A 115083-nucleotide genomic window follows, 5' to 3' on the forward strand; every position below is an offset into this window, starting at 1 on the left:
GCCTGGGCAGCTTCCTCATAACGCTGCTGCTGATGCAGCAGCAGGCCGCTCTGGAACGCGGCCTCGCGGTGCGAAGGATCGATCGTCAGCGCGTGCTGATAGCTCAGCAGCGCCTCGGCGCCACGGTCGAGCGCCAGCAGCACGCCGCCCATATGCTTCCACAACTCGGCCTCGTCGGGCTTGAGCTGGATCGCCTTGTCGAAGACGGCGAGGGCGTCGTCGAGCCGGCCCATCTGCTTCAGAGTGAAGCCGAGGCTGGTGAGATAGTCGATCTTCGGCGTCTGTCGGATCGCGCGCGAGAACCACGCAACGGCATGGTCGTGCTGGCCGGTCTGCAGCGCGATGATGCCCATCAGCGCAAGGCTGTCGGCGTGGGCCGGGTCGGCCGCCAGCGCCTGCTCGCAGCACATCTGGGCATCGAGCAGACGCCCTCCGCCGAGGTGATGCAGTCCCGCCTCGTAGAGCGCGGCGGGCGACAGCACGGGCGTTCCGCCGGGGCCGGCCGTTGCGCTCTTGGCGCCTTCCTTCCGGTCGCTGCGGGTCATCGACTGATCCTGTCCGAGGATCGAAAATTCATAAGTGATTCCCGTAATATCGAGAAGGATCATGGTATGGCGGGCGAGCCCGGAGGGCGGAAATACTGGCATCACGCGGTGCGAGGGTCTAACAAGCGCCCCGAAGTCGAACCACGCATTGGACCGGCAGGCGGTGCGGTAGGGAGGGAGCGCCACATGCAACAGCCGAACGGGACGGACAGGCTGGATCTGGCGGCCATGGTGGCCGATCTCAACGGCCTGCTGCGGCTGAAGACGACCGTGATCGGCATCAAGATGTTCGCCCGCGTCGAGGACATGGAAGCGGTGGAGAAGATCCGCCGGCCCAACGCGGTGCACACCACCGACCAGATCGTCAGCATGGCCTCGCGGCTCGGCTGGACAGTCGGCATCACCGGAGATGATCTGGTCGGCGCGCAGTGCCGCGCGGTGATCGGGCTCGGCCCGCAGGACGACACCTGGCTCGAGGGCGCGAACTATGTCGGCGTCTGGCACGGCACGGCGGAGGACGCGCGCAAGCGACAGGAGGCGCTGGATGTCGTGCCGTTCGGCCGCTACCAGGCCATGGCCGTCAGCCCGCTGTCGAGCGGCCGGCTGGATCCGCCGGACATCTGCCTAGTCTATGCGACGCCGGGACAGATGATCATCCTGATCAACGGCCTGCAATATGTCGGCTACAAGAAGTTCGAATGGGGCGTCGTCGGCGAGACCGCCTGCGCCGACTCCTGGGGACGCGCGCTGAAAACCGGCGAGCCGAGCCTGTCGCTGCCATGCTTCGCCGAGCGCCGCTATGGCGGCGTGCCGGACGAAGAGATGCTGATGGCGCTGAAGCCATCCGATCTCGCCAAGGCGATCGCCGGCATGAAACAGCTTGCCAGGAACGGCCTGCGCTACCCGATCGCCCCCTACGGCATCCAGAACGACGTCCGCGCCGGAATGAATGTGTCTTATGGAAAAAAGTAGACCCGCAAACTCCGTCATTGCGAGCGCAGCGAAGCAATCCAGGGCTGAGGACGGGACTCTGGATTGCTTCGTCGCTGCGCTCCTCGCAATGACGGGGCACTAAAATCGCAGCTGATCGCTAGGGAACAAGAATGACGTCATCCAAGTTCGATATCATCGTCTATGGCGCGACCGGTTTCACCGGGCAGCTCGTCGCTGAATATTTGGCCACGCAATATCGCGGCGACAGCTCGCTGCGCTGGGCGATGGCTGGTCGCAGCCTCGACAAGCTCGCGTCCGTGCGCGATGCGATCGGCGCGCCCGCCGATACGCCGCTGATCGCGGCCGATGCCGCCGATCCTGCATCCCTAAAGGCCATGGTGGCGCAGACGAAGCTGGTGCTGACCACCGTCGGTCCCTATCAGCTCTATGGCAACGAGCTCGTCGCGGCCTGCGCCGAGACCGGCACCGACTACGTCGATTTGTGCGGCGAGCCGGTGTGGATGCGGCAGATGATCGACAAGCATCAGGCCACCGCCGAGAAGAGCGGCGCGCGCATCGTGTTCTCCTGCGGCTTCGATTCCGTGCCGTTCGAGCTCGGCGTCTATTTCGTGCAGCAGCAGGCCAAGAAGGTGCTCGGCGCCGCAGCGTCGCGTGTGAAGGGCCGCGTCCGCGGCATGAGCGGCACGCTCTCGGGCGGCACCGCGGCGAGCGCCAAGGCGACCTTCGATGCGGTCGCCAAGGATCTGAGCCTGGTCGCGATCCTCAAGGACTCGTTCGCCCTGACGCCCGGCTTCAAGGGTCCGAAGCAGCCGTCGGGCAACAAGCCCGTCTATGAGGAAGATCTGCAGTCCTGGACGGCGCCGTTCATGATGGCGCTGATCAACACCCGCAATGTCCACCGCTCCAACATGCTAATGGGTTTTCCCTACGGGCAGGACTTCGTCTATGACGAGATGGTGCTGACCGGCCCGGGCGAGAAGGGCGAGGCCAACGCCAAGAAGGTGATGGCGGCGAATGCCGAGAAAACCGGCCCCAACGCGCCGAAGCCGGGCGAGGGTCCCTCGAAGGAGGAGCGCGAGAACGGCTACTACAATCTTCTCTTCGTCGCGATAGCCCCCGACGGCCGCCAGGTCCGCGCATCCGTGAAGGGCAACCGCGATCCCGGCTACGGTTCGACCTCGAAGATGATCAGTGAATGCGCCGTCGGCCTGTTGCGCGACGGCGCCGGCGTGAAGGGCGGGTTCTGGACCCCGGGCGCGGCGCTCCGCGACAGCCTGATCCAGCGGCTGGTGGACCACGCCGGCCTGACGTTCACGGTGGAGGGCTAAGAGCGGTGGAATCCATCCGCCGCGGCCCAGAGAGCAACCATGACGTCGGCTAAATTCGACATCGTCGTTTATGGTGCAACCGGTTTCACCGGCCAACTCGTGGCCGAGTATCTCGCCGCGCGCGGTAGCGGCGAAGCCAAGCTGACCTGGGCCATGGCTGGGCGCAGCCGCGACAAGCTCGCCAAGGTGCGCGATGCGGTCGGAGCGCCGCCTGATCTGCCGCTGATCGTGGCCGATTCCAGCGACCCCGGCTCCATTCGCACGATGGTCGATCAGGCTAGACTGGTGTTGACTACGGTCGGACCCTATCAGCTCTACGGGGCCGATGTGCTCGCCGCCTGCGTCGCTGCGGGGACCGATTATGTCGATCTCTGTGGCGAGCCGCTGTGGATGCGTCAGATGATCGAGAAGCATCGAGATGAGGCGGAGCACAGCGGCGCAAGAATCCTGTTCTCGTGTGGCTTCGACTCGGTGCCGTTCGAGCTCGGCGTGCTGTTCGTGCAGCAGCAGGCAAAACAGGTGCTAGGTGCGCCACAGCCGCGCGTGAAGGGGCGCATTCGCGGCATGAGCGGCTCGCTGTCGGGCGGCACTTCGGCGAGCGCCAAGGCAACAGCGGCGGCATTGACTGCCGATTTGAGCCTTGTGGCGATCATGAAGGACCCGTTCGCGCTGACGCCGGGATTCACCGGCCCGAAGCAGCCACCGGCCAACCGACCGATCTATGAGGAGGATCTCCAGTCTTGGGCTGCGCCGTTTGCAATGGCGCTGGTCAACACACGCAACGTCCATCGTGCCAACGTGCTGATGGGTTTTCCGTACGGGCAGGACTTTGTCTACGACGAAATGGTGCTGACGGGCGATGGAGAGGAAGGCCAAGCCAACGCCAAGTTGGTCATGGCGGCAAATGCCGAGAAGACCGGCCCGAATGCGCCCAGGGTCGGGGAGGGGCCCTCGAAGGAGATGCGGGACAACGGATACTTCGACCTACTGTACGTCGCTGAGTCCCCCGACGGACGGCGCGTTTGCGCGTCGGTGAAAGGGAAGGGCGATCCCGGCTACGGTCTGACGGCGAGGATGATCAGCGAATGCGCCATCGGCCTGCAGCGCGATGGTGCCGTTGTGAAGGGCGGTTTCTGGACGCCCAGCGCCGCGCTCGGCGACAGCTTGATCAAGCGGCTGGTCGACCACGCCGGCCTGACGTTCACGGTGGAGGATTAGTAGGCTGCGATGTGCGGGCCGATCCCTGCGGATCGGTTCGCCTCGGCCTGATGGGCGCGCGTGGCGGCGATCATGCCCCACATCGTGCCGAGCATCAGGAAGAAGTGTCGCCAGTGGTCGGTGTCGATGATGAAGCTTTCGCCGACGGTGCCGAGGAACGCCGAGAACACCGCGATGTAGGTGCGCTGCCAGGGCACGCGCACGAACAGATAGCGGAAGCCGAGAATGACAGTGGTGAACACCAGCGCGGGATAGCAGATGCCGGACAGCCAGCCGCCCGACATGAAGGCGTTCAGATAGGAGTTGTGGGTGTCCTCGGGGAAGTAGTTGTGGAACTGCAGCGGCCCGATCCCGAACGGCAGGTCGAGCGCCATGTCGGCGCCGAGAATGTGGCGTCCGAAGCGTCCGAAGCGGCCCTCGTCATAGCTCTGGTCGAAGCTTGCCCGCTGCTTGAACATGTCGGCGATGGAATCGATCGAGAGCAGAACGCCGATCAGGACGATGCCGGCCACGGCGGCCGCCAACGTCATGAAGATGATGCGGGAGCGCTCGCCCCGCGTCTGGCTGGTGAGCACCATCATTGCCAGCATGAAGGCGGCGGTGAGGACGAGGCCGCCCCAGGCCGCGCGCGAGAAGGCGAGCAGGATGGCGAGTGCCATCACGCCGAGCGCAAAGCTGGCGCGCAATGTCGCGGCGAAGCGGGCGGTCACGACGTTCTGCAGCGCGAGCAGCGCCGGCAGGATCAAGAACGCGCCGAGCACGTTGGGGTCCTTGAACGTCCCGCGCGCGCGGCCATACAAGGTGAGGAGATCGTAGCCTCCGGGCACCAGATGGAAGTAGCCGGCGACACCCGCGAGGGCCGCGATCGCGCCGCCCATCACGAGGCCGCGCCGGAGCATGTCGAGCCGCGCTTCGGTGTCGTCCGACGTGAGCATGGCAATGAAGATCGCCGTGAACGCCATGTACCAGGAGGTGGCGATCCAGGTCGCGATCTTGGAATCGTCGAGCAGCGGTATCGCGCTGATCGTGTAGCCGAGATTGACCAGGACCAGCAACAGGAGGAGCGGCAGGAAGACGAGGCGCAGCCTCATGCCGGTCGCGAAGAACACCGCGGCGGAGGCGAGCGTGACAAGCTCATAGGGGCTCGGTTCGATGAACACGATGGCGCCGGAGACCCCGACCAGCCAGACCAGCGCGCGCTGCAGGGCGACGACGCCCGGAGGGGCCATCGGCCTGGATGCGAACTCTTCGGCTGCTGCCGTCACGGCCATCGCGAACTCACACTCATACGCAACGCACGGCGGGATCGGCCAGACACGCGCGCGAAGCGGACGTGGGCCCGCTCCGGATCCCCGCAATCAATAGGCGTTCTCGCTCTTGGTCATCAGCGCCAGCGGCGTCTTGAGCAGGATGTAGAGGTCGAACAGCACGGACCAGTTCTCGATGTAGTAGAGGTCGAACTCGACTCGCTTCTGGATCTTCTCCTGGTTGTCGATCTCGCCGCGCCAGCCGTTGATCTGGGCCCATCCAGTGATCCCCGGCTTGACGCGGTGGCGGGCGAAGTAGCCGTCGACGGCCTCGTCGAACATCCGGTTCTGCAATTTGCCCTGCACGGCGTGCGGCCGCGGACCGACCAGCGAGAGGTTGCCCTTGAACACCACGTTGAACAATTGCGGCAGCTCATCGAGGCTGGTCTTGCGGATGAAGCGGCCGACGCGGGTCACGCGTGGATCGTTCTTGGTGACGACCTTGGACGCCGTGGGATCAGCCTGATGGTGATAGAGCGACCGGAACTTGAAGACGTCGATGCGCTCGTTGTTGAAGCCGAACCGCTTCTGCCGGAACAGCACCGGTCCCGGGCTGTCGAGCTTGATCGCAAGCGCAACCAGCGCCATCACCGGCAGTGCGAGCAGCAGGATGAGGCCGCCGACCAGTCGATCGAACAGCATCTTCATCACCAGGTCCCAGTCGGTGATGGGAGCCTCGAACACGTCGAGCGTCGGGACCGCGCCCAGATAGGAGTAGGAACGCGGGCGGAAACGCAGCTTGTTGGTATGGGCCGAAAGGCGGATGTCGACCGGCAGCACCCACAGCTTCTTCAGCATGTCCAGGATGCGGGTCTCCGCCGAGATCGGCAGCGCGAACAGCACCAGGTCGACGCGGGTGCGGCGGGCAAACTCGACGATATCGTCGACCTTGCCGAGCTTCGGCGCACCGGCGCAGGCCTCGAGCGATCGCGAGTCGTTGCGGTCGTCGAACACGCCGAGGATCTCGATCTCGGAGTCGTCCTGCGCCTTCAGCGCACGCACCAGGTCCTCGCCGCTCTGGTCGGCTCCGACGATGATGGTCCGTCGATCGAGACGTCCTTGCCTAGCCCAGCTGCGGATCAGGTTGCGCAGCACGACGCGGCTCGCGATCAGCGCGCCGAGCCCCACGAAGAAGAACGCGGCGAGCCAGAGACGGGAGACTTCGCTGCCGATCTTGGCGAAGAAGGACAGTCCTATGAACAGCAGGAACACGAAGCAGTAGGACGAGACCATCCGGGTCATCTGCCGCACCTGGGCGCGGAAGACCTGGATCTGGTAGATGTCGGCGGCCTGGAAGCACACCACCGTGCTCACGGCGAGGCCGACGATGGCAACGAGATACTCCCAATGGAAGCCGCTGAGCGGCACCACGTAGCCGAAATAGACGGCGCTGCCGACGACGCTCAGCAGTACGAAATCGGTGATGCGGACGATGCCGGCGAGGACGATCGGAGAGTAGGCGCGGTGAACCTTCTGATTGGCGACCGCCAGGGCCGCCGGCGACAGGCGGCGACGCCGTTCAACGGCCGGCTTGCCTGCCGCGGCCGTCGATGCGGCCGTGGCCGCAGCAGCATCCAACATCGAGCGAGCGTTGATCGGTTCCACAGTCGTACAAGCCCGGATTATGTTTGTTAGTATTTGTGGTCATGTAAGCGCTGATAGCGCCGGGGGAAATTCCCCACCGGCGGGATTAAGGGCCAAATCGGAAGAAACGGTTAGCGATGGTAAATGACGTCAGGTCTTGGTAAACGCCTCGCGGTAGCTGTCGAGCACGCCCTCGACCATCGCCTTCTGCGAGAAATGCTGGAAGATCCGCTCGCGCAGCGCCTTGGCGCGCAGCTGCGCGGTAGCCGGATCGTCCAGTGCGGCTGCAATGGCGTCGGCCAGCGCGGTCGCGTTGCCTGGCATGAACATCGCGTCGTCGTGCGCCCCGAAGATCTCGGGGATGCCGCCGACCCTCGCCGCGATCATCGGAACCCCAGCGGCTCCCGCCTCGATCACGACATAGGGCATGGAATCGCCGCGCGACGGAACGACGAGCAGTCGTCCTTTGGAAAATCCGTCGCGGGCCTTCACATGGCCGATGAAACGCACCGCGGCCGCAAGACCGAGGCGTTCGACCTGGGCTTTGAGCTTCGACATCTCCTCGCCGTCGCCGCCCAAGGTCAGCGTCAGCGGCCGGCCACGGGAGCGCAACTGCGCGACAGCGTCGATCAGCAGATCCGTGCCCTTGATGTGCCTGAACTCGCCGACATAAGCCAGGTCGGTCTGGTCTTGAGCCGGCGTGACCGGGTCGAATTCGCCTGCAGTGACGCCGTTGAAGACGCAATTCACCAATCCGTTGGGATGGCCGATCATGCGCTCATAGGTATCGCGGGCGAAGGCGCTCTCGAACAGGAAGAGATCCGTCCGGTTCATCAGCGCACGTTCAAGCCGGCCATACAGCGCGCCTTTGAGCGTGTCGAGCGGGTAGTGCAGCGAGCCGCCGTGAGGCGTGTAGATGCGGATCGTTCCTGGCCGATGCGGCAGCAGGCGTACGAACGCGCCGGCTTTGGCGCCGTGGCCGTGCAGCACGTCGGGGGCGAGCGCGCGGGAGAGGCGATGGAATCGGCTGAGTGCCAGAATGTCGCTCGGCCAAGGCTCCCGATGAATGGGAACGCGGTGCACGCCGAGTGTCAGGCGAGGCGCGATCTGGGCCAGCGCGGCATCGGCGCGTTCGCCGCCGGTCAGGCTGTCCGCAATGATGCCCACGTCATGCCCGCGATCGACCTGGCCGTTGGCAAGGTCGAGGATGTGCCGAAAGATGCCGCCGACGGGAGCTCTGACCGCGTGAAGGATTTTGAGAGGTTTGTTCTGCGACGGTGCCATGTCGAACTCGCCCGCGCCATCGGCCTGCGCGTGGTTTAGCCAGGCGTCGCTGCGCGAGCTGATCTGACGACTGGCGGATAGAGGAAGCACGGGCGCCTCTCGTCGCTGAATATTGATAGCTCCAACCTCGATAGAGGCTTGATGGTTAACAAAGTCTCACTTGTCGTCACTGCCGGGCAGGTTCGCTCCAGCATTGTGACGATCTGGCGCAAGCCTACGTGTTGCAAGCAGCATTTGGCGAAGGATGACGATTGTTCGATAGGGCGAGGTTGCAGGCGCTCCGGTTAACCCGTCAGCAACCTTAATGGAGTGTAATTGTACCACGTATGGTAGCGGCGTGGCGTAGGTCTCGCGGGAGTGGATGATGCGGTTGGCGTTCTGGCGTGCCGGCGAGAAGACACAGGTTGACGGAGCCTCCGTCCGACCCGTGACAGGCTCGCCATCGTCGGCGGAGCCGGGCCCGGCCGGCGATCTCGATCTCCGGCTGGTCGGCCGCGCCTTGGCACGAAAGCGTGGCTTCATTCTTTTGCCGACGCTGCTCGCTCTCGTTCTGTCGATCACCGCGGTCAACATGATCACGCCGCGCTACAAGTCCGAAGCGCGGATCCTGATCGACGGACGCGAGAACGTGTTCGTGCGGCCGAACGGGGAGCGTACCGAAGAGCGGACGGCACTCGATGCCGAGGCGGTCACGAGCCAGGTGCAACTGGTCCTGTCGCGAGATCTGGCGCGCGACATTATCGCGAAGAACAGGTTGGGCGAGCTGCCGGAGTTTGATCCCGTCCTGCGCGGCGTGTCGCCGCTGAAGTCGGTCTTGGCGATGGTCGGGCTCGTGAAGGATCCGCTTGCCATGACGCCGGACGAACGCGTCATGGATGCCTATTACGAACGCCTGACCGTCTACGCCGTCGACAAATCGCGCGTCCTCGTCGTCGAGTTCCAGTCGCAGGATCCGGCGCTTGCGGCGAAGGTCGCGAATTCGATCGCGGACGGCTATCTCGTTGTTCAGCAGAACGCTCGGCAGGCGCAGGCGAAGTCCGCCAGCCAGTGGCTGGCCGGGGAGATCCAGGGCCTGCGCAAGAAGGTCGAGGAGGCGGAATCGCGGGTCGAGGAGTTCCGCGCCAAGTCGAATTCGTTCATGGGGACCAACAACACCTCGCTGTCCAACCAGCAGATGGGCGAGGTCAATACCCAGCTCAACAATGCGCGCGCCTTGAAATCGGATGCCGAGACCAAGGCGCGGCTGATCCGCGAGATGCTGCAGAGCGGCCAGCCGATCGAGGCGTCCGAGGTGCTCAATTCGGAGCTGATGCGGCGCTTGTCGGAGCAGCGCGTGAGCCTGCGCGCGCAACTCGCGGAACAGTCGTCGACGCTGCTCGACAATCACCCGCGCATCAAGGAACTGAAGGCGCAACTGGCTGATCTCGACCGCCAGATCCGCGACGAGGCCGGCAAGATCTCCCGCTCGCTCGACAGCGACGCGCGTATCGCCGACGGGCGGGTGCAGATGCTGAGCCAGAGCCTCGATCAGGCCAAGAAGCAGGCCACCTCCACCAATGGCCTCGATGTCCAGCTGCGGGCGCTGGAGCGGGATGCCAAATCGCAGCGCGACCTGCTGGAATCGTATCTCGCCAAGTACCGCGAGGCGAACACCCGTGAGTCGCTCGACACCCCGCCCGCGGATGGGCGGATCATCTCGCGGGCGGTGGTGTCCAATACACCGGCGTATCCGAAGAAGCTGCCGATCGTGCTGATCGCGACATTGGCGACCTTGATGCTGACCTCGGGCGTGGTCATCACCGGCGAGCTGCTGCGCCTCACGGCGCCGCGTGCGGTTGGCCCGGCCGCCCCGGCCATGAGCAGCATGGCCGACGTCATGGTGCTCGCGGCGCGGGTCGAGCCGATGATCGCCCCGCGTACGGTCTCCGCGTCGCCGGCCGTTGCACCACCTTCGACGTCGGCGCCGGTTGAGGCCGCGCGTTCGGCTTCGGTACCGCCGCCCCCCACGGCCATGCAGCCAGCCGAGGCGCCGTCGGCCGAGCCGGTCAAGCCGGCGCCGCCACCGCCGAACGAGTTCGAGCAACTCGCAGCCGATCTGCTCGGCGCGGGCGAGGGCGCCCGCAAGGTCACCGTGCTCGGCACGGCCGGCGGCGAGGCCGTCACGTCCACTGCGCTCGCGATCGCCCGCACAATGGCGGCGCAGGCGCGCGTGGTGCTGGTTGACCTCGCCGGCAGCCCGCAACTGCTTGCGGGCGTCTCGGTCGATCCGGCCGCGCCCGGGCTGATCGAGCTGATGCTGGGCGAGGCATCGTTCGCGTCCATCATCACCAAGGACCAGGCCTCGCGGCTGCACATCGTCAATGCTGGCCGTCCTGGCGCCGACCGCAGCCAACTGCAATCGCCGCGGCTCGCGCTCGCGATCGACGCACTGTTGCGCGTCTACGACCACGTCCTGCTCGACGCTGGCAATGCCTCCGACCTGCCGGCCGAGCTCCTGACCGCGGGCGCGCGCGCCGTCGTCGTGCCCGATCCCAAGATGGCTGCCGAGGCGCGCAGCCAGATGAGCGAGCAGCTGCGCGAGGTCGGTTTCGGCGCCGTCACCATGCTGAAGGCACCGGCCGGAGGCGCCAACCGCAACCAGCCGGGGCCGCGCGGCGTCGCCGCCTAATCTTCGGCCCTCTCGTCAGCCTTGGCGGCGCCGCCGCGCGATTGCAGCGCGCCACGCAGCTGTTGTGCCAGACGGAACAGGGCAGGGCTGTGCTTGACGGCATGCTTGGCCCGTCCAACCGCAGCCATCGTCGTCGCGGCGACGCGCCCCCGCGCGGTCAACGACATGAAGCTGTCGAAGATCGGCTCGTCATTCTTGCAGAACATCCGCTTGTAGTCGTCCGATCCGATGCCGAGATCGAGGGCACGAAAATCCTGTTGCGCGTAGTGATCGATGATCGAGCGCATCAGGATCAGTCCGGGACTCCAGCGCGCATTCTCCGACAACGTGTAGGTGTTGAACATCATCGAGAAGCGTCCCCCGTCGGCGACGCCGGCGAACAACGCGATGATCTCGTCGTCGCAGCGCAGTGCGTGGATATCGATGGCGCGATGCCCGCAGTCGAGCTTTGCCATACAGGCGCTTCGCACGAAGGCCTCGATGCAGGGCTCGGCGAACACGTTCGGCAGCCTCTGCTCGGCCATGCGGATCGGCTTGGTGCGGAAGAACCAGTCGAGCAGTTCGGCGATCTCGGCGTCGCTGCTCGCGACCATGTAGCGGTAGCCGGGCAGCGTCTGCAGCTTCTTTTCCTTGCTCTTCAGCCGCTTTCGGAACGAATTCGACAACAGCGCCGTCGGCGCAGCCCCCGGCGGCATCAACAGCACCGGACAGTCGTTCACCGACGGCTGGTGCGGCCATTGCGCCAGCGGATTGGCGAGATCGCGCCAGCGCTCCGGCTGCTGTGTCAAGGCGAGCAGGTCGACACCGCCGCGATCGCGCAGCCCTGCGAGCAGGACGTCGAGATCGCCGGCGCTGGCGCGCGCGGCGAATTCGCGATCCATCAGCGGCATGTTGAAGGTCGTATGCTTGCCGCCCATGAAGGTGGCGATGCGCACGCCGCAGGCGTGCCGCAACGTCAGCGGCAGCAGCAGCAGCGGGCGTTGCTCGGCATCACGCCCGATAACGATGAACGGCGTCGCATGCTCGCGCGCGCCGACGTCGCGCTGCCATGCGCCGAGCAGATCGAAGCGCTGGTAGGGTGTCGAGACATGTTCGGGGACTTCGAGCGCGCGCCAGACCGGCTCGGCGGCAGCCAGATCGGACACGATCTCCACCCGCGCGAGCCCCGACGGCAGCCGCCGCGCGGGCGCCTGCGCCGTCCGGCTCTCGATCACGGCGGCCATGGTCATCGCGCAGCTCGCGTTGTCGTGGAATTTTGTTGCTTGACGTCAGGAGACCCTCGCAAAGAAGTCTCAACAAAAGGTAATGGCAATGACGTCGTCCCAAATCGGGAATGGCACAAACAAAGACCTGTTCAAATCGGCAGCGGCCACGCGATCTTGACGGCGGACGATCGCTATCATCGGATGGCGGTGATCATGACGCGATCGCGCCACGGTCTGTCCGCATCAGGTGGGCGCGGACGGTCTGGTTTCAAGTGGGATTCGGGGAAGGGGCGCGGGAATTGTCGTCGGACAACAGGTGGCTGCGCAGCGCCCGGCTCGAGCTGGCCTATTTCAGCGGTGGCACGCTGCTCGCGTCGCGCGCCACGGGTGGCGCGGGCGCCGTGCTGCGGTTCGAGCGCGTGCGCCCGCGGCGCAAGGGCGCGTTCCAGCCGCTGAAATGCGCGGAGATCACCCCCGTTTTCCTCGACAAGGTGATCCGGGCGCTGAGGCGCTGGGGCTATGACATCGTCTCGCTCGACGAGGCCTGCGACCGCGCCGTGCGCCTTCCCCAAAGCAGCCGCTTCGCCTGCCTGAGCTTCGACGGCACCGCGAAGGACCTGATCACGCACGCCTATCCGGTGCTGGCGCGCCACGGCGTGCCGTTTACCGTTTACGTGCCCTCGGCCTTCCCCGATGGGCTCGGCGAAGCCTGGTGGCTGGCGCTGGAGGCCGTGATCGCGCGCGAGGCCCGCATCAGCCTTGTGATCGATCATCGTGAGCAGCGCTTCAACGTGGTCACGCCGGCCGAAAAATATGAGCTGTTCGCGTATCTTTCGGCGTGGCTGCGCAAGCTGCCACCGGCCGAGCTGTCGATCGCGATCCGCGACCTCTGCTCGCGCCATTCGGTCGATCTCGCCGTCCTGAGCCGCGAAGCCTCGATGGACTGGGCCGATATCGCCCGTCTCGCCGCCGACCCCAACGTCACGATCGGCAGTGCCACCGTGCACTATCCCGTGCTCGCCAATCTCCGGGATGCCGACGCCCAGCGCGAGATCACGATGGGCAAGGCGGTGCTGGAGACGGCGCTGCGCCGCCCGGTCCGGCACATGGCGTATCCGTTCGGCGACCGCTATTCGTTCCGCCGCAGCGACGTCGTGCTCGCCGAGCAGGCGGGCTTCGTCAGCGCGGCCTCGACGATGCCAGGCGTCGTGCAGAGCGAGGGCCGCACGCATCTGCACATGATGCCGCGGATCGCCTGGGACGGCCGCTCGCGCTCGCTGCGCGCCTTGAAGGTGCTGATGGCCGGCATCACCCTGCCGCGGGAAAAATCCGCGCCGCCGCCCAAGCTCGATCTCGGCTGATCAGCCCTGCTGCCGCTCCGGATCCGGGCGCAGCATCCAGCTCACGATCGGCATCGCCGGCAGCACCCAGCCCATGCCGACGACGACGTAATACACCGCCTGCAGCCAGCCGGAATTGGCGATCAGGGGGAATTGCGCCATCACCATGCCCATCATCGACCAGGCGAAAGCGAGCAGGAGCAGCGCGACGGCGCCGATCAGTTTGCGGGTGCGGATCGTCATGACGGGATTGTCAGCCTCGGCTGGGGGCGGCGCGGCTTGCGCGCGATTTCCCCGGGATTATAAGGGCCTGTCAGCCCCGGTTCAATCGAGCGTTCAACGTCCATGACCACGGTTCCCCGCACACGAGATCTCGCCGCGATCCGCATCTGGCTGCTCGCCGTCGCCGGCCTGATCGCGCTGATGGTGCTGGTCGGCGGCGCCACGCGGCTGACCGAATCCGGGCTCTCGATCGTGGAATGGAAGCCGGTCACCGGCACCCTGCCGCCGCTGTCCGCGCAGGCCTGGACCGACGCCTTCGAGGCCTACAAGACCATTCCGCAGTATCGGCAGATGAACGCCGGCATGACCCTGCACGAATTCAAGACGATCTTCTGGTGGGAGTGGAGCCACCGGCTGCTCGGCCGGGTCATCGGCATGGTCTACCTGCTGCCCTTCCTGTGGTTCCTGTGGTGCGGCGCCGTCTCCGGGCCGCTCGGCCGCAGGCTGTGGCTGATCTTCGGCCTCGGCGCGCTGCAGGGCGCGGTCGGCTGGTGGATGGTGGCCTCCGGCCTCACGGAGCGCACCGAGGTGGCGCCGGTCCGTCTCGCGACGCACCTCTCGCTGGCGCTGTTGATCTATGCGTCGATCGTCTGGACGCTGCGGCGGCTCGCGCCGCGCGAGGAGGCCGAGGTGCCGGCGCGGCTGCGGCTGACGGCCTGGGTGCTGGTCGGCGTCACCTTCGTGCAGCTCTATCTCGGCGCGCTGGTCGCCGGCCTGCGCGCCGGTCTCGTCTACAACACCTGGCCCGAGATCGACGGCGGCCTGATCCCGAAGGCGGCCAATCTGTGGATCCATTCGCCGTGGTGGATCAATCTGTTCGAGAACGATCTGACGGTGCAGTTCATGCATCGCATGACCGCCTACACGCTGCTCGCATTGGCAGCCTGGCACGCCTTCGACGTGATGCGTGCCGGCGTCGGCCGCGACGTGGTGCGCGGCGCGCACCGGCTGCTCGCCGCGATCCTGGTGCAGGCCGTGCTTGGGATCTTGACCCTGTTGGCGCTGGTTCCGATCTCGCTCGCGCTGCTGCATCAGGGCACGGCCATCATCGTGCTGACGTTCGCCGTGCTGCAAGCCGAACGCCTGTCGCCGCGACGTGTCGCTGTTGTCGCCGTGCCGCAGACGGCCGTGGCGGCCGGGCAGGCGGGGTAGGGCGTTCTCGCGCTCGCTGTTGCAGCGACCTCCGCCGTCATTCCGGGGCGCCCGCAGGGCGAGCCCGGAATCCATTGAGCCGCGAGACACGCTGAAAAATGGATTCCGGGCTCGTGCTGCGCACGCCCCGGAATGACGGTGGAGAGACATTCGCGCAAGCCAACAAGCGTGACTACGCACGCTGCGCAATGATGTGAAGACAAACATCCTCATCCTCGCGCGCAATCACGCCGAGTTCTGCCGGTCGTTTCACCCTCGAAACACGCGAGGGCGCAGGGAAGGCCGGGTGCCTGGCCGGCACCCATGGCCCGCGTGCAAAGAAAAAAGCACGCGGCGGTCACCACAGGTACGGCCGAAAACACCCGGCCTTCCCCGCGCGATGGTTTTAACGCTTATACGCGATCTCCCCGGGGACCGGGCTCTCTTGCCCCCGTCATCTCGCGCGATGCGTTGAGCACCGACACGAGACTTGGCGCCAGCGTCGGGGCGCCAGGACCACGCGATTTCGCCGTCCGTGACAATCCGCTCGTCCGCGCGAACCTTCGTCCACGCACGGCCCGCCACGTCCACCGCATTCCTGCCCTACGCAACTGGACGATCCGGAAGCGCCCCTCGGCTGGACAGGAACAAACGCAGAATATGCTGATTTGCCGAAGTTGGCAAGGGCGACGTTGCGAGAAGCCGCAAGACAATCTGCCGTCAGGAGTGCCGCCGCCGCTGATCTTGGCAATAGCCGAGGGCCGTCCGTCGCAGGCGACCGCGGCGGATGAGGCTATCTCCGCCGTTGCCGTTGGCACGGATATCGCGAGCTTCAATCGGGCGCATACGCGTCCGGGTCGGGACTGCTGCTGGGCGACTTGAACGCCGCGCGTAAAGCGGCGGGCATCTGGTAGTTGAAGTTGATCCCGGTCGGCGGCACCGGTGACTCGAACCATTTCTTGTAGAGCGCGTCGATGGCGGGGCTCTGATAGAGCTCGGCGGTGACGCGATCGGCGATGGCCTTGAACGGCGCATCGTCCTTGCGCAGCATGATGCCGAAAGGCTCGGGCTTGGAGAATGCGTCGTTGCTGATCATGTACGCCGCCGGGTCCTTCGACCGCGCGATGGCGACCGCGAGCTGGACGTCATCGAGCACATAGGCCTGAGCCCGGTCGGTCTCCAGCATCAGGAACGCTTCGGCCTGGTCCTTGGCCGGAACGATGTTGATGCCGAGCTTGCGTTCGACATTGACCTTGTTCAGTTGGGCGATGTTGGTCGATCCGGCGATCGCGACGGCCGTCTTTCCCCTGAGGTCGTCGATCGTCTGGAGCGAGAGCGATTTCTTGGCCGCATAGCGTGTGGCGCTGAGAAAGTGCGTATTGGCAAAGGCCACGAGCTTCTGACGTTCGGCGTTGTTGGTGGTGGAGGCGCACAGGAGGTCGATCGTGCCGTTCGTCATCAGCGGGATGCGATTGGAGGACGTCACCGGAACGGTTTCGATCGTGAGGTCAGGAAGCCCCAGCTCCTTTTTGACCGCATCCGCGATCCGGCCGCAGATGTCGAGCGCGTAGCCCACCGGCTTCTGGTTGCCGTCGAGATAGCTGAACGGCACCGACGATTCCTGGAAGCCGATCGATATCCTGTTCGTCTCTTTGATCTTCTGGAGCGTGCCCGTCAGTTCCTCGGCGCCGGCAGCGTTTGCAGCGAGCGCTGCCGTCAGCAGAAGTCCCCAAATGCGCATCAAAGCCTCTCCTCGCAGCAACCCTCTTCGCGCGTGCAGCGTTGCCCGCGCAGCGGTGACGCAGCCTCGCTGCGTCCGGCCTGGATGAAAAGGGATAAAACCGCCTTATTTCTCATTCCTGGAAGTGATGGATCGCCGCGCCGGGCGTCGTCGCCGGGTTCACCTGCCCGGTCTAACCTTCGAGTTGACGGCCGAAATCGCAGGTCTGGCGCGCCAGCTCCGCTACGGCGGCCGCGAAGGCCGAGGGTCTGTCGTTGCGATACATGGCCGCATAGGGCACGGCCGGCAGCGTCGGCTTGACGGGCAGGATGACCAGCTTCTTCTGCTCGAAGAGAGGACGAAAACAGCGTTGCGGAAGATAGCTGATGCCGAGGCCGGCCACGGCGAGCCCGACCAGCGCGGTCAGATTGTCGACCGAGATGGCGCGCTTGAACGAGACACCGTTGGCCGCGAGCCATTTGTTGACGAAGAGGCCGGAGCCCGAGCGACGGCCCTGCATCAGAATCGTATGATGACCAAGCTCGTCGAAATCGAGGCTCCGGCGCGATCTGACCAGGCCGGGGCGCGCCGTCCACACGTTCTGCACTTCGGCAAGCCGCACCGACGTCACCTCCGGGTCGGAGAAGACGTCCGGGATGACGACGAGATCGAGGCTGCCCTCGATCAGCCGATCGTAGAGGCTTCGGGAGGTTTCGACCTCAGGCTCGATCATCACCGCCGGATGGGCTTCGCGAATGGCCGAAACCAGACGCGGCAGCCATGTCAGCGCTGACAGCTCCGTCGCCCCAAGCCGCAGACGGCGGGCCGGTGACTGCCGGCCGTCCTTCAACTCCAGGATCTGGTCCTGCAACGCCAACATCTGTCGGCCAAGAGCAAGGATCTGCTCGCCACGTTCGGTCAGGCGAGCCCCGCGCTGGCTGCGATCGAACAGCGGAACGCGCGCGGAGGCCTCCAGCTCCTGGATGCGCTTCGAGATCGCCGATTGCGTCGTGTTCAGCTTGGCTGCGGCGCGTTCGAACGTGCCGAGCTCCGCGATCCAGTTCAAAGCTTCTAGCTGCTTCAGGGTGACCATATTCGCATTCAAAAAAGAGATGGATCGACATCTCCATTTATCGGTTTTCTGAATTCAAGGCGAGTCCTACACCGCCGAGGCGGGGCGCCATCGAGCGACGCTCTGGACTGTGCAAGACGGGGAGCGAGAATGGGTGAGGGACAAGCGCAGCCTGGTGCGCCGATCGATGCGGCGGTCGTCGCCGCGTTCAAGAGCGTTTCCACGGCCGTGATCAGTGACAACCTTCAGCGGCTGCCTGGTGCAGCCAGTCTACGGCCATTCTATACGGGCTCGCCGATGGCCGGGATCGCGCTGACCGTGAATACGGCACCGGGAGACAACCTCTTCATTCATCGCGCGCTCGATCTCATCACGCCCGGCGACGTCCTCGTCGTCAATGGCGGCGGCAACGAGACGCGGGCATTGGTCGGCGAGATCATCGCCGCCATTGCCAGGGAACGCGGCGCGGCCGGGATCGTCGTCGACGGTGCGATCAGGGACTCCGGCGTGCTGATGAAGTCCGACTTCCCCGTGTTCGCGCGTGCGGTCAATCACCGCGGCCCCTACAAGAACGGTCCGGGCGAGATCAACGTGCCGGTGTCGATTGGCGGCATGATCGTCACGCCAGGCGATATCGTGGTTGCCGACGCCGACGGAGTGGTCGCTTTCGCGCCGGCGATCGCGTCCGAGCTGCTCGAGTCCGCCCGCGCGCAGGAACAGCGTGAAGCCGAGATCCTGGCGAGCATCCGCGCAGGGCGCTATGCCGGTGCCTACGCAAAATAGCCGGCTATTGCGGTCATCCGTACGAGCCTTGGCGGTATGCGGGACCTCGTCCTCGTCGTCCCGGATGTCGCTTCGCCCATCCGGGCTACTTACATGCCAACGGCACCCCGCTCAGCAATACCCATACACGCCACACGCGTAGGGCAGGCGGAACATGTAGTTGGTATAGCCTTCGCCGCCGTAATAGGGGCCCTGGTAGTCGTAGGAGAAGGCGCGGCCGTAATAGCCGGGCAGCTCCTGGCGGCCGAACAGCAGCGGCGTCGAGGGCCACATCGGGGAGATCAGCGAGTCCTGGTCCCTGACGACGACGATTGCGGGCGGTGCCTTGACGGCGCGGCGGGCCTTATAGTGGACGAGCTTGTCGTGGACGGCCGGCAGGTCGGCCGCGAGCACGACGCCGTTCGCCGCGATGGCCGCCAGCAGCATCATGATCACCAACGTTCGCATCCTGCTCTCCTCGACTTCTGTTCGGGTGGCGTCGGCGCTTCGCGATACATCCACCGCTGCTTTCACGCGGGTCCGGAAGGCGATTCCACGGGCGGCAGGATGAGCCGGGTATGGTTAACGAAATCCTTCCGGCATCCGACAGTTGGCTGCAATCATCCGTAGAAGGACGGGCATTTTCAGCTTTTGTTAAGTTCTGCGGGTGCAAGCTTACTGCCGCCGGCGATTTTGAAGGTCGGCCGAATGCAGCCCGGCCGCTGCGTCCGGGCGCGAAAATCTCTGCTGCATTTCATCAGAGTCTCAGACCAGAAGGTTTCGAGCATGTCGGTGATCATGTTTTCGGCGTCGGCGCGCCAAAATCTCAAATCACGGACCGGCTCAGTCAACGCTGAACTCGCTGCCATCGACGAGGGCGCCGCTGGCCTGCAGGCGCTGTCGGCGAGCCGGCTGATCGCGGCCTCCGCGATGCCTCTGGCCGGCCAGATGCACGCGCGCCTGTTGCAGCTGATGAGATGATCACCTGGAGTTAACGAGGGCGCGGTCCGAGAAGCCGGCAACGGCCCGGCCGTGGGACGAAGGAGAGCGCGGAAGCCCAGGGGGCCGCCCGCGCTCTCTTTGTTTTCGGGGCCGCTTGCTGTCTCAGCCGCCAGTTACTCGTCATGCGCAAGCCCGGCCATGACGTGGTGAGAGATGCGCTCGTCACGCCGCACGCCGATGCGCGGCGCGATCCGTAGAGCGAAACGCGCCTTACGCGCCCAGCGCCTGCTCGAGGTCGGCGATCAGATCTTCCTTGTCCTCGATGCCGACGGAGATGCGGACGATGTCGGGGCCGGCGCCGGCCTTGATCTTGGCGGCGTCGTCGAGCTGGCTGTGGGTGGTCGAGGCCGGGTGGATCACCAGCGAGCGGGTGTCGCCGACATTGGCGAGGTGCGAGAACAGCTTCAGGTTCGACACCAGCTTGACGCCGGCGTCATAGCCACCCTTGAGCGAGAAGGTGAAGACTGCGCCGGCGCCTTTCGGGCAGTATTTGCGGGCGAGCGTGTGATATCTATTCTCGGGCAGGCCGGCATAGTTCACCGCGGCGACCGCCGGATGGCGGTTGAGAAATTCTGCGACCGCCTTGGCGTTGTCGCAGTGCTTCTGCATGCGCAGCGGCAGGGTCTCGATGCCCGTCAGGATCATGAAGGCGTTGAACGGCGACAGCGCCGGGCCGAGATCGCGCAGGCCCAGCACGCGGCAGGCGATCGCGAAGGCGAAATTGCCGAACGTCTCGTGCAGGCGAATGCCGTGATATTCGGGACGCGGCTGCGTCAGCATCGGATATTTGTCGCCGCTGCCGGCCCAGTCGAAGGTGCCAGCATCGACGATGACGCCGCCGATCGAGTTGCCGTGACCGCCCAGGAACTTGGTCAGCGAGTGCAGCACGATGTCGGCGCCGTGATCGATCGGGCGGATCAGATAGGGCGAGGCCAAGGTGTTGTCGACGATCAGCGGCACGCCCGCCTTGCGCGCCACCTGCGCGACCGCCTCGATGTCGGTGATGGTGCCGCCGGGATTGGCGATCGACTCGATGAATACAGCCTTGGTGCGCGGGCTCACCGCGGCCTCGAAGCTCGCGACGTCATCGGTGTCGGCCCACACCACGTTCCATCCAAAGCTCTTGAACGAATGCGTGAACTGGTTGATCGAGCCGCCATAGAGTTTTCGTGCGGCAATGAATTCGTCGCCGGGGGACAGTAACTGCTGCAGCGCCACGACCTGCGCGGCATGGCCCGAGGCAACGGCAAGCGCGGCGGTGCCGCCCTCGAGCGCGGCGACGCGCTCCTCCAGCACGGCGTTGGTCGGGTTGCCGATGCGTGTGTAGATGTTGCCGAATGCCTGCAGCCCGAACAGCGAGGCGGCGTGGTCGGCATCGTTGAACACGAAGGACGTGGTCTGGTAGATCGGCGTTGCCCGCGCGCCCGTGGTCGGGTCGGGCTGGGCGCCGGCGTGAATGGCAAGGGTGGCAAATCCCGGGGGACGTTCGGTCATGGTGTTTCCTCTTGGCTTGATCCGTTGCGCGCCGGCGCCGGCTGGCGCAGGGATCGATGATGGGAGACGGTGTCGATAGCGCGCATCGTGCGCCTCCGCGTCATCCCGGCGGAGGACATTTGCCAGCGGCCAGGATGGCGTCAAGGCTGCCGGCGCCGATCGCTCCGATTTGAAATGCGCTGCTGTGTCGCGCCGTCGTCGCGACACGTTCCTTTCGCAGATGCGTCAGGCGGGATCGCTTCTGTCCTTCGCGGCGCGGTCGGCTGCGGCCGTCGTGCCGCCGCCGACGCTGGTGCGGTTCAGCGACAGCCGCATCCCTTGCGTCGGGATCGGCGCGCGCTTGGCGCTGATGGTGCGCGAGTTGACGCCCATCCAGGAGATCTCCGACGACAGCCGGCCATATTCGATCTTGGGGCAGCGGTTCATCACGACCTTCAGCCCAGCGGCCTCGGCCTTTTCAGCCGCCGCATCGTCACGCGCGCCGAGCTGCATCCAGATCACCTTCGGCAAAGGTGAGAGCTTCAGCGCCTCGTCGACGACGGGCATGATGTGCTGCGAGCTCCGGAAGATGTCGACCATGTCGAGCGGGCGGCCAATGTCGGCGAGCGAGGCGACGAAGGGGCGGCCCATCAGGCTCTTGCCGACATGGCCGGGGTTCACCGGGATCATGTCGTAGCCGCGCTGCACCAGATATTTGAAGGCGAAGAAGCTCGGCCGGATCTCCGACGGCGAGGCGCCGACCATCGCGATCACCTTCACGCCGTTGAGAATGCCGCGGATGTAGTCGTCGGGATAGGTGTCGTGATTCATGAGCGGTGCAATCTGTTAGTTGCTGTCATTCCGGGGCGTGCGCAGCACGAGCCCGTACTCCCGATCGTGGTTATGGATTCCGGGCTCGCCCTCCGGGCGCCCCGGAATGACGAGCCAGTTTCAGTTTCTGTCATTGCGAGGAGCACTTGCGACGAAGCAATCCAGGGGCTCGGGCGGGACTCTGGATTGCTTCGCTGCGCTCGCAATGACGAAGGAGAGAGCAGGGCGAGCTTCACTCGTCCCGCCAATTCGGCGTCCGCTTCTCGATGAAGGCGCCGATGCCTTCTTCCGCGTCGCGGGCCAGCATGTTTTCGGTCATCACCTCTGCCGCATAGCGATAGGCGTCGGCAAGGCTCATCTCGGCCTGGCGGTAGAATGCCTCCTTGCCGAGCTTGATCGTATAGGCTGATTTGCGCGCCACTTGTTGTGCCAGCGCAATCGCGGTGTCGCGTTCCGTGCCGGCCGTGACCACGCGGTTGACGAGGCCCAATTCGCGGGCGCGGACAGCGGGAACCGGTTCGCCGGTCAGCAGCATCTCCATCGCCTGCTTGCGGGGTACGTTGCGCGACAGCGCCACCATCGGCGTCGAGCAGAACAGGCCGATGTCGACGCCGGGCGTGGCGAACGAGGCGCGCTCGGAGGCGACGGCGAGATCGCAGCTCGCGACCAGTTGACAGCCGGCGGCGGTGGCGATGCCCTGCACGGACGCGACAACCGGCTTGGGCAGATGCACGATCGCCTGCATCATCGCGCTGCAGGCGTTCATCAGTCGGGCGAAGAAGGCGCGGCCGCGGTCGGCCTCGCTGCGATGCGCGGTGAGTTCCTTGAGGTCATGGCCGGCGCAGAACGCAGGGCCATTCGCTGCGATCACCACGGCGCGCACGGCCTTGTCGGCGCCGATCTCGGCCAGGGCCCGATGCAGCTCTGCGATCAGCGGCTCCGACAGGCTGTTGCGCTGTGCCGGGCGGTTGAGCGTGAGCACGGCGACGGGGCCCGCCATCTCGCGCAACAGAATCGGCGTATCGGCGGCGTCGGCGAGGGCAGGGACGGACATTGCGATTTCCATATGGGCGCATCGATGCAGCTAATGTAACAGATGAGCAACGACGAGAGCAGGGGGAGAGATGACGGCGAAGATGACCATCGCGGAGCTGGAAACGTTCCTGCACGCGGAATTTCCCCAGGCGTTCCGCACCGGCGGTGACATTTCGATCGAGAGCGCCGACGGCAAGAGCTGCCGGATGCGCCAGCGCTTCAATGAGCGCATGTTGCGCCCCGGCGGCACCGTCTCCGGGCCGACATTGATGGCGCTGGCCGATTTCGCGATGTACGTGGTGCTCTTGTCGGCGATCGGTCCGGTCGGTCTTGCGGTGACCACGAATCTCAACATCAACTTCCTGCGCAAGGGCGCGGCCGGCGCCGATGTGCTGGCGGAGGCGCGGCTGCTCAAGCTCGGCAAGCGGCTCGCGGTCGGCGAAGTCACGCTGCTGTCAGGGGAATCGCCCGATCCGATCGCCCATGTCACGGCGACCTATTCCATTCCGAATGCGTAGGGTTTTCGAGGGTATTATTGCACCATATTTGCAAGCTGCTGTTTTTGTTGCATTAATTTGACGCCGATGGCGTTGACGAATGCAGGCCGCTTCTCTAGAAGCTGCGACCAGTTCGGTGCGTCACCCGCGCCGCATTCTCCCTGTCACGGATATCTCTCATGAAAACCTTTTCGGCAAAGCCGGCCGAGGTCCAGAAGAAGTGGGTCGTGATCGACGCCAAGGGTCTGGTCGTCGGCCGTCTCGCCACGCTGGTCGCCATGCGGCTGCGCGGCAAGCACCTCCCGATCTACACGCCGCACGTCGACTGCGGCGACAACGTCATCATCGTCAACGCCGCGCACGCCGTGCTGACCGGCCGCAAGCGCGAGCAGAAGGTGTACTACAAGCACACCGGCTATGTCGGCCACGTCAAGGAGCGCACCGCGCGCCAGATCCTCGAGGGCCGCTTCCCCGAGCGCGTGATCGAGAAGGCCATCGAGCGCATGATCCCGCGCGGGCCGCTCGGCCGCGTGCAGATGGGCAATCTGCGTGTCTATGGCGGACCCGATCATCCGCACGAAGCGCAGAACCCCGAGAAGATCGACATCGCCAAGTTGAACCGCAAGAACACGAGGGCCGCATAAGATGGCCGAAAGCATCCAGTCTCTCGATCAGCTGTCGCAGCTCAAGGGTGCCGTCACGGCTCCCGACGCTCCGAAGTATGAGAAGAAGGTCGACAAGTTCGGCCGCGCCTATGCCACCGGCAAGCGCAAGGACGCGGTCGCCCGCGTCTGGATCAAGCCGGGCTCCGGCAAGGTCACCGTCAACACCCGCGACATCGAGGTCTACTTCGCCCGTCCGGTGCTTCGCATGATGATCGAGCAGCCGATGGTCGTCGCTGCCCGCAAGGGCCAGTACGACGTGATCTGCACGGTCGCCGGCGGCGGCCTGTCCGGCCAGGCCGGTGCGGTCCGTCACGGCCTGTCCAAGGCGCTGACGAATTTCGAGCCGGAGCTGCGCGGCGTCCTCAAGAAGGGCGGCTTCCTGACCCGCGACTCGCGCGTCGTCGAGCGTAAGAAGTACGGCAAGGCCAAGGCCCGCCGCTCCTTCCAGTTCTCGAAGCGCTGATCGCCTGGCTCCGGCTCCGTCCGGATCCATCAGCTTCAAATACGAACGGGCGCCCTCGCGGGCGCCCGTTTTGCTTTTGACGCAGGCTTGCGCGGGTCAGGCGCTGGCGCGGCGCGCGGTCAGCCACTGGCTCGGCGCCAGCGGTTTCGACACCACGCGGACCTCGCCGATGCTGCCGATGAAGCCGTCCGACGGCGCGCGGTCCCACCAGCCGCAGCCGAGTGCCCAGGGCTGCGACGCCGCCGTCGAGGCGATGCCGTTGCCGCCGATGACGCTGCGCACGACCGGCGCGCCCTCGATGTAGAGCACGGTCGAATTGTCGGCGGGATCGTTGACGATCGCGAGATGATACCAGGTGTCGAGCATGATCTCGCCGGACCAGTCGGTCTGCGGCTGCCGGGTCGAACTCGACGGCACGATCTCCCACTGCACCTCGCGCAGGTTCGAGATGGCGAACAGGATCGGCGGTGATTCCGGATCGCCGCCGGCGTAGCCCGGCAGCCAGCCGCGGTTGCCGAAGCGGGTCAGGATGTTGCACCAGGCGTGGTCGGCGGCCTTCCAGTTCGGATCGATCTTGATGAAGGCTTCGACGGTGTAGCCGGATGCGAACGTTGCCGCGTTGATCGGCGCGTTGGCCGCGGTCGTGAACCAGCTGAAGCGGCCGGCGCCCTGCTTGGTCGTGTTGAGGAACTGCACGCTGCCCGGCGCCGACGACAGGCGATGCTTGTCGGCTGTGAAGACGACGTCGGCGACCTGGGCGGCACCCGCCAGCGTGGCGCGCTGCATCGGGTTGGCGGCGGTGAGGTCCGACAGCGCGGTGCCGGCGGCCACGGCCCTGCCGATCGCCGACGACGTGATCCGCCAATGCGCAACGGTCTCGGCCACGAGCGGATAGTCCTGCTCGTTCGCGGGCGGCACCACCACCGGTTCGGGCGCCTCGGTGTAGTTGACGTAGAGATCCTGCTTGAGGCGCGGCAGGATCGGCGTGCCGGCGAAGGCCGGCAGATGGCAGAAATTGGTGAAGCGTGAAAACCGCCGGTGGAAGTCGATGGGAATCGAGAACGCGTGATTGTCCTCGGACAGCCAGGCGCGGTCGAACTGCTTCAGGCTGTCCTTCGGCTTCTCGACCACCCAGGGCGAGAACGAGGCGACGTCGATCTTGTTGGCCGTGAAGTCGAACTCGTACAGCCGCATCAGGCCGTTGCCGCCCTGATAGGCCATCTGATAGTCGACCACCATCTGGTGGACGGGGTTGTGGAAGTCGTTGATCTTCGTCAGCAGCGCGCCACCGTGATAGTGGCCGTTCAGGGTCATGAAGATCTGGTCGTTGCTGCGGATCAGCTTCTCCCACAGGTACTGGCCGTAGGCGACCTCGAGCGGGCTGACACCGTCATTGGCGATGTTCAGCAACTGGTGATTGGCGAGGATCACCGGCAGCATCGGATGCCGCGCGATCATGCTGCGCGCCCAGGCGATCGCATCGTCCGAGGCGCGCCACGACAGCGACAGCACCATGAAACTGACGCCGCAGGCATGGAACACATGCGCCTCGTGCCAGCCGCTCGGATGCCGCTCCAGGAAGGTCCGCTGCTTCGCGGCGCGGCTCGTCGGAAACCATGTGAGATAAGGCTCGGACGCGCCGCGCTGCGCATCGGTGCCCGCGCCCTGGCTCGCCGCGTTCTCGAATTCCAGCGCCGAAAGCACGTCGTGATTGCCCGCGAGCACCGAATACGGCCGGCCGGCGTTCTCTAAGAGCTTCATCGCGGCATCGGCGACCGCCCATTGCTGCGGATGCTTGGACTGGTCGACGACGTCGCCGAGGTGGATCGTGAACGGGATGTGGTACTTCGCTGCGTTGTCGACGATGAACTGCGTCTGCGCGGGGTAGGGCGTGCTGCCATATTGGCGCTGATAGGACTGGCCTTCTTCTGACGTCGCATAGCGCGAGTAGAACTGCGTATCGGGAAGGACGGCGAGCGCGAAGCTGGTCGTGACGTGACGATGGTGATGGTGCATGCGCCAATGCGCGTGCGCCGCCTGGCCGGGCAGCAGGCTGGCGCCGAGGCCGAGCGCCGAGACGCCCATGGCATTGCGCAGCAGGGTGCGGCGATCGACGCCCTGCGCCGGCTGCGGATCACGCGCCGGATGATCGCCTGCGGCCGGCTTGTTGTTCGATGAATCGTCGTCGAAAGACATCCTTGTCCCCACCTCGAGCGGCGGATCGCGCCGCGGTCGGGACGTGTTAGGGAGAGATGATCTCAAATTTGAGAAGGTTTCTTATCGTTTCGATGAGTGTTCGCCGCAGGACGGGAAACCATTGATTCCGCACGATGGGGCGCACAACTATCAATGAATGACGCTGTGCCGTGTACAATCAGGGCGGGCGGTCGCGCGGATTGCCCCGGCATTTTTGAATCCTGTTTGCAGATTTCTTGCGCAGCAATTTGCTGACGAGTTGTGCCGAGCTTTTCGAGAAAACTTGGTATCCCAGGCAAACCTCTTTCCAACAAACCGCCCGCTAGGTTGATCGCGATAAGGCCGCGCTAACCCTGAATTCCCGCGCCGCCGCAGCAACCGAGGTGATCGATGGCGCTTGATAGCATGACGCTCGACATCGTAGCGACCATGGTCGCAGCGCTGCTTGGCGCTATGTTGCTCCACTTCGGCCGGCAGGAGAACACGCCGGCGCTGCGCTGGTGGGGCGCGGCCTACGTCCTCGGCGCGGTCGCGATCGCGCTGTGGACCTTGATCGGCGAGCTCTACGGCGAGGTGGTGTCGCTGTTCCTGAGCTCCATCGGCCTGATCGCCACTGCCATGGTGTGGAACGCCGCGCGCGTGTTCCACGGCAAGCCGGCGAGCGTGCCCGGGCTCGTGCTCGGCGCGACGGTCTGGATCGCCAGCGGCATGCTGCTCGATGCGTCGGCGCAGGCGCTGCGGCTGACGATCGGCGCAGCGATCGTCGTGATCTACGCCATGCTGACCGCGGCCGAGCTGTGGCAGGAGCGGCGGCGGACCCTGCACAAGCGCTGGCCGGCGCTGATCGTGCCGGTGATGCATGGCTTCGTGCTGATGTTGCCGATCCTGCTCGGCAACATGCTGCGCGATTCCGACGGCGCCTTCGCCGCGGCCTGGGTCACGATCTTCTCGATCGAACTCGTGCTGTATGCGGTCGGCACCGTGTTCGTGATCTTCATGCTGGTGTCCGAGCGCATCGTCAGCGCCCACAAGCGCGCGGCGACCACCGACCCGCTGACGGGCCTGCTCAACCGCCGCGGCTTTGCCGAGTCCTGCGCGCAGCTGATCGAGCGCGAGGCGCGCGAGCAGCGCCCGGTCAGCGTGCTGATCTTCGACATCGATCATTTCAAGTCGATCAACGACCGCTTCGGTCACGCCGAGGGCGACGAGGTCCTGAAGCTGTTCGCAAACGTCGTGGTCAACAATCTACGCCTCACCGATCTCTCGGGCCGGATCGGCGGCGAGGAGTTCGCAGCACTTCTGCCCTGTTCGATCGAAGAGGCCATGGTCGCCGCCGAGCGTGTCCGCGAGGCGTTCGCGGCCTCCGGCGTGGTGTGCGAGGACAAGCCGGTCGATACCACCGTCAGCATCGGCGTTGCCGGCGGGCCGGGCGGGACCGATCTCGACGTGCTGCTCGCGGCCGCCGATACCGCGCTCTACAAGGCCAAGCGCTCCGGTCGCAACCGGGTCGAGGCCTCGGCGGAGCTGCCGCTGTCGCTCGACCGCTACCGCCGCCAGCGCGCTGCCGCGGCTGCCAGCCTGCCGCAGTCGGGAGAGGCGGTGTTGTCCAGCTGAGGTGCGGCTTTCGCTCTCCCGAGGTCTGGGCTAGACAAGCGGCCCACACCAGGGGAGGCCGACAGAACATGATCACGGAAATCGCCCAGATCGACGTCAAGCCGGGCACGGAGAAGGATTTCGAGGCCGCGGTCGCGAAAGCACGCGCCGCCTTCGGCCGCTCCAAGGGCTTTCACGGCTTCGAGCTGCACAAATCGATCGAGAAGCCGCAGCGCTACCGCCTGATGGTGAAGTGGGAAATGCTCGAGAACCACACGGTCGATTTCCGCGGCTCGGAGAACTTCACCGAATGGCGCGGCCTGGTCGGGCAGTATTTTGCCAATCCTCCGGATGTCGAGCACACCGAGACGGTGCTGACCTCGGCCGGCTGAGGCCGCGCGTCAGCGCTGCTCCGCCACGGAACACAACATGACGCATGACGATCTGGTCGAAGCCTACTCTGCCGGGGGACGGCACTACCACGATCTTCGCCACGTCCAGGATTGCCTGGACCAGCTCGATCGCGTCGCGGACCTCAGCGTCCGCGAGCGCGAGATCCTGACGCTGGCGATCTGGTGGCACGACGCCGTGTATGATCCCACGCGGTCCGACAATGAGGAGCAGAGCGCCATCCTTGCCGAGCGTCACGTCGCGCCCGAGCTGCGCGACGAGGTCGGACGCTTGATCCGGCTGACCCGGACGCACGATGTCGCGCCCGACGATCGGCTGGGCGCGCTGCTCGTCTCGATCGATCTCGCCATTCTCGGCGCCGACGAGGCCGGCTACGACGCCTATGCGGATGCGATCCGGCGCGAATACGCCCATGTGCCGGACGACGCCTACCGCGCCGGGCGCGCGGCGGTGCTGGAGCGGTTCGCGCGGCGCCCCGTGATCTATCCGGATGCGGGCTTTGCCGCTGCGCTCGACCAGAAGGCGCGGGCCAACCTCGCGCGCGAGCTGCGCGGCCTTCGATCATAAGCAAGATCAGCTCAGGCGTTTCGCGCGGCCGCGTCGCCGCGGCAATGCAGGCTGCGCAGCATCGCATGTGCTGATAGCGCTTGTCTTTTGCCGTGGCCCGACATGCAATGGGATGACATGCGCGTCGCCATGACGTGCTCCTCATTTTCTGGAACTCCGTCATGCCGATCATCAACCGCGCCGCCGAGCTGGCGGAAGACGCCAAGGTCTGGCGCCGCGATTTCCACCAGCATCCCGAGCTCCAATATGAGGTGCATCGGACGGCCGGGCGCGTCGCCGAGCTCTTGACCTCGTTCGGTGTCGACGAGGTCGTCACCGGCATCGGCCGGACCGGCGTCGTCGGCGTCATCCGCGGCCGCGAGTCGTCGCCGCGGGTGATCGGCCTGCGCGCCGACATGGACGCGCTGCCGCTGCAGGAGGTCAGCGACATCCCGCACAAGTCCACCATTCCCGGCAAGATGCACGCCTGCGGCCATGACGGCCACACCGCCATGCTGCTGGGCGCGGCGCGCTATCTCGCCGAGACGCGCAACTTCGCCGGCACGGCCATCGTCATCTTCCAGCCGGCCGAGGAGGGTGGGGCCGGTGGCCGTGCGATGGTCGAGGATGGCCTGATGGAGCGCTTCGGCATCGAGGAGGTCTACGGCTTGCACAATGCGCCGGGCCTGCCGCTCGGAACGGTCGCGACGCGCACCGGCGCCGTGATGGCCGCGGCCGACACCTTCGAGGTGCGCCTGAAGGGCCTCGGCGGCCATGCCGCGCGGCCGAACAAATGCGTCGATCCGATCATCGCCGGCGCGCAGATCGTGACCGCGCTGCAGACGATCGTGGCGCGCAACGTCGATCCGGTCGAAAGCGCGGTGCTGTCGATCACGCGCTTTCACGCGGGGACGACCGCCGACAACATCATTCCGCAGACCGCTGTCATTGGCGGCACCGTGCGCACGCTCGATGAGGACATCCGCCGCTTGATGGACGAACGCTTCAAGAGCCTGGTGACGGCGCTCGCGAGCGGCATGGGCGTGGAGGCGGAGATCGACTACGAATGGGGCTATCCGGTCGTCATCAACCATGCGGAGCAGACTGCGTTCGCGGCCGACGTGGCGCGCAGCGTCGTCGGGCCGGATCAGGTCATCATCGACATGCCGCCCCGGCTCGGCGGCGAGGACTTCGCCTACATGCTGCAGGCGCGGCCCGGCGCGTTCGTCTTCATGGGCATCGGCGATGGGGCCGGCGTGCATCACCCGGAATATGATTTCAACGACGACGTGATCCCGCACGGCATCAGCTATTGGGCCAAGCTGGTCGAGACCGCGATGCCGGCCGGCTGAGCGGGCTCTGACCGGGCCTCAGATCGCGGCCGCGGCGTCCTCGGTGCGGCGGTCGCTCTTGAAATAGTCGATCATGACCTTGGCGATCGCCATCAGCGGCAGCGCCAGGGTCAGGCCCCAGACGCCGAACACGATGCCGAGCAGGATCTGGAACGCAAACAGCGTGGCCGGCGGGATGTCCAGCGCCTGGCGCTGGATCAGCGGCGTCAGCACGTAGCTCTCCATCGCGTGCACGCCGAGGAACAGCACGAAGGCGCTGACCGCAGCGACCCAGCCGGAGGCGAGGCTCGCCAGCACCACGATGACGCCGGCGATGATGGCGCCGACGGTCGGAATGAAGGCCAACAGGCCGGCCTGGATGCCCAGGATGAACGAGCTCTGCACGCCGATGATGGCGAGGCCGATCCAGGTGACGAGGAACACGGCGAACATCGTCGTGATCTGGGCGATCAGCCAGCGCTCCAGCGTGTAGCTGATGCGGTCCACGATCACGGTGGCCTGGTCGCGGTACTTCGCCGGCGCCAGGAAAAGCAATCCGCTGCGGTAGACCGCCGGCTGGGCCGCGAAGGCCAATCCCAGGAACAACACGATGAAGAAGTTGCCGACGGCGCTGACGGTGCCGAGCAGCAGCTTGAAGGTCTGGCTGACGATGGCGCCGCCGGAGGAGGCCAGCGCGCTCGGCGAGGGCAGGCCGCCCGGCAGGCCATGGGACGGCGTCTGGGTCGGTGTGGTCGAGCCGCCATCAGGCGCGGCAGTGGCCGTGCTCGCGGCGTTGAAGTCGAAGAAGCTGGTGTCGATGCCGTTGCGGTCGAGGAAGCCCTTGATGTTGCCGAGCTGCGACTTGATCGTATCGCTCAGCACCTTGGCCTGGTCCGCGATGGTGGTGCCGCCGAGGAAGACGATGCCGACGAGCACGGCCGCGAGCGCCAGGCAGACGATGACGAGCCGCGCCGGATGCGGCCAGGGCAGGACGCGGCCGAGCAGGCTGGTCATCGCGTTGAGCGCGACGCCGAGCAGCATGCCCGCGAACAACAGGAAGATCGCAGCCGCGTAATACCAGGTGAAGGCCATGCCGGCCATGAACAGGGTTACCCCGATGCCGCCCACGGCAATGGCCCAGGCCAGGTCGCTGCGGGCCTGGAGGCGTGGGTCGGCGGGGGCGGTCATGAGGCATCCTCTGTGCTGATCGGCCCCCACACATTGGCGAAAACGGCTGGCGGATCAAGCGCAGGCTTGGGGAAGCGGGGCGCTGCAGGACGCTTGCGGGGGTGTCCGGAATTGGCATTGGGGACCCGCGTGGCCATATGTTGATCCTGCCGTGCGACGCAGGCATGATTTGTGCCTGCCGCACTGGCGGACGCGGCCGCCAACGGCCACATAAGAGGGGAGAGAAACAAAAACAATGAAACGTCCGGTGGTCGGCGTGATCGGCAACAGCCATCGCGTCGAGAACAGGTTCACCGTGCAGATGGTGGGCGAGCGCAACCTGAGCGCCGTGGCCGAGGTCGCGGGCGCGCTGCCGCTGATGTTTGCCGGCATTCCCGAGATCACCGACATCGCCGCGCTGCTCGATGTCGTCGACGGCGTGGTGCTGACCGGCGCCCGCGCCAACGTGCACCCGACCCGTTTCAACACCGAGCCGAGCCTCAAGCACGAGCCCTACGACGTCCACCGCGACGAGGTCGCGCTGCAGTTGTCGGAAGCCTGCGTCTCCAGAGGCATCCCGCTGTTCGGCATCTGCCGCGGCTTGCAGGAGATGAACGTCGCCTTCGGCGGCTCGCTGCATCCGGAGATCCGCGAGATTCCCGGCCGCATGAACCACCGCATGCCGAGGCTGGAGAACGGCGAGATCCATCCCGATCCCAACGTCGTGTTCGCCGATCGCCACGAGGTGCGGCTGACGCCGGGCGGTGCCTTCGCCAGCATCCTCGGCTGCAACAGCATCAAGGTCAATTCGCTGCATGGTCAGGGCATCCTGGAGCCGGGCGACCGCGTCGTGATCGAGGGCATCGCCGAGGACGGCACCATCGAGGCCATCCGCATCGCGGACGCGCCATCCTTTGCGCTCGGCGTGCAATGGCATGCCGAATATGACCCGCAGAAGAACCCGATCAATCGCAAGCTGTTCGAGGCGTTCGGTGAGGCGGTGAGGAAGCGGCATCTGTCATCCTGACGTCGGGGCTGAACCGGGTTTCCAAAACGGCAGACGAAGCTGCAGAGACGGCTCATCGTGAGCTCGTCACAAGGAATCCGTGATGCGCCACGTCCTGACTGTCGCCATTGTGCTCCTCGCCGCTCCGGCCTTGGCCCAAGGCACGCCGCCGATGGAAGGCCCGATCACTTGCTCGTCGCCGGTCGCGGCCACCGATTCGGCAAACAGCCTCAAGCAGCGCTATGGCGACGAGGCCGTGGTTCAGGATCTGCCGGGCGCCGAGGGCGAGACCTACAAGGGCCTCGTGCTGTTTCCGCGGGCGATGGACCGGCGCATCGAGGTCGGCTTCATCGACGATAAGGTCGCGACGGTGTCCGGGCTCACCTTGCGCGATACGGCCAAGACGAGCCGCTGGAGCGTGGCCGGCATCACCATCGGGGCCAGCCTCGTCGAGGTCCAGAAGGCCAATGGCAAGTCGTTCGTCGTGAGCGGCTTCGGCTGGGACTATGGCGGCTTCGTCACCGACTTCAAGAACGGCGCGCTGGGACGCATCCTGCCGGGCGGCTGCTCGATCACCGTGCGCTTCGGCAAGGACAAGGACCCACCGCGAGCGCTCTCGGGCGATGGCGTGAAGGTGTCGTCCGACAATCCGGCGCTGGTGAAATTCGCGCCCGTCGTCACCGAGATCGGCATCAATTTCGCCGCGAAGTGATGGCTTCATAGTCGCAGGACTGACCGGGATGAGCATGCGCCGAACGAGCTTGTTGTTGATGCTTCTGGCTGCGCCGGCATGGGCACAGACCGCGCCGCCTGCCGATGGGCCGATCACCTGCACCTCGCCGGTGTCGGTCACGGACTCCGCCAAGAGCCTGATGCAGCGCTACGGCCAGGAGGCGGTGACAGACGACCAGTTGTTCACCGGGGTGGAGGACATCACCTATCAAGGCGTCGTGCTGTCGCCAAAAGTGCCGGACTGGCGTATCGAGATCGGCTTTGCTGACGAGACGATGCGGCGGGTGTCACGTCTCACCTTGATCGACTCCAAGACGAGTCATTGGAACGTTGCCGGCGTGACGCTCGGCTCCACTTTGGCCGAGGTGCAGAAGATCAATGGCAGGCCGTTTCTGATCCGCGAGTTCTTCACCGATGGTGGCGGCTTCGTTGTCGACTGGAAAGGCGGCACGCTGAGCCGTCCTTTGCCGGGTGGATGCTCCGTCAGCGTTCGCTTCGGCAGTGACGACCACGAGGGAAATCCGATCGGTGATCGCATCGCATCCGACAAGGCGGAGTTGCGCAAATGGGGACCGGTGGTCGAGCAGATCGTGGTGAGGTTTCCCGAGAAATAGCGGCTGAGTGCGCCCTCGGGCCTCATGGTTCGAGACGGCGCGCACTTCTGTCGGATGATCTCATTGACTCATGGGCGCGCGCCTCCTCACCATGAGGAGAAACCACGGCCTCGCGCGACCTCCATCTCCTCATCCTTAAGGAGCTTGGCGATAGCCGAGCGTCTCGAAGGACGAGTCCCGTTGGATCATCGCAGATGAGCAGCCACCAACAAAAGGCGCCCGGTGAAGGGCGCTGGGGGCAGGGGTGGTGCGGCAAGATCTCCATCAGGAAAGCTTGCCGCGTTTCTCGATAGCCACGACAACGCAGCGCTCGTCAATGGGCGCCGGTCGCAGGCGCGTCCGGCGGATTCTCCGAGAGCGGCCGTCTCCTACGGCCAAGCCCAATCCGTGCAGTTCGTCCCGCGCGTGGCGAGAGCGCAGCTCCGCTCAGGGCTTTGCGAGATGCCAGGCGTTGTTCAGGAAGCCGTCGCCTGTGATGTCGCCGGGCTTCTGATCCTTGGCGAAGGTGTAGAGCGGCTTGCCCTTGTAAGCCCACTGCCTGGAGCCGTCGTCCCGGGTGATGATCGTGTAGTTGGCGTCGGCCTTGTCGCTGGCTTCGGCTTTCAGGACCGGCCAGTTGGTCGCGCAGGGACCGTTGCAGGCTGATTTGCCGTCGACGTCCTTGTCGAACGTGTAGAGCGTCATGCCCTTGTTGTCGGTGAGGATGTCACCCTTCGTGCTGCTGCCGCTCTTGGTTGGAGGCGCCGCGCTGGCGGACGAGATCGCCGCGAGTGAGATTGCGGCGGTCAGGAAGAGGCGCGAGATCGAAAGCCTGGTCATTCGAAATCTCCCAATGCATGTGGATCACAGGGATAGAAACTCATTCCGGCCCGATCTATTCCTTGCGCCTGTCCCTATTCGTCATTGGGAGGAATGTCGTACCGCCGTTCTGGCGCTCATGCCGGCCTTGGCATTCGCAGCACGGCACTGCGACACCAATGAAAAGGGCGCCCCGTGAGGGGCGCCCTGGTGTCGTCATCCGCCGATCAATCGGGCTGTCAGCCCGAGTAGTACATGTCGAACTCGACCGGGTGCGGGGTCATTTCGAAGCGCTCGACCTCGGTCATCTTCAGCGCGATGTAGCTGTCGATGAAGTCGTCGTCGAACACGCCGCCGGCCTTCAGGAAGGCGCGGTCCTTGTCGAGGTTCTCGAGCGCCTCGCGCAAGCTGCCGCAGACGGTCGGGATCTGCTTCAGCTCTTCCTTCGGCAGGTCGTAGAGGTCCTTGTCCATCGCCGGGCCCGGATCGAGCTTGTTCTTCACGCCGTCGAGGCCGGCCATCAGCATCGCGGCAAAGCCGAGATAGGGATTGGCGAGCGGATCGGGGAAGCGGACCTCGACGCGCTTGGCCTTCGGCGACGAGGTGTAGGGGATGCGGCAGGACGCCGAGCGGTTGCGCGCGGAGTAGGCGAGCAGCACCGGCGCCTCATAGCCCGGGACCAGACGCTTGTAGGAGTTGGTCGACGGGTTGGTGAAGGCGTTGATGGCCTTGGCGTGCTTGATGATGCCGGCGATGTAGGACAGGCAGGTCTCCGACAGGTCGGAGTACTTGTTGCCCGCGAACACCGGCTTGCCGTCCTTCCAGATCGACTGGTGGACGTGCATGCCCGAGCCGTTGTCGCCATAGACCGGCTTCGGCATGAAGGTGGCGGTCTTGCCGTAGATGTGCGCGACCTGATGGATGCAGTATTTGTAGATCTGCATCTGGTCGGCCATCAAGGTCAGCGTGTCGAACTTCATGCCGAGCTCGTGCTGGGCCGAGGCGACCTCGTGATGGTGCTTCTCGACCTTGACGCCCATGCGCGCCATGGCGCCGAGCATCTCCGAGCGCATGTCCTGCACCGAGTCCTGCGGCGGCACCGGGAAATAGCCCGCCTTGGTGCGGATGCGGTGGCCGAGATTGCCGCCCTCATATTCGGTGTCGGAGTTGGTCGGCAGCTCCGAGGAGTCCAGGCGGAAGCCGGTGTTGTAGGGCGACGAGCTGTAGCGCACGTCGTCGAATACGAAGAACTCGGCTTCGGGGCCGACGAACACGGTGTCGCCCACGCCCATCGACTTCACCATCGCCTCGGCCTTCTTGGCGATGCCGCGGGGGTCGCGGTTGTACGGCTCGCCGGTGGTCGGCTCGAGCACGTCGCAGGTGATGATCATGGTGGTTTCGGCGAAGAACGGATCGATCGTCGCGGTCACCGGGTCGGGCATCAGGCACATGTCGGATTCATTGATCGCCTTCCAGCCGGCGATCGAGGAGCCGTCGAACATCGTGCCTTCGGCAAAAATGTCTTCGTCGATCATGCTGACGTCGAAGGTGACGTGCTGCCACTTGCCCCGCGGGTCGGTGAAGCGGAGGTCGACGTATTTGACGTCATTGTCCTTGATTGCTTTCAAGACGTCCTTGGCGGTCTTCATGAATACCCCTCTTGGCTTATAACGTCACGGCCCGGCGCGGGACGGCGTCCGCGGGTCATGCTCCATAGCCTCGTGCGGGAGCCAAGACAACATCGGAAACGGCAAAACGGCCGCGTGCAAGCGCCTCGCAGAGGACACTCGAGCTGCCGTGGGGGCTGCTGGCGCAGCAAACGTTCCGTGGGGGGCCCGGAGCGGACGGTCCGTTGAGGCCCCCCGGTCAGGCTAGATCGCGTCCAGCCCGGATTCTCCGGTTCGGATGCGGATGGCTTCCTCGATGTTGGACACGAAGATCTTGCCGTCGCCGATGCGGCCGGTCTGGGCGGCGCGGCGGATCGCCTCGATCGCGCGCTCGACCAGGTCGTCGCCGATCACGATCTCGATCTTCACCTTGGGCAGGAAATCAACGATGTATTCGGCGCCCCGGTAAAGCTCGGCATGGCCTTTTTGCCGGCCGAAACCCTTCGCTTCGGTAACGGTGATGCCCTGAAGTCCCACCTCCTGAAGCGCCTCCTTCACCTCGTCGAGCTTGAACGGCTTGATGATGGCTTCGATCTTCTTCACTGAGCGCCTCCCGGGCATTCCGCTATAAACAACATGTGGGTCATCGTCAGGCTGCGCCCATGCGCAAGTCGTTCGATCATTTCGTTACCGGGCCCAACACTCTCCGGCGGAGGCCCGGTGATTGATTGCCCGACTTGCCCCGTGCCGAAGTGGCTCCACAAAAGCAGGGTCTATGCCAAGTCGTTAACGGGCCCAAATGGAGCCGATATTCAGGCATTTCACCAGCACCCGACGATTCCCTCAAGGAACGTCTAGAATACCGGAGCCTTGAGATTAGGCAAACAGATCAAACATTGTGCAAGTCTTGACGGCGGAGCCGCGCGCTGTCCGAAATGCCCAGGGAAAAGGCGATGTGCCGGGTTTCGTCGCGTCTTGCCAGATGTGCAGCGCCCTTGGAAGTTGCGGGCTGGCGCGGCAATAGGGAGCGCGGGATTCGCCCGCACCGGCTCCGAGGGACGGGGCGCCGACGTCCGCTGCGAGGCGACGGGGACGACATCACGCAGCCGGCGCAAGACGGCGGCTGGGGACGAGAGCGGTAATGGACATCTTGACCACGAGCGAAATGGAGCGCGCCGACCGGCTGACCATCGCGGCCGGCACGCCGGGCTTTTCGCTGATGCTGAGCGCCGGACAGGCGGTGGCCGAGGCGGCCATGGACCTGGTCGAGACCGGGCCGATCGTGGTCGTGTGTGGGCCGGGCAACAATGGCGGCGACGGCTTCGTTGCCGCGGCCGAGCTCGCCGCGCAGGGCAGGGACGTGTCGGTCATCCTGATGTGCGAGCGCGACGCGCTGCACGGCGACGCGGCCTCCGCCGCCAAGGGCTGGAAGTTTCCGGTGCTGCCGTTCACGCCGCAGGCGATCGGCAAGCCGGCGCTGATCATCGACGCGCTGTTCGGCGCAGGTCTCAGCCGGCCCGTCACCGGCGAGCCCCATGACGTCATCGCAGCGATCAACGGCAATGGCGCGCCGGTGCTCGCCGTCGACCTGCCGAGCGGCATCAACGGCACCACGGCCGCGGTGATGGGCATCGCGGTCCGCGCCACCGAGACGGTGACCTTCTTCCGCAAGAAGCCGGCGCACCTGCTGCTGCCGGGCCGCCAGCATTGCGGGCGCGTCCGGCTCGCCGACATCGGCATCGATCCCCAGGTGCTCGCCGAGATCAGGCCGCAGGCCTTCGAGAACGATCCCGAGCTGTGGCAGGGCCATTTTCCGGTGCCACGCATCGACGGCCACAAATTCGCCCGCGGGCACGTGCTGGCGATGTCCGGCGACGTCACCGCCACGGGCGCGGCGCGGATGGCCGCGCGGGCCGCATTGCGGGCGGGCGCCGGCCTGGTCACGCTGGCCTCGCCGCGCGATGCGCTGGCGGTCAATGCTGCGGCGCTGACGGCGGTGATGGTGCGCGCCGCCGACACCGCGATCGAGTTCGGCGAGCTGCTCGGCGACAAGCGCTACAACACCTGCATCATCGGGCCCGGAACGGGCGTCAGCGAGCGCACGCGCGACCTCGTCTTCACCGCGCTGTCGGCGCAGCGTCATCTCGTGCTCGATGCCGACGCATTGACGAGCTTCGCCGATGCGCCGGAGCGGTTGTTCGAGCAGATCAGGGCGATGGCCGACGCGCAGATCGTGCTGACGCCGCACGAGGGCGAATTCCCGCGCCTGTTCTCGGATCTCAGCAACAAGCATCCCGGCCGCTCCAAGCTGGAGCGCGTCCGCGCGGCGGCCGTGCGCTGCGGCGCCGTGGTGCTGTTGAAGGGCGCCGACACGACGGTGGCCGCGCCCGACGGCCGCGCCGCGATCGCCGCCAACGCGCCGCCCTGGCTCGCCACCGCCGGCGCCGGCGACGTGCTCGCCGGCATCATCGCCGGCTTGCTGGCGCAGGGTGTGCCGGCGTTCGAGGCCGCCTGCATCGGCGTCTGGATGCATGGCGAGGCGGGCAACGAGGCGGGACCGGGGCTGATCGCGGAGGATCTGACGGAGACCTTGCCTGCGGTGTTCCGGCGGCTCTATGACCGGTTCGGCGTCGAGTATTGACGACGAAGATTGTCATGCCCGCGCAGGCGGGCATCCAGTACGCCGCGGCCTATCGATTTAGCCACCGACGTCTCGGCGTACTGGATCGCCCGGGTCGCGCCGGGCGATGACAGTTGGGGGTGAGGCGGCGACGGCGCGTCCTGCTCTTGGCTGAACCCGCTCACGTCACCTGATATTTCGCCACCGCGCTCTCGTTCCAGGCGAGCCCAAGGCCGGGACCTTTGGCTGTCACCTTGCCATCCACCACCCGCAGCGGCTCGGCGAGAATGGCGCCGGCGAAGTCCAGCACCTCGAGCCAGTGCGCCGTCGGCGTCACTGCCAGCACATGGGCGCTCGCCTCGGGCAGGATGTGGCTCGACATCGGGATCGAGGCGGCGTCGGCTTGCCCCGCGACGTTGAGCCAGCCAGTGATGCCGCCGACCTTCATCAGGTCGGGCATGATGAAGTCGGAGGCGCCGGCGGCGATCGCCTCGGCAAAGCCGCGCGGAAACCACCAGTTCTCGCCGGCCTGGATCGGGATCTCCGAGCGCTCGCGCACCCGGGCATGGCCGGAGAGGTTTTCCTGCGGCACCGGCTCCTCGATCCAGGTCAGGTCGTAGGCAGCAAGGTTGGTAATTCGACGTGTCGCCTCAGCGGGATCGAGCGACTGGTTGAAGTCGAGCATCAGCGCCATGTCCGGGCCGAGCAGGGCGCGCAGGCCCTTGATCATCGCTTCGTCGGTCGCGAGATCGCCATGACCGCCCTTGGTCTTGATGGCGCGGAAGCCGTGCTCGTCGCGCGCGGCGCGCAAGGTGCGCTCGTCGTCCTTGGCATCGAGCACGCCATAGCTGTCATAGGCCGGAATCGGCCGCGCCGTGCCGCCGAGCAGCTCGACGACGGGCTTGCCCGCGAGCTGACCGAGCGCATCCCAGAACGCCATGTCGAGGCCCGAGACGGCCATGCCGACGAGGCCCTGCCAGCCGAGCAGGCGGAATTTGGCGTCCATGAGTTTCATCAGGTCGAACGGGACCAGGGCTTGGCCTTTGAGCTCTCGGCCGATCTCCTCGACCAGATGCAGCAGCGGTTTCAAGGCGAGCCTGGTGTAAGCGAACAGGTAGGAATGGCCGGTAACCCCCTGATCGGTTGCGACGTCGATCAGCACCAGCGGTCCGGAGTCGATGATCCCGAACGCGTTGCGCAGGGGGCGCTTCATGGGCGTGATCACGGCGCGCGCCGTGACCCCGGTGATGGCGGCAGTGGTCATGGGGACTATTCCCTCAGGTTCGTTTCCTCACCTGATCTCATACCACCGCAGCAGCCGCGGCGCCGCCCAGTTGGTCGCCATGCTCTCGACCAGGAACCGGCCGGATTGCTCGGCAAGGAATGCAATGCGCTGGGTCTGGCCGGCCTCCAGCGCCAGCGTGTCGAGCCAATAGGGCTTCCAGCCGTCGTCGAGCCGGTCGAGCAGCCGAAACGGCTGGCCATGAAGGTGGACCACATGGGTGCCGGCGGTCTTGTTCGCCAATGCCAGCACGACCACTTGGCCGGCCTTGGCCTGGAAGGTGGGGGCGCCGGCGGCGTTGAACGCGGCGGGCGGTTGCCAGCCGGCGCCGTCGAGCGCGAGCTCGGCCCGAGCGGCGGTCCTCAGGTCCAGCTTGTCCGGCAACCCGTTCGACGGCAAAGGCGGCGCCGGCGGCGGTGGGGCGGCACGGAGCGGCGGCTCGCTCGACGCCACCAGCCGGGCGAGGGGACGCGGATTGCTGCCGTCGTGCAGCAGCACGGCCAGCACCGTCTTGGCGGCGGGCATGTCGATGAAGACGTCGGTGCGGCCGCCGGGCGGCAGCACCACCGCGCCATTTCGAGCCAGGAAAGGCTCGGCCGGCTGGCCGTCGATGGCCATCACGCGGACGGCGTCGAGGTCGGCGATTTTGATCGCGATCACAGCGCGTTGACAGCCGTTGATGAACCGCAGCCTGACCCGCTCATGGGTCCGCAGCGCGATCTCGGGCAGGACGTGCCCATTGACGGTGTAGATGAGCTCGGTGTCTCGCGCTTCGGTTCCTGGCGCAACCGCGGTGCCGTCCGCCTTGAGCCTGAAATCCTCGACCAGGAAAATTTCGTCGCGGTCGACAGTTACCGTCGCGGCCTCATCGACGATGACAGGCAGCGGGCGGATCGGCACGGCGTCGGCGAGCAGCCGCAGGTCGAGCAGGCCGGTCCCGGCGCGCGACGCCAGGGCTGGAATGGTGGCCCGGCCGCCGGGGCCGATCTCCGCCTGCGCCAGCAGCGGTGCGGGCAAAGCGAGGCCGCGGCTGGACAATGCGGCCGGGATCGAAAGGCCATTCGAAAGGTCAAGGTCGAGCGCCGTGCCGCGGGCGAGCCGGACCACCGGGGCCGGTGCAGCCAGCCGCCAGAGCGGGCTGGCCGAACGTCCCTGGGCCAGCACGAGAGATTCGCCGCGAGCGCTCAACGAAACCGAGATTCGGCCACCGGCCCGAGCCGAGCGGGCAAACGAGGCCGCGCCGGCTGCCGCAAGGCCGCCGAGCAGGGCGCGGCGGCTGAGCCCCTCCGACGGTTCCGTCATGCGACAAAACATCGTGCGATGAGGGGGATGCGGATCATGCTGTTTTCCCTTATCTGTGCGTGCGACACGGTCGATCGGCCTGCCGGTGGTGCTTTCGACAGCCCATTTTTTTGCTGCGGACGGTTTCGTGCGTGGTATAAGCCGCGCCGCCCGCGGCACCGCGGCCGGGCTATCGATGCAGTTCACGCGGGCGTGGCGGAACTGGTAGACGCGCTGGATTTAGGTTCCAGTGACGAAAGTTGTGGGGGTTCGAGTCCCTCCGCCCGCACCAAGCGCTTCTCCGGCGTTTGCCCCAAGTTTTACCGGCAGACCCGCTCTCTCGCACAGAGAAGCGGGGCCGCCGATCCCACCGGCGCAAAGCCTTTTGCTGCGCGTCGTCCACAATTGAGTCAGATGTGTCCGGATCGCAAGGGTTCGGACCGAAGCGGAAGAAGATTGACGCCATGCAGGTCACAGAAACCTTGTCGGAAGGCTTGAAGCACGAGTTCCAGATCAGCGTTCCGGCGGCGGATCTCGACGCCAAGGCGGACGCCAAGCTGGTCGATCTCAAGGACAAGGTCCGCATCAACGGCTTCCGCCCCGGCAAGGTGCCGGTCGCGCATCTGAAGAAGATCTATGGCAAGTCGGTCATGGCGGAGACCATCGACCAGACCATCCGCGACACCAACACGCAGATCTTCACCGAGCGCGGCTTCCGCCTCGCCACCGAGCCGAAGGTGACGATGCCGACGGAGGAGGCCGAGGTCGAGAAGATCCTCTCCGGCCAGTCGGACCTGACCTACACCGTGGCCGTCGAGGTCGTGCCGGCGATTGCGCTCGCCGACTTCAAGACCTTCTCGGTCGAGAAGCCGGTGGCCGACATCACCGATGCCGATGTCGACGAGGCGATCAAGCGCCTGGCGGATGCCAACCGCAGCTACGCGGCGAAGGCCGAGAGCGCGAAGGCGGCGAGCGGTGACCGCGTGAAGATCAACTTCAAGGGCACGATCGACGGCGTCGCCTTCGAGGGCGGCACGGGTGAGGGCATCGACGTCGTGATCGGCTCGAACACCTTCATTCCCGGCTTCGAGGACCAGCTGATCGGTATCGGCGTCGGCGAGACCCGCACGCTGAAGGTCACGTTCCCGACCAATTATCTCAACAACGAGCTGGCCGGGAAGGCGGCGGAGTTCGAAACCACCGCCACCGCCATCGAGGCGCCCGAAGACAAGGTGGTGGACGATGAGTTCGCCAAGACGCTCGGCCTCGAATCGCTCGACAAGCTGAAGCAGTTGATGCGCGATCGTCTCGCCGGCGAGTTCAGCCAGGCGACCCGCCAGCGCGTCAAGCGCGCGCTGCTCGACCGTCTCGACGAGACCCACAAGTTCGATGCGCCGCCGTCGCTGATCGACGAGGAGTTCAACCTGATGTGGAACTCGGTCAAGGCCGAGATGGATTCCAGCGGCAAGACCTTCGCCGACGAGAACACCACCGAGGACAAGGCGAAGGAGGAGTACCGCACCATCGCCGACCGCCGCGTGCGCCTCGGCCTCGTGCTGTCGGAGATCGGCGAGAAGAACAAGATCACCGTGACCGACGACGAGGTCAGCCGCGCCGTGATCGAGCGTGCGCGCTCGATGCCGGGCCGCGAGAAGGAGGTCTGGGACTTCTATCGCAGCAACCCGCAGGCGCTCGCGCAGCTGCGCGCGCCAATCTACGAGGACAAGGTCGTCGACTTCATCCTCGAACTCGCCAACGTGACCGAGAAGAAGGTCTCCAAGGACGAGCTGTTCAAGGACGACGACAGCGACAAGGCGGCCTGAACAGGCTGTCCATCGTAGGGTTCGCGACATAAGCGCGAGATTAAGGTTGACCGGCGAAAGCGCCGGTCGTCCAGGTTCCGGCGCTGGCCGCCGCCGCGGGAATCAGCTTGAACAGGGCAACGACCTCGCTTGCGGCGGCCCAGGGCACCCGGTCTTGTCACCGGCAAATTGGTCCATATCTGTGGGCTCGGTCTTGAAGTTCTGCATCACGGGACACCTGTCCGTCGCTGCTCGTTGAAATGAGCCTCACCTGCGGCGGCCGGTCGTCTCAACTGCTGGTCCAACCCTTGGGTGATTCATGCGCGATCCCGTCGAAACCTATATGAACCTTGTGCCTATGGTGGTCGAACAGACCAACCGCGGCGAGCGCGCCTACGACATCTTCTCGCGCCTCCTGAAGGAGCGCATCATCTTCGTGACCGGTCCGGTCGAGGACGGCATGGCGACCCTGATCGTCGCTCAGCTCCTGTTCCTCGAGGCCGAGAACCCGAAGAAGGAAATCGCGATGTACATCAACTCGCCCGGTGGCGTGGTGACGTCGGGCCTCGCGATCTACGACACGATGCAGTTCATCCGTCCGGCGGTGTCGACGCTGTGCACCGGCCAGGCGGCCTCGATGGGCTCGCTGCTGCTCTGTGCCGGCCACAAGGACATGCGCTTCTCGCTGCCGAACTCGCGCATCATGGTGCATCAGCCGTCCGGCGGGTTCCAGGGCCAGGCGACCGATATCATGCTGCACGCCCAGGAGATCCTGAACCTGAAGAAGCGGCTGAACGAGATCTACGTCAAGCACACCGGCCAGCCCTACAAGGCGATTGAGGACGCCCTGGAGCGCGACAAGTTCCTCACGGCGGAAGCCGCCCAGGAGTTCGGCCTGATCGACAAGGTCATCGACAAGCGGCCGGAAGATCCGGCGGCGATGGGCAAGTGAGCCAACAGTAAGCGACGCGGGGCCCGATGGACGGGCCTGGGGGATGTAACGGCGGCTCCTTTACCGGCTTCGGTCGGCAAAGGTGCTGAGGTAGGGTCCCAAAAGAGCCGCAACCTTGCCGTGCGGCCGGCAAATAGGCGTGGCAAACACGCAACGCTCCGCTGATTTCGCGTGTTATTGCCGTGTCAAGCCCCAAAATCACGGTAATGTCACGGTCTAGGGTCTGTGCTCCGATTAGCGAATTCTTGATAGTCGGATGACAGCATGATTGGCTAGAGTGTCGAGTTATGGATCGTGGGGGATTCGCGTAGGTCGTGGGTGCACGACAGGTGAAGAACAAGGTGTTAATTTTGGTACGAAATTTGCTCTTTCACCAGTCTGGTCCGGCCCGTGCCGGATCGGGACGAACGAGCGGACAAGAGCGAACCGCGGACGGAGACAGGAATGAGTAAGGTCGGCACGAGCGACTCGAAGAACACGCTATATTGCTCGTTCTGCGGCAAGAGCCAGCACGAAGTCCGCAAACTGATCGCAGGTCCAACCGTCTTCATCTGCGACGAGTGCGTCGAACTCTGCATGGACATCATCCGCGAGGAGAACAAGTCCTCGCTGGTCAAGTCGCGCGACGGGATTCCGACCCCGAAGGAGATCTGCAAGGTCCTGGACGATTACGTCATCGGCCAGAACCATGCGAAGAAGGTGCTCTCGGTCGCCGTCCACAACCACTACAAGCGGCTGAATCACCAGACCAAGCACTCGGACGTCGAACTCGCGAAGTCGAACATCCTGCTGATCGGTCCGACCGGCTCGGGCAAGACGCTGCTCGCCCAGACGCTCGCCCGCATCCTGGACGTGCCGTTCACGATGGCGGATGCGACGACCCTGACCGAGGCCGGCTATGTCGGTGAGGACGTCGAGAATATCATCCTGAAGCTGTTGCAGGCGGCCGACTACAATGTCGAGCGCGCGCAGCGTGGCATTGTCTACATCGACGAGATCGACAAGATCAGTCGCAAGTCGGACAATCCCTCGATCACCCGCGACGTGTCGGGCGAGGGCGTCCAGCAGGCGCTGCTCAAGATCATGGAGGGTACGGTTGCGTCGGTTCCGCCGCAGGGCGGCCGCAAGCATCCGCAGCAGGAGTTCCTGCAGGTCGACACCACCAACATCCTGTTCATCTGCGGTGGTGCGTTCTCCGGCCTCGAGAAGATCATCTCGGCGCGCGGCCGGTCGACCTCGATCGGCTTCGCCGCCCAGGTTCTGGCGCCGGAGGACCGCCGCACCGGCGAGATCTTCCGTCACGTCGAGCCTGAGGATCTCCTGAAGTACGGCCTGATCCCCGAGTTCGTCGGCCGTCTTCCGGTCGTTGCGACGCTCGAGGACCTCGACGAGAACTCGCTGAAGAAGATCCTGACCGAGCCCAAGAACGCGCTGGTGAAGCAGTATCAGCGGCTGTTCGAGATGGAGAACATCGAGCTCACCTTCGCCGACGAGGCGCTGGGCGCGGTGGCGCGCAAGGCCATCGAGCGCAAGACCGGCGCGCGTGGTCTGCGGTCGATCCTCGAGAGCATCCTGCTCGAGACGATGTTCGACCTGCCGGGTCTCGAGGGTGTCGAGGAAGTGGTCATCTCGCGTGAAGTGGTCGAGGGCACCGCCCGCCCGCTGTACATTTACGCCGATCGCTCCGATCGCGCGGTGGAAAGCAGCGCCAGCGCGTGAGGCGCGCTGGTACGAGAGACAGAAGACCTCGATTTATTAGATCGGCGATCGCCGCGGACGTCATGTCCGCGGCATCGCAGCGTTTCAGCGTCCCGCCGCGTAAAGCCATTTTTGGCGGGTGTTTACCGATACTTGACACCCCCCGGGTCGATAGCCACCTAATGTCGCGTGGCGATACAAATCTCAATCCCGGGATTCGCCTCAACAACGATCCGAAACAAGCGGGCGATATCGACGCGTCAGTGATGTCCGGATCAGATCGCACCTTGTGGCGGTTGCGCACGATGGCGGACTGCGTGCAAGGGGGCTAAACAAAAGGAACAGGCCATGACGACCCCCAAACCCCGGCCGACCATCGTTTACGGCGAGAGCCACGCCTATCCGGTTCTGCCGCTCCGCGACATCGTCGTCTTCCCGCACAACATCGTTCCGCTGTTCGTCGGCCGCGAGAAATCCATCCGCGCCCTCGAAGAGGTGATGAAGAACGACGCGCTGGTGATGCTCGCGACGCAGAAGAACGCGTCCGATGACGATCCAGCTCCGGATGCGATCTACGAGACCGGGACGCTCGCCAGCGTGCTGCAACTCCTGAAGCTGCCCGACGGCACCGTGAAGGTGCTGGTCGAGGGCCTGGAGCGCGCGCGCGTCGAGAAATACACCGATCGTGCCGACTACTACGAAGCCACTGCCGTTGCGCTCGAGGACACCGACGCCAAGTCGGTCGAAGCCGAGGCACTCGGGCGCTCCGTCGTGTCGGATTTCGAGAGCTATGTGAAGCTGAACAAGAAGATCTCTGCAGAGGTCGTCGGCGTCGTTCAGTCGATCACCGATTTCGGTAAGCTGGCCGACACCGTCGCCTCGCATCTCGCCGTCAAGATCGCCGATCGCCAGGGCATCCTGGAGACGCTGTCCGTCACCACGCGCCTGGAGAAGGTGCTGGGCCTGATGGAGAGCGAGATCTCGGTGCTGCAGGTCGAGAAGCGCATCCGCTCGCGTGTCAAGCGCCAGATGGAGAAGACCCAGCGCGAGTACTACCTGAATGAGCAGATGAAGGCCATTCAGAAGGAGCTGGGCGACGAGGACGGCCGCGACGAGCTCGCCGATCTGGAAGAGCGCATCAACAAGACCAAGCTCTCCAAGGAAGCGCGCGAGAAGGCCCAGCACGAGCTGAAGAAGCTGCGCCAGATGTCGCCGATGTCCGCGGAAGCGACCGTCGTGCGCAACTATCTGGATTGGCTGCTGTCGATCCCGTGGAACAAGAAGTCCAAGGTGAAGAAGGATCTGGAGGCCGCGCAGGCGGTTCTGGATGCGGATCACTATGGGCTGGAGAAGGTCAAGGACCGCATCGTCGAGTACCTGGCGGTGCAGTCGCGCGCCAACAAGCTGACCGGCCCGATCCTGTGCCTGGTCGGACCTCCCGGCGTCGGCAAGACCTCGCTCGGCAAGTCGATCGCGAAGGCCACCGGCCGCGAGTTCGTTCGCGTGTCGCTGGGCGGAGTGCGCGACGAGGCGGAGATCCGCGGTCATCGCCGGACCTATATCGGCTCGATGCCCGGCAAGATCATCCAGTCGATGCGCAAGGCCAAGACCTCGAACCCGCTGTTCCTCTTGGACGAGATCGACAAGATGGGCTCGGACTTCCGGGGTGACCCGTCGTCGGCGCTGCTGGAGGTCCTGGACCCCGAGCAGAACACGACCTTCAACGATCACTATCTGGAGGTCGACTACGACCTGTCGAACGTCATGTTCATCACGACCGCGAATACGCTGAATATTCCCGGGCCGCTGATGGACCGCATGGAGATCATCCGCATCGCGGGCTACACCGAGACCGAAAAGCTCGAGATCGCCCGCAAGCACCTGATCCCCAGCGCGATCTCCAAGCACGGACTGGACTCGAAGGAGTGGTCGATCGACGACGACGCATTGCTGCTCGTGATCCGGCGCTACACCCGCGAAGCGGGCGTACGTAATCTGGAGCGTGAGATTTCCACACTGGCCCGCAAGGCCGTGAAGGAGCTCATGATGTCCAAGAAGAAGTCGGTGAAGATCACCGAGAAGACCGTCGAGGAATTCTTGGGTGTTCCGAAGTTCCGCTTCGGTGAGATCGAGAGCGACGATCAGATCGGGATCGTCACGGGTCTGGCATGGACCGATGTCGGCGGTGAGCTGCTCACCATTGAAGGCGTCATGATGCCCGGCAAGGGCAAGATGACGGTGACGGGCAATCTGCGCGACGTCATGAAGGAGTCGATCTCGGCGGCGGCGTCCTACGTCCGCTCGCGGGCGATCGTCTACGGCATCGAGCCGCCGATGTTCGACCGCCGCGACATCCACGTCCACGTTCCGGAGGGGGCGACCCCGAAGGACGGTCCGTCGGCGGGCGTCGCGATGGCAACCGCAATCATCTCGGTCATGACGGGCATTCCGATCCGTCACGACGTCGCGATGACCGGTGAGATCACCTTGCGTGGTCGCGTGCTGCCGATCGGCGGTCTGAAGGAGAAGCTCCTGGCCGCGGCCCGCGGCGGCATCAAGACGGTGCTGATCCCCGAGGACAACGCCAAGGATCTCACGGAGATTTCCGATGCGATCAAGGGCGGCATGGAGATCATCCCGGTCTCCCGTCTCGACGACGTCGTCGCCCGGGCCCTGGTCCGCAAGCCGGTGCCGATCGTCTGGGAAGAGGACACCAAGGTCCCGGTGAAGGCCGATGGCGACGAAGCCGCCGGCGGCCTGACCGCCCACTGAGGTCCGAACTGATCCCAGGAAACGGCGCCCGTAAGGGCGCCGTTTTCGTTTGGGGGATCGAGCCACCGACCCTTCGAGCGTGCGTGGTCTGCCCCCACCGGTCCCGCTGCGGCGGTTTCTCGCTGCCGCCGCGTGGTTCCGGCGTTGATTGAGGATCGGGCAGGGGGTAAAGAAGCGCGACGTGAGGGCGGCTAGCTCAGCTGGTTAGAGCATCTCGTTTACACCGAGAGGGTCGGGAGTTCGAATCTCTCGCCGCCTACCATTAGCATCCGCTGGGACGCACCCTCGCAATGGTGACGCTGCTATTGTGGTGCGTCGATTTTCCAAGCTGATGGCGATCCTCTCCAGAAGCGCGTTTGTGCGTCGGGTTTCATCGATCTGCTGCTCTCCAAGCTGAGCCACCTTGCCATCGAGCCTCGGCGGCTGAGCCAAACCCACGTCCCGATCACGATGATGGCGCCGCCGAGTGCTCAATTCGGACAAGGGTTCAAAATCCTTTGCGACAGCTGGTGCGAAGCGCCCGGACGATTTCGCGTGGCGATGAACCGTTCTTCGGCTAGCTTGGCGCGCGGCGTGAACATCGCGGGCGAACCGATGACCGACTTCCTGCGCCACTGCACCGGCGGACATGAGCGCGCCATTCCGGCGGGCACCATGCTGCTCGAGGAGGGGCACAACACTGGGCATCTCTACATCCTGCTCGACGGAGAGCTGGAGGTGATCAAGGCCGGCGCCACGGTGGCCGTCATCTCCGAGCCGGGCGCGCTGTTCGGCGAGATGTCGCTCCTGCTGGAGCAGCCGCACACGGCGACCGTGCGGGCGCTCGTCGATTGCCGGATCTACGAGATCCCGGATGCGCCACGCTTCCTCAGTGAAAATCCCGAGGCGACGCTCGCGATTGCGCGCATGCTGGCGCAGCGCCTCAACGTCGCCAACAGCTATCTCGCCGACCTGAAGCGGCAATATGCCGGCCATGGCACCCATCTTTCGATGGTCGGCGAGGTGCTGCAGGGCATGATCAACCTGCCGCCGCAGCAGGTTTCGCCAGGAACGGATCTGGAATCCGATCCACGACTCTGAGCCAGTCCGGCGCCGCCGTCACCGGCTGCGCCGGGCGTTGCAGGGGGCCGGCGAGATCGATCCATTCGGCTTGCCCCGCCGCCAACCAGAAGGCGCGCCCTTCGTCGGTGTCGAGCACCATGTAGGTCGGCGGTCGCCCGGGTTGCCGCCCGGTGTTGAAGACCCAAGTCTCACCGACGCGATCGAACCAGGACCCATCCGTGATGAAGGGCGACTGGTGGACGTGGCCGGAGATCACCATCGCCGGGCGGTGCCGCGCGATGAAGCCTTCGAGCTCGGTGTCGCCGAAGAAGCGCTTGCCGCCCCAGCTCACCGGCGAGTTGGCCGGCGGCGCATGATGCACCCAGATCCAGCGGGCTGTGTCGCGCCTCGCGGCGGCATCGAGCTGGCTTGCGATGGCGGCCTTGACGAGAGGACCGTCCCACCATGGGCAAACCGAGAACAGCGTGTCGCCGATCAGAAGGTCATCGCCGTCGGCTGCGATGCCGAGCTCGCGGACCGTCCTGATCCAGGCCGCGATCTTCTCGCCATCCGGGTTGCGCTCCTCCAGGTCATGATTGCCCGAGCAGATCATGACCCGCGTCTTGGCCGCCAGGAGCGCGAGATATGTCTTCACGACCACGATCTGGGCGCGAATGTCGACGATCGAGGCGAGATCGAGCGCATCGCCGGCGAACACCACCGCATCAAAATGATCGGCAGCCGCCACCAGCCAGTCGAACTGCGGCAGCGAGTAATGAAGATCGGCAACGATGAGTGCGCGCATGTGGCTCCTGACGCACCTGATCGAAGCAAGAGCGAGACCAGACCCGGCGACACCAGAGGCTGTCCCGCTATTGCATTGCGCTACGGCGCTCGCCAGCAGGTCCGCGCGCATCTATCGATCCCTCACCCGCGGCGGTATGATGGGGCCGTTGTTCAGCCGCAGCTGCCAATTGCGAGTGTCCCATGTCTCGTCGTCCGCGACCGCCAATGACTGTTTCCTTCGTCCGCACCGGCGAACGCCGCTACGCGGTGCGCGCGACGCTCGGCGACGGACACACCCTCGAAATGAGCCCGGCGCCTGGCTTCGATCCCTGGATGCCGCATGATCTGCAACACTTCATCGTCGAAAAGCATCTCGGGATTGACGGCGCCGTATTCGGGCGGCTCGCGGCCGGCGGCACGGCCGGGACCTTTCATTTGGTCCCGCATGCGACCTCGTCCCGCGAGGCCGCGCGGCTGCGTCGCAGGCATGAGACCAGGGACCAGCGCCTGATGCCGGATCGCAGCGAGGACTATGCCCGCTCCGAGCGCGCTACATATGTGTGCTGGCAGGACTGGCTGCAGCAGGCTGACGATCCGGCGCTGCGGGCGCGCGGGGCCGAGATGGCACCGTCGGCGCGCAGTCTGCTGGACGGGATGTCAGCGGAGGAGCGCGCGGCCTACACGCCGGCGCGGCGCGACGCCATCCGACAGAAGTTCGCGCGTCTGAGCCGACGTTGGAGCGCTCTCGCCATCGGCGAAAGTCTCTCCGAACCGTGGTGAGGAACGGCCCACTTTCTTCCTCAAGCGCATCGCGGCCTCGTACCTTGACAGGACAGGCGGCTGCATGCGCCATGCCGGCTCTTGCGATGACCTCAATCAGACAGGGCACATCATGCAATTGCCGGCAGGGGACGACCGCAACGCCGACCAGATCGCCTATTGGAACGGGCCCGGCGGCCAGCGCTGGTCCGATCGCCAGGAGGCGCAGGATATCCTGCTCGCACCGGTGTCGCAGATCCTGATCGAGCGTATCGCCGCGAAGCCGGGTGATCGCATTCTCGACATCGGCTGCGGCTGTGGTGGTTTGTCGATCGCACTGGCCGGGCAGGTGGCGCCCGGCGGCTCCGTTCTCGGCGTCGACATCTCCGCACCGATGCTCGAGCGGGCGCGCGCGGTGGCGCCGGCCGGGCTTCCCGCCGAGTTCGTGCTGGCCGACGCGACCGTGTATCCGTTCGCGCCGGCGAGCTTCGATCTGCTGGTGTCGCGGTTCGGGGTGATGTTCTTTGCCGATCCGGTGGCGTCGTTCGCCAACATCCGCCGCGCGCTGAAGCCGAGCGGCCGGGTCGTGTTCGCCTGCTGGCGCGAGCCGAAGGCCAATCCCTGGATGATCGCGCCGCTGCAGGCGGTCTATCGTCACGTCCCGAAGCTGCCGGAGATGGCGCCGGAGGATCCTGGCCCGTTCGCCTTCGCATCCGAAGCGCGAGTGGCGCGGATCCTCGGCGAGGCCGGCTTCAGCGACGTCGCGCTGGAGGCGCATGCGCTGTCACTCGACATCGCCCGCGGGCAGGGTCTCGAGGCGGCAGTGGAGTCGGCGTTCGAAATCGGCCCCGCCAGCCGCGCGCTGGAGGGGCATCCCCAGGAGACGCGCGAGGCGGCGCGGCAGTCGGTCCGCGAGCTGCTGACGCAGTACGTACGCGGCGACAGCGTGACGCTCGCCGGCTCGATCTGGCTGGTGACGGCGCGCGTCTGACGCGCGCCGGACGGCGCTCAGGATCGCTCTTCCCAGATCATCGCCAGATGGACGATGGTCTGCGCCGCCTTCTCCATGTCCTGGACGCTGACCCATTCGAGACGCGAGTGGAAGGCATGCTCGCCGGCAAAGATGTTGGGGCAGGGCAGGCCCATGAACGACAGCCGCGAACCGTCGGTGCCGCCGCGGATCGATGTCCTGACCGGCGTCAGGCCGGTGCGGCGGATCGCCTCCTCGGCATAGGTCACGATCTCCGGATGCAGATCGATGACCTCCTTCATGTTGCGGTATTGCTGCCGAACCTCCATCCGATAGCTCGAGCGCGGATAGTCCTTCAGGACATCCCTGACGATGTCCTCGAGCAGCGCTTCCTTCTGCCGCAGGCCCTGCTCGCTGAAATCGCGCACGATGAAGTCGAGTCGCGCCTGTTCGAGCGCGCCGGAGATCCCGACCGGATGCAGGAAGCCTTCCTTGCCCTCCGTCGTCTCCGGCGAGCAGCCATCGTTCGGGAGCCGATCGACGATTGCGGACGCGATCTTGATCGCGTGCTCCATCTTGCCCTTGGCAAAGCCGGGATGGGCGCTGACGCCGTTGATGAGGATGGTGGCGCCGTCGGCGGCAAAGGTCTCGTCCTCGATGTTGCCGGCGGTTTCGCCATCCATCGTGTAGCCGAAGTCGGCGCCGAGCTTCTTCAGGTCGACCCGGTCGACGCCACGGCCGATCTCCTCGTCCGGCGTGAACAGGATCTTGATGGTGCCATGCTTGATCTGCGGATTGCTGATCAGGAACTGCGCCGCGTCCATGATCTCGGCGATGCCGGCTTTGTTATCGGCCCCGAGCAGGGTGGTGCCGTCGGTGGTGACGATGTCGTTGCCGATCTGGTCCTTCAATGCAGGATGCTCAGCCGCACGGATGATCTGGCTCGGGTCCCCCGGCAGCACGATGTCGCCGCCCTGGTAGTTGCGCACGATCTGCGGCTTCACGTTGGCCCCGGAGCAATCGGGCGACGTGTCCATGTGCGAGCAGAAGCAGATCACCGGCACGGCCTTGTCGGTGGTGGCGGGGATGGTCGCATAGACGTAGCCATGGTCGTCCAGGTGGGCGTCCGAGAGGCCCATTGCCTGCAGCTCGGCTGCGAGCATCCGGCCGAGATTCTTCTGTTTGAGCGTCGAAGGACAGGTCGGCGACGTCGGGTCCGACTGGGTGTCGATCGCGGCGTAGCGGAGCAGGCGCTCGGTGACGGAGTGGGTGTAGCTGCGAAGCGGGTCGGACATGGGCACCAAGAGAGAGAGAGAGAGGGAGACGTTACTGGAGGTATCAGTATACTAATATATCAGTTATTGCATACCAGATACCAGGGGGTGGCAACCTATCAATGGTTTCCGCTCTGATCAAAGATCGTCCGCCAGCTCCCGTGCGGAATACGGCGGGTCGCGGGCCGGCGTTGATCAGCACCGCCTCGCCGACAGCAGGATTGCGCACTCCGGCGCGCGCCACCTGCAGGATACCGACTCCGGCGATTCGAAGCTCATCTTCCTCGCACCGGTGGCGGGCGATTCGTGGGCAGCGTCCGCGAGGAATCTCCTCTCACTCGCTTCCTGGTCAGCAAGTGCGCCTCGGTGGGGTCGGCGGCCGGAAATTTCAATGCCCGGTCGGAAGCATGCGCGGTCGGACTTGGCGCCCATTTTGCCATATCCGGCCTGCGACGTCGTCGCGAAGCGACCGCCAGCGCCGCCGCCGCGGGGCGGGGTTGCCGCGGTCCGGAAGGAGAGACGCGGGACAGGTCGATTTGGCCCATCATCGTGTGGCGACTAACGTCGGCTGCCCGGGCCCAGCCAAGGAGATCGGGCGTCCTGCATTGCCTCCCATCAAGGACTTCGCACAGCTGTCGGTTCATTGTCCTTGACTTCGAAACATCGCCCCTTTAAGTCGCACTCCTCCGCGGATTTCGCGATCACGCGGGAGTAGCTCAGTTGGTTAGAGCGCCGGCCTGTCACGCCGGAGGTCGCGGGTTCGAGCCCCGTCTCTCGCGCCATGTTTTCAATGGCTTAGCTTTCGATATGATCCGTCCGCCGGTGCAAGCAGCGCCGCCGCGCGATCCCTTCCCGTCTACGACCTAGCGCTCCGCCGGACTGCAAGTGCTCCGTCGCCGATTTTCCGATCGGGCATGAAAAAGGCCACCCGGCGGGTGGCCTGCGATTGCCGTCAGATGGCAGCGGAGCAGTGGCCTCAGCGGACGACCATCGAGTCGCTGGAACTCGTCATGGTCACCGGCTTGCCTGCCTTCACGACGTGCGATGCCGTCTGGCTGTAGTCGACGTTGGCGCGGGTCGCGATGCCGAAAGCGGTCACCGCGATGCCGGCGACCAGGGCAACGACGACGATCTTCAGATGGGTCGATCGGTCTGCGGAATGCAGCGAGTGGTTCATGTCAGCCTCCCGGCGTCTCAGAGCGCCACTTTGTTGCCTGCACATGTAACCCCGCTTTGTTTCGATCCCGTTTCTTCGTTTCCTCAAAATGGTTTCATCGGTTGCAGCCGCCGCGGCGGCAATCGGGAGTATGCGGCCGGGGTTAACAGCGCGCGGCGGTGCCGGTATCGACGGCGGTCGCGGATGATCTTGATCCGGCGGCCCTTCGTGACCATCTCCCGCGGTAACGGAAGCCTATCGGGTGACGGTCCCGTCGCCTCGTTTGGATCTCCCGATCGAGCGCTGATCCGCATCCGTCTCCGACCAGCCAGCCTGCGCACACCGGCGTGCGTCCTCGCGATTGCTGATCGCCTCAGCGTCCTGCGTTGGACCGTGCGGCACCGTAATGCTGCGGGTCTGCAATGCGGCTCCTGCACGCGTCATCCGCGGCGCCGTTGCTCGGTGTGTCCGGGTTTCCGCAATGTGGGGAGGGATGACACCGGCGAGACGGCTTGTCTTGCGCGGCTTGGTGCGCTGCGCTAAGGCTTCGACCAATTCCAATGCAACGAGTCTGCGGTTTGCACCGAAACCGCAGAGGAAAGTGGCGCCGATGACCGGCATCCTTCAGAACTATCTCCCCCTCGTCGTTTTCATAGGTGTCGCAGCCATCATCGGGGTGGTGCTGCTGATCGCGCCGTTCCTGGTCGCCTACCAGCAGCCCGATCCCGAGAAGCTCTCCGCGTACGAGTGCGGCTTCAATGCGTTCGACGACGCCCGCATGAAGTTCGACGTCCGCTTCTATCTGGTTGCCATCCTTTTCATCATCTTCGACCTCGAAGTCGCCTTCCTGTTCCCCTGGGCAGTCGCATTCGGCAAGCTCGGCGCGGCCGGCTTCTGGTCGATGCTGGTGTTCCTGGCCGTGTTGACGGTCGGGTTTGCCTACGAATGGAAGAAAGGCGCGCTTGAATGGGATTGAGCCCGACCACGTCCTCGACCGGGCCGGCGATCGCTCCGGCCCCGAAGGGCATTCTCGATCCCGCGACCGGCAGGCCGATCGGTGCCAACGACCCGTATTTCCTCGAGGTCAGGCACGAACTGTCGGACAAGGGATTCTTCGTCGCCACCGCTGACGATCTCATCACCTGGGCCCGCACCGGCTCGCTGATGTGGATGACGTTCGGCCTGGCCTGCTGCGCCGTCGAGATGATGCAGGTCTCGATGCCGCGCTACGACGTCGAGCGGTTCGGCTTCGCGCCGCGCGCCTCGCCGCGCCAGTCCGACGTGATGATCGTCGCCGGCACGCTGACCAACAAGATGGCGCCGGCGCTGCGCAAGGTCTACGACCAGATGCCGGAGCCGCGCTACGTCATCTCGATGGGGTCGTGCGCCAATGGCGGCGGCTACTATCACTATTCCTATTCGGTGGTCCGCGGCTGCGACCGCATCGTTCCCATTGACATCTACGTGCCCGGCTGTCCGCCGACCGCCGAAGCGCTGCTGTACGGTGTGCTGCTGCTGCAGAAGAAGATCCGGCGCACCGGCACCATCGAACGCTGAAGGTTTTTCGTTATGGACGACGGCAGGCTCGACGCCCTTGGGCAGACGATCGTAAGCGCGCTCCCGGGCGCTGCGATCGGCCATACGGTCGCTTTCAATCAGCTCACGGTGAACGTGGAGTCCGCCCGGATCGTCGAGGTCGTGACACATCTGCGCGACGATCCGGCTCTCCGCTTCGTCAACATCACCGACATCACGGCGGTCGACTATCCTGAGCGCGCCAAACGTTTCGATGTTGTCTATCACTTCCTGTCACCGACGCTGAACGCGCGCATCCGGCTGAAGGCCGAGGCCGACGAGACGACGCAGGTGCCGTCGCTGATCGATGTCTTTCCGGGCGCCGATTGGTTCGAGCGCGAGGCCTACGACCTCTACGGCGTGATCTTCGTCGGCCACCCGGACATGCGCCGCCTGCTGACGGATTACGGCTTCGACGGCCATCCGCTGCGCAAGGACTTCCCGACGACGGGGTTCGTCGAGGTGCGTTACGACGATCAGGAGAAGCGGGTCATCTACGAGCCGGTGCGGCTCAACCAGGAATTCCGCAAGTTCGATTTCCTGTCGCCCTGGGAAGGTGCGGACTATCCGCTGCCCGGCGACGAGAAGGCGACGAAGTGAGTGGGAGCGCGAGCATGAACGAGCAGAGCCCGGCCCTCCGCAACTTCACGATCAATTTCGGCCCGCAGCATCCGGCCGCGCACGGCGTTCTGCGCCTGGTGCTGGAGCTGGACGGCGAGGTGGTCGAGCGCGTCGATCCGCATATCGGCCTGCTGCATCGCGGTACCGAGAAGCTGATCGAGACCAAGACCTACATGCAGGCGATGCCCTATTTCGATCGGCTCGACTACGTCGCGCCGATGAATCAGGAGCATGCCTTCTGCCTCGCCGCCGAACGCCTGCTCGGCATCGAGGTTCCGCGCCGCGGCCAGCTGATCCGCGTGCTCTACTCCGAGATCGGACGGCTGCTGTCGCATCTGCTCAACGTCACCACCCAGGCGATGGACGTCGGCGCGCTGACCCCGCCGCTGTGGGGCTTCGAGGAGCGCGAGAAGCTGATGGTGTTCTATGAGCGCGCCTCCGGCTCGCGCATGCACGCCAACTACTTCCGCATCGGTGGCGTCCACCAGGACCTGCCGCCGAAGCTGATCGACGACATCGACGCATTCTGCGATCCGTTCCTGAAGGTGGTCGACGATCTCGACCGGCTCCTCACCGGCAACCGCATCTTCAAGCAGCGTAACGTCGACATCGGCGTCGTGACCCTGAAGCAGGCCTGGGAGTGGGGCTTCTCCGGCGTGATGGTGCGCGGCTCGGGCGCGGCCTGGGACCTGCGCAAGTCGCAGCCCTACGACGTCTATGCCGAGATGGAGTTCGACGTTCCGATCGGCAAGAACGGCGACTGCTACGACCGCTATCTGATCCGCATGGAAGAGATGCGGCAGTCGGTGCGTATCATGAAGCAGTGCATCCAGAAGCTGCGAGCACCGGACGGGCAGGGCCCGGTGATGATCACCGACAACAAGATCGCTCCGCCGCGCCGTGGCGAGATGAAGCGCTCGATGGAAGCGCTGATCCACCACTTCAAACTCTACACCGAAGGCGTGCACGTGCCGGCAGGCGAGATCTATGCGGCCGTCGAGGCGCCGAAGGGCGAGTTCGGCGTCTATCTCGTCGCCGACGGCACCAACAAGCCGTACAAGTGCAAGATCCGCGCTCCGGGCTTCGCGCATCTACAGGCGATGGATTTCATCTGCCGCGGCCATCTGCTCGCCGACGTCTCGGCCATTCTCGGCTCGCTCGACATCGTGTTCGGAGAGGTGGACCGCTGATGGGCCATGCGCCGATCCAGTTCGATCGTGCTTCCGGAGCGCTCGAAGGAGCGAACCTCTGGGAGCGCACGGCTGCATTGGCGCTGTCGACCGGCTCGAAGATTTCCTCGCATTTCTCGCATCGCGGCTACAACCGCTGTGCCAATCTGCTGCGGCTGGCGCTGCCCGAACGCGACATCGCGGTGAAGCTCAACCCGGACGCCGTGTTCGAGTTTCCCTATGGCGACGGCTATTGGAGCAAGCTGCTCAACCGCGACTATCACTATGAGGACGAACTCGAGTTCCTGTTTCTCGGCACTGTCGATGTCGACTACACCTTCATCGACGGCGGGGCCAATTACGGCTACTGGTCGGTGCTGGTGTCGAGCACGCCCTACGGCGCGCACAAGGCGATCGCGATCGAGCCGTCCTCGGCGAACTTCGCCAAGCTCGCGAACAATGCGCAGATCAACGGCGGCCGCTTCGAAGTGATGAAGTGCGCCATCGGCGAACGCCGCGGCGTCGCGCATCTCACCGGTACCAAGCACGAGGCCTTCAGTATCGCCGGCGACAACGCCGGCGGCGAGCAGGTGCCGGTGATGGCGCTCGACGATCTGATCGACGACGGCAAGGTCGCCGCTTCCGGCAAGTACCTGATCAAGCTCGACGTCGAGGGCGTCGAGATCGAGGCGATCAAGGGCGGGGCGCGGCTGCTCGCGACCGACAGCATGATCCTGTGCGAGGAGCACGGCCAGGATCGCAACCATACGGTCTCGCGCTACATCCTCGATCAGACGCCGATGCAACTGATGGTCTACGACCCCGCAAGCGGCCGCCTTGAGACCGTGACAGAGCTGTCGATCCTCGACCGGATCAAGGCGTCCGCCCACGTCGGCTATAACGTGTTCGGAACTGCAAGTGCCTTCTGGCAGAATCGCGTCGCAGCGCTCAATGCAAGTGCCGCGCGCCGCATGCAATGAAAGATTGAAGAGCCATGTCCGTCCGCCGTCTTGCCCCGAAGGAAGTCCAGCCCGCGAGCTTTGCGTTCACGGACGAGAACCTTGCCTTCGCCAAAGCGCAGATCGCGAAATATCCGGAAGGCCGCCAGGCCTCGGCCGTGATCGCGATCCTGTGGCGCGCGCAGGAGCAGAACGAGGGCTGGGTGTCGGAGGCGGCCATCCGCGTCGTCGCCGACATGCTCGGCATGCCCTACATCCGCGTGCTCGAAGTCGCGACCTTCTACACGATGTTCCAGCTGCAGCCGGTCGGCAAGAAGGCGCATGTGCAGGTGTGCGGCACCACGCCGTGCCGTCTGCGCGGCGCCGAAGAACTGATCGAGGTCTGCAAGCATCGCATCCATCACGATCCCTTCCACCTGTCGAAGGACGGCGACTTCAGCTGGGAAGAGGTCGAGTGCCTGGGCGCCTGCGTGAACGCGCCGATGGTGCAGGTCTGGAAGGACACCTATGAGGACCTGACGCCGGAGAGCTTCGGCAAGGTGCTCGACGGCTTCGCGACCGGCAACCTGCCGACGCCGGGTCCGCAGAATGGCCGCCAGTTCTCGGCGCCGGCGGGCGGGCCGACCACGCTGAAGGAGAAGACATGAGCCGCAATCGCACCCGCGTTGCGGCCCTGACCGAAGAGGGCGCCGCAATGAAGAACTGGCGCTACGTGGCACTGCATACGCTCGCAGCCGCCGCTTTCATTTTCGTGCTGCAGCGGTTCGCGCTCAATGCGACGCTGGAGTCCAGTCTGCTGTGGGCCTTGGTGTTCGGCGGCTGCGCCGCCTTCATCGCCACCATGCAGTCGAACCGCTGACACCCGAGGAAGCCGTCTGATCATGCTCGACGACAAGGACCGCATCTTCACCAACCTCTATGGCCTGCATGATTGGGGCCTCGAAGGCGCACGCCGGCGCGGCAGCTGGGATGGCACCAAGGCGCTGATCGAAAAAGGTCGCGACTGGATCATCAACGAGATGAAGGCTTCCGGCCTGCGCGGCCGCGGCGGCGCCGGCTTCCCGACCGGCTTGAAATGGTCGTTCATGCCGAAGGAATCGACCGACGGTCGGCCGAGCTACCTCGTGGTCAACGCCGACGAGTCCGAGCCCGGCACCTGCAAGGATCGCGAGATCATGCGGCACGATCCGCATCATCTCGTCGAGGGCTGCCTGCTGGCCAGCTTCGCGATGAACGCGCATGCCTGCTACATCTATGTGCGCGGCGAGTTCATCCGCGAGCGCGAGCGGCTGCAGGCGGCGATCGATCAGGCCTATGAGGCCAACCTGATCGGCAAGAACAACATCCATGGCTGGCCGTTCGATCTCTATGTCGCGCATGGCGCCGGCGCCTATATCTGCGGCGAGGAGACCGCGCTGCTGGAGAGCCTCGAAGGCAAAAAGGGCCAGCCGCGGCTGAAGCCGCCTTTCCCAGCGAACGTCGGCCTCTATGGCTGCCCGACCACCGTCAACAACGTCGAGTCGATCGCGGTGGCGCCGACCATCCTGCGCCGCGGCGCCGCGTGGTTTGCCGGCATCGGCCGTCCGAACAATGTCGGCACAAAACTGTTCTGCATCTCCGGTCACGTCGAGCGGCCTTGCAACGTCGAAGAGGCGATGGGCATCCCGTTCCGCGAGCTGATCGAGAAGCATTGCGGCGGCATCCGTGGCGGCTGGGACAATCTGAAGGCGGTCATCCCCGGCGGCTCGTCCGTGCGCATGGTGCCGGCCGAGCAGATCATCGATACGCCGATGGATTTCGACAGCCTGTCGAAGCTGCGCTCCGGCCTCGGCACCGCGGCCGTGATCGTGATGGACAAGTCGACCGACCTGATCCGGGCGATCGCGCGCATTTCCTACTTCTACAAGCATGAGAGCTGCGGCCAGTGTACGCCGTGCCGCGAGGGCACCGGCTGGATGTGGCGCGTGCTGACGCGCATGGCCGAGGGCCGGGCGCACAAGCGCGAGATCGACATGCTGCTCGAAGTCACCAAGCAGATCGAGGGCCACACGATCTGCGCGCTGGGCGACGCGGCAGCTTGGCCGATCCAGGGGCTGATCACGCATTTCCGTCACGAGATCGAGGCGCGCATTGACCAGTATTCGCACAAGGCCGATGTCGACGACGTGGGCGTGCGCGATCCCGCGCACATGGTAGCGGCGGAGTAGGTGATGGCGGCCCGGTTCGCCAGCAACGTTTTCCCCGCGCTCGCGCCCTCACGGTGCGCAGCGGCGCGGTGGTCCGTGGTTTGAGAGAGATGTGAGGCAATGACCAAGATCATCATCGATGGCAAAGAGATCGATGTGCCGCCGGAGTACACGCTGTTGCAGGCGTGCGAGGCGGCGGGCGCCGAGATCCCGCGCTTCTGCTATCATGAGCGGCTGTCGATCGCCGGCAACTGCCGGATGTGCCTCGTCGAGGTGAAGGGCGGACCGAAACCGGTCGCGAGCTGCGCCTGGGGCGTGCGCGACTGCCGGCCGGGCCCGAAGGGCGAGCCGCCGGAGATCTCGACGCGGTCGCCGATGGTCAAGAAGGCGCGCGAAGGCGTGATGGAATTCCTTCTGATCAACCATCCGCTGGACTGCCCGATCTGCGACCAGGGCGGCGAGTGTGACCTGCAGGACCAGGCGATGGGCTATGGTGTGGACACCAGCCGCTTCGCCGAGAACAAGCGCGCCGTCGAGGACAAGTATCTCGGCGCATTGGTCAAGACCTCGATGAACCGCTGCATCCAGTGCACGCGTTGCGTCCGCTTCTCGGCGGAAGTCTGCGGCGTGCCGGAAATGGGCGCGATCGGCCGTGGCGAGGACATGGAGATCACGACGTATCTCGAGCAGGCGCTGAGTTCGGAGCTGCAGGGCAATCTGGTCGACATCTGCCCGGTCGGTGCGCTGACCTCGAAGCCCTACGCTTTCGCCGCACGCCCCTGGGAGCTCGGCAAGACGCAGTCGATCGACGTCATGGATGGCGTGGGCTCGGCGATCCGTGTCGACACCCGCGGCCGCGAGGTGATGCGCATCCTGCCGCGCATCAACGATGCCGTGAACGAGGAGTGGATCTCCGACAAGACCCGCCATGTCGTCGACGGCCTGCGCACGCAGCGGCTCGATCGTCCCTACGTTCGCGAGGATGGCAAGCTGCGCGCCGCCTCCTGGCCGGAGGCGTTCAAGGCGATTGCCACCAAGCTGTCGCGCATCGACGGCAAGCGCATCGGCGCGATCGCCGGCGATCTCGCCGCGGTCGAAGAGATGTTCGCGCTCAAGGATCTGCTCGCCAAGCTCGGCTCGACCAACGTCGCGGTGCAAGGCGGTGACAGCTTCGATGCCAAGCTCGGCCGTGCGTCCTATCTGTTCAATCCGACCATCGCGGGTATCGAGCAGGCCGACGCGATCCTGATCATTGGCGCCAATCCGCGCAAGGAAGCGGCCGTGCTCAACGCCCGCATCCGCAAGCGCTGGCGCTCGGGCCAGCTCAAGGTCGGCGTGGTCGGTCCCAAGGCCGACCTGACCTATGCCTATGAGCACATCGGCGCGGGCACGGACTCGCTGAGCGACGTCGCCGCCGGCAAGCACTCGTTTGCGACCACCTTCCGCAACGCCAAGAACCCGATCGTGCTGGTCGGTGCCGGCGCCGCGGCGCGCCACGATGGCGGCGCGATCCTGTCGCTGGCCGCCAAGATCGCGATGGACGTCAACGCCGTGCGCGACGACTGGAACGGCTTTGCCGTGCTGCACGACACCGCCTCGCGGGTCGGCGCCCTCGACATCGGCTTCAACGGCACCGGCCTCACGGCTGCGCAGATGACGACGTTCGGCACCATGGACGTGATGTTCCTGCTCGGCGCCGACGAGGTCGATGTGCCCGAGGGCGTTTTCGTCGTCTACATCGGTACCCATGGCGACCGCGGTGCCCATCGTGCCGATGTCATCCTGCCGGGGGCTGCCTACACCGAGAAGTCCGGGCTCTACGTCAACACCGAGGGCCGGGTGCAGATGACGGGCCGGGCGTCATTCCCGCCGGGCGAGGCACGCGAGGACTGGGCGATCATCCGGGCGCTGTCCGACGTGCTCGGCAGGAAGCTCGGCTACGACTCGCTGGCCGCGCTGCGCGTTGCGATCATCAAGGCCGTGCCGCATCTTGGCCGCGTCGACCAGATCGAGGCGGGCAAGATCGCCGACATCAAGACCCTGGCTGGCAAGGGCGGCAACCTCGAGAAGGCACCGTTCAAGCCGCTGATCGACGACTTCTATCTCACCAATCCGATCGCGCGCGCATCGGCGGTCATGGCGGAATGTTCCCGTCTGGCTTCCGGGCAGATGCTGACGGCAGCGGAGTGAGCGTGACCTGATGGCTGATTTCTTCGCAAGCTCGTTCTGGACCGGCTTCCTCTGGCCGCTGATCATCATGGTCGCGCAGAGCGTCCTGCTGCTCGTCGTCCTGCTGGTCGCGATCGCCTACATCCTGCTGGCCGACCGGAAGATCTGGGCGGCGGTGCAGATCCGCCGGGGTCCCAACGTGGTCGGGCCCTGGGGCCTGTTCCAGTCGTTCGCAGACCTGCTGAAGTTCGTGCTCAAGGAGCCGATCATTCCGGCCGGCGCCAACAAGGGCGTGTTCCTGCTGGCACCGCTGGTGTCCTGCGTGCTGGCGCTGGCGGCCTGGGCGGTGATCCCGACCAATCTCGGCTGGGCGATCGCCGACATCAATGTCGGCATTCTCTTCATCTTCGCGATCTCGTCACTGTCGATCTACGGCATCATCATGGCCGGCTGGTCGTCGAACTCGAAGTATCCGTTCCTGGCGGCGCTGCGCTCGGCGGCGCAGATGGTGTCCTACGAGGTCTCGATCGGCTTCGTCATCATCACCGTGCTGCTCTGCGCCGGCACCTTGAACCTGTCGGCGGTGGTCGAGGCGCAGCATACCCGCGGGCTTGCGAGCCTGATCGGCCTGCCGCAGCTGACGATCCTGAACTGGTACGTCTGGCCGCTGTTCCCGATGTTCGTGGTATTCTACGTCTCGGCGCTGGCCGAGACCAACCGTCCGCCCTTCGATCTCGTCGAGGCGGAATCGGAGCTCGTTGCCGGCTTCATGGTGGAATACGGCTCGACGCCGTATCTGCTGTTCATGCTCGGCGAGTATGTCGCGATCACCACGATGTGCGCGCTGGCGACGATCCTGTTTCTGGGTGGCTGGCTGCCGCCGATCGATCTGCCGCCGTTCAACTGGGTGCCGGGCGTCATCTGGTTCTCGCTCAAGCTGTTCTTCATGTTCTTCCTGATCGCGATGGCGAAAGCGATCGTGCCGCGCTACCGCTACGACCAGTTGATGCGACTGGGCTGGAAAGTGTTCCTGCCGCTGTCGCTGGCCATGGTGGTCACCGTCGCAGGCGTGCTGCACTTCGCCGGCATCGCGCCGAAATGAGGCTGTCATGAACATTTCCGCCACCGCACGGTCGCTGCTGCTGCAGGAGTTCGTCTCCGCGTTCTTCCTCGCGATGCGCTACTTCTTCCAGCCGAAGCCGACCCTGAACTATCCGTTCGAGAAGGGCCCGATCTCGCCGCGCTTTCGCGGCGAGCACGCGTTGCGGCGCTATCCCAATGGCGAAGAGCGCTGCATCGCCTGCAAGCTGTGCGAGGCGGTCTGTCCCGCGCAGGCGATCACGATCGAGGCCGGTCCGCGCCGCAACGACGGCACCCGCCGCACGGTGCGCTACGACATCGACATGGTGAAGTGCATCTATTGCGGCCTGTGCCAGGAAGCTTGTCCGGTCGACGCCATCGTCGAAGGACCGAACTTCGAGTTCGCGACCGAGACCCGCGAGGAGCTGTATTATGACAAGGCCAAGCTGCTCGCGAATGGCGACCGCTGGGAGCGCGAGATCTCCAAAGCCATCGCGCTCGACGCGCCGTACCGCTGAGGCCGTCCGATGATCCCTTTTGAATTCCCCGCGTCATTCCGGGATGGTCCCAAGGACCAGACCTCAGGTGCGCAATTGCGCACCGAGAATCTCGAGATTCCGGGTTCGCGCGTTGCGCGCCCCGGAATGACGGAGCATTGACGATGATCCTTCCTGCGCTCTTCTTCTATCTCTTCGCGGCGGTCTGCGTGGCCTCGGCCGTGATGGTGATCGTCTCGAAGAACCCCGTTCACTCGGTGCTCTATCTGATCCTCGCCTTCGTCAACGCCTCCGGCCTGTTCGTGCTGATGGGCGCCGAATTCCTGGCGATGATCCTCGTGGTCGTCTACGTCGGCGCGGTCGCGGTGCTGTTCTTGTTCGTGATCATGATGCTCGATGTCGACTTCACGGAGCTGCGCGAGGGCTTCCTGCAGTACATGCCGATCGGACTGGTCATCGGCGGCATCTTCCTGTTCGAGCTGCTGCTGACGGTGTCCTACTGGGTCATCAACCCGACGACGCCGAAGGCGATCACCGCGGCGATCCCGACCGACGTCACCAATACCGAGGCGCTCGGCCTCGTGCTCTATACGAAGTACATCCATTACTTCCAGCTCTCCGGCATGATCCTGCTGGTGGCGATGATCGGCGCGATCGTGCTGACGCTGCGCCACAAGGCGAGCGTCAAGCGCCAGGACATCAACGTCCAGAACGCGCGCACGCCGGAGATGGCGATGGCGGTCCGCAAGGTCGCGGTCGGGCAGGGGCTGCAGGACACGGACGCGGCGGAGTGGGTGAAATGACCATCGGATTGGGGCACTATCTCGCCGTCGCTGCCATGCTGTTCACGCTCGGCATCCTCGGCATCTTCCTGAACCGCAAGAACATCATCGTCATCTTGATGTCGGTCGAGCTGATCCTGCTCGCGGTGAACATCAATCTGGTGGCGTTCTCGACATTCCTGGGCGACATCGTCGGGCAGGTGTTCGCGCTGCTGGTTTTGACAGTTGCGGCGGCGGAAGCCGCGATCGGCCTTGCCGTGCTGGTGGTCTACTTCCGCAACCGCGGCTCGATTGCGGTCGAAGACGTCAATATGATGAAGGGCTAAGGGCGCATGATCCGCACAGATGGGGGCCGGCTCGCCGGCAAGGTCATGCGTAAGGGAACGGGCGAATGATCCAGGCCATTGTCTTTCTGCCGCTGCTGGGCGCGATCCTGGCCGGCCTGATCGCGCTGCTCGGCGCGCATGCGCGCCATCCGAGCGGTGATACGGTCGAGCATCATCACGACGACGGTCATCACCACGGCGCCGCCGACGCGCACGCGCATGACGATCACGGCCACGGACACGACGACCATCATGTCGCCGAGCCGCCGGCCTCCGGCACCTGGGCGGCGCAGGTGATCACGACGGCGCTGCTGTTCGTGTCGGCCGGCCTGTCCTGGGCGATGCTGATCAGCGTCGGCTTCATGCACCACGAGGCGGGTGTGAAAGAGCTGTTGCCCTGGATCAATTCCGGCGAGCTGCAGGTGTCCTGGGCGCTGCGTGTCGACACGCTCACGGCGGTGATGCTGGTCGTTGTGACCAGCGTGTCCTCGCTCGTCCACCTCTATTCGATCGGCTATATGGACGAGGATCCGAACCGTCCGCGCTTCTTCGCCTATCTGTCGCTGTTCACCTTCGCGATGCTGATGCTGGTGACCGCGAACAACCTCGTGCAACTGTTCTTCGGCTGGGAGGGCGTCGGTCTGGCGAGCTACCTGCTGATCGGCTTCTGGTTCCAGAAGCCGTCGGCCAACGCTGCCGCCATCAAGGCCTTCGTCGTCAACCGCGTCGGCGATTTCGGCTTCGCGCTCGGCATCTTCGCCGTGTTCCTGCTGGCGAAGTCGACCGACTTCGAGACCATCTTCGCCGCCGCGCCGAGCTTTGCCGGCAAGACGATCAACTTCCTCGGCTGGCATGCCGACGCGCTGACCCTGACCTGCCTGCTGCTGTTCATGGGCGCCATGGGCAAGTCGGCACAGTTCCTGCTGCATACCTGGCTGCCGGACGCGATGGAAGGTCCGACCCCGGTCTCGGCGCTGATCCATGCCGCGACCATGGTCACCGCCGGCGTCTTCATGGTCGCGCGCCTGTCGCCGCTGTTCGAGCTCGCCCCGAACGCCCAGGCCGTCGTGATGTTCTTCGGCGCGACCACGGCGTTCTTCGCTGCGACCGTCGGCCTCGTGCAGAACGACATCAAGCGCATCGTCGCCTACTCGACCTGCTCGCAGCTCGGCTACATGTTCGTGGCGATGGGAGCAGGGGCCTATTCGGTCGGCATGTTCCATCTGTTCACGCATGCCTTCTTTAAGGCGCTGCTGTTCTTGGGCTCTGGCTCGGTGATCTACGCGATGCATCACGAGCAGGACATCCGCAACATGGGCGGCCTGTGGCGCAAGATCCCATACACCTTCGCGGTGATGACGGTCGGCACCCTGGCGCTCACCGGCTTCCCCGGCTTCGCAGGCTTCTTCTCCAAGGATGCGATCATCGAGGCGGCGTACGCCGCGCACAATCCGTTCGCGACCTACGCGTATTTCCTCACCATTGTCGCCGCCGGCCTGACCTCGTTCTATTCCTGGCGCCTGGTGTTCAAGACCTTCTTCGGCACGCCGCACGATCAGCATCATTATGATGCCGCACACGAGAGCCCGATCTGGATGCTCATCCCGATCGGCGTGCTCGCGGCAGGCTCGATCCTGGCCGGCCTCCCGTTCAAGGGCGTGTTCACCGATCCCCATGGCGTCGAGCACTTCTTCGGCGAGTCGCTGAAGATGAACCCGCACATTCTCGAAGACATGGAGCACATGCCGGCCTGGCTCGCTCAGCTTCCCTTCGTCATGATGGTGCTGGGATTTGTGGTCTCCTACATCTTCTACGTCAGACGTCCGGACATCCCGGAGGAGCTCGCCGCGCAGCAGCCGCTGCTCTACAAGTTCCTGCTCAACAAGTGGTACTTCGACGAGCTGTATGACGTGATCTTCGTCCGTCCGGCGAAGTGGCTCGGCCGCTTCCTCTGGAAGAAGGGCGACGGCTTCGTCATCGACGGCTTCGGTCCGGACGGTGTCTCGGCGCGGGTGCTCGACATCACGCGCAACGTCGTCAAGATCCAGACCGGGTACCTCTATCATTACGCCTTTGCCATGCTGATCGGCGTCGCCGGCCTGATCACCTGGTTCATGTTCATGGGGGGCCAGCAATGACCACCTGGCCAATTCTCTCCGTCGTCACCTTCCTGCCGATCGTCGGTGCGCTGCTGATCTATCTGGTCCGCGGCGACGACGAGGCGGCTAGGCGCAATGCGCGCTGGATCGCGCTGTGGACCACGCTGATCACGTTCGGGGTGTCGGTGATCCTGGTGCTGCGCTTCGATCCCGCCCAGACCGACTTCCAATTCGTCGAGAAGTCGAACTGGCTGGCGGCCGGCATCAGCTACCACATGGGCGTCGACGGCATCTCGCTGCCGTTCGTGATCTTGACCACCGCCCTGATGCCGTTCTGCATCATCGCGAGCTGGAAGTCGGTGACCAACCGGCTGCGCGAATACATGATGGCGTTCCTGATCCTGGAAACGCTGATGGTCGGCACGTTCTCGGCGCTCGACCTCGTGCTGTTCTATCTGTTCTTCGAGGGCGGCTTGATCCCGATGTTCCTGATCATCGGCGTCTGGGGCGGTCCGCGCCGGGTCTACGCCTCGTTCAAGTTCTTCCTCTACACGCTGCTCGGCTCGGTGCTGATGCTGCTCGCCATCATGGCGCTGTACTGGAACGCCGGCACGACCGACATTCCGACCTTGATGCATACGGCGGTGCCGCGGTCCTTGCAGACCTGGGCGTGGCTGGCGTTCTTCGCCTCCTTTGCGGTGAAGATGCCGATGTGGCCGGTGCACACCTGGCTGCCGGACGCGCACGTCGAGGCGCCGACCGCGGGCTCGGTGATCCTGGCCGCGATCCTCTTGAAGATGGGTGGCTACGGCTTCCTGCGCTTCTCGCTGCCGATGTTCCCGCTGGCCTCGCACGACTTCGCGCCGCTGGTGTTCACGCTCTCGGCGATCGCGATCATCTACACCTCGCTGGTCGCGCTGATGCAGGAGGACATCAAGAAGCTGATCGCCTACTCATCGGTGGCGCATATGGGCTTCGTCACCATGGGCATCTTCGCGGGCACCATGCAGGGTGTCGCCGGAGGCGTGTTCCAGATGATTTCGCACGGTATCGTCTCGGGCGCGCTGTTCCTTTGCGTCGGCGTGGTCTATGACCGCATGCATACCCGCGAGATCGCGGCCTACGGCGGCCTCGTGAACCGGATGCCGGTCTATGCTCTGGTGTTCATGGTGTTCACGATGGCCAATGTCGGCCTGCCCGGCACGTCCGGCTTCGTCGGCGAGTTCATGACTCTGCTCGGCACTTTCAAGGTGTCGATCCCGACCGCGTTCTTCGCGACATCAGGCGTCATCCTCTCGGCGGCCTACGCGTTGTGGCTTTACCGCAAGGTGGTGTTCGGTGCGCTGACCAAGCCGTCGCTCGCCAGCATCAAAGATCTCACCCTGCGTGAGGGCGTGATCCTGTTTCCGCTGGTGGCGCTGACCATCCTGTTCGGCGTTTATCCGAAGCCGATCCTCGACATGTCGGCCGCGTCGGTGCAGCAGCTCGTCAACAACTACAATACCGCCGTGACGGCCGTGAAGGCCGCCGCGCTGCTCCAATGATGAGACCTTGAGGGGTCGGGACACAGACGATGATCGAGAATCTTGGGCCTCAGCTTTGGGTGGTGCTGCCGGAGCTGTTGTTGGCCGTGGGGGCCATGGCGCTGTTGATGCTGGGCGCGTTTCGCGGGCAGGAGACGACGGGGCTCGTCACGTGGTTGGCGGTCGCTCTGCTGATCGTGGTCGGCATCCTCGTGCTCAGGCAGCCGGGCGGCCAGGCCTTCGGCGGCAGCTTCATCGCTGACAGCTATGCGCGCTTCCTGAAGATCCTGGCGCTGATCGGTTCGATCGCGACCCTGATCATGTCGGCGGAGTTCCTGTCGAAGCCCGATCGTCGCATCTTCGAATATGCGATCCTCGTGCTGCTCTCGACCTTGGGCATGCTGGTGCTGATCTCGGCCGGCGACCTGATCACGCTCTACCTCGGCCTCGAGCTGATGTCGCTCGCGCTCTACGTCGTCGCGGCCAGCCATCGCGACAACGTCAAGTCGACCGAAGCCGGCCTGAAGTATTTCGTGCTGGGCGCGCTGTCCTCCGGCATGCTGCTCTACGGCGCCTCGCTGATCTACGGCTTCACCGGCACGGTGAGCTTTGCCGGGATCGCGGCGGCGACGAAGACCGGCAGCGTCGGCATCATTTTCGGCCTCGTCTTCCTGTTCGCCGGCATGTGCTTCAAGGTCTCGGCGGTGCCGTTCCACATGTGGACGCCGGACGTCTATGAAGGCGCGCCGACGCCGGTGACGGCGTTCTTCGCCTCCGCGCCCAAGGTCGCGGCGATGGCCGTGTTCGCGCGCGTCGCGCTGACGGCGTTTCCCGGCATCACCTTCCAGTGGCAGCAGATCATCGTGTTCGTCTCGATCGCCTCGATGGCGCTCGGCTCGTTCGCCGCGATCGGCCAGACCAACATCAAGCGCCTGATGGCCTATTCGTCGATCGGCCACATGGGCTTCGCGCTGGTCGGTCTCGCCGCCGGTACGGTCGAGGGCGCGCAGGGCGTGCTGACCTACATCGCGATCTATGTCGCGATGACGCTCGGCTCGTTCGCCGTGATCATGGCGATCAAGCGCAACGGCCAGTCGTTCGAGAAGATCAGCGACTTCTCGGGGCTGTCGCGCACCAATCCGCTGCTTGCCTTCTTCTTCGCGATGCTGCTGTTCTCGCTGGCCGGCGTGCCGCCGCTCGCGGGCTTCTTCGCCAAATGGTACGTCTTCGTCGCTGCCATCAAGGCCGGGCTGTTCACGCTGTCGGTGATCGGCGTGCTCACCAGCGTGGTCGGCGCCTACTATTATCTCCTGATCGTCAAGACGATGTATTTCGACGAGCCGCTGCCGACGCTCGATCCGGTCCGTATCGAGCTGCGCACGGTGCTCGCGATCTCCGGCGTCTTCAACATCCTGTTCTTCGCCTATCCCGGCCCGCTGGTCAGCGCGGCCGCGGCCGCGGCGAAGTCGCTGTTCTAGATGACGTTTGCGCTAGGGTCCCAGGCTGACAAGGCTGGCTACCGACTCGTCACGTTCGACCAGACCGGCTCAACCAATGTCGAGGCGCTGAAGTCGGCCCGAGAGGGCGGCAGGGCGCCGTGCTGGTTCGTCACGTCTGAGCAGACGGCCGGGCGCGGCCGGCGCCAGCGCCCGTGGATCGCCCCGCGCGGCAATCTGGCCTCGAGCGTGCTGGAAGTGCTGAACGTGGCTCCTGCGATCGCAGCCACACTCGGCTTCGCCGCCGGCCTCTCCATCGAGAGCGCGTTGCGCCAGGTGAGCATCGAGGCCGCGCTGCGGTCCGGAGCACGCGCGTCATTCGCGCTGAAATGGCCCAACGACGTGCTGGCTGACGGCCGCAAGATCGTCGGCATGCTGCTCGAGGCGGAGCAGGTGGCTCAAGGGCTTGCGGTGGTTGCCGGTATTGGAACCAACGTGGTGGCGGCGCCGCTGGATACCCCGACACCGGCGGTGTCGTTGGCGGACCTCGGCATCCAGGTGACCGCCGAGGACCTGTTCTCGGCGCTGTCGGATGCCTGGGTCGAGTATTTCGGCATCTGGAACGAGGGACGGGGCTTCGGTGACATCCGGAAACTCTGGCTCGAGCGCGCCGCAGGCCTCGGCCAGCCGGTCGCCATCAGGTCTGGACATGCTATCATCGAGGGGATTTTCGACACGATCGACGAACAGGGTTGTATGCTGGTGCGGACCGCGGAGGGACGATTGGAGCCGATCACGGCCGGTGATGTTCATTTCGGCTCGGTCGCATCCAAAGGAGCGGTCTAGATGGCACGTCCCGACGAACTGACATTTGCGCCGCTCGGAGGTGTCGGCGAGATCGGCATGAACCTGTCGATCTACGGGCTCGGCAATCGCCACCAGCGCTCATGGCTCGCGATCGATCTTGGCGTCTCCTTCGGCGACGAGGAGCATCTGCCGGGCATCGACCTGATCATGCCCGACGTCGCTTTCCTGGAGAAGGAGCGCAACAATCTCGTCGGCCTCGTGCTGACCCACGCGCATGAGGATCATTTCGGCGCGATCATAGACCTGTGGCCGCGGCTGAAGTGCCCGATCTACGCGACCAAGTTCAGCGCCGCACTGTTCGAGGCCAAGTGCGAGGCCGAGCGCCTCCCAGCCAAGATCCCGGTCAAGGTGATCCCCTCCGGCGGCCGCGTCGATATCGGTCCGTTCAACGTCGAGTTCATTCCGGTCGCGCATTCGATCCCTGAATCGCACGCGCTGGCGATCCACACCGAGGTCGGCACTGTCCTGCATACCGGCGACTGGAAGATCGATCCGACGCCGGTGCTGGGCGCGCCGACCGACGAGAAGCGGCTGCGCGAACTCGGTGATGCCGGATTGCTCGCACTGATCGGCGACTCCACCAATGCCGTGCGCGAGGGACGCTCGCCGTCCGAGGCCGAGGTTGCCAAGACGATCGCGGCTTTGGTGAAGGAAGCAAAGGGCCGCGTGGCCGTGACCACCTTCGCCTCCAACGTCGCGCGTATCCGCGCCGTTGCCGAAGCGGCGCGCGAGGCCGAGCGCGAGGTCGTCATCGTCGGCCGTGCCATGGAACGCGTGGTCCAGGTCGCGCGTGAGACCGGTTATCTCGACGGCGTGCAGAACTTCCGCGGCATGGATCTCTACGGCCATTTCCCGGCCGACAAGGTGCTCGCGCTCTGCACCGGCAGCCAGGGCGAGCCGCGCGCGGCGCTCTCGCGCATCGCCAATGACGATCATCCGCTGGTCACCTTGAACAAGGGCGACACCGTCATCTTCTCGTCGCGCACCATCCCCGGCAACGAGAAGGCGGTCGGCGCCGTCATCAACGGGCTGGTGCAGCAGGGCATCGAGATCATCACCGACCGCAACCATCTCGTCCATGTCTCCGGCCACCCGCGCCGCGACGAGCTGCGCGACATGATCGCGTGGACGCGGCCGCAGCTCCTGATCCCCGTGCATGGCGAGGCGCTGCATCTGCACGAGCACGCGAGGCTGGCGCGCGCCTGCGGCGTGCCCAAGGTCATCACCTGCCGCAATGGCGACCTCGTCAAGCTCGGCCCCGGTGATCCCGGGATCATCGACCAACTGCCGGCGGGGCGGCTCTACAAGGACGGCAGCATCGTCGAGGATTCGAAGTCGCGCGCCGTGGTCGAGCGTCGCAAGATGGCCTTTGCCGGCTGCATCTTCGTGGCGCTCGCCATCACCGAGAAGGGCGAGCTGGCCGACGATCCCGAGGTCGACATGGTCGGCATCCCCGAGAAGAATGCGGCGGGCGAGGAGATGGACGACATCGTCTTCGATGCTGTCGTTTCCACCTTCGAAGGTCTGCCGCGGGCGCGTCGGCGCGATTCTGACGCCGCGGCAGAATCCGTCCGGCGGGCGGTGCGTTCGGCGGTCAATGAGCAGTGGGGCAAGAAGCCGATCTGTCTCGTCCATGTGTTGGAAGTCTGACGCGGGCCTGCTGAACGGCCGTTCAAAAAGAAAAGTGGAGGATGTCATGCTGGGCCGGCTCAACCACGTCGCCATCGCGGTCAAGGACGCCGAAAAGGCCGCCAGGATTTATGGTGCCGCATTCGGTGCTGAGATTTCGGCGGCGGTGCCGCTGCCGGAGCATGGCGTGATCACGGTGTTCGTCACTCTGCCCAACACCAAGATCGAGTTCATCCAGCCGCTGGGCGAGGCGTCACCGATCGCCAAATTCCTCGAGCGCAATGCGGACGGCGGCATCCATCACGTCTGCTACGAGGTGGCCGACATCATCGCCTCGCGCGACACCCTGATCAAGGAGGGCGCCCGCGTGCTCGGCGACGGCCAGCCGAAGATCGGCGCGCATGGCAAGCCGGTGCTGTTCCTGCATCCGAAGGATTTTTCCGGCGCGCTCGTCGAGATCGAGCAGGCCTGAGGCAGCGGGGCAGCGATGGCCTACACGATCTCCACCTGGCTCGCGATCTACTTCGTGATGTGGTGGGTCACGCTGTTCGTGACCCTGCCGTTCGGCATCCGCAGCCAGCACGAGTCCGGCGGAGGCCCGCTAGGCACCGATCCCGGTGCGCCGACGATCAGCCGAATGGGGCGGCGCCTGATCTGGACGACGCTGCTGTCGGCCGCGATCTTCGCCCTGTCACTCGTGGCCTATCAGGCCGGCTATCTCAGCGTTGAGCGGCTGTCGCGGCTGATGGGCGTGCCATTCTGAGCCGATTGCGTTGCACAATTTTCGCTGCGAGGCCGGTGCGCGGACGCGCATCGGCTTTTTTGTTATAGGAGGTCAAAACAAGTTCGACAGGGAGGTCGCGCGTGACGACATCGGCCGAGCCTCGGCAGGGCATGCCATCGGGCTATCGCATTCTGGATGAAGTGGAGCTTCGCAACTATCTCGCGGAGACGTCGTCGGTGGCTGCGCAGCTTGGCGGAGCAGCCGATCGCTGGGACATCACCGAGGTGGGCGACGGCAACCTCAACCTCGTTTTCATCGTCAAGGGGACGTCTGGCGGTCTCGCGGTGAAGCAGGCGCTGCCTTACGTGCGCCTGGTCGGCGAGAGCTGGCCGCTGCCGCTGTCACGCTCCCACTATGAGCACCTCGCGCTCATCCATCAGGGCCGGCTGGCACCGGGGCTGGTGCCGGCCATCGTTCATCATGATCCGGCGCTGGCGCTGACGGCGATGGAGCTGCTGGAGCCGCACATCATCATGCGCAAGGGGCTGGTCGCGGGCACGATCTACCCGGCCTTCGTCGATCACATCACGACCTTCATGGCGCGGACGCTGTTCTTCTCGTCCGACCTCGCCTTGACGGCTGCAGAGAAGAAGGAGGCGATCGCAAGCTTTGCCGGCAATCATGCGCTGTGCAAGATCACCGAGGATTTGATCTTCACCGATCCCTATCGCATCGCCGAACAGAATCGCTGGACGTCACCGTGGCTCGACGCGACCGCGGCCGACATTCGCGCCGACCTCGATCTGCACGTCGCGATCTCCAGGCTCAAGCTGAAATTCCTGTCGTGTGCCGAGGCGCTGATCCATGGCGACCTGCACACCGGGTCGATCATGGTGACGGACACCGAGACCAAGGTGATCGACCCCGAATTCGCCTTCTACGGTCCGATGGGATTCGACGTCGGTGCGGTCCTCGCCAATCTTCTGATGGCCTATTTTGCGTCCGAAGGACACGAGCAGCGGGCGGGCGAGCGGGAGCACTTCGAGGGATGGGTGCTGGCGGCAGTCGATGAGGTCTGGTCCGGTTTCGCGGACAAGTTCCTGGCGCTTTGGCGCAGCGAGGCGACAGGCGATGCGTATCCGCGGTCACTGTTTCCGGGTGAAGCGGGCGCCGCACGCCTGGAGACCGAGCGTCAGGCCTACGTGGCGAGATTGTTCCAGGACGCCATCGGTTTCACCGCGGCCAAGATCATTCGTCGCATCCTCGGCCTCGCGCACAACATCGATTTCGAACTGATCGAGGACGCCAAGCGGCGCGCGACCTGCGAGGTGCGGGCACTGCGGTTGGCACGGACGCTGATGGTGGAGACGACGACGTTCACGACGATCGGGGCGGTGACGCGGGCTGCCCGCGAGTTGCGCCACTGGCAGCCGGGGCTTTAATTCCGTCGCCTCGGCCTTCTACGTCGTTATGAGGGGCGAGCTGCGCTCGCAACGTTGCGGAAGAGCTCGTAGCCCGGATGAGCGAAGCGACATCCGGGTTTTCCGATACGGCTCGTGTGATCCCGGATGTCGCTTCCGGGCTACGGCAGCGCGCGTCGCAGCACGCTCAATCCGCCGCCTTCGCCCGCAGCCGCTGGGCATAGACGTTGATCACCAGGGCGGCGAGTAGGATCAGGCCGCGGATCAGGATCTTCAGGAAACTGTCGATGTTGACGTGGTCGAGGCCGTTGTTGAGCACGCCGAGCACGAACAGGCCGACGATGGTGTTGCCGATGCCCCCGCGGCCGCCGAACAGGCTGGTGCCGCCGACCACGACGGCGGCGATCGAATCCAGCAGGTAGGTGTCGAACTCGTTCTGCTGCGCGCTGCCGAAATGCGCTACGCCGAGCATGCCGCCGATCCCCGAGCAGACGGCTGAGATCACCATCACGCTGCCGAGGATCAGCTTGACGTTCAGCCCCGAATACTCCGCCGCCTCGCGGTTGCCGCCGACCATGTAGACGTAGCGGCCGAACCGCGTGTAGGTCAGCACGAGGTGACCGAGCAACAGCATCAGGGCGGCCACGATCACGATCCAGGGCACCCCCGCCACGGAACTGGAGCCGAGCGTCGTGATGATGGGGGGAACCTTGTAGGCGATCTGGCCGCGCACCAGCATCGCCGAGATGCCGGCGGCGATCTGCATCATCGCGAGCGTCATGATGAAGGAGGGAATGCCGATCACGGTCAGGCCGAAGGCGTTGACCAGGCCGAGCAATGCGCACAGCGCCAGCGCGAGCAGGATGGCGACAAAACCGGGCATCGGCACGTTGGCGATGTTGACGTAGGACTCCTGCATCGTGAAGTAGGCAACAGCGATGCCGGTCACGTTGGCGATGGCGGCGATCGACAGGTCGATCTCGGCGCACAGGATCACGAAGGTGAGGCCGACCGCGATGATGCCGGTGACCGACACCTGGGTCAGGATGTTGCCGACGTTGTCGAGCGTGGCGAAGGACGGACTCGCGATCGCGAAGAACGCCGTGAGGAAGATCAAGGTCAGGAACGGCGCGATGTTGCGCATCTGCGAGCGCAGCAGCGATGCGACCCCGCCTGCGCGCCGCGACGGCGCCTCCGGCATCGGAACGGTCTCGCCATGCGCCATGACAATCTCCCTACGCCGCCTCGAGCAGACGGTCTTTGCTGATGGTTTCGCCGGCAAATTCGCGCACGACCTCGCCGCGCTTGAGCACGATGACACGGTCGGCCATCGACAGCACCGTCTCGGGCTCGGTCGAGAGCACGATCACGGCGATGCCCTGGTCGCGCAGCTGCCGCACGATTCCAATCACGTCGCTCTTGGCGCCGACATCCATGCCGCGGGTCGGCTCGCACAGCACGAGCAGCCGCGGCGGATGGCTCAGCCATTTGGCGAGCGCGACCTTCTGCTGGTTGCCGCCGGAGAGCAGGCCGAGGTCGATCTCGACATCCGCGGGCCTGATCTGCAACTGCTCGACCTGGCGCTTCGCGAGCGCGCGCTCGTGTGCCGGCTTCAGCAGCACGGCGTTGATGCGGTCGAGGATGCTGATCGAGATGTTCTTGTAGACGGGCTCCTGCAGGAACAGCATGTCGCGCCGGCTCTCCGGCACGAAGGCGATGCCGGCGCGGCGCGCGTCCGCCGTGCTCTTGAAGCGGTTGCGCTGGCCTGATACGCGCAGCTCGCCGGCGTCGGGCGCAAGCTTGCCGAACAGGATGCGCGCCAGCTCGAGCTGGCCGCAGCCCATGAAGCCGTAGATGCCGAGCACCTCGCCGGCGCGCACGGCGAACGAGACGCGCTTCAGATTGCGCGCCAGCGACAGGCCGTCGGCTTCGACGACCACGGGCTTGTCGGCCGTCGGCGCGGGCAGGGTGATGTCGTGGGTGTAGCTGTCCTCCAGCGCATCGCGTCCCTTGCCGATCATGGCCTCGATCAGCGCGGCCTTGCTGGTGTCGGCGGCACGCGTTTCCATGATCTTGCGGCCGTTGCGGAACACCGTGACCTCGTCGGAGATCAGCAGGATGTCCTCGATGAAGTGTGAGATGAAGACGATCCCCGTGCCCTGCTCGCGCAGCTTGCGCAACGCCGCGAACAGCCGCTCGACCTCGGGCGGCGACAGCGCCGAGGTCGGCTCGTCCAGGATGATGATGCGCGCGCCGGAGAACAGCACCCGCGCGATCTCGATCAGCTGCTGAACGCCGATCGGAAGATCGCCGAGCCGGCTCATCGGATCGGCGTCGATGCCGAGCCGCTTGAGCTGCTCGGCGGCCTCGCGTGCCATGCGACGCCACTGCACGATGCCCAGCGCATTGGTCGGCTGGTTGCCGAGAAACACGTTCTCGGCCACGGTGAGGTCCGGCGCGACGCTGAGTTCCTGGTGCACCATCGCGATGCCGGCCGCGCGGGCGTCGCGCACGGAGTTGAAATGAACCTCGCGGCCGTCGAGCAGGAAACGGCCGGAGAAACCGGTGTGCACGCCGGCGATGATCTTCATCAGCGTGCTCTTGCCGGCGCCGTTCTCCCCGACGAGACCATGGATCTCGCCGGGGCGAAGAGTGAAGTCGACGCCGCGCAACGCGGTGACGCCGCCGAACGACTTGGTGATGTCCTGCAATTCCAGAAGAGGCGGGCGGCTGTTCGACATGGGGAGGGACTTCAGATCAGGAAGTGATCCTCCATCCATTGCATGCCGGCGGCATTGGCCTTGGTCACGACGGGTCCGTCGGTGATGACGTGCTTCGGAATGCCCTGGCCGCTCTTTTCGCCGGCGGTGACCGCGGCGACGCCCGCGACGATCGCGCCGCCATGAATGCGGCAGGACGGATTGCGGACGGTCGCGAACATGCGGCCCTCGCTGACCGCCTGGATCGCCGGCGGCATGGCGTCGACGCCGCCGATCAGGATGTTGGTGCGGTTGCGCGCCTTCATGATGTTGTAGGCGGCGAGGGCCATGTCGTCATTGTGGAAGAACGCCGCGTCGATCTGCGGATATTTCGTGAGATAGGTCTCCCACAGCCGTGCCGCCTTCGACACGTCCCAGTCGGCCGGCTGCGTGTCCAGCACCTCGATGTTCGGGAACTGCTTGATCACCGAGTTGAAGCCCTTGGCGCGGCCCTGCGCGCCGGTGTGGCCGAGCGCGCCCTGCGTCATGATGATCTTGCCCTTGCCGCCCATCGCAGTCGCCAGAGCCTGCGTGACCGATGCGCCCATGAACTCGTTGTCGGGTGCGAGGAAGGAGTGGACGTTGATCTGATCGAGCGGCGCGATCAGCGTGTCCATGTCGATCACGGGAATGCCGGCATCGATCATCTTCTGCACCGGCTGAGTCAGGGTTCCGATGCCGAACGCCTGGATCGCGACGAAGTCCCACTTCTGGGACGCCATGTTGTCGATCGCGGCGCGCTGCTTCACCGCATCGAGCTGGCCGTCGAACCAGGTCACCTCGACATTGAGCAGCTTGCCCCACCATTCCGCGGCCTGCTTGCCCTGGGCGCACCAGGTCGCCTGCAAGCCGGCATTGGAGAAGGCTGCCTTGAGCGGCTTTTCGGAGCGGCCCATCTCGGCGGCCATCGCCGGAGTGATGCCAAAGCCGGCGAGAAGGGCCGCCGCAGAGCCCGCGGCAGTCGCCGCCTGGAGAAGATCGCGCCTCGTCGTGGACGTTTTCTTAGTGCCGGACATCCCGTGCTCCCTGTCCCATCGTTGTCCGGCGGCGTCATTGATCGCGCCGCCGAGAGCAGCAGTGTTTCACAACCCCATTGATCACGCCACAGCCGGATGTTGTGCGTTGCACCGAGCGACCTTCGCGCTGCACGCGCGATGTCAGAAAACCGTGATGCGCCCGTGGTACGCGGCAGCGCAGCTTTGGGAGAGAGCCTTTGGCAACAACGACGCGCATCGCCGTGATCGCCGACATCCATCACGGCCGGGATACGCCCACGAAGCGGGGATCGGTGGCGCTGCAATTGCTGGAGCGCTTCGTCACGGAAGTGAACGCCGAAGACATCGATGCGGTCATCGATCTTGGCGACAGGATTTCTGACGAAGATCCCGAGCGCGATCGGCTGCTGCAAAGCGATGTCGCGATGTGCTTTGCGAAGTTGGCATCGACGCATCATCACGTCAGTGGCAATCATGATGTCGCATTGCTCAGCCTCGCCGACAATGAAGCGATCCTCGATCGTCCGAGCGGGTCGCGCGCGGTGATCGTCGGCGATGTCAGATGTGTGTTCTGGCAGCCCGACGTGAGTCTGACTCCGACGCGCGGCTTTCGCCTGTCCGCGAGCGATCTCGACGCGCTGGTCCAGCTGCTCGCCCAGGATGACCGGCCGACCTTGCTCGTCAGCCACGTGCCGTTGTCAGGACATGCTCAGACCGGCAACTACCACTTCGAAGCCAATCCGGGACACGCGGCCTATGCCGAGACCGACGCGATCCGCGCGGCGATCGCGGATGCGCCGTGCCCGATCGTCGGGCTCGCCGGCCATGTTCATTGGAATACGCTGACAACGGTCGATGGCACACCGCATCTGACCTTGCAGTCGCTGACAGAGACGTTCATCTCGGGCGATCCAGCCGAAGCGGCGGGCATCCTCACGATCGGCGATGGTTCGTTGCGCTGGACCGTGACTGGCCGCGAACCGCTGTCGGTGACACTGCCATGGCCGAGGACCAAGGCGCGGTGGTGCGCTCCGTTGTCGTGCTTTGCGACTGCTGCGATGGCCTGAGGTGATTGCGTGTTCAGACAGCGTTCATGCGGCCCGCGATACCGTCAACGGAGAATATCGTGGCGCGCTGCGATGACTGCCAAAAAAATAGAGCAGGGCAGCGGGCCCTGCTCGGAAATTGTGTCGACCCTTTAGATATCCCGCAAGTTCAGATTTGATCTTGTTAAGCGGGGTGACGCTGCTTGTTGCGCGCCAGGGCTCCTCCCGAGACTTGGACCACCAGACTTCCGCAAGCGATAGCCTGAGGCCCGAATTCGTAGACGATCTTCTGGCGTTTGTCATCCTTTTCGGCAACGATTGTTCAAATTTCGCGCACTTCCTGAAATGATCGGTAAGTGCTTGCAATTGACGAGCTTTATTTTCGAGTCTTCTCGCGGTAGGTGCTGAATTACCTTGGAGGCTGGCGTCCCGCGAAGGCCCATCCGGGCGTAGCGGATTGTTCTTAATCAACGACCGCTGGCGAAATGTGCTGACTGTGCCCTGGGCGACCTCGACTCCGGGCGTTCGCTCGGGCACAACAATTCAGTTCATTTGGCAGGCTTTCATGCGGCAGCGGCTGCAGGCGTTTCTCCCGATCATGCTGATCGCACTGATGGTGCAGATCCTGGCGCCGATCGGCGTTGCCTGGGCGGCCGCGTCAGCCGTGGCTGATCCCTTGCACGGCCTCGAAATCTGCCACAGCCAGCCCGGTTCCCAGTCGGTGGACGACGAGTCGCCGGCCAAGCCCGCGCTCCACGGCTGTTCGCTGTGCTGCCTGGCGCAGCCGGTCACCCTGGATGGGCCGGAGCTGTCCGTCATCGCCACGCCGCAACGGGATTCGGGCGAGGTCGTGTGGCGGGCCGGTGATCCGGCCGGCCGGATGACCAAGGCCTTCTCAGACGCGCAGGCAAGGGCTCCGCCCGCAGCGTGACGCCGCGCTGGCCGCTGTGCGGCCCTCATCTCCAAATCGCAAGATTACGACCTGCGTTGTCTGCTCGGCCCTAGCCGTGCGGATACGCGCAAATCGATCAAGCTGGCGCATCGCCGCCAAGAAAAGGATGACGACATGACCTTCCTCGGACGCTCTCTGCTTGCATTCGCTCTCCTGTTGGGAGGATCTTCTGCCGCCTTCGCCGCGGACGTGAAGGCCGGTGACCTCGTCATCACCCAGCCATGGAGCCGCGCCACGCCGGGTGGCGCCAAGACGGGCGCCGGCTATCTGACCATCGAGAACAAGGGCAGCGCGCCGGACCGCCTCGTCGCGGTGACCGGCGCTGTCGCCGGGCGGGTCGAGATTCACGAGATGGCCGTCACCAACGGCGTGATGACCATGCGTCCGCTCGACAAGGGAGTCACGATTGAGCCGGGCAAGACCGTCGCGCTGGCGCCGGGCGGCTATCACCTGATGCTGATGGATCTGAAGAGCCCGCTGAAGCAGGGCGACAAGCTGCCGGTCACGCTGGAGTTCGAGAAGGCCGGCAAGGTGTCCGTGACGCTCGAGGTGCAGGCGGTCGGCGCCAAGGGGCCGGGGGGCGAGGGCGGCAGCATGATGAAGCAGCACGATCATTCCGGCATGAAGATGTAGGCCGGGCGCCTCGCGACTCCGACGGAGGGCCGGCCTCGATGAACCAACGGGTGTTGAACGCCGCCATGACAGCCGGTTCGCGCGCGAGCCGGCTGGTGGCGGCTGACCGCGCCCGACGTCCTGCCAATGTCCGTCAGAAGCTCGGCCGATATCTGCCGGTCGCGCTGCTAGCAATGCTGTTGCAGGTGCTGGCGCCAGTGGCGGCGTCCGCCCTGAGCGCCGCGACGATCGCGACGGCCGATCCGTTCGGCGGGATGGCGATCTGTCATGCCGAGACGGATGCGGCGCCCCTTGGTGGCGATACCGACCGCACCGCCTGCGGCCTTGACTGCGTCATGTGCTGCGTGCTGCACGCCGCCGCGGCGCTCGATGCGCCGCCCGCGCCGTTCGATGCGGCTCCGCTGCGTCTGACGGCGTCCATCGTCTGGACGGCGCGCGAGCTCCGCCTCGTTCATCTGCTCGCCCGGGCACAGGCGCAACCAAGAGGACCTCCCTTCCTCTCCTGAGGACAGAAATCGTCATCGGCCGCAGCCGCGCGCCGATCCGTTTTGAATCAGGAAGACCGGCCGTGCAGAGCCGGCATCGGGGAAGTCAAACATGTTCCGTCGTCATGCCCTGGGTGGTGTGAGCGTGCTCGCACTGCAGCTCTTGCTGCTGCAATCGTCCACGATCGCGCGCGCCGAGACCGAGAAGGAATTGCCGTCCGTCACCGTCGACGCGCCGCGTGCCGCACCACAACGGGCCGTGCGCAAGCCGGTCACGCAGGCAACGTCCGTCCGCGCGCGCGCGCCAAAGCCGGCTGCCGCATCCGTGGCCAGCAGCTCCGGACAGGGAGGAGCGGTGTCCGATCCGGCCTCGGGTGCCGGCGCCGCCCGCAACCAGCTCAGCCAGTCGCCGACCGGCCAGACCGCGACCACGATCGACCGCAGCCGCTACGATGACCGGCCTGCGTTTTCCGTCGGCGACATCCTGCGCGAAAGCCCCGGCGTCTCGCTCAAGCAGGGCAACGGACCGCGCGACCTTGGCATCTCGATCCGCGGCTCCAATGCCCGCAACGGGTTCGGCATCCGCAACATCGTGCTGTTCGAGGACGGATTTCCAGTCACCCAGCCGGACGGGCTGTCGCGCAGCGACCTGATCGATCCCCACGCCTATGGTGCGGTCGACGTGATCCGCGGGCCATCCTCGGCGCTCTACGGCAACTATGCGACCGGAGGCGCGATCAATTTCCGCACCCGCCCGGGCAGCAGCATCGACGGTGCGGAGATAGGCAGCGAAGGCGGCAGCTTCGGCTATCTCAGCAACTACATGACGTTCGGCAAGAAGGTCGGCAATTTCGAGGGCTCGTTGTTCACCAGCGACGTCCGCGGCGATGGCTATCTCGGCAACAGCTGGTTCAACACCCAGACCGTCAACTTCCTCGGCACCTACAAGGCGACGCCGGATGACCGCTTTACGGTCAAGATCATCAACAACGACCTGTTCACGCGGCTGCCAATCCGGTCGTCGCTGAATCAGTACTATCAGAACCCTTATCAGCAGGGCTGCGCGACGTGGACGACAGCAGCCGCGGGCTGCGGCAGCGTCACGTTGTTCAACAACGGGTTCAACAACTCGGCTGGAACTGACAAAGAGACGGCGCTGCAGGCCGGGCTCGGCCGCAACGACCGCCGCACCATCGTCGGCGGGCGCTGGGAGCACGATTTCGACAACAACACGACCTGGCGCAATCAGTTCGTGTTCGATGACCGCAACATCAGCCAGCCGACCGGGTCGACCAGCGCGGTCGGCGACTATCCGTCCTACAACTACATGAGCGACATCACCCGGCGGGGCGAGATCTTCGGCCTGGAATCGACCAGCTTCTTCGGCGCCTTCTACAATACGCTCACCGCGTCCGGAGACACGTTCAACGTCATGCCGGGCGGCAACGGCACGCTCGGCCGCTTGTCGACCAACCTTCTGAGCGAGACGACGAATTTCGGCGTGCGGGCGCGCGAGGAGCTCAAGCTGACGTCGGCCTTGACCGCGGTGGCCGGTCTCGGCTGGGAGCGCACCCACCTTCGCGGCGTGAACACGGCAGGGGGGACCGGGACGACGCTCACGACCGCGGACCGGCAGTTCGACAATCTCGCGCCCGAGTTTGCGCTGCTCTACAAGGTGAACAGCGACTGGCTGGTGCGGGCGCGCGTCGCATCGGGATATGGCACGCCGCAGGTCTCGAACCTGTTTGTGCTCCCGAGCGGCACAGCCGGAAACAACACCAATCTCGCCTCGCAAAGCAATCTCGGCTACGATTTGGGCTTTGACTGGACTCCCAACAAGTCGGTCACCCTGAGCGCAACCGGCTTCTACGAATTCTTCCGCAACGAGATCGTCAACCAGGCAACGCCGGTTGTCGGCGTGACCTATGCGTTCAACGCCCCGCGCTCGGAGCATCGCGGCGTCGAGCTGGCCGCCGACTGGAGATTCCTGCCCGGCTGGCGCTTCACGGCCGCCTACACCTATCTCGACGAGATTTATACCGACTATACGGAGAACCTGACCTCCACGACGGCGCCGACAAGCGGCACGGTCTTCCGCTTCAACCGCGCCGGCAACAAGATTCCAGGGATTTCCCCGAACGAGCTGACGGCCCGACTGGGGTATGATCACGCCAGCGGAAGGCTTGCAGGGCTGGGTGCCTTCGTCGAGGTCCAATGGAAGGATTCCTTCTATATGGACAACGCGAACCTGCTCAGGGCGTCCGGCTACGAGCTGGTCAACCTGAACGTCCACTACAGGACCGAGCTTGCGTCCGAAGCCTTCAAGTCGCTCAACGTCTTCTTCGAGGTCAGGAACGTGTTCGACCGCACCTATATTGCGTCGGCCAACAACATCGCGAACTCGGTCACGTCTGCAGGCGTTCAAAATCCCGCCAGCGTTCTGGCCAATACCACTGGCTCGATCTATGCCGGCTCACCGCGCGCCTTCGTCGCTGGCATGAAGGTGGCATTCCGATGAGGCACAACATGACAAGGACGCCATTGCTTCGAGGCTGCGTCGTCGGACTCGCCATGGCCCTGATGTGGCCGCTGTCCGTACAGGCCCAGATGGCGCACCAGCACGGATCGGAGGCAGCATGCGAGGGCACCGAGCTCCGATGCGCCACCAAGGTGACGCCGTTCTTCGCTGAAGACGGCAAGCTCTGGCTCGTCTGGATGGCCGGAGGACGGGTGTCGGTGGCGGGCTCGACCGACGGCGGGAAAACGTATTCCGCCGCCGTACCGGTCACCGAGCAGCAGCTCAATCTCGACTGGGGGCCCGATGCCCGGCCGAAGCTGGTGGTCGATAGCAAAGGCGTCATAGCGGTGGCGTTCTCGATCTTCCGCGACCAGGCGTTCAACGGGCAGGTGCTGTACTCCCGGTCGGAGGATGGCGGCAAAAGCTTCGCGGCGCCTCGTCCCATCACGTCGAACAACGAAAGCCAGCGCTTCGAGGCGCTGGCGCTGGACCAGGACGGCACCGTCTTCGTGGCGTGGCTCGACAAGCGCAATCGGGTGCCGGCGAAGGCCGCCGGGCGCGCCTACGAGGGCGCGGGATTGTTCTTCTCATCATCGCGCGATGGCGGCGCCACCTATGCCGAAGCGACGCTGGCCCAGGACAACACCTGCGAATGTTGCCGGCTCGGCGTTGCCTTCGCGGGGCCGGGACGTCCGGTGGTGATGTTCCGCAACATCTTCGAAGGCAGCGTGCGCGACCACGCCGTGATCACCTTCAGCGACCTCGCCAAACCGGGCGAGGTCTACCGGGTCAGCACCGATGATTGGCAGATCAAGGCCTGCCCGCATCAGGGGCCGAGCCTGACCGTGTCGCCGGCGGGCACGTATCATGTCGCCTGGTTCACAAGCGGCAAGGTTCGCAAGGGGCTGTTCTACGCGCATTCGCGCGACGGTGGCCGGACGTTCTCGGAACCCATGGCGATCGGCCAAGCCGACCGCAATCCGACGCGGCCCTATGTGCTCGCGACCCAGGACAGCACGACGCTGGTGTGGAAGGAGTTCGACGGCGAGCGCACCACGGTGATGGGAATGCAATCGCGGGACGATGGCGAGACGTGGTCGAAGCCGCGCGCCCTTGCCAGCACGGACAATGCGTCGGATCACCCGCTGCTGGTCGCCCATGGCAGGCAGATCTTCCTGTCCTGGATGACCAAGTCGGATGGCTATCGGTTGCAGCCGATCGGAGATGAGTCATGAAACGCCCATTCGCCGCCCTTGCGATCTTTGGCTTCGTCGCCTTGACGGCGTCGAGCACCGCAGCACCGCCATCGCTCAAGCCGTTCGAGCGCGGCACCTGGCGCGAGGTGCTGCGGGCCCATGCGGGTCGTCCGACGCTGATCCATTTCTGGGGCGTCACCTGCGGCCCCTGCAAGATCGAGCTGCCGCAGCTCGGCAAGTTCATGTCCGATCATCCCGAGATCGACGTGGTCACCGTCAGCGCCGATTTGGTGCCGAACCTGAACGCTGCGACCCAGACCATGCTGGACAAGGCCGGACTCACCACGGCGGAGAACTTCATCTTCAACGACGGATATGTCGAGCGTCTCCGGTTCGAGATCGATCCGTCCTGGCAGGGTGATATCCCGCGCACGATACTCGTGACCCGCGAGGGCGCGGTCTCGACCATCGAAGGCAGCGCCGAGATCGGCGATCTCGACAAATGGTCCTCGGAGCAGGGGCGGGGGCACTAAGACGGCCGGGGCGCGGGGATCTTGCCCGGTCGCCCTGCGCGAGCCTCATCACGGCGACGTGCGCCGTTCATCCTCCACTTCAGCGGAACCGGTAAATTGATTGGGAATCCGGCGGCTTAGCCGCCTTTTTTCAAACCCAGCCTTGTGTTTTGCCGCCTGATCCGGTTTGACTGCGCCAGATCGAACCGAATCTCGAAGGCCTCGCCCATGCGTCTGTCGCGGTTTTTCCTGCCCATTCTGAAAGAAAATCCGAAGGAAGCCGAGATCGTCTCGCATCGCTTGATGCTGCGCGCCGGCATGCTGCGGCAGGAGGCGGCCGGCATCTATGCCTGGCTGCCGCTGGGCTTCAAGGTGCTGAAGAAGATCGAGCAGATCGTGCGCGAGGAGCAGAACCGCGCCGGAGCGCTGGAACTGCTGATGCCGACATTGCAGCTCGCCGACCTCTGGCGCGAGAGCGGCCGCTACGATGCCTATGGCCCGGAGATGCTGCGTATCAGCGACCGCCACAAGCGTGAGTTGCTGTACGGGCCGACCAACGAGGAAATGATCACGGAGATCTTCCGTGCCTATGTGAAGTCCTACCGCAACCTGCCGCTCAATCTCTATCATATCCAATGGAAATTCCGCGACGAGCAGCGTCCCCGCTTCGGCGTGATGCGCGGCCGCGAATTCCTGATGAAGGACGCCTATTCGTTCGACCTCGACGAAGCCGGCGCGCGGCGCGCCTACAACAAGATGTTCGTCGCGTACTTGCGCACCTTCGCGCGGATGGGCCTGAAGGGCATCCCGATGCGCGCCGAGACCGGTCCGATCGGCGGCGATCTCAGCCACGAATTCATCGTGCTCGCGGAGACCGGTGAATCCGGCGTCTACTGCGACCGCGACGTGCTCGACCTGCCGATCCCGCCGGCGTCCGTCGATTATGACGGCGACCTGACGCCGATCATCAAGCAATGGACGTCGCTCTATGCGGCGACCGAGGACGTCCATGACGCCGCCCGCTTCGAAGCCGAGGTGCCGGCTGAGCGGCGGGTCCATACCCGCGGCATCGAGGTCGGCCAGATCTTCTATTTCGGCACCAAATATTCCGAGCCGATGAAGGCGCTGGTCGCGGGCCCCGATGGGGCGGAGGTGGCCATCCACGGCGGCTCCTATGGCGTCGGCGTGTCACGGCTGGCTGGTGCGATCATCGAGGCCTGTCACGACGACGCCGGCATCAGATGGCCGGAGGAGGTCGCTCCGTTCCGCGCCGTGATCCTCAACCTGAAGCAGGGCGGCTCCGACACCGATGCTGCCTGCGAGCAGCTCTATCGCGATCTCCTGGCCAAGGGGGTCGACGTGCTCTACGACGACACCGAGCAGCGTGCCGGCGGCAAGTTCGCCACGGCGGACCTCATCGGCATCCCCTGGCAGATCATGGTTGGCCCCAAGAGCCTCGCCGAGGGCAAGGTCGAGGTGAAGACCCGCAGCGACGGCGCCCGCCAGATGATGTCCCCCGCGGACGTCGTGGCACGGCTCGGCGGCGGGACATTGGCTGGCTGAGACGCGCGTTCGATCATCGGATTATCCACCGGGGCTGCCCGTCCCCTTCAGGCCAATCCGGCCACATTCGGCCCGAATCATGGGATGATCGCACAATGGATGACGCCATGACCGAACCGGTGCAGACCACCACCCCCTTCGCTCCCTTCGAGTGGATGCTGTCGGGGCGCTATCTGCGCGCGCGCCGCAGGGAAGGGTTCATCTCCGTCATCGCGGGGTTCTCCTTCCTCGGCATCATGCTGGGCGTCGCCACCCTGATCATCGTGATGGCGGTGATGAACGGCTTCCGCAAGGAGCTGCTCGACAAGATCCTCGGTCTGAACGGGCATCTGCTGGTGCAGCCGCTGGAGTCGCCGCTCACCGACTGGAAGGACGTCTCCGAGCGGATCGCGCAGGTGCAGGGCATCCGACTTGCCGCGCCGGTGGTTGACGGACAGGGTCTGGGCTCGTCGCCATTCAATGCGTCAGGCGTGTTCATCCGCGGCATTCGCGCGCAGGACCTCACGAACCTGACGTCGATCGCCAAGAACATCAAGCAGGGTTCGCTGGAAGGTTTCGACGAAGGCCAGGGCGTCGCGATCGGCCGCCGGCTCGCGGACCAATTGTCGCTGCATGCCGGTGACAGCATCACCCTGGTCGCCCCGAAGGGCGCCGTGACGCCGATGGGCACCACGCCGCGCATCAAGCCCTACAAGATCGCGGCGGTGTTCGAGATCGGCATGTCGGAATACGACGCCAGCTTCGTCTTCATGCCGCTGGCCGAGGCGCAGGCCTATTTCAACCGCAACAACGACGTCACCGCGATCGAGATCTTCACCAGCAATCCCGACAAGGTGGAGGAGTTTCGCAAGACGGTCACCGAGGCGGCCGGCCGCCCGATCTTTCTCGTCGACTGGCGCCAGCGTAACTCGACCTTCTTCAATGCGCTGCAGGTCGAGCGTAACGTGATGTTCCTGATCCTGACCTTGATCGTGCTGGTCGCCGCGCTCAACATCGTTTCGGGACTGATCATGCTGGTCAAGGACAAGGGCCAGGACATCGCCGTGCTGCGGACCATGGGGGCTTCGCAGGGGGCGATCATGCGGATATTCCTGATCACCGGCGCCTCGATCGGGGTGGTCGGCACGCTCACCGGATTCGTCGTCGGCCTCCTGATCTCGATGAACATCGATTCGATCAGGAAGTTTTTGTCCTGGCTGACGAGCACCGATCTGTTTCCCAATGAACTCTATTTCCTGTCGAAGCTGCCGGCTGAGATCGATGCCGGCGAGACTGCGGCCGTTCTGATCATGGCCTTGACCCTGTCTTTCCTGGCTACGCTGTATCCATCCTGGCGCGCGGCCCGATTAGACCCGGTCGAAGCGCTTCGCTACGAGTGAGGCGCTGATGGACGAGCAGGGGGCCGAGGATGTGCCGGTCGTTTATCTCCACGAGATCAAGCGGCGGTACATGCAGGGTGAGCAGCAGCTGACCATTCTGGATGGCGCCAAGCTGGCGCTGTGGGCCGGTCAGTCGGTGGCGTTGGTGGCGCCGTCGGGCTCGGGCAAGTCGACATTGCTGCACATCGCGGGTCTCCTGGAGAGTCCCGACGAGGGCGAGGTCTATGTCGGGGGCGTGCCGACGTCGCAGTTGACCGACATCGAGCGCACCCAGATGCGCAGGACCGACATCGGTTTCGTCTACCAGTCGCACCGGCTGCTGCCGGAGTTCACGGCGCTGGAGAACGTGATGCTGCCGCAAATGATCCGCGGCTTGAAACGGTCCGAGACGGTGAAGCGGGCGACCGAGATCCTGGCTTATCTCGGGCTCGGCGAGCGCATCAAGCACCGCCCGGCCGAGCTCTCCGGCGGCGAGCAGCAACGCGTCGCGATCGCGCGTGCGGTCGCCAATGCGCCGCGTGCGCTGCTGGCGGACGAGCCGACCGGCAATCTCGATCCTGGCACCGCCGATCACGTCTTTCACGCGCTGATGCAGCTCGTGAAGGCCACGCGGGTCGCGATGCTGATCGCGACCCACAACATGGAGCTGGCCGGCCGCATGGACCGGCGCGTCTCCATCGTCGGCGGCAAGGTCGTCGAGCTCGACTGAGTCCGGCCGCAGTCAGGGCCTGATCACCGTCATCTTGAACGGCTCGCGATGGACGGCGGCATGGGCGACCGCGTCGTTGGCATGGTCGAGGTCGAAACAGGTCGGCTCGAACTGCGCGAGGTCGAGCAGTCCGGCCCTGATCAGTCCCACCATCTTCACTGTCGCTGTCGGCGGGCACATCCAAACGCCGCGGATGGTGATGCAGTCGCGCATGATCCAGGGATAGGGCAGCTCGAGCCCGGGGCCGCCGAGCATGCCGACTCCGCCCATCAACACCACGCGCCCATAGGGACGTACGGTCATCACGGCGGTCCGCACGACCTTGGTCGTGACCGAGGGCGGCATGATGTCGAGCACGCAGTCGATCGGGCCGGGCGCGGCGCGCTTCATGCGCTCGGTGTCCTCGCTTTCATGGCCCGACAGCCTGACTGGATGGATGCGTGCGCCGAACCGGCGCTGGAGCTCGGCCAGCATGGCCTCGTTGCGACCGGGCGCCACGACCGCAGCGGCGCCCATGGCGAGCGCCACCGCGACTGCGGCGCTGCCGAACCTGCCGGTGGCGCCGCTGACCAGCACGGTCTCGCCCGCCTGCAGATTGGCGGCAAGAAAGCCGCCATAGGGCACGAGCAGGGTGCCGAGCGCGCACCACCGCGCCGCGTCGCGGGCATCGATGACACCGATCGGCTTGGCGTTCTCCGTTGGCAGCCGCATGCGCTCGGCGAACGAGCCGTGCCGGAAATGCCGTTGTAGCTTGAGCCCGCCCGGTCCGCGCGCGCTCAGGCCTTGCAGGGTTATGTCGGGGGCGAGCGCATTGTCACGTGAGCGCACCGTCGGATCGCAGAACACCCAGTCGCCAATCGCAAGATGCGTGGCATCGGGGCCGAGCGCGCTGACCCTGCCGATGCCGCTCGTTCCCGGGATGACCGGCAGTTCCAGCAGATATTTGCGTTCTCCGCTGAACACTTCATTCGCATAGGACAGCACGCCGGCCGCGGCGATGTCGACGATGACCTCGCCGGTGCCGAGCACGGGGTCTTCGACATGCTCGATCTCGAGCGGCGATCCAAATCGTTTGAGCACGGCGGCCTTCATGGTCCTTCTCCATTTTCGCGATGGCGAGGGTCCAGTCTGACGGTCTATGCTGCGCACAGGAAGGCCTGGTATTATCCTAGGATTAGACAAGCCCAGGCTGGCCGCACCGCCTAAGGGGCGAACCATGAGTGATCCAGGATATGAGTGATCCAAGACATGCCGAGCTCGGAAACTTCCTGCGCTCGCGGCGCGAGAAGCTGACGCCGCAAGCGGTCGGGCTCGCGGCCGGGCGGCGGCGACGCACCGCAGGGCTGCGGCGGGAGGAAGTGGCCGAGCTCGCTGGCATCGGCGTCGACTGGTACATCCGAATCGAGCAGGGCCGTGCGGTGAAGCCGTCCTCATCCACCATCGATGCGCTGGCGCGCGCCCTGCGCCTGAGCCGAACCGAGCATGCTCATCTCAAGGCGCTGGTGCGCGATCCTGCGCGCAAGCCGTTCGTGCGCGAGCAGGTGCCGCCCCGACTGCGCGAACTCGTGCAGAGTCTGAACCAGCCGGCCTACATCTCCGGACGGCGATGGGACGTGCTGGCCTGGAATGCCGCGGCGGACGAGATCTTCGGCTTCTCGCAACTCGCCGACGATGAGCGCAACACGTTGGTGCTGATGCTGTGCAAGCCCGGCGTGCGCGGGCTGTTCGGCGCGCAATGGAAGGAGCTGGCGCAACGCATGGTCGCGCAGTTTCGCGCGACCTATGATCTGTGGGCGGGCGATCCCGCCTTCGTCGATCTGATCGCGCGGCTGCGGCGTGGCAGCCGCGAGTTCGATGGCTTGTGGGCGGCGCACGACGTCAATGCGCTTGCTGCGGGCGAAAAGCTGCTCGAGCATCCGAAGAAGGGCCGCGTGAGGCTGCGATACGCGACCTTCCAGTCCAACGACGATCCCGCGCTGAAGTTGGCGATCTACTACACGTGATGACGATGCCGCTCCGGACGAGCGTGCATTCCGCGTCGGCCGGGAAGCACCACACATTCGTCCGCTTTGCGCATGATGATGCTACGCATTCGCAAGACTCGTCGTGCTGCCCTGAAGAATTCACGACTGAGACGTGACAGGGGTCGTTCCGTGACCGGGAGTTTCCCGATCACGATTTTGCCGTCGCTCGCATTGTGGCCATGGATGGACGCCGGCCACGACTCCTCCTTACATCTTATTAGTTGTTTGTTCATGTTGCCGGCAAAGCCTTGAAAAACAGGCATTTGCGTCCAATCCCATAAAAGCCGGAAAGAATGGTTCTGATCTGCACATCGGTTGATGTCGGCGGAGCGAATGCGGGTGGCATAGTCGCTTCGTCGCGCTGCATGTTTTTCGCACGGAACCAGGGGGCCTGGGGACTTTGGGACAGAAGCTACGGAGTTCGATGATGAAGACGCTTTTCGGCGCAACGGTGGGGCTCGGCGCAATCGCCGCGGCGACGTCTGCATTCGCAGCTGATCTTCCAATGAAGAAGGGGCCGTACACCAAGGCGCCGCCCGCCGTCGTGGCGACGGTGTATGACTGGAGCGGCTTCTATGTCGGCTTCAACGCCGGCGGAGGTTCCAGCCGGGATTGCTGGAATCTGGTTTCGAACGCCGGTGTGGCGGTGAACCCGGCAGCCAACCGCGAAGGCTGCTCCGGTGGCGGCGGCGCGGCCGTCGGCGGCCAGGTTGGCTACCGCTATCAGATGGCCAACTGGGTGTTCGGCGTCGAGGCGCAGGGCGACTGGGCGAATTTCAAGGGCACGAATCGCAACCTGATTCTTCCCAATGTCAGCGACCGTTCACGCACCAACGGCTTCGGCCTGTTCACCGGCCAGGTCGGCTATGCCTTCGACAACATTCTCGGCTATATCAAGGGCGGTGCCGCGGTCGTCGGCGATCGCTACGACACCTTCACCACGGGCACCAACGTGATGCTCGATCGCGCCAACACGACGCGTTGGGGCGGTACGATCGGTGCCGGCCTCGAATATGGCTTTGCGCCGAACTGGTCGGTCGGCGTCGAGTACGACCACATCTTCCTGGGCAACAAGAACCTGAACTTCGTCGCCGCGGCCGGCGCGCCCGCGATGACTCATCGCATCAAGCAGGATGTCGACATCGGGCTCGTGAAGCTGAACTACAAGTTCGGTCCGGGTTTCGGGATGATGCGCTGACGCAACGTCACCCTCGATTGCTCCGGTTCGTCGAAGCCGCGGCTTCGACGAACCTTCGATGGTGTGGCCTGAGACGGCGGCTCGCTGCGTCGAAGGCGGGGACGGGTCAGTCCTCTTCGAACACGAATGGGTTGGGGAACGGCGCGTAGGGATTCGGCGCCGGCGGACGCGGCCTGATCCGCTGCCTGTGCGGATACGGATAGGGCGTCGCGCGCGGGTCATTGCTGACACCGGCGAAATAGGGGTTCGCGATGCAGTTCAGCAGGCGTCCCGACGCCGTCGCCTGGCATTGCGCGTAAGTGTCGAAGGTGCAGTGGCTCAAGCCCGGAAACTCATCACCCTGCAGACAGAACGCATGCCTGACACCGACGGCGTGAGCCGGCGCATGGGTTGCGACCACGAGGCCGGCTGCAGCCAGGGCCGCAAATAAAACCTCACGCATCAACGATCTCCCTTCATCCCTTGATGACCAGAACGCGCGCGCTTCATGGCGAAGCGCCGGCGCGACGGCCCTCACGCGTGTGTAGTCGGTCGGCCCTCGATTGCAAGCTGGAAAGTTCCATCAACACACTGTGATTAAAGATTAATTTCCTAACATGTCTCGTGGCCTTTCAGCAGCGAGCTGTGACTGAGCGGCTACAGCAATTGTGGCGCAGATCGGTAAGAGGTGCGGCTGGCCTGGGGGCCAAATGAGACGAGACTGGACCTGTGATGAAGAAACTTCTGTTGACGACGACGGCGCTCGTGGTGCTGGCCTCGCCGGCGCTTGCCGCGGATCTCGCTGCGCGTCCCTACACGAAGGCACCGCCGCCGGTGATGGCTGCGATCTATGACTGGAGCGGCTTCTACATCGGCGCGAACGGTGGCGGCGGCTGGAGCGAGAACACCTGGGATCTGGTCGGCGGCGGCCGCGAGGGTTCGCATGATGCATCCGGCGGCACCGTCGGTGGCCAGGTCGGCTATCGCTGGCAGATGGGCCAGATCGTGTTCGGCGTTGAGGCGCAGGGCAACTGGGCCGACCTCACCGGCGACAATCAGAGCGCGCTGTTCGGAACGCGTAACCGCACCAAGACCGATGCGTTCGGCCTGTTCACCGGCCAGGTCGGCTACGCCATCAACAACGTGCTGCTCTACGCCAAGGGCGGCGCGGCCGTGACCAGCAACAAGTACACGATCACCAACGCGGCGACCGGCGCGTTCCTCGCCTCCAACGACGACACGCGCTGGGGCGGCGTGGTGGGTGCTGGCGTCGAATACGGCTTTGCGCCGAACTGGTCGCTGGGCGTCGAGTACGACCATCTGTTCATGGACCGCCAGACCGTCAGCTTCGGCGCGCTCGGCTCCGACAGCATCAAGCAGGACGTCGATCTGTTCACCGCCCGCCTGAACTACCGCTTCGGCGGCCCGGTCGCGACGCGGTACTGAGTCGATCCTCGCTCGATCGGCCGATTGGAAAGCCCCGGCGTTCGCGCCGGGGCTTTTTGTTTGCGGAGGCGGGTTAACCATTTGCTGTGCCGGCGCGGCGATGAGCCGATCAGCGCGCTTGACCTGAGAACAGAAAAGGAACATTGTTCTTCATATGTTCTGACTCAGGGAGGTCCCGATGCTGAAGGTTTTCGTTCAAGAAGCCGCCGCGCTGGCGTCGATCACGCTGTTCGTCGGCATGATCGCGCTCTGGGCGCAAATCATTCCACAGCTTTAGTTTTCCGAGCGCGGCGGCTGGGGACAAGGCAGGCGAGGGCGCCGGACTCGCCGGAGGTCGTCCGATATGATGCGGAGCGAGTCGGTCGGGGTCGGGGGCATGGCGGTTCATGACTTCGAGCCAAGCCCAAGGCTTGGCCCCGCACCGTGATCTCGGAACAAGCCCCAGGGAAGCTGCAAGGCGAGCATGTCCAGCGCCGGATTCGTCCATCTCCACGTCCATTCCGCCTATTCGCTGCTGAAGGGCTCGATCAAGATCGGCAAGCTCGGCGAACTCGCCAAGGCCGACCGCCAGCCGGCGCTGGCGCTGACCGACACCGACAACATGTTCGGTGCGCTCGAATTCTCCGACAAGATGGCGAGCTATGGCATCCAGCCGATTGCCGGCTGCGAGCTCGCCATCGATTTCGGCGACATGGACCCGAATGCCCGCAATGCCGGCGCGGTCGCGCAGCCCTCGCGAATCGTCCTGCTCGCCGCACGCGAGGAGGGCTACCGCCACCTGATGCGGCTGAACTCGCGCGCCTTCCTGGAGACGCCGACGCACCAGGCGCCGCACATCAAGTTCGAGTGGCTGAACGAGGGTGTCGATGGTCTGATCGCGCTCACGGGCGGGCCCGATGGGCCGATCTCGCTCGCGATCCAGCACGACATGGCGGCACTTGCGACGCAGCGCTGCGAGCGGCTGGCAAGCCTGTTCGGCGACCGCCTCTACATCGAGCTGCAGCGCCACGGCGTCGACCGCGAGCGCCGCGTCGAAGGCGGCCTGATCGATATCGCCTATGGCAAGGGCCTGCCGCTGGTCGCGACCAACGAGCCGTATTTCGCGACCGCCGACGACTACGAGGCGCATGATGCGCTGCTGTGCATCGCCGGCGGCCATCTGATCGCCGACACCGAGCGCGTGCAGCTGACGCCGGATCACCGCTTCAAGACCCGTGCCGAGATGGCGGTGCTGTTCGCCGACCTTCCGGAGGCCTTGGCCTCGACGGTCGAGATCGCCGAGCGCTGTTCGTACCGGCCGCGGACGCGCAAGCCGATCCTGCCGTTCTTCACGGTCGGCGCCGGCACCGGCAGCGATGCCGTGGACGCCGCCAGCGCCGAGGCCGCCGAGCTGAAGCGACAGGCGGAGGAGGGTCTGGAGCGGCGCCTCAAGGTGCACGGCATGGCGCCGGGCATGACCGAGGAGGACTATCAGAAGCGGCTCGCCTTTGAGCTCGACGTCATCATGCGCATGAAGTACGCGGGCTACTTCCTGATCGTGTCGGACTTCATCAAATGGGCCAAGGCGCACGGCATCCCGGTGGGACCGGGGCGCGGCTCCGGTGCAGGCTCGCTGGTCGCCTGGGTCTTGACCATCACCGACCTCGACCCGATGCGGTTCGCGCTGCTGTTCGAGCGCTTCCTCAATCCCGAGCGCGTCTCGATGCCGGACTTCGACATCGACTTCTGCCAGGACCGCCGCGGCGAGGTGATCTCCTACGTGCAGCAGCGCTACGGCCGCGACCAGGTGGCGCAGATCATCACCTTCGGCACGCTGCAGGCGCGCGGCGTGCTGCGCGACGTCGGCCGCGTGCTGCAGATGCCCTACGGGCAGGTCGACAAGCTCACCAAGCTGGTGCCGCAGAATCCGGCCGCGCCGGTGACGCTCGCCGCCGCGATCGAGGGCGAGCCGAAGCTGCAGGCCTTCCGCGACGAGGACCCGGTGGTGGCGCGCGCCTTCGACATCGCGATGCGCCTCGAAGGCCTGACGCGGCATGCCTCGACCCACGCCGCCGGCATCGTCATCGGCGACCGGCCGCTGAGCGAGCTGGTGCCGATGTATCGCGACCCAAAATCGGACATGCCGGTCACCCAGTTCAACATGAAGTGGGTCGAGCCCGCCGGCCTCGTCAAGTTCGACTTCCTCGGCCTGAAGACGCTGACCGTGCTCGACGTCGCCGTGAAGCTTCTGAAGCAGCGCGACGTCCACGTCGATCTCGCGACCCTGCCGATCGACGACGCGCCGAGCTATCAGATGCTGGCGCGGGGCGACGTGGTCGGCGTGTTCCAGGTTGAAAGCCAGGGCATGCGGCGGGCGCTGATCGACATGCGCCCGGACCGCTTCGAGGACATCATCGCGCTGGTGGCGCTGTATCGTCCCGGTCCGATGGCCAACATTCCGACCTACTGCGCCCGCAAGCACGGTGAGGAGGAGCCGGAATATCTGCACCCGATCCTGGAGCCGATCCTGAAGGAGACCTTCGGCGTCATCATCTACCAGGAGCAGGTGATGCAGGTCGCGCAGCAGATGTCCGGCTATTCGCTCGGCGAAGCCGATCTCCTGCGGCGCGCCATGGGCAAGAAGATCCGCGCCGAGATGGACAAGCAGCGCGTCCGCTTCGTCGAAGGCGCCGTCAAGAACGGCGTGCCGAAGGACCAGGCCGACACGATCTTCGACCTGCTCGCCAAATTCGCCGACTACGGCTTCAACAAGTCGCACGCGGCCGCCTATGCGCTGGTGTCCTACCACACCGCCTACATGAAGGCGCATTATCCGGTGGAGTTCATCGCGGCGTCGATGACGCTCGATCTCAACAACACCGACAAGCTCTCGGAATTTCGTGCCGAGGCGCAGCGCCTCGGCATCAAGGTCGAGCCGCCGTCGATCAACCGCTCGGGGCCGACCTTCGAGGTCAGCGGCAACACCATCTTCTACGCGCTCGCGGCGTTGAAAGGCGTCGGCCCGCAGGCGATCGAGATGATCGTCGAGGCCCGCAGCAAGGGCGGCCCGTTCACCTCGCTCGCCGACTTCGCCTCTCGCGTCAATCCGCGTGCGATCAACAAGCGCATCATCGAGACGCTGGCCGCCGCGGGTGCGTTCGATGTTCTCGACAAGAACCGCGCGCGGGTGTTCGCCGGCGCCGACGCCATCGTCGCCGCCTGCCAGCGCGCGCACGAGGCCGCCACCTCCGGCCAGAACGACATGTTCGGCAACGCCGCCGACGCGCCCGCGATCATCCTGCCGAACATCGAGAACTGGCTGCCGGCCGAGCGTCTGCGGCGCGAATATGATGCGATCGGCTTCTTCCTGTCGGGCCATCCGCTCGACGACTACGCGGCGGCGCTGAAGCGCCTGCGCGTGCAGAGCTGGGCTGAGTTTTCGCGTGCGGTGAAGACCGGCGCGACCGCGGGCAAGGTTGCCGCCACCGTGGTGTCGCGCATGGAGCGGCGCACCAAGACCGGCAACAAGATGGGCATCATGGGTCTGTCGGATCCGACCGGCCATTTCGAGGCCGTGCTGTTCTCCGAGGGCCTCGCACAATATCGCGACGTGCTCGAGCCGGGCGCGGCGGTGCTGCTGCAGCTCGGCGCCGAGCTGCAGGGCGAGGATGTCCGCGCGCGGGTGCTGCATGCCGAGCCGCTCGATGATGCCGCCGCCAAGACGCAGCGCGGATTGCGCATCTTCCTGCGCGACACCAAGCCGCTCGATTCCATCGTCAAGCGCCTGCAGGGGCCGGAAGGTGCCGCGGTCAATGGCAACGGGGCGATCGCCAAGAGCGCCGCGCCGCCGTTGGCGCCCCGCACCGCAGCAGGCGAAGGCGAGGTGTCGCTGGTCATGATGCTGGACCTCGAAACCGAGGTCGAGATGAAACTGCCGGGGCGCTTCAAGGTTTCGCCACAAATCGCAGGTGCCATCAAGGCGGTGACCGGCGTGGTCGACGTGCAGCAGCTGTAATCGAGCCGATCGTTCCGCTGAAGCGGCTGCGTTCGGCGATCTTGCTGGTCGAACGGGGGGACGAGGAACAAAAAAGCTGCGCGTGGGCTGTACGGACATGCCTCCGTTCAACCGCGGTTCAGCCATTCTCCCGCTGAATCCGCGGCGGGTGCCTCGAAGGGGCTTGAACCATGCGCTTGACCAAGATCACCGCGAAGATCGTCCTGAGTGTCTCGCTCTGCCTGCTCGCCTTGGCGGCCTTGCCGCGGCTTGCCGCAGCGCAGCAGCCCGGCGTCGAAAAGCGTATCGCTCTGGTGATCGGCAACGGGGCCTATGCCAAGGGCCCGCTGGCGACGGCGGCCAACGACGCCGGTCTGATCGCGCAGACGCTGCAGGCCGCGGGCTTCGATGTGGTCGGCGCGCGCGATCTCGATGCCGACACGCTGCGCAAGAGCTTTCGCGATTTCATTCACAAGGCCCAGTCAGCCGACACCAACACCGTCGCGATGGTCTATCTCGCCGGCTACGGCATGCAGCTCGCCGGCGAGAACTATTTTCTTCCCGTCGACGCCAACATCGGCAGCGACGTCGACATTCCGACCGAAGGCCTGCGCCTCAGCGACTACATCCGCCAGCTTGCGGCGACGCCGGTGAAGGCCAGCGTCGTGGTGCTCGATGCCGCCCGCCAGCAGCCCTTCATCGCCAGCGGTCCGGCGATCGCCGGCGGCCTGGCGCTGGTCGAGCCCGATGCCAACATGCTGATCGCCTTCAATGCGGCGCCGGGCACGATCGCGCCGAACGAGACCGGCGCCTACGGCGTCTACGCGCGCTCGCTCGCGGAGATGATCCGCACCGGCGGCCTGTCGCTGCCGGAGGTGTTCGACCGGCTGCGGCTGCGCGTCAACGAGGAGACCAAGGGCGCGCAGGTGCCGTGGGATGCGCAGAAGATCCAGGCCGCCTTCACCTTCTTCGAGCGGGCGCCGGACGCGCCGGCCACGCCGGATTCGCCGGAGCAGACCGCGGCGCTGCGCTCGCGCCCGATCCGCGAGCTGCCGGTGCAGGAGGCCTATGCCGCGGCGCTGGAGCGCGACACGCTGCAGGGCTATGAGGATTTCATCGCCGCCTATCCGAGCGACCCGCTGGCGCGGCGCGTGCGCGCCCTCGTCGCCGCTCGCCGCGAGGCGCTGACCTGGCGACGGACGTTTCGCACCGACAGCCCGGAGGCCTATTGGTCCTACCTGAAGCGCTATCCCTATGGCGCGCATGCCGAGGACGCCCGGCGGCGGCTGGCGATGTTGTCGGCACAGCCGGCGCCGCCGCCGACCTTCGCGATGATCGAATATGACGTGCCGCCGCCGCCGCTCGACGAGGTGATCTATGTCGAACGTCCGGTGCTGCTGTTCTCGGATCCCGAATTCGATTTCGTGCCGCCGCCCCCGCCGCCGGTCTACATCCTGCCGCCGCCTCTGCCGGAGTTCGTGGAGCTGCCGCCGCCGTTCGCTCCGGTCGGCCTGTTCATCCTGCCGCGGCCGGTGTTCGTGCCGATCCCGGTCTATGTCCGGCCGCCGGCTTTCGTTGCCCCGCCGCCGAACAACATCATCTACCAGAACATCCACAACCCGACCGTCATCAACACCGTGATCAATCGTCCGGCGCCGCCGGCCGCGCCGATCACTGCCGGCCCCGCGGCCGTGACGACGCCGGCCGTGGCGGTGGCACCGGCCTTGCCGCCGGCCGTCGCGCAGCGCGCCACGCTGATCCAGCAGGGCAAGGTCCCGCCGCCGGGAGGACCGCTCACCAATCCCACGGTCCGGCCCGGTGCAGCACCGGCCATTCAGGCCAACGCTCCGCCGGGCGGACCCTCGCCGGCCATGACGGGACCCGGGCAGGGGCATGCCAATGTCAATCCGCTGCCGGTGCCCGGTCGCGGTGGTCCGCCGGTGCCACCATCGGTTCAGGCTCCTAGTCTGCGCCAGCCGGCACCGGCATCGCCCTCTGCCGCGCTGCCACCGCCCGCGCGCCAGGATCTGCGCGCGAACCGCACGCCGCCGGGCGCAGTCGTGCCGCAGCCCGCAAGGCCATCGGTGACGCCGTCCCGTCCGGTCATGCCGTCAGCCGTTCCGCGCGGGCCTGAGGTGAGCCCGCGCATTCAGCAGGCGACGCCACCGCAGATCCAGCGCCGCCCGCCGCCACCACCGGCGACGGCGCGTCTGAGCCCGCCACCGGCGCCGCCACGACCGCCGGTTGCACCGATGGTTCGGGCGGCTCCGCCACCTCGGCCGGCGCCACCGCCGCCGCAAGTCATGCGTCCGTCCGCTCCGCCACCGATGGCGCGTCCTGCGCCTCCACCGCAGATGGCGCGTCCCAGTCCGCCGCCGATGGCCGCCGTGGCCCGGCCGGCGCCGCCGCCGATGGCGCGGCCCGCGCCGCCGCCGCCACGTCCGGCGGCCCCGCCGCCGGGCAAGAGATGTCCGCCGAACGTCCCGCATTGCTGAGCCGCGGCGCGTTGGCCTGAGGTCGGCGCGGTTGCAACATCGGCCTGTTTTCGATATGGCCGGACCGCCGGACTGATCGATCGTGGGCGCAGGACGTCGGCGGCCGACGACGTGTTGCGGGGGCATCAGTGATATCAGCGTTTGTCGGGACCTTGCGCACGCTGTCTTTGCGAAGCTCAATCATGGCCGCGCTTTGCGGCGTCGGTATCGCCGGCCTGCCATCGCCAAGCGATGCTCAAGCGCTGCCGGGCGCCGAAGCCGTCTATGCCTCGGCGCCGCCGCGCCTGCTCCAGATCCGCACGCTCGTGGCCGATGCCGGCCGCCAGACCTCGACCGGATCCGGCTTTCTGGTCTCCGCCGACGGGCTCGCGGTCACGAACTATCACGTTGTGTCGGATGCAGCACTCGAGCCGAAGACATACCGGCTCGAATATACGGGAGCCGATGGCACGCAGGGCGGCGTCACGTTGCTCGCTGTCGACCTGCCCAACGATCTCGCGCTCGTTCGCGTCGACAAGCAGAACGCGCCGTTCTTTTCGTTCGACAAGGCCGCGCTCGACGGCAGCCTGCCGAAAGGCGAGCGGCTCTATTCGCTCGGCAACCCGCTCGACCTCGGCTTCACCATCATCGAGGGAACGTATAACGGTCTCGTCGAGCACAGCTACAACGATCACATCCATTTCACCGGCGCGCTCAATCCCGGCATGAGCGGCGGGCCCGCGGTGAATGCGCAAGGCCAGGTGGTCGGCATCAACGTCGCCACGCGCCGCGGCGGCCAGCTCATCAGCTTCCTAGTGCCCGCCCGCTTCGCGGCCGCGCTCCTGGCGCGCGGCCAGGATGCCAGGCCGGCGGCGGCCGATCTGCACAAGGACGTGATCGCGCAGCTTACGAGCTGGCGTGGAGCGCTCTACAAGTCGCTGGGCGAGGAGGGCTTCCGCGATCGGGTGTTCGGCTCCTATCAGGCGCCGGAGACGCGCGCGGGCTGGTTCGAATGCTGGGCGAGCACCAATGCCAGCGCGTCGCCGAAGCCGCGCGCCAGCATCAATTCGACCAGTTGCAAGGCCGAGGCCAGCGTCTATGTCGCGTCCGACCTCAACACCGGCGTGGTCGAGGTCAGCCACTCCTACGCGAAATCGATCGACCTCAATCAATTCCAGTTCGCGACCGTGCTGACGCAGCTGGCGCAGCCGCGACTCACCCAGGGCGGCTCGTTCCGCAAATGGTACACGCCGCAGCATTGCCATGCCGATTTCGTCGGCGTGACGCCGGCGGCCGCTCATCCGCCGCTACGCGTGCTGTGGTGCGCGCAGGGCTATCGCGAGTTCGACGGCCTCTATGACGTCGTGCTGGTCGCGGTGACGCAGGACCATGCCGACGAGGCGCTGGTGTCGCGGCTGAACCTGCAGGCGATCGCCTATGACGACGCCTTGCGCCTCGGCAAGAGCTTCCTCGAACGCCTGCAGGTCGCACGATGATCTGGATCGAGATCCTCTCCAAGCATCGCGACGTCGCCGGCCGCTTCCGCGTCGATGCCGCCGAGATCAGCATCGGCCGCGGCTACGACAATCACGTCATCCTCGACGATCCCTATGTCGCCGCGCGCCATGTGCGAATTTTCCGCGACGGCGAGGGGCGCCTGGTCGCCGAGGATCTCGGCAGCGCCAATGGCCTCTTTCTCGATCGCGGCAAGAGCCGGAAGCCGCAGCTCGTCCTCGACGGCGCCAAGCCGATCCGGATCGGCCAGACGCTGCTTCGGATCCGCGACGCCGGCCATGCCGTCGAGCCGGAGCGCCTCGCGGGCTCCGAACGCGGCGCGCTGCCGATCATCGCCGCGATCGCCCTCGGTGTCGTCCTGCTCGCGATCAACGCGGTGATGACCTGGTTTGCGCAGACCTCCGAGGCGCATCTGTCCGATTATCTTGTGCCGACCGTCACGATGATCGGGGTGGTCGTCGCATGGGTTGGCGTCTGGGCGCTGCTGGCGCGGCTGTTTTCCGGCCGCTCGCATTTTCTGCGCCACCTCCTGATCGCGCAGGCCGGTCTGATTGCGTTCTGGGTCTACAGCGAGTTCGCCCAGATTGCCTCGTTCGCCCTGACCTGGAGCGCTGTCTTCATCTACGGCTACGTCGTCTCGTGGATTGTTCTCGCCGCGACCTGCTTGCTGCATCTGCGTGAGGTCGGACGCACCCATATGCTCGCCAAGAGCCTGGTGGTCGGCCTTTTGCTGGTGGTCGCGATCGCGATCCAGACCGTGCAGCGGTCGGAGGCGTTGGCGAATTCCGGCCGTCCCAACGTCAGCCACGTGCTGATGCCGCCGTCCCTGCGCCTGGTCCCGGTGCAGGACGATCAGACCTTCTTCGGAGACGCCGCGCGGCTGAGGGCGAAGCTCGATGCCGACCGCGCCGCGCTGGCCCCGGCCGGTGTGGAGCGCTGATCACAGTTCCACTGTCTTTGCTCCCGGAGGTTGAAAGTTCCCTGGTTCCCGTCATAGCCTCGAAGCCCGGGTTTCTACGGGGAGGGGGCAATGAACAGGCGAGCGCTGTTGGGATTGGGAGCGGCATTTCTGGTATCAGGATGCCTGACAGGGAAGGAAGGCACCGAATACGCTGTGGTGTCACAGAAGATCGGGGCACCGCGTGCCGGGCAGTCCCGCATCATCATCATGAGCTTGAAGGATGCCTGGCTGGACCGGACCACGTGCGACGCCAAGGTCGATGGCGTCGCGCTGAGCCGCCTGATCCCCGGAACCTATGTCTACGTCGACCGTCCGGCCGGTCCGCACCACCTCGTCGCCACCCAGACCCTGTTCCCAGGCGACTCGGTGCTCGATTTCAACACCGAGCCGGGGCGGACCTATTTCTTCTCGATCAGGCCCAGTGATCGGTCCAGGGCTATGCAGGGCGGCGGCATGGCGTTCGGCCTGCTCGGCATGGGCGTCATGGCCGCGGCCTCGTCGGGCGCCGACAACAAGGGTCCGGTCGACTTCGTTCCGCTGCAGGAGGGGCAGGCCCGGACGGCGATGGTTGAGCTTCTGCCGGCCGAATAAGCCCATTTTCCTTGCGTTGCGCCAAAATCCGGCTATATAGCGCGCCATCTCACACGGAAACTTGGCTCTCCTAGAGGGCGTCCGGTGGCAAGCCGGGCCTTGACGGCCCGTTTTTGCTCACGCGTTTCCGGAGGAATCAACCGGAGAATATCCAATGGCGCTGCCTGAATTCACGATGCGTCAGCTGCTCGAAGCTGGCGTGCACTTTGGTCACCAGTCTCACCGCTGGAATCCGAAAATGGCCGATTTCATTTTCGGAGCCCGCAACAACATCCACATCATCGATCTCGCCCAGACCGTGCCGCTGCTGCACACGGCGCTGCAGGCCGTCAGCGACACCGTCGCCAAGGGCGGCCGCATCCTGTTCGTCGGCACCAAGCGCCAGGCGCAGGACAACGTGGCCGATGCAGCCAAGCGCTGCGCGCAGTATTTCGTCAATTCGCGCTGGCTCGGCGGCACGCTGACCAACTGGAAGACGATCTCGGCCTCGATCAAGCGCCTGCGTCATCTCGACGAGGTGCTGTCCTCGGGCGAAGCCAACTCCTACACCAAGAAGGAGCGGCTGACCCTGCAGCGCGAGCGCGACAAGCTCGACCGCTCGCTCGGCGGCATCAAGGACATGGGCGGTCTGCCCGACATGATCTTCGTGATCGACACCAACAAGGAAGACATCGCGATCCAGGAGGCCCAGCGCCTCAAGATCCCGGTGGCCGCGATCGTCGACACCAATTGCGATCCGAAGGGCATCACCTACGTCGTGCCCGGCAATGACGACGCCGGCCGCGCCATTTCGCTGTACTGCGACCTGATCGCGCGAGCCGCCATCGACGGCATCTCGCGCGCGCAGGGCGAGCTCGGGATCGACGTCGGCGCCTCGGCGGCTCCGCTCGAGGAAGATCTTCCGGCTGCGTCCACTTCGACGTTCCAGGGTCTGCCTGGTCCGCGCGGAACCGCCGATGATCTCAAGAAGCTCACCGGCGTGTCCGGTGCGATCGAGAAGAAGCTCAACGACCTCGGCATCTTCCACTACTGGCAGCTCGCCGAGCTCAACCACGACACCGCGCACCAGATCGGCGAAGAAGTCGGTCTCCCGAGCCGGGCCGATGCCTGGGTCGCGCAGGCCAAGTCGCTCGCCGACGCGTAAGACGACACAACACCATTCTGGCCGGCGTCTCACGCCGGCCATCGCGACTGAGATAGGTTTTTCCTGGCAGCGGGCGGCGACGAGCCATCCGCTGCGTCGCGCTTTGGACAGGCAAAAGGACGTTCAACGATGGCTAATATCACCGCAGCGATGGTGAAGGACCTGCGCGAGTCGACCGGCGCGGGCATGATGGACTGCAAGGCCGCGCTCACCGAGAACGGCGGCGACATGCAGGCCGCGCAGGATTGGCTGCGCAAGAAGGGCCTGTCGAAGGCCGCCAAGAAGGCCGGTCGCGTTGCGGCCGAGGGCCTGATCGGCGCGCTGACCTCCGGCAAGAAGGGCGTGGTCGTCGAGGTCAATTCCGAGACCGACTTCGTCGCCCGCAACGAGCACTTCCAGGGTCTGGTCAAGATGATTGCCCAGGTCGCGCTCGACGTCGGGGCCGACGTGGAGAAGATCAAGGCCGCCAAGGTGGGCAGCATCACGGTCGAGGCCGCGATTGCCGATTCGATCGCCACCATCGGTGAGAACCAGACGCTGCGGCGTGCGGCTTCGCTCGAAGTGAGCCAGGGCGTCGTGTCGAGCTACGTCCATGGCGCCGTCATCGAGGGTGCCGGCAAGCTCGGCGTGATCGTGGCGCTGGAGTCGCCCGGCAAGACCGACGAGCTCGCCGTGCTCGGCCGTCAGCTCGCGATGCACGTCGCCGCGGCCAATCCGCAGGCGATCGATGCGGCGGGTCTCGATCCGGAGCTCGTCAAGCGCGAGAAGGACGTGCTCGCCGACAAGTATCGTCAGCAGGGCAAGCCGGAAAACGTGATCGAGAAGATCGTCGAGTCCGGTCTGAAGACCTACTACAAGGAAGTCACCCTGCTCGAGCAGGCCTTCATCCATGACAGCGGCAAGTCGGTCGCGCAGGCGCTGAAGGAAGCCGAAGGCAAGGTCGGCGGTCCGATCAAGGTTGCCGGTTTCGTCCGCTATGCCCTCGGTGAGGGTATCGAGAAGGAAGAGACCGACTTCGCTGCCGAAGTCGCCGCCGCCAGCGGCAAGAAGTAACGACTGAGCACAGTCACGATCCGGCGCGGCGTTCGCGCCGGATCTCAACGCGCGGGATAGGAGAGCATTGGCACATGGCTGAGCCGGTCTATCGTCGCGTCGTGGTCAAGCTGTCCGGCGAATATCTCGCGGGCCCTCATTCCTTCGGCATCGACCAGCCGACCGTCGACCGCATCGCCGATGACCTCATCGCGGCCCAGAAGCTCGGCGTCGAGATCGCAGTCGTGGTCGGCGGCGGCAACATGGTGCGCGGCGTCGAGGTGTCGTCGCAGGGCGTGTCGCGTCCGACCGGCGACACCATGGGCATGCTCGCCACCGTCATGAACTGCCTGGCGCTGGAAGCCGCCATCCAGCGCAAGGGCACCCCGGCGCAGGCGCTCTCCGCTTTCGTCATGCCGGAGGTGTGCGAGCTGTTCACCCGCGCTGCGGCGCACAAGTCGCTGGCCGAAGGACGCATCGTCGTGCTCGGGGGCGGCACCGGCAATCCCTATTTCACGACCGATACCACAGCGGTCTTGCGGGCGGCCGAGATCGGTGCCCAGGCCGTGCTCAAGGCCACCAATGTCGATGGCGTCTATAGCGCCGATCCCAAGAAGGATCCGGCCGCCAAGCGCTTCGACCGGCTGACCCATTCGCAGGCCATCGAAGGCGGCTACAAGGTCATGGACGCGACCGCATTCGCCCTTGCCCGGGAAACGTCGCTGCCTATCATTGTGTTCTCCATTGCCGAACCGGGCTCGATCGGCGCGATGCTGCAGGGCGAAGGGCGCGGCACCATCGTCGCGGGGTGAGCCGCGGCACCGTCGGCCGCCGGTGTTGGACCGATCCCGAGCCTGCGGTAGAAGCGTAAGCGAGACAGGATTTCATCCGGGAGTCGCCCGAGTCCGGCCGCAGGCATTTCAAGGCCTGGCAGAGCCGGCCGCAACGCCCCGGATTGCAGAAAGGAAAGCGTGATGAGCACGGGCAATTTCGACCTCAACGAACTGAAGCGCCGCATGCAGGGCGCGACCCAGGCGCTGAAGCACGAGCTCGGCGGCCTGCGCACCGGCCGCGCCTCGGCGTCGATGGTGGAGCCGGTCCAGGTCGAAGCCTATGGCTCGCACATGCCGCTCAACCAGCTCGCGACCGTTTCCGTTCCCGAGCCGCGCCTGCTCTCGGTGCAGGTCTGGGACCGCTCCATGGTCAAGGCCGTCGAGAAGGCGATCGTCGATTCCAACCTCGGCCTGTCGCCGGCGACCGAAGGCCAGGTGATCCGGCTGCGCATTCCCGAGCTCAACCAGGAGCGGCGCAAGGAGCTGGTCAAGGTCGCGCATAAATATGCGGAAGCTGCCCGTGTCGCCGTCCGCCATGTCCGCCGCGACGGTCTCGATACCCTCAAGAAGCTCGAGAAGAATCACGAGATGTCCGAGGACGATCAGGAGCGCCTCGCTGCCGACGTGCAGAAGGCGACCGACAGCGTGATCTCGGAGATCGACCAGCTGCTGGCGGCGAAGGAAAAGGAAATCCTCACCGTCTGAAGGATGCGCTTGATGTCCAATGCCGCGGCCCCGATGACGGAGGCGCCGGACCGGTCCGACGGACCGGCCCATGTTGCCATCATCATGGATGGCAACGGCCGCTGGGCTGCGGCCCGCGGGCTGCCGCGCGCGGAAGGGCATCGCCGTGGCGTCGAGGCGTTGCGCCGCGTGGTGCGCGCCTCGCATGAGCTCGGCATTCGCTATCTCACCATCTTCTCGTTCTCGTCCGAGAACTGGTCGCGTCCGGCCAGCGAGATCGGCGACCTGTTTGGGCTGCTCCGCCGCTTCATCCGCAACGATCTCGCAACGCTGCATCGCGACGGCGTGCGTGTCAGGGTGATCGGCGAGCGCGACGGGCTCGAGCCCGACATCTGCGCGCTTCTCAGCGAGGCCGAGGATCTGACCCGGGGCAACACCAAGCTCACGCTCGTGGTCGCCTTCAACTACGGCTCGCGCCAGGAGATCGCGCGCGCGGCGCAGCATCTGGCCCGCGAGGTCGCCGAGGGCCGGCGCGATCCGGCTTCGATCGATGCCGATGCGATCGGCGCTCATCTCGATGCGCCCGATATTCCCGATCCCGATCTCATCATCCGCACCAGCGGCGAGCAGCGGCTGTCCAACTTCCTGATGTGGCAGGCGGCCTATAGCGAGCTGGTGTTCGTGCCCATCCATTGGCCCGACTTCGACAAGGCCGCGCTGGAGGGCGCGATCGCCGAGTTCGGCCGGCGTGAACGCCGCTTCGGCGGTCTCGTGGCGAAAACCGCCTCGTGACCAAACCGGATACCGCAGCCGTGAGAGACGCCGCCAACGCCGCGCAGCGCAATGATCCCGCGCCGCCGAAAAAGGCTGCAACCAGCAATCTGGTGATGCGGGTGGCGGCGGCGCTGGTGCTGGTGCCGCTGGCGCTCGGCGCCGCCTATGCCGGCGGCGTATTCTGGACCGCACTGGTCACGGTGGTCGCGGTCGGCCTGTATCTCGAATGGCTGATGGTGGTGGGCGAGGTTCGCACGGCCAGCGTCGGCACGGCCGGCGCACTGGCCATCGGCGTTGCCGGCCTTTGCTGCGCTTATGGCCTGATCGACTTCGCCGTCGTCGTGCTTGGGCTCGGCCTCGTCGCCGTCACTGCGCTCGCTGCGGGACGTCGCGCCTGGGTGGCCGCCGGCTTCGTCTATGCGTCGGTCGCCGAGCTCGGCTCGGTGCTGGTGCGCTTCGATGCCGCCGAGGGATGGCATGCGCTGGTGCTGGTGTTTCTGGTCGTATGGGCCAGCGACATCGGCGGCTACGTGGCGGGCCGCAGCATCGGCGGGCCGAAGCTCGCGCCGCGGATCAGCCCGAACAAGACCTGGGCCGGCGCCGTCGGCGGCTTCGCCGCCAGCCTCGTCGCCGCGGCCGCCTGGTCGATGGCCGGCGCCGGCGGCCTGATGGCGATGCTCATGCTCGCCGCGGCGCTGTCGGTGGTCTCGCAGCTCGGCGACCTGCTCGAATCTGCGGTGAAGCGGCAGTTCGGGGTCAAGGACTCCAGTCACATCATTCCCGGCCATGGCGGCCTGTTGGATCGCCTGGACGGCTATGTCGCGGCGATCGTCGTCGCCGCATTGCTCGGTTTGCTGCGCGGCGGCCTCGATGGCGTCGGCCGCGGTCTTCTGGTTTGGTGACCGGCAGCGCGGCTGGCCGGTCGAGATTGTTTGGTGAGAACATGAGCGCAGTGCCATTGCGGAACAACAAGGCCGGTCTCGCGGAGGTGCGCAGCGTCACCGTGCTCGGCGCCACCGGCTCGATCGGCGATTCGACCATGGACCTCGTGCGCGGCGCGCCGGAGCGCTACCGCGTCGAGGCGCTGACCGGCAACAGCAACGTCCAGGGCCTGGTGAAGCTGGCCCGGGAGTTCAACCCGCGCTTCGTGGCGGTGGCCGATCCGGCCGGCCTCGACGAGCTGCGCGACGCGCTGGCGGGCACCGGGATCGAATGCGGGGCAGGGGAGAGCGCCATCATCGAGGCGGCAGCCCGTCCCGCCGACTGGGTCATGGCCGCCGTCTCCGGCGCCGCCGGCCTCAAGCCGGCGCTCGCCGCGGTGGACCGCGGAGCGACCGTGGCGCTCGCCAACAAGGAATGCCTGGTCTGTGCCGGCGATTTCTTCATGGAGCGGGCTGCGCGGGCTGGCGCCTGCATCCTGCCGGCCGATTCGGAGCACAACGCGCTGTTCCAGGCGCTGTCCTCGGGCAATCGCGAGGAACTGGTGCGGGTGATCATCACCGCCTCCGGCGGCCCGTTCCGCACCTGGGCGCCGGCCGATATCGAGCAGGCGACCTTGGCCCAGGCGCTGAAACATCCGAACTGGAGCATGGGCCAGAAGATCACGATCGATTCGGCCTCGATGATGAACAAGGGCCTCGAGGTGATCGAGGCGTCCTACCTGTTCGCGCTGTCGCCCGACGAGATCGACGTCCTGGTGCATCCGCAGTCGATCGTCCACGGCATGGTCGAGTTCTCCGACCGTTCGGTGGTGGCGCAGCTCGGCGCGCCGGACATGAGGATTCCGATCGCCCATTGCCTGGGCTGGCCGGAGCGCATCAAGGGGCCGTCGGCCCGGCTCGATCTCGCCAAGATCGGCACGCTGACCTTCGAGGCCCCGGACTTCGAGCGGTTCCCCGGTCTGCGGCTGGCGTACGATTCGCTGCGCACCGGGCGCGGCGCCACGACGGTGTTCAACGCGGCCAACGAGGTCGCCGTCGCGGCCTTCATCGCTGGTCACATCCGGTTCGGTGCGATCGCCCGGCTGGTCGAGGCGACCCTCGAGGACTGGACGCGTTCGGGTAATCTGGCACCGTTGACCTCGGCGGACGACGCCATCGCCATTGACCATGACGCGCGAAAAAGGGCCTCAGGCCTCTTGCCTCAAATCGCCGCAAAAGCATCTTAAAGGGTTGGACGGGCCACCGGCCCATCGGGAAGGTCATCGATGTCGGAATTTTTCCACCATATCTTCAATACGTTGAGCCACGGCCTTCTCGGCTACATCGTCCCGTTCCTGTTCGTGCTGACGATCGTGGTGTTTTTCCACGAACTCGGCCATTTCCTGATCGCACGCTGGGCCGGCGTGAAGGTGTTGACGTTTTCGCTCGGATTTGGCCCAGAACTGATCGGTTTCAACGACCGCCACAACACCCGCTGGAAGATCTCGGCGATCCCGCTCGGCGGCTACGTGAAGTTCTTCGGCGACGAATCCGAGGCCTCGACGCCTTCGGCCGAGGCGCTCGCCAAGATGACGGCCGAGGAGCGGGCCGACAGCTTCCACCACAAGACCGTCGGTCAGCGCGCTGCGATCGTCGCGGCCGGCCCGATCGCCAATTTCATCCTCGCGGTCATCATCTTCGCCGGCATGGCGCTGTATTTCGGCAAGCCGAACACGACCCCGCGGGTCGATGCCGTCCAGCCGGACAGCGTCGCGGCCCAGGCCGGCTTCAAGGACGGTGACGTCGTCGCCGCCATCGACGGCCGGGAGATCGAGACCTTCGCCGACATGCAGCGCGTCGTCTCGGTCAGCGCCGGCACCGAATTGTCCTTCCTGATCAAGCGGGACGGCACGGAACTCACCCTGAAGGCGACGCCGGCGCTCAAGGAGGTCAAGGACCTGTTCGGCAACAGCCACCGGATCGGCGTGCTCGGCATCCAGTACAACGCCAAGCCGGACGAATCGCGGTCGATCCCCGTCGGGTTCCTCGAGTCGATCAAGATCGGTTTCGAGCAGGTCTGGTTCATCATCTCCACGACCTTCAAGTTCATCGCCTCGCTGTTCGCGGGCGCCGGGAGCGCCGGCGACGTCGGCGGTCCGATCCGAATCGCACAACTCTCGGGACAGGCAGCCAGCCTCGGCTTCCAGTTCGTTGTGCAACTGTGCGCGACGCTGTCGGTCTCGATCGGGCTCCTGAACCTGTTCCCGGTTCCGCTGCTCGATGGCGGACACCTGTTGTTCTATGGGGTCGAGGCCGTCCGCGGCCGGCCGCTGTCGGAGCGGGCGCAGGAGATGGGGTTCCGAATCGGCCTCGGGCTGGTCCTCATGCTCATGGTCTTTGCAACCTATAACGATATCCTTCACCTCGCCGGGTCCTGAGCGCGGCTTTTTTACGACGTGGCCGTTGGGCAACGTTTTGAAACGAATTTGAAAATTCAGAGAGATCCGGCGTTTGCCGCCGGGTCCAAATTGGCTACAAGCGAACGACAAATGGGAATCTGTCGGGTTCGTAGGGGTACGGAACCGGCAACGGAATATAAGGGCGCGTAGCGCATGAAGTTCGGATTGCGGGTGCGGGGGGGCTTGGCGGCCGCCTTTATCATGTTCGCCGGCCCGGTGGCTTTGCCGCTGGCGAGCGTGGTTCTTTCGTCGCCAGCTGCGGCTCAGACGGTCAACTCGATCGAAGTGGTCGGTAACCGCCGCGTCGAGCTGGAGACCATCCGCTCGTACTTCAAGCCGGGCCCCGGCGGGACGCTCGACGCCGGCCGGGTCGATGACGGCCTCAAGGCGCTGATCGAGACCGGCCTGTTCTCCGACGTGAAGATCAACCGCCAGGGCGGGCGCCTGATCGTCACGGTCGTCGAGAACCCGGTGATCGGCCGCGTCGCGTTCGAGGGCAACAAGAAGGTCAAGGACGAGCAGCTCCAGGCGGAAGTGCAGTCGAAGCCGCGCGGCACGCTGTCGCGCCCGATGGTGCAGTCCGACGCCCAGCGCATCGCGGAGATCTATCGCCGCTCGGGCCGTTACGACGTGCGCGTCACGCCGGAAATGATCGAGCAGCCGAACAACCGCGTCGACCTGATCTTCACGATCGAGGAAGGCGCGAAGACCGGCGTGAAGTCGATCGAGTTCGTCGGCAACAACGCCTTCTCGTCCTATCGCCTCAAGGACGTCATCAAGACCCGCGAGACCAACCTCCTGAGCTTCCTCGGCTCGGGCGACGTCTACGATCCGGACCGTGTCGAGGCCGACCGCGACCTGATTCGCCGCTTCTACCTGAAGAACGGCTATGCCGACGTGCAGGTCGTGGCTGCGCTCAGCGAGTACGATCCGGAGCGCAAGGGCTTCCTCGTGACCTTCAAGATCGAGGAAGGCCAGCAGTACCGGGTCGGTTCGGTCGACTTCCAGTCGTCGATCGCGACGCTCGACGCCACCACGCTGCGCGGATATTCGCGCGTCAGCGTCGGCTCGCTCTACAACGTCGAGAACATCGAGAAGTCGGTCGAGGAGATGCAGATCGAGGCCTCGCGGCGCGGCTACGCGTTCGCGGTGGTCCGTCCGCGCGGCGATCGCAACTTCGAGGCTCATACGGTGTCGGTCGTGTTCGCCATCGACGAGGGCCCGCGCACCTATATCGAGCGCATCAACATCCGCGGCAACACCCGCACCCGTGACTACGTCATTCGCCGCGAGTTCGACATCTCCGAGGGCGACGCCTACAACCGCGCCCTGGTGGACCGTGCCGAGCGCCGCCTGAAGAACCTCGACTTCTTCAAGGACGTGAAGATCGTCACCGAGCCGGGCTCTTCGAGCGACCGCGTGGTCCTGAACGTCAACCTGGAAGAGAAGTCGACCGGTGACTTCTCGATCTCCGGCGGTTATTCGACCACGGACGGTGCGCTCGCCGAGGTCTCGATCTCCGAGCGCAACTTCCTCGGCCGCGGCCTGTTCGCCAAGGCGTCGGTGACCTACGGCCAGTTCGCCCGCGGCTACTCGCTGTCGTTCGTCGAGCCCTATCTGCTCGACTACCGGGTCGCGCTGGGCCTCGACCTCTACCAGCGCCAGCAGCTCGCCAACAACTTCATCTCCTACGGCACCAAGACGCTCGGCTTCAGCCCGCGCCTCGGCTTCCAGTTGCGGGAAGACCTGTCGCTGCAGCTGCGCTACTCGATCTATCGCCAGGAGATCTCGCTGCCGGCGACGCTGTCGGACTGTAACAACGTCGCGGCCGGCACCCTGATCGGCAACCGCTTCGTGCCGTTCAATCCGACGCCGGCGTTCATCAATGCGAATGGTCTCGCCGATCCGAACGGCGGTCTCGGCTGCTTTGCCAATGGCGAGGCCTCGCTGCCGGTGCGCCAGGAGCTGGCGAACGGCGCGACGCTGACCTCGGCACTCGGCTACACGCTGAACTACAACACGCTCGACAACAACAAGAACCCGACCGACGGCCTGCTGGTCGACTTCAAACAGGACTTCGCGGGTGTCGGCGGCGATGTGTCGTACCTGAAGACCGCGTTCGATGCGAAGTACTTCACCCCGCTGGTGTCGGACATCGTCAGCATCGTCCACCTCCAGGGCGGCATCCTGAACAAGATCGGCAATACGCAGCTGCGCATGCTCGATCACTTCCAGATGGGTCCGAACCTGGTTCGCGGCTTCGCTCCGAACGGCATTGGTCCGCGCGATATCAATCCATTCGGCACGCAGGACGCGCTGGGCGGCACCAAGTACTGGGGCGCTTCGCTCGAACTGCAGATGCCGTTCTGGTTCCTGCCCAAGGAGACGGGCCTGAAGGGTGCCGTTTACGCCGACGCTGGCGGCCTGTGGGGCTATCAGGGTCCGACGTCCTGGGCTGCGACGGGCGAGGTTAATACCCCCGGCTGTATCAAGCCGACGCGCAACC

General features: G+C 65.4%; 102 protein-coding genes and 3 tRNA genes (2 of these 105 cut by a window edge). 78 read left to right on the top strand and 27 right to left on the bottom strand.

The annotated features are described in order from the left end of the window. Positions 1 to 545, bottom strand: partial view of a tetratricopeptide repeat protein gene (locus QX041_RS10200; protein ID WP_316165187.1) — the start only. The gene continues 1303 nt to the left of window position 1, outside the view; 545 of the gene's 1848 nt are visible here — the first part of the coding sequence; its start codon is at positions 543 to 545; its stop codon lies off the left edge, out of view. 186 nt (positions 546 to 731) lie between these two features. On the opposite strand from QX041_RS10200, the gene QX041_RS10205 reads away from it, so the two are divergent. The 3 genes from QX041_RS10205 (at position 732) to QX041_RS10215 (ending at position 4045) form a co-directional block, all read left to right on the top strand. Further along, complete coding sequence (locus QX041_RS10205; protein ID WP_315711487.1) at positions 732 to 1517, top strand: DUF169 domain-containing protein; 786 nt, start codon at positions 732 to 734, stop codon at positions 1515 to 1517. Between the two features lie 131 nt (positions 1518 to 1648). Then, positions 1649 to 2827 carry a saccharopine dehydrogenase family protein gene (locus QX041_RS10210; RefSeq protein WP_315711488.1) on the top strand — a complete coding sequence of 393 codons (1179 nt, stop codon included), beginning with the start codon at positions 1649 to 1651 and terminating at the stop codon, positions 2825 to 2827. 39 nt (positions 2828 to 2866) lie between these two features. Further along, positions 2867 to 4045 (top strand): saccharopine dehydrogenase family protein, encoded by a 1179-nt coding sequence (locus QX041_RS10215; RefSeq protein WP_316165188.1) that lies wholly within the window; start codon positions 2867 to 2869, stop codon positions 4043 to 4045. Here QX041_RS10215 and QX041_RS10220 read toward each other — a convergent pair. From QX041_RS10220 to QX041_RS10230, 3 genes are all read right to left on the bottom strand, one after another. Continuing rightward, positions 4042 to 5316: an O-antigen ligase family protein gene (locus tag QX041_RS10220; RefSeq protein ID WP_316165190.1), complete on the bottom strand. Its 1275-nt coding sequence runs from the start codon at positions 5314 to 5316 to the stop codon at positions 4042 to 4044. The two genes, QX041_RS10215 and QX041_RS10220, sit on opposite strands and share 4 nt — an antisense overlap. 87 nt (positions 5317 to 5403) lie before the next feature. Further along, positions 5404 to 6933, bottom strand: a complete 1530-nt coding sequence (locus QX041_RS10225; protein WP_315755021.1) for an undecaprenyl-phosphate glucose phosphotransferase — start codon at positions 6931 to 6933, stop codon at positions 5404 to 5406. A gap of 153 nt (positions 6934 to 7086) precedes the next feature. Next, positions 7087 to 8157 (bottom strand): glycosyltransferase family 4 protein, encoded by a 1071-nt coding sequence (locus tag QX041_RS10230; RefSeq protein ID WP_315712597.1) that lies wholly within the window; start codon positions 8155 to 8157, stop codon positions 7087 to 7089. Between QX041_RS10230 and QX041_RS10235 the strand changes: the two genes are divergently transcribed. Beyond that, on the top strand, positions 8107 to 8259 hold the full coding sequence (locus QX041_RS10235; RefSeq protein WP_315755033.1) for a hypothetical protein: 153 nt from the start codon (positions 8107 to 8109) through the stop codon (positions 8257 to 8259). The genes QX041_RS10230 and QX041_RS10235 overlap by 51 nt on opposite strands. A gap of 325 nt (positions 8260 to 8584) precedes the next feature. Beyond that, positions 8585 to 10888 (top strand): lipopolysaccharide biosynthesis protein, encoded by a 2304-nt coding sequence (locus QX041_RS10240; RefSeq protein ID WP_316165192.1) that lies wholly within the window; start codon positions 8585 to 8587, stop codon positions 10886 to 10888. Here the strand turns inward: QX041_RS10240 and QX041_RS10245 are convergent. Next, positions 10885 to 12117 (bottom strand): GNAT family N-acetyltransferase, encoded by a 1233-nt coding sequence (locus tag QX041_RS10245; protein ID WP_316165194.1) that lies wholly within the window; start codon positions 12115 to 12117, stop codon positions 10885 to 10887. The two genes, QX041_RS10240 and QX041_RS10245, sit on opposite strands and share 4 nt — an antisense overlap. 275 nt (positions 12118 to 12392) lie before the next feature. On the opposite strand from QX041_RS10245, the gene QX041_RS10250 reads away from it, so the two are divergent. Then, entirely contained in the window at positions 12393 to 13454 is a 1062-nt protein-coding gene (locus QX041_RS10250; RefSeq protein WP_316165195.1) for a polysaccharide deacetylase family protein, read from the top strand. Here the strand turns inward: QX041_RS10250 and QX041_RS10255 are convergent, their stop codons facing one another. Beyond that, a complete protein-coding gene (locus QX041_RS10255) occupies positions 13455 to 13676 on the bottom strand; it encodes a DUF2842 domain-containing protein (protein ID WP_315711497.1) in 222 nt (73 codons plus the stop codon). 102 nt (positions 13677 to 13778) lie between these two features. On the opposite strand from QX041_RS10255, the gene QX041_RS10260 reads away from it, so the two are divergent. Beyond that, positions 13779 to 14867, top strand: coding sequence for a COX15/CtaA family protein (locus tag QX041_RS10260; protein WP_316165197.1), 1089 nt, complete (start codon positions 13779 to 13781; stop codon positions 14865 to 14867). An 811-nt stretch (positions 14868 to 15678) separates the two neighbouring features. On the opposite strand, the gene QX041_RS10265 is transcribed toward QX041_RS10260, so the two are convergent. Then, positions 15679 to 16587, bottom strand: a complete 909-nt coding sequence (locus QX041_RS10265) for an amino acid ABC transporter substrate-binding protein (protein ID WP_315750858.1) — start codon at positions 16585 to 16587, stop codon at positions 15679 to 15681. Positions 16588 to 16759: 172 nt separating this feature from the next. Then, positions 16760 to 17632 (bottom strand): LysR family transcriptional regulator, encoded by an 873-nt coding sequence (locus QX041_RS10270; RefSeq protein ID WP_316165199.1) that lies wholly within the window; start codon positions 17630 to 17632, stop codon positions 16760 to 16762. 156 nt (positions 17633 to 17788) lie between these two features. On the opposite strand from QX041_RS10270, the gene QX041_RS10275 reads away from it, so the two are divergent. After that, positions 17789 to 18421, top strand: a complete 633-nt coding sequence (locus QX041_RS10275; protein ID WP_316165200.1) for an RraA family protein — start codon at positions 17789 to 17791, stop codon at positions 18419 to 18421. Between the two features lie 111 nt (positions 18422 to 18532). On the opposite strand, the gene QX041_RS10280 is transcribed toward QX041_RS10275, so the two are convergent. Then, entirely contained in the window at positions 18533 to 18868 is a 336-nt protein-coding gene (locus tag QX041_RS10280; protein WP_316165202.1) for a hypothetical protein, read from the bottom strand. Positions 18869 to 19108: 240 nt separating this feature from the next. Here QX041_RS10280 and QX041_RS10285 point away from each other — a divergent pair, with 240 nt between their 5' ends. Continuing rightward, positions 19109 to 19381: a hypothetical protein gene (locus QX041_RS10285; protein WP_316165204.1), complete on the top strand. Its 273-nt coding sequence runs from the start codon at positions 19109 to 19111 to the stop codon at positions 19379 to 19381. A gap of 231 nt (positions 19382 to 19612) precedes the next feature. On the opposite strand, the gene QX041_RS10290 is transcribed toward QX041_RS10285, so the two are convergent. The 3 genes from QX041_RS10290 to QX041_RS10300 all read right to left on the bottom strand — a co-directional run bounded on the left by QX041_RS10290 (position 19613) and on the right by QX041_RS10300 (position 22760). Beyond that, positions 19613 to 20896: an O-acetylhomoserine aminocarboxypropyltransferase gene (locus tag QX041_RS10290; RefSeq protein WP_316165206.1), complete on the bottom strand. Its 1284-nt coding sequence runs from the start codon at positions 20894 to 20896 to the stop codon at positions 19613 to 19615. Positions 20897 to 21121: 225 nt separating this feature from the next. Continuing rightward, positions 21122 to 21706 carry a CoA-binding protein gene (locus QX041_RS10295; RefSeq protein WP_315711509.1) on the bottom strand — a complete coding sequence of 195 codons (585 nt, stop codon included), beginning with the start codon at positions 21704 to 21706 and terminating at the stop codon, positions 21122 to 21124. A gap of 232 nt (positions 21707 to 21938) precedes the next feature. Continuing rightward, positions 21939 to 22760 carry an enoyl-CoA hydratase gene (locus QX041_RS10300; protein WP_316158517.1) on the bottom strand — a complete coding sequence of 274 codons (822 nt, stop codon included), beginning with the start codon at positions 22758 to 22760 and terminating at the stop codon, positions 21939 to 21941. A gap of 70 nt (positions 22761 to 22830) precedes the next feature. Here QX041_RS10300 and QX041_RS10305 point away from each other — a divergent pair, with 70 nt between their 5' ends. The 3 genes from QX041_RS10305 (at position 22831) to rpsI (ending at position 24366) form a co-directional block, all read left to right on the top strand. Beyond that, positions 22831 to 23259, top strand: coding sequence for a PaaI family thioesterase (locus tag QX041_RS10305; RefSeq protein WP_315827182.1), 429 nt, complete (start codon positions 22831 to 22833; stop codon positions 23257 to 23259). Positions 23260 to 23417: 158 nt separating this feature from the next. Continuing rightward, positions 23418 to 23882, top strand: coding sequence for a 50S ribosomal protein L13 (rplM, locus tag QX041_RS10310; RefSeq protein WP_315711511.1), 465 nt, complete (start codon positions 23418 to 23420; stop codon positions 23880 to 23882). 1 nt (position 23883) lies between these two features. Further along, the gene (rpsI, locus tag QX041_RS10315; RefSeq protein WP_172109671.1) at positions 23884 to 24366 is read left to right on the top strand and encodes a 30S ribosomal protein S9; all 483 of its coding nucleotides are present in this window, start codon (positions 23884 to 23886) and stop codon (positions 24364 to 24366) included. A 96-nt stretch (positions 24367 to 24462) separates the two neighbouring features. Here the strand turns inward: rpsI and QX041_RS10320 are convergent, their stop codons facing one another. Beyond that, positions 24463 to 26562 (bottom strand): LamG-like jellyroll fold domain-containing protein, encoded by a 2100-nt coding sequence (locus tag QX041_RS10320; RefSeq protein WP_316165208.1) that lies wholly within the window; start codon positions 26560 to 26562, stop codon positions 24463 to 24465. Positions 26563 to 26952: 390 nt separating this feature from the next. Between QX041_RS10320 and QX041_RS10325 the strand changes: the two genes are divergently transcribed. The 4 genes from QX041_RS10325 (at position 26953) to QX041_RS10340 (ending at position 30464) form a co-directional block, all read left to right on the top strand. Then, positions 26953 to 28176 (top strand): GGDEF domain-containing protein, encoded by a 1224-nt coding sequence (locus QX041_RS10325; protein ID WP_315711515.1) that lies wholly within the window; start codon positions 26953 to 26955, stop codon positions 28174 to 28176. A 68-nt stretch (positions 28177 to 28244) separates the two neighbouring features. Further along, a complete protein-coding gene (locus QX041_RS10330; protein WP_316165209.1) occupies positions 28245 to 28547 on the top strand; it encodes an antibiotic biosynthesis monooxygenase family protein in 303 nt (100 codons plus the stop codon). A gap of 37 nt (positions 28548 to 28584) precedes the next feature. Then, entirely contained in the window at positions 28585 to 29133 is a 549-nt protein-coding gene (locus QX041_RS10335) for a phosphohydrolase (RefSeq protein WP_316165211.1), read from the top strand. 161 nt (positions 29134 to 29294) lie between these two features. After that, on the top strand, positions 29295 to 30464 hold the full coding sequence (locus QX041_RS10340; protein ID WP_316165213.1) for a M20 aminoacylase family protein: 1170 nt from the start codon (positions 29295 to 29297) through the stop codon (positions 30462 to 30464). An 18-nt stretch (positions 30465 to 30482) separates the two neighbouring features. Here the strand turns inward: QX041_RS10340 and QX041_RS10345 are convergent, their stop codons facing one another. Continuing rightward, a complete protein-coding gene (locus tag QX041_RS10345) occupies positions 30483 to 31631 on the bottom strand; it encodes an AI-2E family transporter (RefSeq protein WP_315711522.1) in 1149 nt (382 codons plus the stop codon). A 235-nt stretch (positions 31632 to 31866) separates the two neighbouring features. On the opposite strand from QX041_RS10345, the gene QX041_RS10350 reads away from it, so the two are divergent. From QX041_RS10350 to QX041_RS10360, 3 genes are all read left to right on the top strand, one after another. Next, positions 31867 to 32637: a gamma-glutamyl-gamma-aminobutyrate hydrolase family protein gene (locus QX041_RS10350; protein ID WP_316165214.1), complete on the top strand. Its 771-nt coding sequence runs from the start codon at positions 31867 to 31869 to the stop codon at positions 32635 to 32637. 82 nt (positions 32638 to 32719) lie between these two features. Beyond that, positions 32720 to 33328, top strand: coding sequence for a hypothetical protein (locus tag QX041_RS10355; RefSeq protein WP_315750875.1), 609 nt, complete (start codon positions 32720 to 32722; stop codon positions 33326 to 33328). A 58-nt stretch (positions 33329 to 33386) separates the two neighbouring features. After that, entirely contained in the window at positions 33387 to 33962 is a 576-nt protein-coding gene (locus QX041_RS10360) for a hypothetical protein (protein ID WP_410051865.1), read from the top strand. Between the two features lie 426 nt (positions 33963 to 34388). On the opposite strand, the gene QX041_RS10365 is transcribed toward QX041_RS10360, so the two are convergent. The 3 genes from QX041_RS10365 to QX041_RS10375 all read right to left on the bottom strand — a co-directional run bounded on the left by QX041_RS10365 (position 34389) and on the right by QX041_RS10375 (position 36970). Continuing rightward, complete coding sequence (locus QX041_RS10365; RefSeq protein ID WP_315711527.1) at positions 34389 to 34781, bottom strand: hypothetical protein; 393 nt, start codon at positions 34779 to 34781, stop codon at positions 34389 to 34391. A gap of 218 nt (positions 34782 to 34999) precedes the next feature. Then, positions 35000 to 36409 (bottom strand): type I glutamate--ammonia ligase, encoded by a 1410-nt coding sequence (glnA, locus tag QX041_RS10370; protein ID WP_006611030.1) that lies wholly within the window; start codon positions 36407 to 36409, stop codon positions 35000 to 35002. 222 nt (positions 36410 to 36631) lie between these two features. After that, complete coding sequence (locus tag QX041_RS10375; RefSeq protein ID WP_009027873.1) at positions 36632 to 36970, bottom strand: P-II family nitrogen regulator; 339 nt, start codon at positions 36968 to 36970, stop codon at positions 36632 to 36634. 538 nt (positions 36971 to 37508) lie between these two features. On the opposite strand from QX041_RS10375, the gene QX041_RS10380 reads away from it, so the two are divergent. Further along, a complete protein-coding gene (locus QX041_RS10380; protein WP_316165216.1) occupies positions 37509 to 39008 on the top strand; it encodes an NAD(P)H-hydrate dehydratase in 1500 nt (499 codons plus the stop codon). Positions 39009 to 39168: 160 nt separating this feature from the next. On the opposite strand, the gene QX041_RS10385 is transcribed toward QX041_RS10380, so the two are convergent. Next, a complete protein-coding gene (locus tag QX041_RS10385; protein WP_316165218.1) occupies positions 39169 to 40251 on the bottom strand; it encodes an enolase C-terminal domain-like protein in 1083 nt (360 codons plus the stop codon). Between the two features lie 27 nt (positions 40252 to 40278). Beyond that, positions 40279 to 41583 carry a multicopper oxidase family protein gene (locus tag QX041_RS10390; RefSeq protein ID WP_315827294.1) on the bottom strand — a complete coding sequence of 435 codons (1305 nt, stop codon included), beginning with the start codon at positions 41581 to 41583 and terminating at the stop codon, positions 40279 to 40281. A 174-nt stretch (positions 41584 to 41757) separates the two neighbouring features. Here QX041_RS10390 and QX041_RS10395 point away from each other — a divergent pair. From QX041_RS10395 to QX041_RS10425, 7 genes are all read left to right on the top strand, one after another. Further along, positions 41758 to 41842: transfer RNA gene (locus QX041_RS10395), tRNA-Leu, on the top strand. A 172-nt stretch (positions 41843 to 42014) separates the two neighbouring features. Continuing rightward, on the top strand, positions 42015 to 43373 hold the full coding sequence (gene tig / locus QX041_RS10400; RefSeq protein ID WP_316165219.1) for a trigger factor: 1359 nt from the start codon (positions 42015 to 42017) through the stop codon (positions 43371 to 43373). Positions 43374 to 43671: 298 nt separating this feature from the next. Beyond that, complete coding sequence (locus tag QX041_RS10405) at positions 43672 to 44304, top strand: ATP-dependent Clp protease proteolytic subunit (protein ID WP_315711531.1); 633 nt, start codon at positions 43672 to 43674, stop codon at positions 44302 to 44304. A 444-nt stretch (positions 44305 to 44748) separates the two neighbouring features. Next, positions 44749 to 46023 carry an ATP-dependent Clp protease ATP-binding subunit ClpX gene (clpX, locus tag QX041_RS10410; protein WP_012044595.1) on the top strand — a complete coding sequence of 425 codons (1275 nt, stop codon included), beginning with the start codon at positions 44749 to 44751 and terminating at the stop codon, positions 46021 to 46023. 327 nt (positions 46024 to 46350) lie between these two features. Continuing rightward, a complete protein-coding gene (gene lon, locus QX041_RS10415; protein WP_315711533.1) occupies positions 46351 to 48774 on the top strand; it encodes an endopeptidase La in 2424 nt (807 codons plus the stop codon). Positions 48775 to 48959: 185 nt separating this feature from the next. Then, positions 48960 to 49036: transfer RNA gene (locus QX041_RS10420), tRNA-Val, on the top strand. 332 nt (positions 49037 to 49368) lie between these two features. Beyond that, entirely contained in the window at positions 49369 to 49854 is a 486-nt protein-coding gene (locus tag QX041_RS10425) for a cyclic nucleotide-binding domain-containing protein (protein ID WP_316165221.1), read from the top strand. On the opposite strand, the gene QX041_RS10430 is transcribed toward QX041_RS10425, so the two are convergent. Beyond that, the gene (locus tag QX041_RS10430; protein ID WP_316165222.1) at positions 49793 to 50620 is read right to left on the bottom strand and encodes a metallophosphoesterase; all 828 of its coding nucleotides are present in this window, start codon (positions 50618 to 50620) and stop codon (positions 49793 to 49795) included. The genes QX041_RS10425 and QX041_RS10430 overlap by 62 nt on opposite strands. 206 nt (positions 50621 to 50826) lie before the next feature. On the opposite strand from QX041_RS10430, the gene QX041_RS10435 reads away from it, so the two are divergent. Both QX041_RS10435 and QX041_RS10440 read left to right on the top strand, forming a co-directional pair. Beyond that, the gene (locus tag QX041_RS10435) at positions 50827 to 51381 is read left to right on the top strand and encodes a hypothetical protein (RefSeq protein ID WP_316165223.1); all 555 of its coding nucleotides are present in this window, start codon (positions 50827 to 50829) and stop codon (positions 51379 to 51381) included. A 112-nt stretch (positions 51382 to 51493) separates the two neighbouring features. Then, positions 51494 to 52351: a class I SAM-dependent methyltransferase gene (locus QX041_RS10440; RefSeq protein ID WP_315711540.1), complete on the top strand. Its 858-nt coding sequence runs from the start codon at positions 51494 to 51496 to the stop codon at positions 52349 to 52351. 17 nt (positions 52352 to 52368) lie between these two features. Here QX041_RS10440 and pepT read toward each other — a convergent pair whose 3' ends face one another. Then, entirely contained in the window at positions 52369 to 53625 is a 1257-nt protein-coding gene (pepT, locus tag QX041_RS10445; protein ID WP_315827174.1) for a peptidase T, read from the bottom strand. Between the two features lie 684 nt (positions 53626 to 54309). Between pepT and QX041_RS10450 the strand changes: the two genes are divergently transcribed. Then, positions 54310 to 54386 (top strand) — tRNA-Asp (locus tag QX041_RS10450). A 194-nt stretch (positions 54387 to 54580) separates the two neighbouring features. On the opposite strand, the gene QX041_RS10455 is transcribed toward QX041_RS10450, so the two are convergent. Continuing rightward, positions 54581 to 54781: a hypothetical protein gene (locus tag QX041_RS10455; RefSeq protein WP_315711542.1), complete on the bottom strand. Its 201-nt coding sequence runs from the start codon at positions 54779 to 54781 to the stop codon at positions 54581 to 54583. 589 nt (positions 54782 to 55370) lie between these two features. Between QX041_RS10455 and QX041_RS10460 the strand changes: the two genes are divergently transcribed. The 21 genes from QX041_RS10460 to mtnK all read left to right on the top strand — a co-directional run bounded on the left by QX041_RS10460 (position 55371) and on the right by mtnK (position 75844). Then, positions 55371 to 55736 (top strand): NADH-quinone oxidoreductase subunit A, encoded by a 366-nt coding sequence (locus QX041_RS10460; RefSeq protein ID WP_008964559.1) that lies wholly within the window; start codon positions 55371 to 55373, stop codon positions 55734 to 55736. Continuing rightward, the gene (locus QX041_RS10465; RefSeq protein ID WP_173424458.1) at positions 55733 to 56317 is read left to right on the top strand and encodes a NuoB/complex I 20 kDa subunit family protein; all 585 of its coding nucleotides are present in this window, start codon (positions 55733 to 55735) and stop codon (positions 56315 to 56317) included. The genes QX041_RS10460 and QX041_RS10465 overlap by 4 nt, the downstream gene beginning before the upstream one ends. Before the next feature lie 12 nt (positions 56318 to 56329). After that, complete coding sequence (locus tag QX041_RS10470) at positions 56330 to 56935, top strand: NADH-quinone oxidoreductase subunit C (RefSeq protein WP_315750887.1); 606 nt, start codon at positions 56330 to 56332, stop codon at positions 56933 to 56935. A 14-nt stretch (positions 56936 to 56949) separates the two neighbouring features. Continuing rightward, positions 56950 to 58146 carry an NADH-quinone oxidoreductase subunit D gene (locus QX041_RS10475; protein ID WP_315711546.1) on the top strand — a complete coding sequence of 399 codons (1197 nt, stop codon included), beginning with the start codon at positions 56950 to 56952 and terminating at the stop codon, positions 58144 to 58146. Then, positions 58146 to 59105 carry an FkbM family methyltransferase gene (locus QX041_RS10480; protein ID WP_315711548.1) on the top strand — a complete coding sequence of 320 codons (960 nt, stop codon included), beginning with the start codon at positions 58146 to 58148 and terminating at the stop codon, positions 59103 to 59105. The genes QX041_RS10475 and QX041_RS10480 overlap by 1 nt, the downstream gene beginning before the upstream one ends. Before the next feature lie 14 nt (positions 59106 to 59119). Continuing rightward, complete coding sequence (gene nuoE / locus QX041_RS10485; RefSeq protein ID WP_172109602.1) at positions 59120 to 59731, top strand: NADH-quinone oxidoreductase subunit NuoE; 612 nt, start codon at positions 59120 to 59122, stop codon at positions 59729 to 59731. After that, positions 59728 to 59943: a hypothetical protein gene (locus QX041_RS10490; RefSeq protein WP_315711550.1), complete on the top strand. Its 216-nt coding sequence runs from the start codon at positions 59728 to 59730 to the stop codon at positions 59941 to 59943. Before nuoE ends, QX041_RS10490 begins: the two co-directional genes overlap by 4 nt. Before the next feature lie 22 nt (positions 59944 to 59965). Next, a complete protein-coding gene (nuoF, locus tag QX041_RS10495) occupies positions 59966 to 61291 on the top strand; it encodes an NADH-quinone oxidoreductase subunit NuoF (RefSeq protein WP_315711552.1) in 1326 nt (441 codons plus the stop codon). A gap of 99 nt (positions 61292 to 61390) precedes the next feature. Continuing rightward, complete coding sequence (gene nuoG / locus QX041_RS10500) at positions 61391 to 63460, top strand: NADH-quinone oxidoreductase subunit NuoG (RefSeq protein WP_315711555.1); 2070 nt, start codon at positions 61391 to 61393, stop codon at positions 63458 to 63460. Between the two features lie 10 nt (positions 63461 to 63470). Next, a complete protein-coding gene (gene nuoH / locus QX041_RS10505; protein WP_316165224.1) occupies positions 63471 to 64541 on the top strand; it encodes an NADH-quinone oxidoreductase subunit NuoH in 1071 nt (356 codons plus the stop codon). A 7-nt stretch (positions 64542 to 64548) separates the two neighbouring features. Then, positions 64549 to 65037: an NADH-quinone oxidoreductase subunit NuoI gene (gene nuoI, locus QX041_RS10510; protein WP_006611003.1), complete on the top strand. Its 489-nt coding sequence runs from the start codon at positions 64549 to 64551 to the stop codon at positions 65035 to 65037. A 143-nt stretch (positions 65038 to 65180) separates the two neighbouring features. Beyond that, complete coding sequence (locus QX041_RS10515) at positions 65181 to 65819, top strand: NADH-quinone oxidoreductase subunit J (RefSeq protein WP_316165226.1); 639 nt, start codon at positions 65181 to 65183, stop codon at positions 65817 to 65819. Then, entirely contained in the window at positions 65816 to 66124 is a 309-nt protein-coding gene (gene nuoK, locus QX041_RS10520; RefSeq protein ID WP_315711558.1) for an NADH-quinone oxidoreductase subunit NuoK, read from the top strand. The genes QX041_RS10515 and nuoK overlap by 4 nt, the downstream gene beginning before the upstream one ends. A gap of 65 nt (positions 66125 to 66189) precedes the next feature. Next, complete coding sequence (gene nuoL / locus QX041_RS10525) at positions 66190 to 68262, top strand: NADH-quinone oxidoreductase subunit L (protein ID WP_315750892.1); 2073 nt, start codon at positions 66190 to 66192, stop codon at positions 68260 to 68262. Continuing rightward, positions 68259 to 69767, top strand: coding sequence for an NADH-quinone oxidoreductase subunit M (locus tag QX041_RS10530; protein WP_315711560.1), 1509 nt, complete (start codon positions 68259 to 68261; stop codon positions 69765 to 69767). Before nuoL ends, QX041_RS10530 begins: the two co-directional genes overlap by 4 nt. Before the next feature lie 29 nt (positions 69768 to 69796). Then, a complete protein-coding gene (nuoN, locus tag QX041_RS10535) occupies positions 69797 to 71224 on the top strand; it encodes an NADH-quinone oxidoreductase subunit NuoN (RefSeq protein ID WP_315711561.1) in 1428 nt (475 codons plus the stop codon). Further along, complete coding sequence (locus QX041_RS10540; protein WP_316165228.1) at positions 71225 to 72028, top strand: biotin--[acetyl-CoA-carboxylase] ligase; 804 nt, start codon at positions 71225 to 71227, stop codon at positions 72026 to 72028. Further along, the gene (locus QX041_RS10545) at positions 72029 to 73699 is read left to right on the top strand and encodes a ribonuclease J (RefSeq protein WP_315711563.1); all 1671 of its coding nucleotides are present in this window, start codon (positions 72029 to 72031) and stop codon (positions 73697 to 73699) included. 46 nt (positions 73700 to 73745) lie between these two features. Then, the gene (gene mce, locus QX041_RS10550; protein ID WP_315711564.1) at positions 73746 to 74150 is read left to right on the top strand and encodes a methylmalonyl-CoA epimerase; all 405 of its coding nucleotides are present in this window, start codon (positions 73746 to 73748) and stop codon (positions 74148 to 74150) included. 15 nt (positions 74151 to 74165) lie between these two features. Beyond that, positions 74166 to 74441: a DUF1467 family protein gene (locus QX041_RS10555; protein ID WP_315827167.1), complete on the top strand. Its 276-nt coding sequence runs from the start codon at positions 74166 to 74168 to the stop codon at positions 74439 to 74441. A gap of 101 nt (positions 74442 to 74542) precedes the next feature. Further along, a complete protein-coding gene (gene mtnK, locus QX041_RS10560; RefSeq protein ID WP_315827166.1) occupies positions 74543 to 75844 on the top strand; it encodes an S-methyl-5-thioribose kinase in 1302 nt (433 codons plus the stop codon). A gap of 166 nt (positions 75845 to 76010) precedes the next feature. On the opposite strand, the gene QX041_RS10565 is transcribed toward mtnK, so the two are convergent. The 3 genes from QX041_RS10565 to QX041_RS10575 are packed head-to-tail and all read right to left on the bottom strand — an operon-like array spanning position 76011 to position 79598. Then, a complete protein-coding gene (locus QX041_RS10565; RefSeq protein WP_315711566.1) occupies positions 76011 to 77048 on the bottom strand; it encodes an ABC transporter permease in 1038 nt (345 codons plus the stop codon). A gap of 10 nt (positions 77049 to 77058) precedes the next feature. Then, on the bottom strand, positions 77059 to 78564 hold the full coding sequence (locus QX041_RS10570; protein ID WP_316165230.1) for a sugar ABC transporter ATP-binding protein: 1506 nt from the start codon (positions 78562 to 78564) through the stop codon (positions 77059 to 77061). A gap of 11 nt (positions 78565 to 78575) precedes the next feature. Continuing rightward, entirely contained in the window at positions 78576 to 79598 is a 1023-nt protein-coding gene (locus QX041_RS10575) for a sugar ABC transporter substrate-binding protein (RefSeq protein ID WP_315827164.1), read from the bottom strand. Positions 79599 to 79795: 197 nt separating this feature from the next. Here QX041_RS10575 and QX041_RS10580 point away from each other — a divergent pair, with 197 nt between their 5' ends. The 10 genes from QX041_RS10580 to QX041_RS10625 all read left to right on the top strand — a co-directional run bounded on the left by QX041_RS10580 (position 79796) and on the right by QX041_RS10625 (position 90570). Next, a complete protein-coding gene (locus tag QX041_RS10580) occupies positions 79796 to 80644 on the top strand; it encodes a metallophosphoesterase family protein (RefSeq protein WP_316165231.1) in 849 nt (282 codons plus the stop codon). Between the two features lie 544 nt (positions 80645 to 81188). Then, positions 81189 to 81554: a DUF2946 family protein gene (locus QX041_RS10585; protein ID WP_316165233.1), complete on the top strand. Its 366-nt coding sequence runs from the start codon at positions 81189 to 81191 to the stop codon at positions 81552 to 81554. Positions 81555 to 81689: 135 nt separating this feature from the next. Beyond that, the gene (locus QX041_RS10590; protein ID WP_315711574.1) at positions 81690 to 82208 is read left to right on the top strand and encodes a copper chaperone PCu(A)C; all 519 of its coding nucleotides are present in this window, start codon (positions 81690 to 81692) and stop codon (positions 82206 to 82208) included. Positions 82209 to 82273: 65 nt separating this feature from the next. Next, positions 82274 to 82714 carry a DUF2946 family protein gene (locus tag QX041_RS10595; protein ID WP_316159535.1) on the top strand — a complete coding sequence of 147 codons (441 nt, stop codon included), beginning with the start codon at positions 82274 to 82276 and terminating at the stop codon, positions 82712 to 82714. 91 nt (positions 82715 to 82805) lie between these two features. After that, positions 82806 to 85211, top strand: a complete 2406-nt coding sequence (locus QX041_RS10600) for a TonB-dependent receptor (RefSeq protein ID WP_316165235.1) — start codon at positions 82806 to 82808, stop codon at positions 85209 to 85211. 8 nt (positions 85212 to 85219) lie between these two features. Next, on the top strand, positions 85220 to 86446 hold the full coding sequence (locus tag QX041_RS10605; RefSeq protein WP_410051862.1) for a sialidase family protein: 1227 nt from the start codon (positions 85220 to 85222) through the stop codon (positions 86444 to 86446). After that, entirely contained in the window at positions 86443 to 86940 is a 498-nt protein-coding gene (locus QX041_RS10610) for a TlpA disulfide reductase family protein (protein WP_316165236.1), read from the top strand. Before QX041_RS10605 ends, QX041_RS10610 begins: the two co-directional genes overlap by 4 nt. Before the next feature lie 207 nt (positions 86941 to 87147). After that, a complete protein-coding gene (proS, locus tag QX041_RS10615; protein ID WP_316165237.1) occupies positions 87148 to 88482 on the top strand; it encodes a proline--tRNA ligase in 1335 nt (444 codons plus the stop codon). A gap of 95 nt (positions 88483 to 88577) precedes the next feature. Continuing rightward, positions 88578 to 89861, top strand: coding sequence for a lipoprotein-releasing ABC transporter permease subunit (locus QX041_RS10620; protein WP_315711581.1), 1284 nt, complete (start codon positions 88578 to 88580; stop codon positions 89859 to 89861). A 7-nt stretch (positions 89862 to 89868) separates the two neighbouring features. After that, on the top strand, positions 89869 to 90570 hold the full coding sequence (locus tag QX041_RS10625; RefSeq protein ID WP_231324716.1) for an ABC transporter ATP-binding protein: 702 nt from the start codon (positions 89869 to 89871) through the stop codon (positions 90568 to 90570). A 12-nt stretch (positions 90571 to 90582) separates the two neighbouring features. Here the strand turns inward: QX041_RS10625 and QX041_RS10630 are convergent, their stop codons facing one another. Next, a complete protein-coding gene (locus QX041_RS10630; protein ID WP_316165239.1) occupies positions 90583 to 91662 on the bottom strand; it encodes a zinc-binding alcohol dehydrogenase family protein in 1080 nt (359 codons plus the stop codon). Positions 91663 to 91802: 140 nt separating this feature from the next. Here QX041_RS10630 and QX041_RS10635 point away from each other — a divergent pair, with 140 nt between their 5' ends. Together QX041_RS10635 and QX041_RS10640 are read left to right on the top strand one after the other, a co-directional pair. Then, on the top strand, positions 91803 to 92573 hold the full coding sequence (locus QX041_RS10635) for a helix-turn-helix transcriptional regulator (RefSeq protein WP_315750904.1): 771 nt from the start codon (positions 91803 to 91805) through the stop codon (positions 92571 to 92573). A 445-nt stretch (positions 92574 to 93018) separates the two neighbouring features. Beyond that, positions 93019 to 93792, top strand: coding sequence for an outer membrane protein (locus QX041_RS10640; RefSeq protein ID WP_315711586.1), 774 nt, complete (start codon positions 93019 to 93021; stop codon positions 93790 to 93792). A 106-nt stretch (positions 93793 to 93898) separates the two neighbouring features. Here the strand turns inward: QX041_RS10640 and QX041_RS10645 are convergent, their stop codons facing one another. Further along, positions 93899 to 94234, bottom strand: a complete 336-nt coding sequence (locus QX041_RS10645; RefSeq protein ID WP_315711587.1) for a DUF3551 domain-containing protein — start codon at positions 94232 to 94234, stop codon at positions 93899 to 93901. Positions 94235 to 94503: 269 nt separating this feature from the next. Between QX041_RS10645 and QX041_RS10650 the strand changes: the two genes are divergently transcribed. The 15 genes from QX041_RS10650 to bamA all read left to right on the top strand — a co-directional run. Then, a complete protein-coding gene (locus QX041_RS10650) occupies positions 94504 to 95217 on the top strand; it encodes an outer membrane protein (RefSeq protein ID WP_315750905.1) in 714 nt (237 codons plus the stop codon). Positions 95218 to 95680: 463 nt separating this feature from the next. Beyond that, positions 95681 to 99211, top strand: a complete 3531-nt coding sequence (gene dnaE / locus QX041_RS10655; protein WP_316165241.1) for a DNA polymerase III subunit alpha — start codon at positions 95681 to 95683, stop codon at positions 99209 to 99211. Positions 99212 to 99381: 170 nt separating this feature from the next. Then, a complete protein-coding gene (locus tag QX041_RS10660; RefSeq protein WP_316165243.1) occupies positions 99382 to 101685 on the top strand; it encodes a caspase family protein in 2304 nt (767 codons plus the stop codon). A gap of 182 nt (positions 101686 to 101867) precedes the next feature. Then, on the top strand, positions 101868 to 103160 hold the full coding sequence (locus QX041_RS10665) for a serine protease (RefSeq protein WP_315827151.1): 1293 nt from the start codon (positions 101868 to 101870) through the stop codon (positions 103158 to 103160). Continuing rightward, positions 103157 to 104119, top strand: a complete 963-nt coding sequence (locus QX041_RS10670) for an FHA domain-containing protein (protein WP_316165244.1) — start codon at positions 103157 to 103159, stop codon at positions 104117 to 104119. Before QX041_RS10665 ends, QX041_RS10670 begins: the two co-directional genes overlap by 4 nt. Before the next feature lie 90 nt (positions 104120 to 104209). Further along, positions 104210 to 104731, top strand: coding sequence for a hypothetical protein (locus QX041_RS10675; RefSeq protein ID WP_316165245.1), 522 nt, complete (start codon positions 104210 to 104212; stop codon positions 104729 to 104731). 154 nt (positions 104732 to 104885) lie between these two features. Then, a complete protein-coding gene (locus QX041_RS10680) occupies positions 104886 to 105875 on the top strand; it encodes a 30S ribosomal protein S2 (protein ID WP_315711596.1) in 990 nt (329 codons plus the stop codon). Positions 105876 to 106004: 129 nt separating this feature from the next. Next, complete coding sequence (gene tsf, locus QX041_RS10685) at positions 106005 to 106928, top strand: translation elongation factor Ts (protein ID WP_315711597.1); 924 nt, start codon at positions 106005 to 106007, stop codon at positions 106926 to 106928. Positions 106929 to 107002: 74 nt separating this feature from the next. Next, positions 107003 to 107719: a UMP kinase gene (gene pyrH / locus QX041_RS10690; RefSeq protein WP_315711598.1), complete on the top strand. Its 717-nt coding sequence runs from the start codon at positions 107003 to 107005 to the stop codon at positions 107717 to 107719. Positions 107720 to 107881: 162 nt separating this feature from the next. After that, entirely contained in the window at positions 107882 to 108445 is a 564-nt protein-coding gene (gene frr, locus QX041_RS10695; protein WP_315711599.1) for a ribosome recycling factor, read from the top strand. Positions 108446 to 108457: 12 nt separating this feature from the next. Continuing rightward, positions 108458 to 109216 (top strand): isoprenyl transferase, encoded by a 759-nt coding sequence (locus QX041_RS10700; RefSeq protein ID WP_315711600.1) that lies wholly within the window; start codon positions 108458 to 108460, stop codon positions 109214 to 109216. Next, entirely contained in the window at positions 109213 to 110100 is an 888-nt protein-coding gene (locus QX041_RS10705) for a phosphatidate cytidylyltransferase (RefSeq protein ID WP_316165247.1), read from the top strand. Before QX041_RS10700 ends, QX041_RS10705 begins: the two co-directional genes overlap by 4 nt. Before the next feature lie 41 nt (positions 110101 to 110141). After that, positions 110142 to 111365 carry a 1-deoxy-D-xylulose-5-phosphate reductoisomerase gene (dxr, locus tag QX041_RS10710; RefSeq protein WP_315711602.1) on the top strand — a complete coding sequence of 408 codons (1224 nt, stop codon included), beginning with the start codon at positions 110142 to 110144 and terminating at the stop codon, positions 111363 to 111365. 39 nt (positions 111366 to 111404) lie between these two features. Continuing rightward, positions 111405 to 112556, top strand: a complete 1152-nt coding sequence (gene rseP, locus QX041_RS10715) for an RIP metalloprotease RseP (protein ID WP_316165248.1) — start codon at positions 111405 to 111407, stop codon at positions 112554 to 112556. A 174-nt stretch (positions 112557 to 112730) separates the two neighbouring features. Further along, positions 112731 to 115083, top strand: the 5' portion of a protein-coding gene (gene bamA / locus QX041_RS10720) for an outer membrane protein assembly factor BamA (RefSeq protein WP_315711604.1). The gene runs 188 nt beyond the window's last position; only the first 2353 of its 2541 coding nucleotides appear in the window; it begins with the start codon at positions 112731 to 112733; the stop codon falls past the right edge of the window.

Origin of the sequence: Bradyrhizobium sp. SZCCHNRI2009 (assembly GCF_032485115.1) — a bacterium.
In the GTDB taxonomy this organism is placed as follows: Bacteria; Pseudomonadota; Alphaproteobacteria; order Rhizobiales; family Xanthobacteraceae; genus Bradyrhizobium.

Bases quoted from the DNA above. Each gene is read 5' to 3' on its own strand.
- nuoH (WP_316165224.1), top strand. From the start codon at position 63,471: ATGGCTGATTTCTTCGCAAGCTCGTTCTGGACCGGCTTCCTCTGGCCG.
- tig (WP_316165219.1), top strand. From the start codon at position 42,015: ATGCAGGTCACAGAAACCTTGTCGGAAGGCTTGAAGCACGAGTTCCAG.
- QX041_RS10305 (WP_315827182.1), top strand. From the start codon at position 22,831: ATGACGGCGAAGATGACCATCGCGGAGCTGGAAACGTTCCTGCACGCG.
- QX041_RS10650 (WP_315750905.1), top strand. From the start codon at position 94,504: ATGAAGAAACTTCTGTTGACGACGACGGCGCTCGTGGTGCTGGCCTCG.
- QX041_RS10360 (WP_410051865.1), top strand. From the start codon at position 33,387: ATGCTTCTGGCTGCGCCGGCATGGGCACAGACCGCGCCGCCTGCCGAT.
- QX041_RS10475 (WP_315711546.1), top strand. From the start codon at position 56,950: ATGAACGAGCAGAGCCCGGCCCTCCGCAACTTCACGATCAATTTCGGC.
- clpX (WP_012044595.1), top strand. From the start codon at position 44,749: ATGAGTAAGGTCGGCACGAGCGACTCGAAGAACACGCTATATTGCTCG.
- rplM (WP_315711511.1), top strand. From the start codon at position 23,418: ATGAAAACCTTTTCGGCAAAGCCGGCCGAGGTCCAGAAGAAGTGGGTC.
- QX041_RS10585 (WP_316165233.1), top strand. From the start codon at position 81,189: ATGCGGCAGCGGCTGCAGGCGTTTCTCCCGATCATGCTGATCGCACTG.
- QX041_RS10345 (WP_315711522.1), bottom strand. From the start codon at position 31,631: ATGACCGCCCCCGCCGACCCACGCCTCCAGGCCCGCAGCGACCTGGCC.
- QX041_RS10600 (WP_316165235.1), top strand. From the start codon at position 82,806: ATGTTCCGTCGTCATGCCCTGGGTGGTGTGAGCGTGCTCGCACTGCAG.
- QX041_RS10260 (WP_316165197.1), top strand. From the start codon at position 13,779: ATGACCACGGTTCCCCGCACACGAGATCTCGCCGCGATCCGCATCTGG.
- QX041_RS10265 (WP_315750858.1), bottom strand. From the start codon at position 16,587: ATGCGCATTTGGGGACTTCTGCTGACGGCAGCGCTCGCTGCAAACGCT.
- QX041_RS10640 (WP_315711586.1), top strand. From the start codon at position 93,019: ATGATGAAGACGCTTTTCGGCGCAACGGTGGGGCTCGGCGCAATCGCC.
- tsf (WP_315711597.1), top strand. From the start codon at position 106,005: ATGGCTAATATCACCGCAGCGATGGTGAAGGACCTGCGCGAGTCGACC.
- QX041_RS10390 (WP_315827294.1), bottom strand. From the start codon at position 41,583: ATGTTTTGTCGCATGACGGAACCGTCGGAGGGGCTCAGCCGCCGCGCC.
- proS (WP_316165237.1), top strand. From the start codon at position 87,148: ATGCGTCTGTCGCGGTTTTTCCTGCCCATTCTGAAAGAAAATCCGAAG.
- nuoL (WP_315750892.1), top strand. From the start codon at position 66,190: ATGATCCAGGCCATTGTCTTTCTGCCGCTGCTGGGCGCGATCCTGGCC.
- QX041_RS10340 (WP_316165213.1), top strand. From the start codon at position 29,295: ATGCCGATCATCAACCGCGCCGCCGAGCTGGCGGAAGACGCCAAGGTC.
- mce (WP_315711564.1), top strand. From the start codon at position 73,746: ATGCTGGGCCGGCTCAACCACGTCGCCATCGCGGTCAAGGACGCCGAA.
- nuoN (WP_315711561.1), top strand. From the start codon at position 69,797: ATGATCGAGAATCTTGGGCCTCAGCTTTGGGTGGTGCTGCCGGAGCTG.
- QX041_RS10435 (WP_316165223.1), top strand. From the start codon at position 50,827: ATGACTGTTTCCTTCGTCCGCACCGGCGAACGCCGCTACGCGGTGCGC.
- QX041_RS10530 (WP_315711560.1), top strand. From the start codon at position 68,259: ATGACCACCTGGCCAATTCTCTCCGTCGTCACCTTCCTGCCGATCGTC.
- QX041_RS10210 (WP_315711488.1), top strand. From the start codon at position 1,649: ATGACGTCATCCAAGTTCGATATCATCGTCTATGGCGCGACCGGTTTC.
- QX041_RS10570 (WP_316165230.1), bottom strand. From the start codon at position 78,564: ATGTCGAACAGCCGCCCGCCTCTTCTGGAATTGCAGGACATCACCAAG.
- lon (WP_315711533.1), top strand. From the start codon at position 46,351: ATGACGACCCCCAAACCCCGGCCGACCATCGTTTACGGCGAGAGCCAC.
- QX041_RS10245 (WP_316165194.1), bottom strand. From the start codon at position 12,117: ATGACCATGGCCGCCGTGATCGAGAGCCGGACGGCGCAGGCGCCCGCG.
- QX041_RS10480 (WP_315711548.1), top strand. From the start codon at position 58,146: ATGGGCCATGCGCCGATCCAGTTCGATCGTGCTTCCGGAGCGCTCGAA.
- QX041_RS10365 (WP_315711527.1), bottom strand. From the start codon at position 34,781: ATGACCAGGCTTTCGATCTCGCGCCTCTTCCTGACCGCCGCAATCTCA.
- QX041_RS10680 (WP_315711596.1), top strand. From the start codon at position 104,886: ATGGCGCTGCCTGAATTCACGATGCGTCAGCTGCTCGAAGCTGGCGTG.
- QX041_RS10350 (WP_316165214.1), top strand. From the start codon at position 31,867: ATGAAACGTCCGGTGGTCGGCGTGATCGGCAACAGCCATCGCGTCGAG.
- QX041_RS10325 (WP_315711515.1), top strand. From the start codon at position 26,953: ATGGCGCTTGATAGCATGACGCTCGACATCGTAGCGACCATGGTCGCA.
- nuoK (WP_315711558.1), top strand. From the start codon at position 65,816: ATGACCATCGGATTGGGGCACTATCTCGCCGTCGCTGCCATGCTGTTC.
- QX041_RS10320 (WP_316165208.1), bottom strand. From the start codon at position 26,562: ATGTCTTTCGACGACGATTCATCGAACAACAAGCCGGCCGCAGGCGAT.
- QX041_RS10590 (WP_315711574.1), top strand. From the start codon at position 81,690: ATGACCTTCCTCGGACGCTCTCTGCTTGCATTCGCTCTCCTGTTGGGA.
- nuoF (WP_315711552.1), top strand. From the start codon at position 59,966: ATGCTCGACGACAAGGACCGCATCTTCACCAACCTCTATGGCCTGCAT.
- QX041_RS10635 (WP_315750904.1), top strand. From the start codon at position 91,803: ATGAGTGATCCAAGACATGCCGAGCTCGGAAACTTCCTGCGCTCGCGG.
- pyrH (WP_315711598.1), top strand. From the start codon at position 107,003: ATGGCTGAGCCGGTCTATCGTCGCGTCGTGGTCAAGCTGTCCGGCGAA.
- QX041_RS10565 (WP_315711566.1), bottom strand. From the start codon at position 77,048: ATGGCGCATGGCGAGACCGTTCCGATGCCGGAGGCGCCGTCGCGGCGC.
- QX041_RS10300 (WP_316158517.1), bottom strand. From the start codon at position 22,760: ATGTCCGTCCCTGCCCTCGCCGACGCCGCCGATACGCCGATTCTGTTG.
- QX041_RS10610 (WP_316165236.1), top strand. From the start codon at position 86,443: ATGAAACGCCCATTCGCCGCCCTTGCGATCTTTGGCTTCGTCGCCTTG.
- QX041_RS10380 (WP_316165216.1), top strand. From the start codon at position 37,509: ATGGACATCTTGACCACGAGCGAAATGGAGCGCGCCGACCGGCTGACC.
- dnaE (WP_316165241.1), top strand. From the start codon at position 95,681: ATGTCCAGCGCCGGATTCGTCCATCTCCACGTCCATTCCGCCTATTCG.
- QX041_RS10675 (WP_316165245.1), top strand. From the start codon at position 104,210: ATGAACAGGCGAGCGCTGTTGGGATTGGGAGCGGCATTTCTGGTATCA.
- QX041_RS10490 (WP_315711550.1), top strand. From the start codon at position 59,728: ATGAGCCGCAATCGCACCCGCGTTGCGGCCCTGACCGAAGAGGGCGCC.
- QX041_RS10285 (WP_316165204.1), top strand. From the start codon at position 19,109: ATGCAGCCCGGCCGCTGCGTCCGGGCGCGAAAATCTCTGCTGCATTTC.
- QX041_RS10470 (WP_315750887.1), top strand. From the start codon at position 56,330: ATGGACGACGGCAGGCTCGACGCCCTTGGGCAGACGATCGTAAGCGCG.
- QX041_RS10455 (WP_315711542.1), bottom strand. From the start codon at position 54,781: ATGAACCACTCGCTGCATTCCGCAGACCGATCGACCCATCTGAAGATC.
- QX041_RS10205 (WP_315711487.1), top strand. From the start codon at position 732: ATGCAACAGCCGAACGGGACGGACAGGCTGGATCTGGCGGCCATGGTG.
- QX041_RS10630 (WP_316165239.1), bottom strand. From the start codon at position 91,662: ATGAAGGCCGCCGTGCTCAAACGATTTGGATCGCCGCTCGAGATCGAG.
- QX041_RS10555 (WP_315827167.1), top strand. From the start codon at position 74,166: ATGGCCTACACGATCTCCACCTGGCTCGCGATCTACTTCGTGATGTGG.
- QX041_RS10295 (WP_315711509.1), bottom strand. From the start codon at position 21,706: ATGAATCACGACACCTATCCCGACGACTACATCCGCGGCATTCTCAAC.
- QX041_RS10405 (WP_315711531.1), top strand. From the start codon at position 43,672: ATGCGCGATCCCGTCGAAACCTATATGAACCTTGTGCCTATGGTGGTC.
- QX041_RS10540 (WP_316165228.1), top strand. From the start codon at position 71,225: ATGACGTTTGCGCTAGGGTCCCAGGCTGACAAGGCTGGCTACCGACTC.
- QX041_RS10425 (WP_316165221.1), top strand. From the start codon at position 49,369: ATGACCGACTTCCTGCGCCACTGCACCGGCGGACATGAGCGCGCCATT.
- QX041_RS10290 (WP_316165206.1), bottom strand. From the start codon at position 20,896: ATGACCGAACGTCCCCCGGGATTTGCCACCCTTGCCATTCACGCCGGC.
- QX041_RS10645 (WP_315711587.1), bottom strand. From the start codon at position 94,234: ATGCGTGAGGTTTTATTTGCGGCCCTGGCTGCAGCCGGCCTCGTGGTC.
- dxr (WP_315711602.1), top strand. From the start codon at position 110,142: ATGAGCGCAGTGCCATTGCGGAACAACAAGGCCGGTCTCGCGGAGGTG.
- QX041_RS10240 (WP_316165192.1), top strand. From the start codon at position 8,585: ATGCGGTTGGCGTTCTGGCGTGCCGGCGAGAAGACACAGGTTGACGGA.
- QX041_RS10605 (WP_410051862.1), top strand. From the start codon at position 85,220: ATGACAAGGACGCCATTGCTTCGAGGCTGCGTCGTCGGACTCGCCATG.
- QX041_RS10385 (WP_316165218.1), bottom strand. From the start codon at position 40,251: ATGACCACTGCCGCCATCACCGGGGTCACGGCGCGCGCCGTGATCACG.
- QX041_RS10440 (WP_315711540.1), top strand. From the start codon at position 51,494: ATGCAATTGCCGGCAGGGGACGACCGCAACGCCGACCAGATCGCCTAT.
- QX041_RS10335 (WP_316165211.1), top strand. From the start codon at position 28,585: ATGACGCATGACGATCTGGTCGAAGCCTACTCTGCCGGGGGACGGCAC.
- QX041_RS10235 (WP_315755033.1), top strand. From the start codon at position 8,107: ATGCCCGCGATCGACCTGGCCGTTGGCAAGGTCGAGGATGTGCCGAAA.
- QX041_RS10255 (WP_315711497.1), bottom strand. From the start codon at position 13,676: ATGACGATCCGCACCCGCAAACTGATCGGCGCCGTCGCGCTGCTCCTG.
- frr (WP_315711599.1), top strand. From the start codon at position 107,882: ATGAGCACGGGCAATTTCGACCTCAACGAACTGAAGCGCCGCATGCAG.
- QX041_RS10660 (WP_316165243.1), top strand. From the start codon at position 99,382: ATGCGCTTGACCAAGATCACCGCGAAGATCGTCCTGAGTGTCTCGCTC.
- QX041_RS10220 (WP_316165190.1), bottom strand. From the start codon at position 5,316: ATGGCCGTGACGGCAGCAGCCGAAGAGTTCGCATCCAGGCCGATGGCC.
- QX041_RS10330 (WP_316165209.1), top strand. From the start codon at position 28,245: ATGATCACGGAAATCGCCCAGATCGACGTCAAGCCGGGCACGGAGAAG.
- rpsI (WP_172109671.1), top strand. From the start codon at position 23,884: ATGGCCGAAAGCATCCAGTCTCTCGATCAGCTGTCGCAGCTCAAGGGT.
- rseP (WP_316165248.1), top strand. From the start codon at position 111,405: ATGTCGGAATTTTTCCACCATATCTTCAATACGTTGAGCCACGGCCTT.
- QX041_RS10620 (WP_315711581.1), top strand. From the start codon at position 88,578: ATGGATGACGCCATGACCGAACCGGTGCAGACCACCACCCCCTTCGCT.
- QX041_RS10545 (WP_315711563.1), top strand. From the start codon at position 72,029: ATGGCACGTCCCGACGAACTGACATTTGCGCCGCTCGGAGGTGTCGGC.
- QX041_RS10665 (WP_315827151.1), top strand. From the start codon at position 101,868: ATGGCCGCGCTTTGCGGCGTCGGTATCGCCGGCCTGCCATCGCCAAGC.
- QX041_RS10280 (WP_316165202.1), bottom strand. From the start codon at position 18,868: ATGCGAACGTTGGTGATCATGATGCTGCTGGCGGCCATCGCGGCGAAC.
- QX041_RS10430 (WP_316165222.1), bottom strand. From the start codon at position 50,620: ATGCGCGCACTCATCGTTGCCGATCTTCATTACTCGCTGCCGCAGTTC.
- nuoE (WP_172109602.1), top strand. From the start codon at position 59,120: ATGTCCGTCCGCCGTCTTGCCCCGAAGGAAGTCCAGCCCGCGAGCTTT.
- nuoI (WP_006611003.1), top strand. From the start codon at position 64,549: ATGAACATTTCCGCCACCGCACGGTCGCTGCTGCTGCAGGAGTTCGTC.
- QX041_RS10575 (WP_315827164.1), bottom strand. From the start codon at position 79,598: ATGTCCGGCACTAAGAAAACGTCCACGACGAGGCGCGATCTTCTCCAG.
- QX041_RS10700 (WP_315711600.1), top strand. From the start codon at position 108,458: ATGTCCAATGCCGCGGCCCCGATGACGGAGGCGCCGGACCGGTCCGAC.
- QX041_RS10275 (WP_316165200.1), top strand. From the start codon at position 17,789: ATGGGTGAGGGACAAGCGCAGCCTGGTGCGCCGATCGATGCGGCGGTC.
- QX041_RS10515 (WP_316165226.1), top strand. From the start codon at position 65,181: ATGATCCTTCCTGCGCTCTTCTTCTATCTCTTCGCGGCGGTCTGCGTG.
- QX041_RS10355 (WP_315750875.1), top strand. From the start codon at position 32,720: ATGCGCCACGTCCTGACTGTCGCCATTGTGCTCCTCGCCGCTCCGGCC.
- glnA (WP_006611030.1), bottom strand. From the start codon at position 36,409: ATGAAGACCGCCAAGGACGTCTTGAAAGCAATCAAGGACAATGACGTC.
- QX041_RS10670 (WP_316165244.1), top strand. From the start codon at position 103,157: ATGATCTGGATCGAGATCCTCTCCAAGCATCGCGACGTCGCCGGCCGC.
- QX041_RS10595 (WP_316159535.1), top strand. From the start codon at position 82,274: ATGACAGCCGGTTCGCGCGCGAGCCGGCTGGTGGCGGCTGACCGCGCC.
- nuoG (WP_315711555.1), top strand. From the start codon at position 61,391: ATGACCAAGATCATCATCGATGGCAAAGAGATCGATGTGCCGCCGGAG.
- QX041_RS10460 (WP_008964559.1), top strand. From the start codon at position 55,371: ATGACCGGCATCCTTCAGAACTATCTCCCCCTCGTCGTTTTCATAGGT.
- QX041_RS10625 (WP_231324716.1), top strand. From the start codon at position 89,869: ATGGACGAGCAGGGGGCCGAGGATGTGCCGGTCGTTTATCTCCACGAG.
- QX041_RS10225 (WP_315755021.1), bottom strand. From the start codon at position 6,933: ATGTTGGATGCTGCTGCGGCCACGGCCGCATCGACGGCCGCGGCAGGC.
- QX041_RS10215 (WP_316165188.1), top strand. From the start codon at position 2,867: ATGACGTCGGCTAAATTCGACATCGTCGTTTATGGTGCAACCGGTTTC.
- pepT (WP_315827174.1), bottom strand. From the start codon at position 53,625: ATGTCCGACCCGCTTCGCAGCTACACCCACTCCGTCACCGAGCGCCTG.